This window comes from Aeromonas sp. 603757 (genome assembly GCF_049171255.1).
Lineage (GTDB): Bacteria > Pseudomonadota > Gammaproteobacteria > Enterobacterales > Aeromonadaceae > Aeromonas > Aeromonas veronii_A.
Genome location: NZ_JAAKOE010000009.1, coordinates 1 through 111689, shown reverse-complemented (window position 1 = coordinate 111689; position 111689 = coordinate 1). Strand labels below are relative to the sequence as shown.

Genomic DNA, 111689 nt, shown 5'->3' with positions numbered 1-111689 from the left:
GTGGGCGTTGACGTAGTCGGTATCGATGACAAAGGTCTCGCCGGACTTCTCGGAGGCGTCGTAGGAGATATCTTCCATCAGGCGCTCCATCACGGTGTGCAGACGACGGGCACCGATGTTCTCGGTACGCTCGTTGACCTGCCAGGCCGCTTCGGCCAGACGGCGGATGCCATCCTTGGTGAACTCGATATTGACCCCTTCGGTGGCCATCAGCGCCTTGTACTGATCGGTCAGTGAGGCGTTCGGTTCGGTCAGGATGCGCTCGAAGTCATCTGTGGTCAGGGCTGTCAGCTCGACCCGGATCGGCAGACGGCCCTGCAGCTCGGGGATGAGGTCGGACGGCTTGGCGATCTGGAAGGCGCCGGAGGCGACAAACAGGATGTGGTCGGTCTTGACCATGCCGTGCTTGGTGTTGACGGTGCAGCCCTCGACCAGCGGCAGCAGGTCGCGCTGTACCCCTTCACGGGAGACATCGGGGCCTGAGCTCTCGCCGCGCTTGCAGATCTTGTCGATCTCGTCGAGGAAGACGATGCCGTTGTTCTCGACCGCAGCAATGGCTTTCTGCTTCAGCTCTTCCGGATTGACCAGGCGGGCCGCTTCCTCTTCGATCAGCGCCTTCATGGCCTCTTTGACCTTGATCTTGCGCTTCTTCTTCTGGTTCTGGCCCAGATTCTGGAACAGCCCCTGCAGCTGGTTGGCCATCTCTTCCATGCCCGGCGGGGTCATGATTTCGACGCCCATCGGGGAGGCGGAGAGTTCCAGCTCGATCTCCTTGTCATCCAGCTGACCTTCCCGCAGTTTCTTGCGGAAGATCTGGCGGGTGTTGGAGTTGTCGGCTTTCTCTTCTTCACCCCAGGTGTTGCGCGGGTTGGGCAGCAGGGCGTCGAGGATGCGCTCTTCGGCGGCTTCCTCGGCGCGGTATTTCATCTTCTCCATCTCGGTTTCGCGCACCAACTTGATGGCGGCATCGGTCAGATCGCGGATGATGCTGTCCACTTCCTTGCCGACATAGCCCACTTCGGTGAACTTGGTCGCTTCCACCTTGATGAAGGGGGCGTTGGCCAGCTTGGCCAGACGACGGGCAATCTCGGTCTTGCCGACACCGGTCGGGCCGATCATCAGGATGTTTTTCGGGGTCACTTCATGGCGCATCTCTTCGTTGAGCTGCATCCGGCGCCAGCGGTTGCGCAGGGCAACGGCAACGGCGCGCTTGGCATCGGCCTGACCAATGATGTGACGATCCAGCTCGTGGACGATTTCTCTCGGGGTCATCTCGGACATGATGGTGTTCCTGTATCCGGGGCGGGCAGTGCCCACCCCTTGGGAAATTGGGTTTGGCTGGTGGCCTTATTTGGCGGCCTTATTTCGCCGAATAGTCCAGCACTTCGATGGTGTGGTTGCCGTTGGTGAAGACGCAGATGTCGCCCGCAATCTTGAGGGACTTCTCGACAATGGTCCTGGCATCCAGCTCGGTGTTTTCCAGCAGCGCGATGGCGGCGGACTGGGCGAAGTTGCCGCCGCTGCCGATGGCGATGAGATCGTGCTCTGGCTGCACCACGTCACCGTTGCCGGTGATGATGAAGGATTTGTGTTCGTCGGCCACGGCCAGCAGCGCTTCGAGGCGGCGCAGGGCGCGATCGGTGCGCCAATCTTTGGCCAGCGCCACGGCGGCGCGCTCCAGATTACCCTGATGGGCCTGCAGTTTTGCTTCGAAACGCTCGAGCAGGGTGAAGGCGTCGGCAGTACCGCCAGCAAAACCTGCCAGCACCTTGCCGTTATAGAGACGATGAACCTTGCGGGCGTTGCCCTTCATGACGGTGTTGCCAAGAGAGACCTGGCCATCGCCACCGATGACGACCTGACCGTTGCGGCGAACTGAAACTATGGTAGTCACTTTACTTACCTCGCTTGAGCCGAATAACGGCCTGACTGTGCATGGCAAGAAAGATGGGGATGGCAAACGGGCTTTTCAACCCTGCCTTTGGTCGGGATAAACGGGGTAGCAAACAGGGTGGGTGCGAGTGGCACCAAAAGAACAGGGCCGGGTGTTGCCACCCGGCCTTGCGTCATCGGTATGCGGATTACCCTTTCTTGGGAATGCAGCCGCTGATGCCGGAGCTCTGCAGCTTGCCGTTGGCCGCGTCGGCGGCCGCCTTGCCGTTGAAGGGGCCCACCATCACCTTGTAGACGGTGCCGTTGGCCGTGTTGACCACCTGCAGGCTGGAAGAGAGACCGGCGGTGAAGGCGATACGTGCCTTGAGCGACTCTGCGGAATCCTGCGAGCGCAGAGCCGCGCACTGCATCATATAGCGACTGCTGTCGGCGGCTGCGGTCTGGGCTGGTGGGGTAGCCGCTTTGGCCTTGGCTGCTTCGGCCCGCTCCCGCTCCAGCTCGGCACGGATCTCCCGCTCCATCCGTTCCCGTTCAGCCTTGCGGTCGATCACCTGCTCTTGCGCACTGGCAACCGGTGCACCCGAGGTGGAAGGGGTGGTCGCCGGATTGGGCTGATAGGGCTTGGGCTGGCCGATGGGCGTTCCCGGTTGGGGAATGTCGGTCGGCACCGGCTGCGGCAGTTTTTCCGGCTGCAGGGTCAGAGTATCGGCGGGGGGCGGTGGCAGCACGCCCGGTTGGGGCGGTGGCTCGATAACATCGACCTGCTTGTTCTCAAGCCGTTCGATGTAGCTCCACTTCTCCTGTGGCAACCCGTTGTTCTGTGGTTTTGGCTTGTTGGCCTTTACCTGCTCTTCGATGGTGGGGGCGTCGCTGCCCTTGCCATTGATCATGTAAAGGAAGCCACCAAAGCCTGCCAGCAGTGCCACGACCAGCAGCACTGGAATAACAGGAAAGCGGCGAGGGGCCGCTTTCTTGGTATTGCGGCCACCCGCCCGACGTCGCGGGCGGCTGCCGACATAATCCCGGGTTGCCATCTATTACATGCGCTCCAGGGTATGGATGCCCAGTACGCCGAGGCCCAGTTTCAGTACCTTGGCGGTGGCGGCGCACAGCAGCAGACGGCTCTGACGGGTTGCTTCGTCCACGCCATCCTTGTTGATCGGGCAGGCTTCATAGAAGGTCATGAAGTTGCCTGACAACTCGTACAGGTAGGTACAGAGCAGGTGCGGCATGCCTTTGTCGGCCACGCCGTTGACTGCGTCGGAGAACTGGATCAGCTTCTGGGCCAGCACCTCTTCGGCCTCTTCGTTCAGGGTCACGTTGCCGGTCAGCGTTTCGGCATCGATGTTGGCCTTGCGGAAGATGGACTGGATACGGGTGTAGGCGTACTGCAGGTAAGGGGCAGTGTTGCCTTCAAACGACAGCATCAGATCCCAGTCGAAGATGTAGTCGGTAGTACGGTTCTTGGAGAGATCCGCATACTTCACCGCGCCCATGGCGATGGCGTTGACCACGTTGGCCTTCTCTTCGGCAGAGAGGTCGCTGTTGCGGCTCTCCAGCAGGGCTGCGGCGCGCTCTTCGGCCTCGTTCAGCAGGTCAACCAGCTTGACGGTACCACCGGAGCGGGTCTTGTAGGGACGACCATCCTTGCCCAGCATCATGCCGAAGGCGTGGTGCTCGAGGGGGACGGATTCCGGCACATAACCCGCCTTGCGGGTGATGGTCCAGGCCTGCATCAGGTGCTGGTGCTGACGGGAGTCGATGAAGTACATGACACGGTCGGCGCCCAGGGTCTCGTAACGGTATTTGGCACAGGCGATGTCGGTGGTGGTGTAGAGGAAACCGCCATCGCTCTTCTGGATGATGACGCCCATGGCCTCGCCATCCTTGTTCTTGAACTCGTCCAGGAAGACAACGGTGGCGCCTTCGCTCTCGACCGCCAGCCCCTTGGCTTTCAGGTCGGCCACGATCTCCGGCAGCATGTCGTTGTACATGGACTCGCCCATGATGTCCTTGTTGGTCAGGGAGACATTCAGGCGGTCGTAGTTGATCTGGTTCTGTTCCATGGTCATGTCGACCAGCTTCTTCCACATGGTACGGCAGTACTCGTCGCCGCCCTGCAGCTTGACCACGTAGTTACGGGCGCGCTCGGCGAAGGCTTCGTCTTCGTCGTAGCAACGCTTGGCCTGGGTGTAGAAGGCTTCCAGATCCTTGAGTGCCATGTCGCTGGCGTGCTCGTTGGACATCTTCTCCAGATAGGCGATCAGCATGCCGAACTGGGTACCCCAGTCACCGATGTGGTTGGCACGGATCACTTTGTGGCCGAGGAATTCCAGCGCGCGCGCAGCCACGTCACCGAGTACGGTGGAGCGGATGTGGTGCACCGCCATCTCTTTGGCTACGTTGGGGGCGGAGTAGTCCACCACCACGGTTTGTGGCGTGGGCAACCGTACGTTGGCGTTGGCAGAGGTCACCATGGCCTCGACCTGACCGGCCAGCCAGCGCTGGTCGAAGAAGAAGTTGATGAAGCCGGGGCCGGCGATCTCGACCTTGGCGATCAGGTCGGAGGCGGGCAGGTGCTCGATGATGGCCGCTGCCAGCTCACGGGGATTCTTGCGGGCCGGTTTGGCCAGCAGCATGGCCAGGTTGGTAGCCAGGTCGCCGTGAGCTTTTTCCTTGCATCGGTCTACTTGCACGCGGGCTTCCAGGTCCGCCGGCAGGACGCCTGCTGACTTGAGATTGGCTACCGTTTGTTCAAGTAGATGATGAATATGCTCTTTCATAACTGACCACCAAGGTTGCGCGTCGAAAAATGACTGATATATAAGGGCGTGAATTTTACCCGCATCGGCTCGAGAAAACTATAGGGATGACCCGCCGCTCGCTGTCGGGCGGATATTTCACTGCGTTTGGCGCCATATTCCAGAATATTGGGCGGAAATTACGGTGCTTATCCATTTCTACTGCATATCGAAGCGGCTTGTCCAGGCTATTTTCCCCTGATTGTTAAGGGTTTTTCCTTTCCGCTGACGGGAATGATCTCCTCCCTCTGGCCCGGCGTATCAACAGAGGTTCCCAACCGAGGAGTTTGCGATGCGACTGGCGCTGTTTCCCCTATCTGCCCACCTGCTGCCCGGCGGCGTCATGCCGCTGCGGATCTTCGAACCGAGATACCAGCGGATGATCGCCGAGGCGGGGGAGTCCGGCTTTGCCCTCTGCATGGTGGACCCTCGCCAGCCCGACGCCCTGCGCAACATGCTGCCCATCGCCACCCGGGTCACCATCATCGATTTCGACCGGCTGCCGGACGGCATGCTGGGGATCACGGTGCAGGGGATGGAGCGGGTGCAGATAGAGGATCTGTGGCAGGAGCCCGATGGCCTGCGTATCGGCGAGGTGACGCCGCTGACGGCCTGGCCGCCCCGCCGGCTCCATCCTGATCAGCAGCCGCTGGTCGAGGCGCTGCGGGAGGTGTTTGCCGACTATCCCGACTACGCCGCCCTCTATCCCGCCCCCCGCTGGGATGATGGCAACTGGGTGGCCCAGCGCTGGCTGGAGGTGCTGCCGATCCCCCCCGAGCAGAAGCAGCTGCTGCTGGCCGCCGCCGACAATCAGCCCGCCATCGCCCTGCTCAAGGGGGTACTGGTGGCCAGCCACTGATTTTTTCCTGACCCGCTGATCCGCCACTGCCGCAGCGCCGTACAAGTCATCACCACAGCATGTTCGACAGCACACCAAAGGGATGGCGCAATGGCATATACTGGCCAACCACACTCGACCATACGCAGGACCTCGCCCGTGATGGATAACCCGGATGGCGACCTCAAATCTCTGCTGATAAGGGTGGCAGAGCAGGCCGACAAGGCTGCTTTTGCCCGCCTGTTCCAACACTTTGCGCCGCGCATTCGCAGCTACGGCCTGCGCCACCTCGGCAGCGAAGCCAACGCTATGGAGCTGGTGCAGGAGACCATGCTGCTGGTATGGCAAAAGGCGCGTCTCTACCACCCCGAGAAGGGGGCGCCGACCACCTGGATCTACACTGTGATGCGCAACCAGTGCTTCGACATGCTGCGCCGTCGTCGCGCCAGCAAGGAGGATCTCTGTGCCGAGGAGCTGTGGCCCGTGCTGGAGTTTCAGGCCGAAGAGGAGCATCTGAGCGGGGGGGAGGATGCGGTGCTGACCCGTCAGATGGCCCACTATCTGGGCACCCTGCCGGAGCCGCAACAGCAGGTGGTGCGTGGCATCTATCTGCAGGAGTTCTCCCAGCAGGAGCTGGCGGAGCGACTCGGCGTGCCGCTCGGTACCATCAAGTCCCGCCTCCGGCTGGCGTTACAGAAACTGAAAGAGCAAGTGGAGCAAGGCCATGATTAAAGCCCATCCGACCGACCCTATGCTGCGCGCCTTCGCCGCCGACGAGCTCCCTCTGCCGCTGGCGGTGGGACTCTCCGCCCACTGTGAACTCTGCCCCGATTGTGCTGCCCGACTGAAGACATTCGAAGAGGAGCTGGCGCAGCAATATCTTGCTTCGCCAGCAGAGCCCGAGGTGGACTCCCGCGATGAAGTGGGACTGGACGCCGGATTCGACGCCATGCTGGCGGATATTCTGGCCCAGCCGCCGGCAGAGCCCCTGTCCGAGCCAACATATGACCAGCCCCGAGCACAGCCCGGCGAGCTGGAGGTAGCCGGTCACGCCTACCGTTTGCCACGGGTGCTGGCCCGCTACCGTTCGCCCAAGTGGCGCCATATCGGGGCCATTCGTCAGCAGAGTCTGCCGCTGGACGAGATGGGGGCGCGCGCCAGTTTGCTCCATATCGAAGCGGGCGGCCGCATCCCCGAGCACACCCATCAGGGTTATGAGCTGACCCTGCTGCTGGCTGGCAATATTCAGGATGGCGATACCCTTTACAAGGCGGGGGATTTCATCTGGCGTGATGCCAGCCACTCACACAGTCCGCATACGCCCGATGGCTGCCTCTGCTACACGGTGCAGGATGCGCCGGTGCAGTTCACCAAGGGGCTGTCACGGCTGCTGAATGGCATCAGCCAGCACCTTTACTAAGCACTATGACGCCATAGAAAAAGGGACCAGATTGGTCCCTTTTGTCATTTCATTGCTGGTTGCCGGTCAGGCAACAAACACCAGATAGACGGCGAATGCCACGATAAAGCGGTAGATGGCGAACGGGATAAAGTCGATGCGGCGGATCAATGTCAGGAAGGTCTTGATCGCAAACATCGCTACCACGAAGGCGGTGATAAAGCCCACTGCAAACATCGGGAAGTCGGCCATCGAGAGGAAATCGCGGCTCTTGTAGAGATCAAGCCCGCTGGCCGCAACCATCATGGGCACTGCCATGATGAAGGAGAACTCGGCGGCAGCGTGACGGCTAATCCCCATCAGCATGCCACCACTGATGGTGGCGCCGGAGCGGGAGAAGCCGGGCCACAAGGCCAGACACTGGAACAGACCGATACCGAATGCCTGCTTGTAACTGATGTCATCCAGGGTTTCGGCTGTGACGGCCGGGCGGAACTTCTCGGCGATGATAAGCAGGATGCCCCCCGCGACCAGCGCGTACATGACGGTCTGCGGACCAAACAGGTTGGCCTTGATCCAGCTGTGGATGGCCAGACCGACCACGATGGCGGGCAGCATGCCGAGGATGACGTGGATCAGCGACAGGGTGGCATGATCCTGAGAGGGCTTCTGGCCGAAGTGGATGCCAATCAGGCCAAACAGGCGGCGCCAGAAGACGGCGACCACGGCGAGGATGGAGCCAAGCTGGATCACCACTTCGAAGGTAGCGGCCTTGGGCCCTTCAAAGCCCAGCAGATGGCCGACGATAATCATGTGGCCGGTGGAGGAGACGGGGAGGAACTCGGTCAGCCCCTCGACGACGCCCAGAATAAAGGCGACCAGCAGGCTATAAGTGTCAGTCATCGAACAAACAATCCTTAACTTCGTTGATGTAAAAACGCCCCAGGAAGGTCTCGGGGCGGCTTATCTTGCTCGATAGTGACTGCCGAGGCTATGTAAAAATCATGAAACCTTTAAGTCAGTCGCGGATAAAGCGGTAGCGGGTCTGGTGGTGATAACGCCCGCCCGGCAGCAGCCAGGGGTTGCCCAGCTCGGGCCGATTGGGGCTGTCCGGCAGCTGTTGCGTCTCAAGACAGAAGCCGTCGTGATCCCCGAGTGCCAGCCCCAGGTTGTATGAATACTCATCAGTTCCTTTCGTTACGCAGCTTGAGCATCAGGACGGCGCAGGCCAGAGCGAGAGTGATGCTGTTTGCTATGGTGATGGGCATGTCGTTAGTGCGCAGGCCGTAGATCAACCATAGAAGTACGCCACAGCTGAAGACCAGATACATATTGGTTGAGATGGCCCTGGTTTCTTGGGTCTTTATTATGTGTATAACTTGCAAGGCAAAAGATCCTGTGGTCAGAAAGGCTGCACAGAGACCGAGGTTGGCGGTGTCGAGCCAGAAAACCAGAACGCAGAGAGCGATTGGCACAATAACGATATTGTGCCAGAAATAAACCGACAAATTTGAACTCCTCAAAGACCAATGGAGGCAATGGATATTTATTATCGTGTAATATACTTCAGCAAAAGTTTACCCAGTGGCTTTCGATGATTCATGTAACTTATGTTGATTGCTTTTCCTATGCGCAATGCAACGAAAAAATAATTTATCAATCATTGTAGTTTTCATGTTCTTGAATGGAATTTGCCAGTCAAGTTGAATGGATAGAGGCGCTCAATTCGACTGGCGTATATTTTATGGTAAAGCATTCATTGTTTTTATGTTAAAGAGACGAAATGGAACGCCATTTATTTAGAGCATGACGTACTTTGGCGTGCTTATCTTCGGTGAAATTGTAGCGGGTCATGATCATCACCCGTAATATGCTACCCAATATCGGCACAAGTGATATACAGATAAATAGTCCGTCCATCGTAGCCTGAGTCTGTGCCGCATTCGGTTGATAGCCAAGCCAGATCAGCAGGGTACCGGAAATACCACCTGCGATGGCCCAAGCTAGTTTGCCGGTAAAGGTCTGCCCCGAGAATGCGATGGCAGCGCAACGGCGGCCAGACTTTAGTTCTGCATATTCGATGGTCTCACTCAACATGGCCGAGATAAGCGGATTGGTGATGACGTTGGCCGCATGGATCAAGGCGAGGAAGCCGAACACCATTATCAGATTGTCGTAGCCTGTCGTATAGAAACCGATGCGTAATGCAATCTCCAGCAGAGTGAGTAGCAGGAAGAGATCACGTTTCCTGAGCTTGCTGGTCAATATCGGCATCAGCATACAGGCCATAGAGGTTGCCACACCGATAGAGCCCATCACCGAGAGCAGCCCGGCATCACCCATGTTGTAGGTGAAGAAGAAAATGTAGAGCCCGGTGGCCAGATTAAAGAACACGTTACAGAAGAAGGCGCCAAGTACATACGCCAACGGTTTGTTGGAACGCAGGACGCGGAAAGAGTCCCTAATGGTGATCTTGTCATTCGGATTGGGCTTGATGCGCTCTTTCATCTGGCTTGCTCCGAGCACCATCAGCGGCAGGGCGATCAGCATCAGGCAGATGGCACCTTCCATGTAGCCCTTGGTGCTGCTGGTTGCAGCAAACAGTTCGGTGAGCTTCGGGAATATGATGGAAGCACTGCCAATGCCGATATTGACGCCCAACATGGCGACGGTTACGGCCTTGGCTCGCTCCTGTGGCTCTTGGCTCATGACCGATGACATGGTCCAGAAAGGTACATCAGACAAGGTGTATATCATCCCCCACGCGATATAGGTGACTGCTGCATAAGCTACCTTGGTGGTCATGGGTAAATCCATGCCAATGAAGCTGAGAGAGGTGATCCCGGCAATCAAGAAGGGAACGAAAAGCATATATGGCGTGAATTTGCCACGTTTGAAATTAAGAGTGTCCATATAACCAGCGATAATAGGATCGTTGATGGCATCCCATACTCTGGCAATGAGGAAAATAGCCCCAGCTGCAGCGGGCGATATTCCAAGGATATCGGTGTAAAAATAGAGGATAAATGATCCCACCAGGCCGAAACTGAGGCATTGCCCGACGGCATAGCTGAAATATCCCACCAGCTCTCTATTGTGTATCTTTTGATCTGTCATCTGCCAACCTTTCCCAACATGAATGTGTTGTGAGGGGCGCCACTAGGGTGGCGTCCTCTTTTGCGTTATGAACGGGTCAATGTGCGGAGCAGTTCTATTTCACTGGCAGAGTAGGGGGTACCATCCTCCTCCAGCAGGTCGTGAAACCAGACCCTGCGGAAATCGGGGTCGATATTGCGAACGAAAGGCCATGGCAGGTGAGTTTGCGTCTTCCCTTTTACCAGACCCCATTGATAGGCACCTATTTTTAACTCTTTGAAGAGTGGCAGTTGTTGTTCCATCACGCTGCCGACATGCCTGGCCAGCCACTCTGTGCAGAGGAGCGGGCGGCGATATTTGCTGACCACATCCAGAGAGATTTTCAGCCCCTCCATACGCTGATAGGAGTGGAAAGTGATGACATCCGATAGCTCCATAGCGCGCAGGTCGGTCGGATGAGTAAAGGTGTTTTCCGGAGTAAATTCCGAATCCCCCTGACCGATGCTGTAGGGTGCATGCCACGCGCCGACGGTGAGTGGCTGGGAGGGGTTCTCTTCTCGGGCCCAGACAAAAGCCAACTCCATCAGATAGTGGGCATATGTCTCCAGCGACTCATCGAAACGCACCTCGACATCGCCTTCCGAAAAGATGCCCCGGTTGGTCGGCTCATTGTACAGATCCCAGATAAAGATCCGCTCATCCTGTGCAAATGTACGTATCAGGTCGCGAATATAGTGTTCCACTTCGCGCCATTGGGTCGGGTCAATGACGACATTCCGACCGGGACTGGCCGCCGCCTGGCTATTGTGTACATCTTCCCGAGGTGGTTGCTGGCGGCCCAGATAGGGGTGATCGCCGGAGAAGCCACAGTCATCCATCAAGGTCATCATCACGCGGATATTGTGCTTGCTACACAGGCCAAGGAACTGCTCAATGCGCGCGAGCAGGCCATCCCGATCATGCTGCCAGACGATAAAGGGCAGATTGGTTCGCAGGGTGTTGTAGCCCAGTTTGTTGGCCCAACCCAGTTCCTGGTCAATGGTGACTGGGTCGAAGGTTTCTCCCTGCCACATTTCGGTCCAGTTGACCGCTGTGCGGGGGAGATAGTTGAAGCCCAATAGCCAAGGTTGTTTGTTCCACCATTGCCAAGCTCGTTCTGTTGACCACTGTTGTATCGCCATCGGATATCCTTGCAACTAATTATTTAAACTTATAGCAATTAATATTAGCTAATATCTTTAGTTGCAAATCATGAAGGATAGAATTCAGGGATTAGTCACAAAATGAACAAATTTAGGGGGTTAACAGGCATGACTGGCGAGCCATCTGTACTCGGGACGATAACCGAAACCCCTCTATCGTCCTTGCGGGCTGTTGTGCTGCTTGCTCATGTCCGTAATCATGAGTCATGATAAAAGATAAATAATTAATATTATTATCTGGGCGGTACTGCTCAAACTATGGCCATATCAATGAATAGTAAACGCATCACCATGAGCGCCATCGCTGCAGCTGCAGGTGTTTCCCAATCAACGGTTTCACTGGTGCTCAATGGTTCAACCACCATCAAACTGGCGGAGGAAACGCGGCGTAGAGTGCTTGAAAAAGCGGCCGAACTGGGTTACCAGCATAAGCGAGCTGAACATCTACCCAAGGGACCATCTGCTAGAAAAATAGCTTTTGTTTTCAATGGCCTGACTCCATATGACCCTTTTCTGGATGCGATCAATGCTTGCAATGAACGCGCTTGGGAGGCAGATCGCATGCTGGTTACATTCGATTATCGCAACAGCGCGGAGCTCACCAAGTTGATCGAGCAGGAGATCAATCAGGGGGATTATCTGGGGATGATTTTTGCCTCTTCCATGACACGACAACTTGCCGAGATGGAGCTCTCCCCACAGGTGCCTACCGTTTTGCTCAACTGCTACCTGGAGGGCAGTGGCTCGTCCGAAAGTTATTCCATCCTGCCTGCCGATAAGCTGGCGGGTTACAAGGTGACGGCGCACCTGTTGGAGCAAGGCTGCAAACGAGTGGCTCTTATTCAGGGGGAGCCATGGATGGAGGCAAATAGTCTGCGGCTGGAGGGGTATCGTCAGGCGTTGATCAACCACGATTTGATACCGGATCCACAATGGGTGCGCGTGGGCAACTGGTCGCTACATGAGGCTTATGAACAGACTCGGCAACTGCTGGCGCTGCCTCAGCCGCCTGATGGTATCTTCTGTTGCAGTGATTACATGGCTCAGGGTTGTTACCAGGCGATAGCCGAGGCGGGATTGCGCATCCCGGAAGACATTCTGGTGGCGGGCCATGATAACCAGATGCTGGCCTGCGAAATGGAGCCCCCTTTGAGTTCTATCGAACTACCTTACGACGAGATGGGTAAACTGGCGGTGGACACCTTGTTGCAACTGGCCCAAGGAGAGAAGCCCATCGCTTTACTGATGAAGCTGGAAGGGGAGTTGCTGATCCGTGCCTCGACCAAGGGTCAGCCAGTTAACAAAATTTGATCCTCTCTCGATGACCTGTTGCGTAGTGGTTCCTTATGCCACAGGGCGTGCCGATATGTTCCCGTCATGTCTGCCAAGTTGTGTGGTTGGCGGTAAGAATGTAAAGCACATAATGGGTACTCAATGACTTTACCCGACACGAGCAGGTCAACGTCACTCTGAAAGCCATACCCCCATCAGCACTGCACGCGGTGGCTGATATCGTAATGATGCCAAGCCGTAGCATGCTTCTTTCTTGGTTGTGTTGAATAAGCCGGGCGGGAGAGATGCGACAAAGGGGCGCCTTGACGCGCCCCTTCAGTGGGTCAAGCCATAACCGGAATGAGCCGATAACGGGTTATGTGCTGATAGCGTTCTCCTGGCTCCAACCATGGGTTACCTAATTCTGGACGGTTCGGACTATCTGGCACTTGCTGTGCTTCCAGGCAGAGCCCCTGATAGTTGCCCCAATGTCCCCCCCCGCGTTTTGGGGTGCCAGCCAACCAGTTGCCGGTGTAGAGCTGGACGCCTGGCTGATTGGTGTACATCTCCATACACAGGCTGCCATCCCCTGCCATCAGGGTGGCTTGTGGTGAGGGCGAGGCATCAACAAACAAGAAACAGTGGTCGAATCCCAGACATTTTTTTTGCTGCGCATGGGCCATCCACTGTTCTCCGACCCGCTTGCCATGGCGTAGATCGAATACTCCTTCGACCGGCGCAATACCAAGCGGCAGCGAGTGTTCATCGGTTGGCAGATAGCGGTCTGCATTAATGATGATGTGGTGATCACGCACATCACCACCATCCAGGTTGAAATAGGCATGGCTGGTGAGATTGACCGGGGTCGGAGCATCTGTGGTGGCGCTCAGCTCGATCACCAGATCGGTCTGCTCCAGCCGGTATTCTACGGTGACGTCCAGATTACCAGGGAAACCCTGTTCGCCATCGGCCAGCCGAGTTTGCAGACGGATGCGATCTTCCGCCAGCCCGTCCAGTTGCCACTCCCGGTTGTGCAGAGAGTCACTGCCCCCGTGCAGGCAGGTGGTGCCCTCGTTGGCGTCTAGTTGCCACTCTTGCCCTGCTCGCTCTAGGCGGGCGTTGCCGATGCGATTGGCAAAGCGTCCTACTATCGCCCCTAAATAAGAGCGTTGATTGGGGTAATCCAGCGGATCACAAGCCAGCAGCACATTGCGATAGGTGCCATTGATCGGGATCTCGAGGGCGGTGAGCGTAGCCCCGAAATCGAGCACGCTCAACCGCAGGCCGGCTGCATTCTGCAGATGGAACTCTTTCATGCGATGCCCCCTGCACCGGCGCTGGCGCGGCAGACGTAGCAGTTAGCCTTGAGGCCGAAGCGGGTCGGATACTCCGCCTCGACGGCGGCAATCACCTCGGCCACCTTCTCCGGGCGCAGCAGGGCGACCACGCAGCCGCCGAAGCCGCCGCCAGTCATCCGCACGCCGCCATCTGTGCCGATTTTAGCCTTGATGATCTCCACCAGACCGTCGATGGCGGGCACTGTGATTTCAAAGTCATCGCGCATGGCTGCGTGTGATTCGGCCATCAGCTCGCCGAGGCGGGTCAGATCGTGGCTCGCCAGTGCATCGGCCGCCGCCAGGGTGCGGGCGTTTTCACCGACGATGTGGCGGGCACGGCGATAGCAGGCCTCATCCAGCCCGGCCTTGCCCGCTTCCAGTCCGGCCAGATCGAGATCGCGCAGCGCCTTGACCCCGTAGTGACGGGCGGCCTCTTCGCACTGCTGGCGACGGGTGTTGTATTCGCTGTCCACCAGACCGCGGCGCACATTGGAGTTGACGATCAGCACCGCCAGATCCGCAGGCATGGGGATGAGGCGAGTCTCCAGCGAGCGGCAGTCGAGCAGCAGGGCATGATCCGTTTTGCCGCTGGCGGAGATCATCTGATCCATGATGCCGCAGTTGCAGCCGACGAACTTGTTCTCCGCCTGCTGGCCGTTGAGGGCGATCTCCGCCTGGCTGATGTCGAGCCCCAGCGCCTCCTTGAAGGCCTGACCGATGGCCACTTCCAGTGAGGCGGAGGAGGAGAGTCCCGCCCCCTGCGGCACGTTACCGGAGACCACCAGATCGAGGCCGCGCAGGGCATAGCCGCGCTCCTGCAGATACTTCACCACGCCACGGATGTAGTCGCTCCAGCGCTGGCTGGGGTGGTGCTCGATGGGCTGGTCGAGGTCGAACTGGTCGCGCTGGTTGTCGTAGTCGGCGGCGATCACCTGCACTTGTCGGTCATCGCGCAGGCCGATGGCGACGCATGTCTCGTAGTCGATGGCGCAGGGCAGCACGAAGCCGTCGTTGTAGTCGGTATGTTCACCGATGAGGTTGACGCGGCCGGGGGCGCGCACCAGCAGATCGGGCGCTTTGGCAAATTGCTCGGCAAAAACGGTGCTGACGCGTTGGCTCGGGGTCATAGGGCCTCCTCATTGGTTTGATTGGTCTGGTTGTAGTGAATGGGGCTCAGGGCACGCAGCCGCTCGGCGGCCTGCTCGGGGGTAAGGTCACGCTGGGTTTCGGCCAGCATCTCGAAGCCGACCATGAATTTGCGCACGGTAGCGGAGCGCAGCAGGGGCGGATAGAAGTGGGCATGCAGTTGCCACGCCTCGGGGCAATCCGATTTGGGCGGTGCAAAGTGCCAGCCCATGGAGTAGGGGAAGCTGCACTCGAACAGGTTGTCGTAGCGGCTGGTGAGCTCCTTGAGCGCCACCGCCAGATCCTGTTGCTGGGCCTGGGTCATATTGAGCATGGAGGGGACGTGCGCCTTGGGCAGCAGCAGGGTTTCGAACGGCCAGGCGGCCCAGAAGGGAACCACGGCGAGCCAGTGCTCGGTCTCCACCACGATGCGCGAGCGATCCGCCAGCTCCCGCTCCACATACTCCAGCAGCATGGGGCGGCCATGCTCGGCCAGCCAGTCACGCTGGTGCTGCTCTTCGCGGGCAATCTCGTTGGGCAGGAAGTCGCTGCCCCAGATCTGGCCGTGGGGGTGCGGGTTGGAGCAGCCCATGACGGCCCCTTTGTTTTCAAAGACCTGCACCCATTCCCATTGGGCCGACAGCTCGGCGACCTGATCCATCCAGGTGGTGATCACCCCCTCGATGGCGGGCAGCGGCAGCTCGGGCAGGGTCTTGCCGTGATCCGGCGAGAAGCAGATGACCCGGCTGGTGCCGCGGGCGGCCTCCAGTTTCAGCAGGGGATCGCTGGCGCTATCGGCGGCCGGGGTATCCTGCATCAGGGCGGCGAAGTCGTTGGTAAAAACGAAGGTGCCCTTGTAGTCGGGGTTGGTGTCGCCGGTGACCCGGGTGTTGCCGGCGCAGAGGAAGCAGTCGGGATCATGTGCCTGTTTGGGGGCCTGACTCACCTTCTCCACCTGTCCCTGCCAGGGGCGTTTGGCCCGGTGGGGGGAGACCAGCACATATTGGCCGGTCAGCGGGTTGAAGCGGCGATGGGGATGATCGACGGGGTTGAACATCATCTCTCCTGAATAAGGTATTGAAAAATAGGGTCGTCTATTAACAGGGAGCAGGCAGGCCTACTCCTCGTAACCGTTCGGATTGGCGGATTGCCAGCGCCAGCTGTCGGCGCACATGGCGTCGATGTTGCGGGTCGCCCGCCAGCCCAGCTCGCGCTGCGCCTTGGCCGGATCGGCCCAGCAGGCGGCGATGTCGCCAGGGCGGCGCGGTTCGATGCGAAATGGCAGCGGCTTGCCACAGGCGACAGAGAAAGCGGCGACCAACTGCAACACGCTCTGGCCCTGACCGGTGCCCAGGTTGTAGGTGTGCACGCCACCCTTGCCGGCGCAGTGTTGCAGTGCCTTGACGTGCCCCTCGGCGAGATCCATCACGTGGATGTAGTCGCGCACGCCGGTGCCATCCACAGTTGGGTAATCGTTTCCAAAAACCGACAGGCAGTCGCGACGGCCGATGGCCACCTGGGTGATATAGGGCATCAGGTTGTTGGGGATACCTTGCGGGTCTTCACCCATGGTGCCCGATTCGTGGGCGCCGACCGGATTGAAGTAGCGCAGCAGGGTCATGCTCCAGTGGGGCTCGGCCAGCTGCAGATCTTCGAGGATCTCCTCGATGATCAGTTTGGATCGCCCGTAAGGGTTGGTGGCGCTGCGAGGGAAATCCTCGCGGATCGGCAGGCTGGCGGGATCGCCATAGACGGTGGCCGAGGAGCTGAACACCAGATTGTGCACATTGGCCCGCTTCATCGCCTGCAGCAGGGTGAGGGTGCCGCCGAGGTTGTTCTCGTAGTAATCCAGTGGAATGCGGGTCGACTCACCGACCGCTTTGAGGGCGGCAAAGTGGATCACAGCATCGATATGCTGCTCGGCGAAGATCCTGTCCAGCAGGGCTGCATCGCGAATATCCCCTTGATAGAACAGGGGTTGCTGGCCGCTGATGGCGGCGATTCGCGCCAGCACGCTGCGCTTGCTGTTACCGAGGTTGTCGACCACCACGGGATTCATGCCTGCCGCTTGCAGGGCCAGACAGGTGTGGCTGCCGATATATCCGCAACCGCCGGTGACCAGAACGTTCATCTTGCTCTCCACTGAAAAAGTGTCTGGAAGCAGTCTAGCCGAGGGTGTGGCGATCAAACTGTGAGCTTGCTTGCAAAATAGTGTAAACGATTACACTGTTTTTGTGATCATCCTGACGGCAGATATGCGTTTCACCCCTGTTTTCAAAGGGTTTGCTGGGTATAATGGCGCTCTATTGCACAGTGAAAGAAGTGAAAACAGCATGAGCACCATCAAGGATGTCGCCCGTTTGGCCAATGTGTCAGTGGCAACGGTTTCACGGGTGATGAACAACTCCCCCAAGGCCAGCGCCGCGTCTCGCGAAGTGGTGCAGAAGGCCATGGCTGAACTGGGCTACACCCCCAACGCCAACGCGCGGGCACTGGTGAGCCAGACTTGCGACACCATGGGGGTAGTGGTCGGTGACGTGGCCGATCCCTTCTTCGGTGCACTGGTGAAGGGGGTCTCCGGCATCGCCGTCGAGCAGAACCTTCACCTGCTGATGGGTAACGGTTTTCACAAGGCGCGTCAGGAGCGTGAGGCGATCGAGCTGCTGATCGGCAAGCGCTGCGAGGCGCTGGTGGTGCACAGCAAGGCGCTTAGCGACGAGGAACTTTACGATTACGCCATGCGGGTGCCCGGTATGGTGCTGATCAACCGCGATATTCCGGCCCTCAAGGGGCGCTGCATCGCCCTCAACAACCGGCTGGGGGCGGCTACGGCGACTCGCCACCTGATCGAACTGGGCCACCGCCATATCGCCTTTATCAGCTCGGATCACGCCATCGAGGATGCCACCTTGCGTCTGCAGGGGTATCAGGATGGGCTGATGGAAGCCGGTCTGGCAGCCGATCCCGAGCTTATCGAGAGCGGCACGCCGAACGAGGAGGGGGGGGAGCGCGCCATGCTCAACCTGCTGGCCAAGGGGCTCAAGGTGACCGCCGTGGTGGCCTATAACGATGCCATGGCGGCGGGCGCCATCTCCGTGCTGGCGGACAACGGTCTGCGAGTGCCGGAGGAGGTCTCGGTAGTGGGCTTCGATGACATCATCTATGCCAGATATTTGCGCCCCAAGCTCTCCACCATGCGCTATCCCATCGAGTTGATGGCGGCCCAGGCGGCCAAGCTGGCCATTCAGCTGGCGGCGGGGGAGAGTGACGCGACCCAGAGCCGGATCTATACCCCCACCCTGATCAATCGCCACTCGGTGGCACCGGTTCGGGCCGGATAGCCCTCTTTTTCGGCCCTGTTCGGGACCGTTTCTTGCACGGTTATTGTTTTACTGGTTTTTAATCATTTTTACTCCGCTTTACTTAACAAAATCAGTGTAATCGTTTACATCTGTGTGAGCGAGATCGCCGTTCCCTGCGTCATACTTCTCTAGACTGAATACGTTTTCCAATCAGCAGGGAGAGAGTGAATGCTCAGGGAGATAGTGGCGCGTCAGGATTGGCAGACTCAGGCTATTACGTCGGTAAACCGGCTGGCAGCCCATACCCCCATGTTCAGCTGGCGCAGCGAAGCGGATGCCAGGGGTGATCTGGCCTCTTCCTCCCGTCTCTTGCTCGATGGCGAGTGGCGCTTCTCCTTCTTTGCCGCTCCCGAATTGGTGCCCGAGAGCTGGCTGGCGCAGGACCTGGTGGATGCCTGCCCCATTACAGTGCCGGGTAACTGGCAGCTGGATGCCGCCTATCCGGCTGCGCGGCCGCTCACCGATGGCCCCATCTACACCAATATCAAATACCCCTTTCCCTGCGATCCGCCCCGGGTGCCAGCAGAGAACCCCACCGGTTGCTACTCCCGCGAGTTCGATCTGCCCGCCGGCTGGCTGGCAAGCGGTCAGAGCCGGATCATCTTCGACGGGGTGAGCAGCGCCTTCCACCTCTTCTGCAACGGCCGCTGGGTCGGTTACTCCCAGGACAGCCGGCTGCCCGCCGAATTCGATCTGACCCCATATCTGCACACCGGTCACAATCGGCTGGCGGTGCTGGTACTGCGCTGGTCTGATGGCTCCTATCTGGAAGATCAGGATATGTGGTGGCTGTCGGGGATCTTCCGCTCCGTCGGCCTGCTGCACAAACCGTCCCGCCATCTGATGGATATGCGGGTGACCCCCGAGCTGGATGCCTGCTATCGGGATGGCCGTCTCAAGATTGCACTGCAGGTCGCCAATGGGGCCGCTCTGTCGGTGGAGGCCAATCTCTATGACGGTGGTGAGCGGGTCGCGACCCTGCTCCAGCCGATCGGCACCCAAGTCATTGATGAGAAAGGGGCGTATGACGATCGTGCCGAGCTGTGGCTCGACGTGGCTGCGCCTCGCAAGTGGAGCGCCGAGACGCCCCATCTCTATCGCTTCACCCTGACCCTGCTGGACGAGCAGGGCCTGGCCATCGAGAGCGAGGCGTGCGATGTGGGCTTTCGGGTGGTGGAGATCCGTGGCGGCCTGCTGCGGGTCAACGGGCAGCCGCTGCTTGTTCGCGGTGCCAACCGTCACGAGCATCACCCCGCCAAGGGTTATGCCATCGATCGCGCCACAATGGAGCGGGATCTGCTGCTGATGAAGCGCCACAACTTCAATGCGGTGCGCTGTTCCCACTATCCCAACCACCCCGATTTCTATCGCCTCTGCGATCGGCTCGGCCTCTATGTGGTGGACGAGGCGAATCTGGAGACCCACGGCATGACCCCCATGGGGCGGCTGGCGCGGGATCCCGCCTGGAGCAACGCCTTTTTGGAGCGGGCGACCCGCATGGTGGCGCGGGATTTCAACCACCCCTCCATCATCATCTGGTCGCTCGGCAACGAGTCGGGTTACGGCCCGGCTCACGATGCCATGTATGGCTGGATCAAGCGCAGCGATCCGAGCCGTCCGGTGCAGTACGAGGGGGGCGGGGCCGATACCCCGGCCACCGACATCATCTGCCCCATGTATGCCAGAACCCATCAGGATCAGCCCTTCCCGGCGGTGCCCAAGTGGGCGCTGGCCAAGTGGATTGGCCTGCCCGGCGAGCACCGGCCGCTGATCCTCTGCGAATATGCCCATGCCATGGGCAACAGTCTGGGGGGCTACGCCCACTACTGGCAGGCGTTTCGCGATCATCCACGTCTGCAAGGCGGCTTTGTCTGGGATTGGGTCGATCAGGGGCTCGACAAATACACCGCCGATGGCCGCCACTACTGGGGCTATGGTGGCGACTTCGGTGATGTGCAAAACGATCGCCAGTTCTGCTGCAACGGCCTGCTGTTCCCGGATCGCACCCCCCATCCAGCCCTGTGCGAGGCGAAGCGTGCCCAGCAACCGTTCCGCTTCACTCTGCTTGAGCGCACCCCGCTGCGGGTGAGGATCGAGAGCGAATACCTGTTTCGGGAAACCGACAACGAGCGGCTTTGCTGGCAGCTGTGTGAGAACGGCCATGTGCAGCAGCAGGGGGAGTTCTCCCTTGAGCTGGCGCCACAGGGGGTGGTCGAGTTGACCCTGAGCGAGGCGTTGCCCCCCTTTGCGGCAGGTTCACTGGCCTGGCTCGATCTGGCCATCGTTCAGCCCCAGGCCACCCTCTGGTCGCAGGCAGATCACAAGGTCGCCCGTCAGCAGTTCACCCTGCCGACCCCCCTTGCCCTGCCAGCGCCGGTCGCTGCCGCCACCCTGAGCGAGCAGCCGGATGGCTGGCGGATCACCGCCGCAAACAGCCAGTGGTGGCTCGACAAGCAGAGCGGCCGTATCACCAGTTGGCAAAAATCGGGGCAGGAGCAGTTGTTGGCGCCGATCATGGATCACTTCTACCGGGCGCCGCTCGACAACGACATCGGCACCAGCGAAGCGGATCACGCTGACCCCAACTCCTGGATTGCCCGCTGGCAGGCGTGTGGTCTCGGTCAGTGGCAGCACCGCTGTCTGGGGCTCGCGGTCGCCGGAGGGGATATCCGGGTCAGTCATGGCTACTTCCATCGTGATGAGCTGCTGCTGGTGAGTCACTGGCATCACCGCTTTACCGACAATGGCGCCATGAGCCTCGAGATAGAGACCGAGCTGGCACAGGTGCTGCCGTCGCTGCCGCGGATCGGCCTGCTGCTTCATCTGGCCGAGGTGCCAGCGCGAGCCGAATGGCTGGGGCGTGGGCCGCACGAGAACTATCCGGATCGCCTGCTGGGCGCCGATCTGGGGCGCTGGAGTTTGCCGCTGGAGGCCATGCACACCCCTTACGTCTTCCCGACCGACAACGGCTTGCGCTGCGATACCCGTCAGTTGCAGCTGGGCAGCACGACGGTGAACGGCAGCTTCCATTTCAGTGCCAGCCGCTTCAGTCAGCAACAGCTGGCCGCCGCCCGTCACCAGAGCGATCTGGTGGCCGAAGAGGGGCTGTGGGTCTGCCTCGATGGCGCCCACATGGGGGTGGGCGGGGATGACTCCTGGAGCCAGAGCGTGCGTCCCGAGTATCAACTGCTTGAGCGTAGTTACCGTTGGGGCTGTACTCTCCGTTAAGCCAGCTATTGAGGGGACTGCCTGGCCAGTGCGCCATTTTGACAACAGACCAGTAACGACTAGCCTCAATGCTGTGGGAAAGATTGAGTCTCAAATCTGATTTAAATTTATATGTATTTGAAAAATAAAAACAAAGTTTCAATGTAACAGAGTGTAATCGTTTTCATTTTGTCGTCATGATCACAGAAGAAATGACAACAAACTGATTACATTGATTGGCGCTTGCTCAATTGCTCGCCACCCTACAACACAGATAGACACATCGGAGCACACATAATGAAAAAACTGACCACAGTTGCCGCCCTGCTGATGGGCATGATGGCTGGAGCCAATGCCCAGGCTGACACCCGTATCGGGGTAACCGTCTACAAATACGACGACAACTTCATGGCGGTCGTGCGCAAGGCCATCGAGAAGGAGGCGGCAGCCACTCCGGGGGTGGAACTGCTGATGAACGACTCCCAGAACGACCAGTCCAAGCAGAACGACCAGATCGACGTGCTGCTGGCCAAAGGGGTGAAGGCGCTGGCCATCAACCTAGTTGACCCGGCTGCGGCCCCGGTGGTGATCGAGAAAGCCCGTGGCGAAGATATCCCGGTGGTCTTCTACAACAAGGAGCCGAGCGCTACCGATCTGGCCAGCTACGACAAGGCCTACTACGTGGGCACCGACTCCAAGGAGTCAGGGATCATCCAGGGTCAGCTGATTGCCAAACACTGGAAAGCCCATCCGGAGTGGGATCTGAACAAGGATGGCGTGATCCAGTTCGTGCTGCTGAAAGGGGAGCCGGGCCACCCGGATGCCGAAGCGCGCACCTCCTACGTGGTCAAGACCCTGAACGATGGCGGCGTCAAGACCGAGCAACTGCACATGGATACCGGTATGTGGGATACCGCCATGGCGAAAGACAAGATGGACGCCTGGATCTCCGGCCCCAACGCCAACAAGATCGAAGTGGTCATCGCCAACAACGACGGCATGGCAATGGGTGCAGTCGAGTCACTGAAAGCTCAGGGCAAGACTGCCATTCCGGTATTCGGCGTCGATGCGCTGCCGGAAGCGCTGGCCATGGTCAAGAGCGGTGCCATGGCGGGTACCGTGCTGAACGATGCGGCCAACCAGGCCAAAGCCACCTTCGAGCTGACCAAGAACCTGGCTGAAGGCAAACCGGCCGGTGAAGGCACCAAGTGGAATATCGTCGACAAGGTAGTACGTGTTGCCTACGTCGGTGTGGATAAAGACAACCTGTCCCAATTCGAGTAATTCCCTCCTCCAGGGCAAGGGAGATCCCCTTGCCCTTTTTTCAACCAGATGTGATGGCTGATATGACAACACAGCAACAATCAGAATGGCTGTTGGAGATGATTGACGTCAGTAAGAGCTTTCCTGGCGTCAAGGCACTCGATAATGTCAATTTACGGGTCCGTCCTCATTCTGTGCATGCGTTGATGGGCGAGAACGGAGCGGGAAAATCCACACTGCTCAAGTGCCTGTTCGGCATTTACGAGAAGGATCAGGGCAAGATCTTCTTCAAGGGGCAGGAGATCAACTTCACCTCCTCGAAAGAGGCGCTGGAAAATGGCGTCTCCATGGTGCATCAGGAGCTCAACCTGGTGCTGCAGCGTACCGTGATGGACAACATGTGGCTCGGCCGCTACCCCACCAAGGGGTGGTTTATCGACCACGGCAAGATGTATGACGACACCAAGCGCATCTTCGATGAGCTGGATATCGACATCGACCCCAAGGTGAAGGTCGCGACCCTGTCGGTCTCCCAGATGCAGATGATCGAGATCGCCAAGGCGTTCTCCTACGACGCCAAGATCGTCATCATGGATGAACCCACCTCCTCCCTGACCGAGAAAGAGGTGAACCACCTCTTCAAGATCATCAACAAGTTGAAGGAGAAGGGGTGCGGCATCGTCTACATCTCTCACAAGATGGAGGAGATCTTCCAGCTCTGTGACGAGATCACCATATTGCGGGATGGCCAGTGGGTGGCAACCCAGCCGCTCAAGGGCATGACCATGGATCAGATCATCGGCATGATGGTCGGCCGTGAACTGACCCAGCGCTTCCCTGAAAAAACCAACCAGCCGAAAGAGGTGATCCTCGAGATCGAACACCTGACGGCGAAGAACCAGCCCTCCATTCAGGATGTGACCTTCAACCTGCACAAGGGGGAGATCCTCGGCATCGCCGGACTGGTGGGGGCCAAGCGCACCGATATCGTTGAGACCCTGTTCGGCATTCGCGATCGCAGCCAGGGCAGCATCAAGCTGCACGGCAAAGAGGTGGCCAATCACAATGCCCACGAAGCGATCCGCAACGGTTTTGCACTGGTGACGGAAGAGCGCCGCTCCACCGGTATCTACTCCCGGCTCGATATCGCCTTCAACTCCCTGATCGCCAACATGGACAGCTACAAGGGCTCCATGGGGCTGCTCAGCGACAACAAGATGAAGAGCGATACCCAGTGGGTGATCGACTCCATGCGGGTCAAGACGCCGACCCAGCAGACCCAGATCGGTTCCCTCTCCGGGGGCAACCAGCAGAAGGTGATCATCGGTCGCTGGCTGCTGACCCAGCCGGAGATCCTGATGCTCGACGAGCCCACCCGCGGCATCGACGTCGGGGCCAAGTTCGAGATCTATCAGCTCATTCTGGAGCTGGCGAAGAAGGACAAGGGGATCATCATCATCTCGTCAGAGATGCCGGAATTGCTGGGGATCACCGACCGCATCATGGTGATGAGCAACGGCCGGGTCGCCGGGATCGTCAATACCAAAGAAACTGACCAGAGCGAGATACTGCGCCTGGCATCTCTGTACCTCTAGAGACAGGAAGACATTTATGGAGTCGGCTAAAAATTTCAATCTGATGCAGGCGCTCAAGGAAAACGCCATCTATCTGGTGCTGCTGGTGCTGCTCATGGTCATCGTGATCCAGGAGCCCTCCTTCCTGAGCCTCACCAACTTCAGCAACATCCTGACCCAGTCCTCGGTGCGGGTCATCATCGCGCTGGGGGTGGCGGGCATCATCATCACCCAGGGGACGGATCTCTCGGCCGGTCGTCAGGTCGGTCTGGCGGCACTCATAGCAGCAACCATGTTGCAGGCGCTGACCAACGTCAACAAGGTGTTCCCGACGCTGGGGGAGGTGCCCATTCCTGTGGTGATCCTGCTGGTGTGTGTGGTGGGTGCCCTGATTGGTCTGGTCAACGGTCTCATTGTGGCCTACCTGAACGTCACCCCGTTCATTACCACCCTGGGCACCATGATCATCGTTTACGGTATCAACTCCCTCTACTTTGACTCGGTAGGAGCCTCGCCGGTGGCCGGGTTTGATCCCCGCTTCTCCAGTTTCGCGCAGGGGTTTATCCGGATAGGAGGCTTCAAGCTCTCGTATCTCACCTTCTATGCGGCCATCGCCAGCGTGTTCGTCTGGGTGCTGTGGAACAAGACCCGCTTTGGCAAGAACATCTTCGCCATCGGCGGCAACCCGGAAGCGGCCAAGGTCTCCGGCGTCAATGTGGCGGTCAATCTGGTAATGATCTATGCGCTGGCAGGGGTCTTCTACGCCTTCGGCGGTATGCTGGAAGCGGGCCGGATCGGTAGCGCCACCAACAACCTCGGCTTCATGTACGAGCTGGATGCCATCGCGGCGTGCGTGGTGGGCGGGGTGTCGTTTGCTGGCGGGGTGGGAACGGTCGCGGGTGTGATTACCGGCGTACTTATCTTCACCCTGATCAACTATGGTTTGACCTATATCGGGGTCAGCCCTTACTGGCAGTTCATCATCAAGGGCGGCATCATCATTCTGGCGGTGGCATTGGATTCCATGAAGTACGCCAAGAAGAAATAACGATTGGCAGGGAGGGTTGGCGTTGCCAGCCCTCTCTTCTGGAGGGAACCCATGCCATTCAAGGTCAAGATTTACCTCTTGCTGCTACTGGCCATTCTGGTCACCATCGGCACTGCCGGGCTTAGCGTCAACCACTTCATCAGTGGCTATATTCGCACTCAGGCCACCCACAACATCAACGAGCAGATCACTCTGGTCAAAGAGAAGCTGGCCAGCGACATCAATCAGAAGATTCTGTTGGCCGCCAACCTCAACTTCGGGGTGACCAACGTCAAGAAGACCCTGCAAGAGACCGGCTTTCACAACATCGTCAAGGTGATCGGCGACATGGCCTTCGACGTGAGCGGTGTCATCAACGACAGCGCCAAAGTGGATGCCCTGCGCAAGTTGATCCCCGCCGCCAACAACCAGATCACCGTCAGCCCGCTGCAACAGGTGGATGGCAAGCCGGTCATCACCATTCTGGTGCCACGCGGTGCCGATTCCGCCTATCTCTACTACCTCGACATGAGCGAGTTCAAAAGCCTGCTGGAGAAGATGAGTGGCGATGGCCGCTACTTCTCGCTGGCCGACAGTCAGGGCAACAGCCTCTATGACAGCAAGCCGCAGGGGGAGAGCGAAGCGCGCCCCAACCAGCTGGATATTCGCGGCAGCAGCTGGACGCTGACCGGCTACATCGATCTTGACTACATCAGGGCCATGACCCGGGCTCTCAACGGCCAGATCATCATGGCGCTGTGCGGCGTGGCGATCGTGGTGATGGTGCTGGCGATGTTGGCGCTCAATGTGGCATATCGCCCCATCCTCTCGCTGCGGGATCTTGTGCTGGAGCTCTCTCGCGGCAGCGGCGATCTCACCCGCCGACTGGCGGTGACCAGCAAGGATGACCTTGGCCAGATCTCGGCCGGGATCAACCGCTTTATCGAGCGGTTGCAGGAGATGATGGGGGAGGTGCGGCAGGCGAGCGGCCAGCTCAACAGCGGCATCGAGGGGTTGGCCAACCAGACCGGCGCCGCCCAGTCCCTGCTGGCGGACCACGTGCGCGAGACCGAGCAGGTGGTGACCGCCATCAACGAGATGAGCCGCACCGCGGTCTCCGTCTCCGAGAGTGCGGCCAGCACCGCCCAGCTCACCGGCCAGAGTCAGCAGCTGGCGAGCCAGTCCCGTCAGGTGGTGGATCAGGCGATGGCCAGCGTGATGGCGCTGGTAGACGAAGTGGAAGCCACTGCCCGCTCCATCGAGGTGATGCAGCAGGATGTGCAGCAGATTGGCTCAGTGCTCGGGGTGATCGGCAGCATTGCCGAACAGACCAACCTGCTGGCGCTCAATGCCGCCATCGAGGCGGCCCGCGCCGGTGAACAGGGGCGCGGTTTTGCGGTGGTGGCAGACGAGGTGCGCTCCCTCGCTGCCCGCACCCAGCAGAGCACAGCCGAGATCCAGACCATGCTGGCCAGTCTGCAGCGGGGCACCCGAACTGTGGTGGAGGCCATGGGCAACACCAAGCAGAGCTGTCAGGGGGCGGCCGAGAACACCACCAGGGTCAACGAGTCGCTGGATCTAATGGCGGGGGAAGTAGTGGAGATCAACGATCTCATCAGCCATATCGCCACGGCGGCGGAACAGCAGAGCGCGGTGGCCGAAGAGATCAATCGCAACATGAGCGCCATTGCCGAAGTGATCCGCCAGCTGACCCACAATGGCGAAGCGACGGTCGCCAGCTCTGCGGCGATGCAGCAGACCTACGACCGGCTGCGGGAGATCGTGGGCCACTTCCGGTTGGAGTGAGGCCGGTGTTCAGTCAATAACAAAACAGGGCCATCCGGCCCTGTTGTTGTTTTCCTGTCTGCCTGAATCAACCGGCCTTGCGGCGCAGATAGACCCCGGCTTCCATATGATGGGTCCAGGGGAACTGGTCGAACAGGGCGAAACGGGCGATTTCGTGGGTTTCCCCCAGCACGGCCATGTTGGCCTGCAGTGTCTCGGGGTTGCAGGAGATGTAGAGGATGTTGTCGTACTCCTGCACCAGCTTGACGGTGGCATCGTCGAGACCGGCGCGGGGCGGGTCGACGAAGATGGTGTTGCACTGGTAGCTCTTGAGGTCGACCCCCTTGAGGCGGTTGAACTCCCGTTCACCACGCATCGCCATGGTGAACTCCTCGGCCGACATACGCAGGATGATCAGGTTGTCGACGCCGTTGGCGGCGATGTTGAACTGGGCGGAGTCGACGCTCGGCTTGGCGATTTCGGTGGCCAGCACCTTGCGGAAGTTCTGCGCCAGCGCGATGGAGAAGTTGCCATTGCCGCAATAGAGCTCCAGCAGGTCCCCTTCGCTCCCCTTGGTCACATCCAGCGCCCAGGCCAGCATCTGCTCGTTGATGGCGGCGTTGGGCTGGGTGAAGCTGTTCTCCACCTGCTTGTAGATGAGCTGGCGACCCGCCACGTTGAGCTGTTCGATGACGAAGTCATCCCCCAGACAGATCTTCTGCTTGTGGGCGCGGCCAATCAGCTGTAGCTCGAACCCCTTGGCGCGCAGATCTGCCTGCAGCGCTTCGGCGGCTTGTCGCCATTCGGCCTCCAGCTTGCGGTGATAGAGCAGGCTGACAATGATCTGGCCGGACTGGGTGGAGAGGTAGTCAATCTGGAACAGTTTGCGGCGCAGCACCGGATGTGGGCGCAGCCCCTCCAGCAGCAGCGGCATCAACTGGTTGATGAGGCGGCTGGCGGTGGGGAAGTGGTCTATCTTGATGATCTCTTTGGTCGCCGGGGCATACATGCAGTGGAAGAGGTCATCCCCTTCGTGCCAGATGCGAAATTCGGCGCGCATCCGGTAGTACTCCGCCGGTGAGCTGTGCACTTCCAGCGCCGGGAGGGTGAAGCCGGCAAACAGCCCGGTGAGGCGAGCGCGCTTTTCGTCGAGTTGGGCCTGATAGTCGGCCGCGGTTCTAGGCGCCGGAGCGTTCGCGGAAGGCTGTTGGGACTGGGTCATAAATACCTCACATGCACACCGGCCGGGCCGGGTCGAAATCGGGGGAAGGCAACAGGCCACCCAAAGGGGCCCGATTTTAAAAGCCAGCCGCAGATTGTCCAGTATTTTGTGGTCAAGAAGTGTTCAGTCAGGCCGATAGCTGATCTACAGGCATGGTGGGAGGACACATTATGCAGATCGAAGGCGTGGGCGCAGCCCAACCCAAGGGAGTGGGTGTTTCTCCCAAATCGCCCCAACAGGCGGAGCAGAAACAGGTCAAGAGCGAGGAGGCGGTCTCCTTGCACAAGCCGCCCAAGTGGGCGCAGGTGCTGATCCAGCAGGCATTGCAGTTCTCGCTGGAGATCAATGGCCAGGGCTATCAGGCGCCGAAGGTGAAAGAGCCCGAGGAGATCACGCCGGAGACCCTGTTCGACTTCCAGTCGGTGGCGGACAACGTGCTGCAGTTCGTGACCGGGCGACTCGGTGCCGCGCGGGCCGATGGCAAATCCGACGACGACCTGACCGGGATGATGGAGCAGGCCCGCAAGGGGATCGACAAGGGCTTTGACGAGGCGAAGAAGCAGCTCGGCAAGTGGGCGACTGACAACGAGGATATCAAAACTGGTATCGATCAGAGCTACAAGCTGATCCAGAAAGGGCTCGAGGAGTTCGAGAAGGAGTTCTTCGGCAAGGTCTCCCCGACCGACATGGGGCAGGCCGAGATGGCCAGTCGCCAGCAGGGTTATCTGGAGATCCAGACCAAGGATGGCGACAAGGTGGTGCTGCGCTTTAACGACAGCTGGCAGACCAAGTCCCAGACCAGCGAGAGCGGCAGCCAGTTCAGCCTCAAGTCGAGCCAGAGCTTCAGTTTCTCGCTGGAGGGGGATCTCAGCAGCGACGAGATGGAGTCCATCGGCAAGCTGGTCAAGGGGATCGATGAGCTGGCGGGGAGCTTCTTCTCCGGCAACTTCGAGGATCTGCTGGACAAGGCGGGCGAGCTGAAACTGGATGACAGCCAGCTGGCCTCCTACTCCCTCAAGCTCAAGCAGAGCGTCAAGCTGAGCCAGACCTATCAGGGGGCCAGCTCCCTGCAGGATCTGCTCAAGCCGTTTGCCGACTATCTGCCCAAGCTGGATCAGGTACAGAAGCAGGCAGATACCCTGCTGCCGGAGTCACAGCAACAGGCGCTGACCCCGGCAGTGCTGGCCGCTCGCGGTCAGAGCGATCCGGCACAGATCAGCAGCTTCACCAACTTCAACCAGCGCATGCTGGAGGCGCTGCGGATGATCGGCCAGTTCCAGCCGTCCACCGAGCCCGCCAGTAAGAACGCCTGAGCCACAGCGCGTAACTCAAGTAATGAGCTGCCGTTTGCCAGCCCTTCCCGGGGCTGGCAAACTGGCCTTTTCTCCAATCCGGTTGCCCCATGAACCCCAAGAAGCCAAGAGACAAGCGCGAGCTCTGCTACCCCTTTATCTTTGAAAGCTCGCTCAAATGTGATTTTGAAATCGCCACGGACGAGCTCTGTTGTCAGGTCGGGGCCGTGCTGTCACACCTTGCGCCGGATGCGGATACCGAGCCCGTGCTGGCGGATCTCGCGGCGTTGCAGCGACTTATCTACAACCTAAACGGATCGGTACGCGGCAAGCTGGGGATCTTCGATGCAGATCTTGAGTGGCTCAAGGCCCGTTACGACCACTACAACGAGGCGAGTCGCGGCAGCGTCACAGGTTTCGTGCTGCCGCAGGGGCCGCAGCCCATCCCCACCCTCCATCTGTGCCGCTGTGGCAGCAAGAAGGTGGTGCGGCTGCTGGTCAGGCTGGAAGAGAGCGGGGTGGCCTTCGATCCCATTCTCTATCGCTTCGCCAACCTGCTGGCCAACTTCTTCTTCGTGCTCACCGTCTACCTCAAGCAGCGCTGGCAGGTGCCGGAAGTGCCCTACGTCAGCATCAATTACTGATGGCGGCAGGCAAAGAGCCAAACGTCATGGTGGATTGAACGAAATAAAAAACCGGAGCCTTGGGCTCCGGTTTTGTTTTTCAGCATGTCAGTTGCCCACTCAGCTGGAGATCAGTACTCTCGCCGAGTTGGCGGGGATGGTGAGCTGCACCTCGCCCTGCACCACTTCAAACTTCTCGCCGTTGAAGGCGTCGGTGAAGCGGCTGGCAGGGCTGGCGGTCTGCCACAGGGGCAGGCTGATGGTGCGCGGCTCGCTCGGGTGGCGGTTGCAGGCTACTACCACCTGATCGCTTTGCAGGGTACGGGCGAACACATAGCTGTGGGGCCCGGCATAGAGGGTCTGGATATCGCCACGGCGCAGGGAGGGGCGCTGGCGGCGGATCTGGATCAGCCGACGATAGTGGTCGTGCAGCACGTGATCCCAGTCTGTGGTATCCCACGGGAAGCAACGGCGGCAGTCCGGGTCGTTACCGCCGGAGAGTCCCACTTCATCGCCGTAGTAGATGGAGGGCACGCCGATATAGGTGAGCAGCAGGGTGGCCGCGAGGCGCATCCGCTGCTTGTCCTCGCCCAGCAGATGGAGGAAGCGGGCGGTGTCGTGACTGTCCAGCAGGTTGAACTGGGCCAGCTGGTTCTTGAACGGGATATGGGCCCGCGCCAGTTTGAGCCAGCGATCCAGCTCTTCGGCGCTGATCTTGATGGGGTGGTAGGCGATATCCTTGCCAGCCAGGAAGGCACGGATCGGGTGGGCGAAGCCGTAGTAGTTCATGGCGCCGTCCTCCTGATCCCCTTGCAGCCACTGGCTCGCCTCGAAGAAGTGTTCGCCGAGCACATAGGCGTCCGGGTTCTCCTGCTTCACTGCCCCGCGAATGGCGCGCACGTGACCACTGTTGCCCTCGGCGGTGCCGCGCTCGCCCAACATGTGGATGACGTCAAAGCGCCAGCCATCGATCTGGTAGGGGGCGCGCATCCAGTAACGGAGGATGGCGTCATCGGCCCGATAGACGGCGTCTTGCACCTTCTCGCAGGAGAAGTCGAGCTTGGGCAGGCTGCGAATGCCCTTCCAGCTGACGTAATCCCCTTCTTTATCAAAGGTGTAGAAGCTGCGCCACGGGGAGTCCGGGTTGCTCTGGGCTCCCAGTGGCGGGCAGAACCAGGGGTGCTCGGTAGAGGTGTGGTTGACCACCGCATCGAGGATGATCTTCATGCCGCGCTGGTGCAGGTTGCGGGTCAGCTCGGCGAACTGCGCGTTGCTGCCGAGGTGGGCATCGACCTTGAAGTAGTCCTGGGTGTCGTACTTGTGGTTGCTCGGCGAATCGAAGATGGGGTTGAGGTAGAGCGCCGTCACCCCGAGAGATTGCAGATAGTGCAGCTTGGCATCGATCCCCGCCAGATCGCCACCGTAAAACTCGCAGGCGCCGTGGCCCTCTTCATGGCGACTGACCGGTTCGCCCCACGCCTTGCTGATGACCGCTTTGCCGCGATATTCGTACTCGTGATGCTTGACGCTCAGCGACGGGTCGCCGTTGCAGAAGCGGTCGGGGAAGATCTGGTAGAACACCTGATCCTGCACCCAGGCCGGTGGCTGGTGCAGGCTGTTGAAGCGAAAATGTTGCTCCCGTGGCGGCATGGACGCGCTGACGCCCGCCCCGTGCAGCCACCACTGCTCCTCGTCGGTGAGGCACTTGAAGCTGTAGAGGTGGATATCCTGTCCCTTGATGAGCGGCAGGGTCGCCTGCCACACCTGCAGCCGATCGCGGGTGGAGACCGCCGTCATCGGGATCAGGTACTCCTCGTTATCCGGCTCGTGGCGTAGCCACACCTCGCGGATCGGTGCATCCAGATCGCTAAAGAGGGTCAATTGCAGTGCGTCGGCGCTCTCTTTGAACCAGGGCGCCACCTGGGGATGAAACAGAAACGGATGGGTCATGATGCTTATTGAGTCAGAAGATCGGCAAGGGCATTACCCTGTTCATGCAGTGTTTCGAGCTGGCCTGCCAGCGACTTGGGATCCAGTCCCAACTGGTCGGCGAGCGGTTTGGGGAAGCGGGCGATGATGGCCTGGGCAGGCACTCCCGCGTTCCAGGCGAAGGAGATAAACACGGCGAGGCGGATCAGCACCGCCTCCTTGCTGACCGGATCGTGGGAGAGGGGATCCAGCTGTTGGGAGATGGCATCGACGAAGGCCTCGGAGAGGTTCCAGCGCCGCGCCAGCTCGGCACCGAGCTGGGCGTAGTCGTAACCCAGCATCTCCCGCTGTGCCTCGACCCGGCTGCTCCCCTTCTGGATCGCCAGATTGATGAGCTCCGCCTCTTCCGGCAAGGTACTCTGGATCAGTAGTTCGCCGATGTTGTGGATAAGAGCACAGGTGAAGGCGGTCTCGGGGTCGAGCACCTTGGCCTCCTGCGCCAGGGTCCGGGCTATGGTGGCGACCTGGAAGGTCTCGGTCCAGAACTTGTTCTTGTCGAAGCTGGGCGGGGCCTTGAAGGTGCCGATGATGCCGGAAGCGACCACCACAGAGCGCAGTCGGTTGAAGCCGAGGCGGATCACCGCCTGTTCGATGGAGGTCACTTCGTTGCCACGGCGCAGGGCGGCCGAGTTGGCCATCTTTAGCACCTTGACGCTGATCACCTGGTCCATGGCGATCTTGGCCGCAATCTGGTCGATGCGGGCATTCTCGTCGTTGAAGCTCTGCATCAACTCGTGCAGCAGCTTGGGAATAGTGGGGAGTTGTTTGATCTTGTCAAACAGGCGATCCATCGACATGGCTGAGGCAGCCTCCGTTGCGAACTCTGCCTCATATTGTGCCACAGCCGGACAACATGTTCCTGTTTGTGATGCGGCTTTGTGAGCGCTAGAACACCCAGTCGCGCAAGGTGTATTCCAAACGGTGCTGTTTGCCCTGCAGGATCAGGTTCTGACTGGTGCCGCTCAAGGTCGCCCCCTCGGTAAGGGTGGTCAGTACAGCCTGTTCGATAGTGTCGAGCGGCGGCATGCAGGCCATTTCGGTGCTGCCCAGACTGGTGATCCACAGTTTGTCATCTTCCAGATGGCCCTGACCGAAGTAGCGGTTGCAACCGGCGATGCCGTTGACGGTGAAGTGCTCGCCGATCTCGAAATCGGGAGGATTGTCGCGGGGGGCCTTGATCGGTTCGCCATCCAGTTTGCTCAGTACCCAGTGGTGGTGTTGCAGATCTTGCTGAACAAAGGCGGTCGAGCTGCAGCCAGCGAGCAGTAACAGGGGGATCAGCAAAAAGGGCAATCTGGGCATGAGGGGGCTCCGGTTGGGGGAGCGTCAAGAATACCCTTTTTGGGCAGTCGGGAGCAGGGCGGGAGAGGGGACGACCGACCGCTTCTGTCGCCCCTTGTCCCGCACGACTGTCGCTTAATGGCAACACACGGGTGATGTTGCCATCGATTTACGCTATCTCAGGGCTCAGTTGGCGAACAGCCGCTCGGCATAACGGGCAAGACCCGCAGCCACCGAGCCAAAGTCATCGCCACCCTCAAGCGGGATGGAGGGGATCTTCTGGCGGATAAAGCTGGCGATCAGCGGCGAGCGGGCGCTACCGCCGGTGACGAAGATGCGGTCGGGTTGCACGCCGGCAGCGGCGATCGCCTCATCCATCAGCTCGCCAATCTTCTCCAGCAGCAGGGCCGAGGCGTTGGCCAGCTGTTCGCGGGTCAGCTCCGCTTCCAACCCTTTTTCCAGCTCGGCCAGCGACTGGCGATTGAGCTCCTGCTCCGAGAGGGCGATCTTGCCCTGCTCGGCACGCCATACCAGCTGGTGGCTCAGCTTGTGGGCCCGCAGGCTGGCCAGACGTCCCAGCTTGCTGCCGGGTTGGCTGTCGAGCTGCAGATCCTGCAGCTGGCGGGCGGTGTCGAGGCTGTAGAAGCGGCTCTGGGCACTTACGTCGTTGATGGCGGCCGCATCCCAGAACAGCGGATGGGGCAGCGGCTTGCCGGTCTTGAGGGTCTCGTGCATGCCGAGCAGCGGCATCATCCCCTCCACCGTCAGGCGGATGTCGAAGTCGTTGCCGCCGATCCGCTGGCCGCTGTGGCCGAGCAGATCGCCGCTGCGATCCAGCTGATCTCGGTAGCTCGGACCCATCCGCAGCATGGAGCAGTCGGTGGTACCGCCGCCGATATCTACTACCAGTACCACGGCGTCTTCGGTGAGGCGCGCCTCGAATTCAAACCCGGCGGCCACCGGCTCATAGAGGAACTCCACCTGCTCGAAACCGGCCAGACGGGCCGCCTCGGTCAGGATAGCGATAGCTTGCTGGTTGCTCTCTTCCCCCGCCAGGCCCTGGAAGTTGACCGGGCGACCGATCACCGCCTGGCGGATCGGGGCGCCGAGCTGCTGTTCCGCCTGCTGACGGACGTGGAGCATCATGGCGCAGACGATGTCTTCAAACAGGGCGATCTGGGGGGCCTTGAGGCCATAGGCGCCGAGAAAGGATTTCGGCGATTTGATGTAGTAGCCGTCGTCCGGCTCTTCCAGATAGCGCTCCAGCGCGGCACCGCCAAAGCTCAGCTCGTCGATCAGCCCCTCTTCCCGCATCTGGCGGCGAACCGTCTGGGCGCGGGTGACCACGGGGCCACGTAGCTTGAGGTACTCCGCCTGCTGGGCGGGTGCCAGCCCTTCGGCCAACAGACCGGCGATAGCATCCCGGTGGGGCGCATGCAGGGTGGAAGGGAGATAGCGGGATGCGCCAAGATTCAGCAGCCTGGGGCTACCTTGTTCCATCACGGCCACGGCACAGTTGGAGGTGCCGTAATCAAATCCGATAAACATGGGCGCCAGACTCCTGAATAAAAAAGGGGGGCTAGCCTACCCGAAGGCGCCGGGTCTCACAACCCGGCGCGTGACGAAGAGAGGGCGAGCCCTTATTCCACTTCGTTGTCGCAGCGGCCCTGGATCTCGATGGCGCGGATATTGCCGAGGGTGGTATCGGCGATGGCGTGCAGCGCCTCGCGGGTCAGGAACGCCTGATGGCCGGTGAACAGCACGTTGTGGCAGGCAGACAGGCGGCGGAACACGTCATCGGTGATCACCTCGTTGGACTTGTCGGAGAAGAAGAGATCCTCTTCCTCCTCGTAGACGTCCAGCCCCAGTGCGCCGATACGGGAGGTCTTGAGCGCCTCGATGGCGGCGTTGGAGTCGAGCAGACCGCCACGGCTGGTGTTGATGATCATCACCCCGTCCTTCATCTTGGCGAACGCCTCCTTGTTCAACAGGTGGTAGTTCTCTTTGAACAGCGGGCAGTGCAGGCTGATGATGTCGGATTGGCGGAACAGGGTATCGAGATCCACGTACTCGGCACCCAGCTCGATGGCTGCCGGATTCTGGTAAGGATCGTTGACCAGCAGGCGAACCCCGAAGCCCTTGAGGATGCGCAGGGCGGCCAGACCGATCTTGCCGGTGCCGATGACGCCAACGGTCTTGCCATGCATGTTGAAGCCGACCAGCCCCTCCAGCGAGAAGTTGGCGTCGCGGGTGCGCTGATAGGCTTTGTGGATGCGGCGGTTGAGGCACATCATCATGCCGACCGCGTGTTCTGCGGTCGCCTCGGGGGAGTAGGCGGGCACCCGCACCACTTTCAGCCCCAGCTCTTTGGCCGCGGCCAGGTCCACGTTGTTGTAACCGGCGCAGCGCAGGGCGATCACCTGGGTGCCGTTGGCAGCCAGTTCGGTCAATACCTCGCGGTCGGCATCGTCATTGACGAACAGACACACCACTGGGAAGCCGTGAGCCAGTCGGGCCGTTTTGGCCTCCAGCCGCACATCGAAAAACTCTAGGTCGAAGCCGTACTGGCTGTTGGCCTGGTTGAAATGCTCTTTGTCATAGCTCTTGGTACTGAATACGGCGACTTTCATGGTATGTGCTCCGCAGCGTGTGTGTCGTCAAATTACAACAAAATGGGTCAGCTATCACCTGACAAACCGGCTGGTTATTGTCCCCACGGCATAATGGGAACGGCGCTGACTGCACTTTTGTACGAACCATCCACCAGTTTGGTGCTGTAGGTCAGGTAAACCAGTGCATTGCGTTTCTTGTCGTAAAAACGCACCACTTTCTGCTCCTTGAACACCAGTGAAGTGCTGACATCGAACACCTCCTCTCCCGCCTTCAGCTTTTCGGGCAGGGTGATGGGGCCGATCTGGTGGCACGACAGGGAGGCGTGGGAGGGATCTTCCGCCAGTCCCAGCCCGCCTTTTACACCACCGGTCTTGGGGCGCGCCAGATAGCAGGCGACGCCGTCGATGCGCGGGTCGTCGAACGCCTCCACCAGGATCTTGTGGTTGGGACCGAAGAGCTTGAAGGAGGTGCTCACTTCACCGACCGGGTCGGCCTTGTCGGCCAGCGCCGGGCCGGCAAACAGGACCCCCAGCAGCAGGGGCAGGGCGCGGCGCAGGGCGTTATGTCGCGTGTGGTTATGTGTCATGGTCTCTCCTGTTGGCCCGGCATTCCTCAATAGGGAATGCCCAGACGACGATAGAGGCTGGCAAGCACCCAGGCGGGGCCTATCAGCAGAAATTGCAGGTCGGCGAGGAAGGAGGGGCGTTTGCCCTCGATCTTGTGGCCGACAAACTGGGCTATCCAGAGCTGCACGAACGCTGCCACCGAGGACCACAGCAGCGGCCCCTGCCACTGGTGGCAGAAGGCCAGCCCGAGCGCGGTCAGCACCGCCATCCCCGCGAACAGCGAAAACGACAGTTGCAGATAGAACAGCAGCACCGGAATGGCCGCCACTGCCGCCCAGTTGAGGGGCTCTGGCAAGGGCCCGAGCGGCAGACACCAGAGCAGCGCCAGCGAGCAGAGATAGATGCCCGGCACCGCCAGTTTGTGGATGGCGACGTTTATCGGATGGCGATGGCTCTGGCCGTACTCCACAAACCACTCCTGGATTCCCTTCATGGCACCTCCCTGGCGCACTGTGTTCTCGCGGCCTGACCCTCATGGTCAGGCGCTCGGGATGCTTATCCCTGCGGTGGATAATCCCAATATTGGGCCGGAATGGATTTTAGCAACGGGGTCATGTCCGGATTGGGCAGGGCGATGGTGACCCGCTGATCGAGGTTGGAGCTGGCCAGTGCTTCGCGGATCTTGGGGTTGTCATGGAAGAACTTCATAAAGCTGCCATCGGCATAGGCCCGCTCCAACCCGGTCTGAATCGCCTTGGCCAGCTTGGGGTATTCGGGGCTGACGAAGAAGAACTGGGCGAAGGGGTAGCGGATCAGCAGATGCTGCTCGATGGCGAGGTTGGGATACTGCGCCACCAGCTCGCTGCGCTCGGCGAAGATCTCTACCAGGGCGCGCGGGAAGAAGTCGATCTTGTCGCCGTCGTTGATAAGGCGAAACAAGCTGCTGTAGCGGCCGGAGAAGGTCGGGATGCCCGCATTTTCCAGAATTTTGTTATCGGCCCAACCGACCCCTTGCGCCGCCTTCAGCTGTTTGAGGTCGGCCAGAGTATTGATCTGGTTGAACTTCTCTTGGGCATCCGCGTGGATGAACGACAGCCGCAATCCTTCCAGTCCGCGAAACAGCGGAATGGGGACGGCAATCAGGGAGGATTCGAGTGCGCTGGAGGTACCCATCCAGAAGACGTTGATGGTCTTGCCCTTGCTCAGCTGCTGCTGAAGGGTGAACTGGTTGAGGTCGAGTTCGACAGGCTGGATGCGAAAGGGTTGTCCGGAGCGGGTCAGGGCCAGTTCCAGCAGTTTGAGCTGGTACTCCTGATCAAGATTGTTGACGGGACGGCTGGGAACCTTGACCGTCAGAACCTGTGCTTGTGCCAGCAGTGGCAGGCACAAACACAGTTTGATGAGCCATTTCACTCTCTATTCTCCTGTAGATTCCGGAAGGTGTCCGGAGTCTAACAGAACTTGTCACCATCTTGCTGCGAGGCGTTGTGCAAGGTTGAGCGCGGGCCCAGCCTTGTTGGCGTCTGTTGCACCTGAATGGTGACGGTTCTTCGAAGAATCAGGCGACGCGGCGGAACACGTGGGTATCGTTAAATTCCTTGGTGCTCTGGCATTCGACGCAGAAACGGGACTCTGGACGAGCTTGCAGCCGCTTGAGAGAGATCTCGTCACCACAAGATTCACAGTAACCGAAATCTCCATCGTTCATTCGCTTCAATGCGCCCCTCAGCTTGCGCAGGTGCAGCTTGTCGTGCTCGATGCGGTTCAGCTCCAGACGGCGGGCTTCCTCGATACTGGCACGGTCAATTTCATCGGCCATCTCGTTGGTGTCGGTGGCGATGGCCTGGCTGGCCTGGGAGTTCAGGCGCTCTTCGAGCTCGGCGATCTGCCGCTCGATCTGCCCCTTGTAAAAGGCCAGTTGGTCTTCAGTCATGAAATCACACATACGATTTACTACCAGTCAGTTTACTAACCCAATTATCCCTGTTTATGGGGGCTGTCTGCCTGCAGACCAAGCCCTTCTCGTCTGATTTGCACCGTTTTCATGCAAGAGAGTGCAAATCAGGGCGGGCCTTGTACCAAAAAAAAGCAGCCAAGCAAAGCAAATAGGACAGGGATTGTGCGCCTTTGCAAAAAAATGGCCCCTTTAGCGGCTGATCTGACGGGATCTGACATCTGGTTTTGGCCGGTTGGCACCGGCTTTGCACTGGGGAGAGGCGAGACCACGAGTGTTTAGTATTTGGTGCCGACTTGGTCATTATATGCGCCGTTATTTATAGTTTTTTAAACACCACTGCTTGACATTACCCCTGATAGCGGGCTTTTATGGTGGTGTTGATTACAATTTGATAACAAGGGTGTTCCATATATTAGACACCCTTGCCAATGGCAACCGTAGAGTCGGGGTTTAACATGGACAGTATCAAGGGCTGGATGGAGAGCAATCGCATCACGGAAGTGGAGTGTCTCTTCCCTGATTTCACCGGCAACGCCCGGGGCAAGATCATCCCAGCCAACAAGTTTTTGCGAGAAGGGGGCATGCGTCTGCCCGAGGTGATCTTCACCCAGACAGTGACCGGCGAATATCCGGATGACGACAGCATGATCGATCCGCTGGAGCGGGACATGCAGCTCTATCCTGACCCCAACACCATCCGTTTCGTCCCTTGGGCGCTGGAACCTACCGCTCAGGTTATCCATGACTGTTACGACGTCAACGGCAAGCTGATCGACATTGCACCTCGCTCCGTACTGCGTCGGGTTCTGTCATTTTACGAGGCTCAGGGCTGGAAGCCGGTGGTGGCGCCCGAGCTGGAGTTCTATCTGGTCACCCGCAACGAAGACCCCGACTATCCACTGATGCCGCCGGTAGGGCGCAACGGCCGTCCGGAGACCGCTCGCCAGTCCTTCAGTATCGATGCGGTCAACGAGTTCGATCCCATCTTCGAAGACATGTATGACTACTGCGAAGCGCAGGAGCTGGAGGTGGATACCCTGATCCACGAGTCCGGTGCTGCCCAGATGGAGATCAACTTCCTGCACGGGGATGCCATCGATCTGGCGGATCAGGTGTTCCTTTTCAAGCGCACCATGCGTGAGGCGGCCCATCGCCACGGCATCTACGCCACCTTTATGGCCAAGCCGATGAGCAACGAGCCGGGCTCCGCCATGCACATCCACCAGAGTCTGGAGGATATGAACGGTCGAAATCTGTTCGGTACCCCGGATGGCGGCAACTCCGAACTCTTCATGCATTTCATCGCAGGTCTGCAGAAGTACACCCCGGCGGTGACAGCCCTGCTGGCTCCCAACGTCAACTCCTACCGCCGCCTCACCTTCGGTGAGAGCGCGCCACGCAACGTCCAGTGGGGTGTCGAGAACCGCACCTGTGGTCTGCGGGTACCCTTCTCCGACCCCAGTGCCCGCCGGGTGGAGAACCGCTTCGCCGGTGCCGATGCCAACCCCTATCTGGCGCTGGCCGCCACCCTGGCGTGCGGCTATCTCGGCATGATGGAGAAGCTGGAGCCCATGCAGGAGATGAAATCCAGCGCCTACGACCTGCCCTACAGTCTGCCCCGCTCGCTGGAGGAGGCGCTCAGCCATCTCGAACAGTGCGAGCCGATCAAGGAGATGTTGGGGGAGCGCTTCACACGCGCCTTTGTCGCGGTCAAACGCAAAGAGTACGAGACCTACTTCGGGGTGATCAGCCGCTGGGAGCGAGAGTTCCTGCTGCTGAACGTCTGACCCGGATGCGTGCCGGCCACGCATCGTCCGAATCGGGGAGGCAGGCTGCCTCCCCTGCCTGTAACCGGTAATACGGGATGGAGGAGTGCCTCCGCCTGCGGATGGTTGTGAGCGGAAGTTGGCTCGCCACCGCTCTGGCTGCATGGTTGATAACAGTTTTTGGCTCGAATTGAAGGATGTGAGGAGCAGGCCGTGCCGCAGTCCACGCGAAAGTGGCAGTGATTGCGGGAGTGGCAGCCCTCCTGATGATTGACGAACAGAACCAGCTAAATCGAAGGAACCGAGGAGCTAACAATGCAACAGACTACCCGTGAGTGGCAGCAGCAGGATGCCAGCCACCACCTGCACCCCTTTACCGACTTTCAGGCTCTGAACAAGAAGGGCAGCCGTATCATCACCAAAGCCAGTGGCGTCTATCTGGAAGACTCCGAAGGCAAGCGCATTCTGGACGGCATGGCGGGGCTTTGGTGCGTCAATATGGGCTATGGTCGGCAGGAGCTGGTGGATGCTGCCACCCGTCAGATGCAGCAGTTGCCCTACTACAACCTCTTCTTCCAGACCGCGCACCCGCCGGTGATCGAGCTGGCCACCTTGCTGGCCGAAGTGACGCCATCCCATCTCAACCATGTCTTCTTTACCGGCTCCGGCTCCGAGTGCAACGACACCGTGCTGCGGATGGTGCGCCACTACTGGGCCAGCAAGGGGCAACCGGAAAAACAGGTGATCATCAGCCGCCACAACGCCTATCACGGCTCCACCGTGGCGGGGGCGAGTCTGGGTGGCATGAAAGGGATGCATGCCCAGGGTGGTCTGCCCATTCCCGGCATAGTGCACATCGACCAGCCTTATCACTTCGGTGAGGGGCAGGGGATGAGTGCCCACGAGTTCGGGCTGGAGCGGGCCCGTCAGCTGGAGCAGAAGATTCTGGAGCTGGGGGTGGAGAAGGTGGCCGCCTTTATCGGCGAGCCGATCCAGGGGGCGGGCGGTGTCATCATTCCGCCTGACAGCTACTGGCCGGAGATCCAGCGCATCTGCGATCACTACGGCATTTTGCTGATAGCCGACGAGGTGATCTGCGGCTTTGGCCGTACCGGCCACTGGTTTGCCAGCGAAGGGTTTGGCATCAAGCCGGATCTGATGTGTCTGGCCAAGGGGATTACCTCCGGTTATCTGCCGCTCGGCGCTGTGATGGTGAGTGACCGGGTTGCCAAGGGGCTGGTGGAAGAGGGGGGCGAGTTCAACCACGGCTTCACCTACTCGGGCCATCCGGTCTCTTGCGCGGTGGCGGTGGCCAATATCCATCTTATGCAAAAGGAGAGCATAGTTAAGCGAGTGCATGATACCATCGGCCCCTATTTGCAGCGCCGCTGGGCAGAGCTGGCTGACCACCCGCTGGTGGGTGAAACCCGTGGCCGCGGGCTGGTCGCAGCCCTGGAAATCGTCCAGGACAAGCAGACCAACCGGCGTTTCCCGGCCCATGCCAATGCCGGGATGACTTGCCGGGAATTCTGTTTTAACAATGGCTTGGTGATGAGGGCGGTAGGCGATACCATGATCATATCGCCCCCCTTGGTGATCACCGAGGAACAGGTTGATGAATTGGTCAAGCTAGCCAGGCTCAGTCTGGATCTGACAGCCGCCAAGCTGAAGGGTTGAGGTGCGGCCGGGCAGGTTGGCATGCGCATACAATTTGCTTAGGAGACAAGGATGATGTCTTTCAAAACGGGAGTGATCGCTGCCTCTGTGGCTCTGGTCATGGCAAGTGCCGGAGCAATGGCTGAAGAGAAGGTGTTGCACGTCTACAACTGGAGCGACTATATCGCCCCGGATACCCTGGAAAACTTCCAGAAGGAGACGGGCATCAAGGTGGTTTATGACGTGTTTGACAGCAACGAGGTACTGGAAGCCAAGTTGCTGGCTGGTAAATCCGGCTACGACATCGTGGTGCCGTCCAACCCCTTCCTGGCCAAACAGATCAGGGCTGGCGTGTTCCAGAAGCTGGACAAGTCCAAGCTCTCCAACTGGCAAAATATGGATACCGACCTGCTCAAGGCGCTCGACCCGAGCGATCCGGGCAACCAGTACTCCATCCCCTATCTGTGGGGCACCATCGGTTATGCCTACAATGCCGAGAAGGTGAAGGCCGTACTGGGGGCCGATGCGCCGCTCAACTCCTGGGATCTGGTGTTCAAGCCGGAGAACATGGCCAAGCTGAAGGAGTGCGGCGTCTCCTTCCTCGACTCGCCGACCGAAATGTTACCGGCCGCCCTGCAATATCTGGGCTTCAAACCGGATAGCCAGAAGCCGGACGAGCTGAAGAAGGCCGAGGAGCTGTTCCTCTCCATTCGTCCCTATACCGCCTATTTCCACTCCTCCAAGTACATCTCGGATCTGGCCAACGGCAACTTGTGTGTTGCTGTCGGTTACTCCATGGATTTGCAGCAGTCCAAGGCGCGGGCGGCGGAAGCCAAAAATGGCGTGGCACTTACCTACACCATTCCGAAAGAGGGGGCAGGCAGCTTCTTTGACATGATCGCCATCCCGGCGGATGCCAAGAACGTCGAGGCGGCCCACACCTTCATCAACTATCTGATGAAGCCCGACGTGATCGCCAACATCACCAATCAGGTGCAGGCGCCTAACGGCAACAAGGCTGCGACCCCGCTGGTTGACGAGGCGATCCGTACCGATCCGGGGGTTTATCCGGACTCTGCAACCTTGCAGAAGATCTACACCTTCCCGGATCTGCCGGCCAAGGTGCAGCGTCTGATGACCCGCAGCTGGACCAAGATCAAGTCCGGTAAGTAACGAATACCCCTCCCGGTCCGCAGTTCGGCCGGGAGGGTAGTGATGCCATCCATCCGGATGGGCCGCGCGAATGGATGCGCAGACGGTCAACCACTGAACAGGAGAACTGACACCGTGAATACAACCAGATTGCTAACCATAGCGCTGACCATGGGATTGGCGAATGCAGTCCAGGCAGCCCCTGTGCTCCATTTCTACAACTGGTCTGACTATATCGGCGAGACCACCCTCAGCGATTTCCAGCAGGAGACCGGGATCAAGACCGTCTATGACGTATTTGACTCCAACGAAACCCTGGAAGGCAAGTTGCTGACCGGACGGACCGGTTACGATCTGGTGGTGCCCTCAAATAATTTCCTCTCCAAGCAGATCAAGGCGGGGGCTTTCCAGAAGCTGGACAAGAGCTTGCTGCCCAATCTGGCCAACCTGGATCCCGTGCTGCTCAAGCAGCTCGAGAAGGTGGATCCGGGCCATCAGTACGCGGTGCCCTATCTGTGGGGAACCAACGGCATCGGCTACAACGTCGACAAAATCAAGGCGGTGCTGGGGGTCGACAAGATCGACTCCTGGGCGGCCATCTTCGAGCCGGAAAACATGGAGAAGCTCTCCCGTTGCGGCGTCGCCTTCCTCGACTCGGCAGACGAGATGATCCCGGCTGCCCTCAACTACCTTGGACTGAACCCCAACAGCCAGGACGCGGCCGATATCAAGCGCGCCGAGGCGCAGTTGCTCAAGGTGCGCCCCTATGTGGCCTACTTCCACTCCTCCAAATACATAGGTGATCTCGCCAACGGCGATATCTGTGTGGCAGCGGGCTTTTCCGGCGACATCTTGCAGGCGGCAGCCCGTGCCGACGAGGCAGGCAAGGGGGTGAAGATTGCCTACAGCATTCCTAAAGAGGGGGGCAATCTCTGGTTCGACATGATGGCGATCCCGTCTGATGCCACCAATGTCAAAGAGGCACATGCTCTCATCAACTATGTTCTGCAGCCCGAGGTGATCGCCAAGGTCAGTAATTATGTGGGCTATGCGAACCCCAATGCCAAGGCTGGCGAGTTCATGGATGAGACGGTGCGCAATGATGAGGGGGTTTATCCGCCTCAGGCTGTGCTGGAGCGGCTCTATGTGCAGGAGGCACATTCCCGCGCGGTACAGCGTCAAATCACCCGGAGTTGGAGCAAGATCAAGTCCGGTACCTGACCTTGGTGCCCGCTCTGGGGCGCCAAATCGCTTTTATGGATTGGCCGTGAGGCCAGTATCACGTTAGGGAGTTTGGTAATGGCGATAGCCTCCAGTGCCTACAAGAAAGCCCTTGAGGGCAGCCAGCAACGCAAAGAAGTGCTGGTAAAAATAGACAGGGTTAGCAAGCAGTTCGATGAAACCCTGGCGGTCGATAATGTTTCCCTGAATATTCACAAGGGGGAGATCTTCGCCCTGCTGGGAGGATCCGGTTCCGGTAAATCGACCTTGCTGCGGATGCTGGCCGGGTTCGAGCGCCCGACCGAAGGGCGTCTGTTCCTCGACGGGGTGGATATCACCGATATGCCCCCCTATGAACGCCCCATCAACATGATGTTCCAGTCCTACGCCCTGTTTCCCCATATGACGGTGGCACAGAATATTGCTTTCGGTCTCAAGCAGGATGGCCTGCCCAAGGCCGAGATCGACGCCCGTGTCGAAGAGATGCTCAAGCTGGTACAGATGACCCAGTATGCCCGTCGCAAGCCGCACCAGCTCTCCGGTGGCCAGCGCCAGCGGGTAGCGCTGGCCCGTTCGCTGGCGAAACGTCCCAAGTTGCTGCTGCTTGATGAGCCGATGGGGGCGCTCGACAAGAAGCTGCGCTCCAAGATGCAGCTGGAGCTGGTGGAGATCATCGAGCGGGTCGGGGTTACCTGTGTCATGGTGACCCACGATCAGGAAGAGGCCATGACCATGGCGGAGCGGATCGCCATCATGCATCACGGTTGTATCGAGCAGATCGGTAGCCCGATGGATATCTACGAAACCCCGGCCAGTCGGCTGGTGTGCGAGTTCATCGGCAACGTCAACCTGTTCGACGGCCTGCTGGTAGAGGATGAGCAGGACCACGCCATCATCGCCTGTGCCGATCTGGAGCAGCCCATCTATGTGGGCCACGGGATCAGCTCCCGTGCCGAGAACAAGAAGGTGACCTACGCCCTGCGGCCGGAGAAGCTGCTGATGAGCCTGCAAAAGCCGGCCGAAATCGAGCATCCGGACTTCAACTGGACCAAGGGCGAGGTCTATGACATCGCTTATCTGGGCGGACACTCGGTGTACCACATCCAGCTGCCCTCGGGCAAAATCGTTCAGGCTTTCATCGCCAATGCCGAACGCCACGGCAAGCGGCCAACCTGGGATGACCAGGTGTTCCTCTACTGGGAAGATGACAGCGGCGTGGTGCTGCAATCATGAAGATCTTGCAACGACTGAAGCGGGGCGGAGGGCGCCGGCTGGTGATCGGCATCCCCTTCTTCTGGCTGTTCCTCTTCTTCCTGCTGCCCTTTGTCATAGTGGTAAAGATCAGTTTTGCGGAAGCGGATGTGGCGATCCCGCCCTACACCGACGTGGTGAGCTGGGCCGACAATCAGCTCACCATCCTGCTCAATATGGGGAACTACCTGCTGCTGCAGGAGGATGAGCTCTATATCGCAGCCTATCTGGGCTCCCTCAAGATGGCCTTCGTCAGCACCCTGCTCTGCCTGTTGATTGGCTATCCGATGGCCTACTCCATCGCTCGGGCCAACAAGGAGACCCAGACCGTTCTGCTGTTGCTGATCATGATGCCGACCTGGACCGCCATTCTGATTCGGGTCTATGCGTGGATGGGGATCCTCAGTAACAACGGCCTGCTCAACAGCGTCTTGCTGGGGATCGGGCTGATTGACGAACCGCTGCAGATCCTCAATACCAACCTGGCGGTCTATATCGGCATCGTTTACTCCTATCTGCCCTTCATGGTGCTGCCGCTTTACGCCAATCTGGTCAAACACGATCAGAGCCTGCTGGAGGCGGCCTCCGACCTGGGGGCCCGCAACCTGACCCGTTTCTGGCAGATCACTGTGCCGCTCTCCAAAAACGGCATTATCGCCGGCTGCATGCTGGTGTTTATTCCGGTGGTGGGGGAGTTCGTTATTCCGGAAATGCTGGGCGGCCCGGAGACCCTGATGATCGGTAAGGTGCTATGGCAGGAGTTCTTCAACAACCGCGACTGGCCGGTCGCCTCTGCACTGGCGGTGGTGATGCTGGCGGTGCTGATCATTCCGATCATCCTCTTCAACCGTAACCAGGCCAAAGAGCTGGAGGGCAAGGCATGATGAGACGTTTCGGTTTTGCCAAGCTGATGCTCTGGCTTGGGCTGCTGTTTATCTACCTGCCCATGATCATCATGGTGATCTACTCCTTCAACGCCTCCAAGCTGGTGACGGTGTGGGGCGGTTGGTCGCTCAAGTGGTACTTCGGCCTGCTCGACAACAAGCAGCTGATTGGATCCGTGTTCCGCTCGCTGGAGATCGCCTTCTACACCGCGATCGCCGCGGTGGCGCTGGGGACGGTGGCGGCATTCGTGCTGACCCGAATTCCCCACTTCCGTGGTCGAACCCTGTTCGGTGGCATGGTGACGGCACCGCTGGTGATGCCCGAGGTGATCACCGGTCTGTCGCTGCTGCTGCTGTTCGTGGCGATGGCCCAGCTGGTGGGATGGCCCGCCGAGCGGGGCATGTTGACCATTTGGATCGCGCACACTACCTTCTGTACCGCCTACGTAGCCATCGTTGTGTCGGCGCGGTTGCGGGAGCTGGATCTCTCCATAGAGGAGGCGGCCATGGATCTTGGCGCCAAGCCGTGGAAGGTGTTCTTCCTGATCACTATCCCGATGATCGCCCCCTCGCTGGCGGCTGGCGGCATGATGTCGTTTGCCCTGTCGCTGGATGATCTGGTGCTGGCGAGCTTCGTCTCCGGCCCGGGCTCCACCACCCTGCCGATGGAGGTCTTCTCGGCGGTGCGGCTCGGGGTTAAACCCGAGATCAACGCGGTGGCCAGCCTGATCCTGCTGTCGGTATCGCTCTTTACCTTCGGCAGCTGGTATCTGATGGCCAGGGCGGAGAAGCGCCGTCGCGCCGAGATCGCCATGACCACCCAGATGCAGGCCGTCGTCTGACAGCATGATAAGATCCGCCTACTCTCGTCAACCTGGAGGATGAGTATGCGGATCTCCCTTTTGAGCGGTCGTGGCACCGAGCTGGTGCCCGGCCTCACCAGCGCCATTCACAAGCAACCGATCTCTGCACCAGTTCGCTGTACCTTTGCCGGTCTGGAAGGGGATGAACAGTGTGACCTGCGCCACCACGGTGGCCCGGATCGGGCGCTCCACTACTATCCTGCCGATCACTATCTCTGGTGGCAGACCTGGCAAACCGCGCTGGGCTTGCCTGCGCCACGTACACCTTGGCAACCTGCCGCCTTTGGCGAGAACCTCTCCGGTATCGGGCTGACCGAGGTGCAAGCCTGCATTGGCGATGTCTATCGGCTCGGCGAGGCGCTGATCCAGATCAGCCAGCCGAGATCCCCCTGTTTCAAGCTCAACCAGCGCTTTGGCTATGGCCAGATGTCGCAGGTGATACAACTGAATGGCCGTTGTGGCTGGCTGCTGCGGGTGCTGGAGGAGGGGATGGTGTCGCCGGAGTCGGCCATGGAGCTGGTAGACAGACCCTATCCCGAACTGACGGTGAAGCGCACGGCGGATATCCTGTTCAATCAGGTGCGCAATGAAGCGGATCTGCTGATGTTGCTGGAGAATCCGGCCCTTTCCCCCAACTGGCGCCAGCATGCAGCCGACTGGCTGGAGCATGGCACTGTGGCTGACTGGCAGCGCCGTCTGCTGGGACCGGCATCCCTGCGCCTGGCCTGACAGCCGGTTACCGGAATGTCACCAGCTGGCTGCAGCCCGGTAAACGGATGAAAAGAGTGCTGAATAGTTGAGCGAACGGCATTTTTTTTCCTGCCAAACGCAAAAAAGGCTTGTGTCGGGTCTGGGCTTTCGGTAAATTCCCGTCCCGCAGACATCGGTGTGTAGCGCAGCTTGGTAGCGCACTTCGTTCGGGACGAAGGGGTCGGAGGTTCGAATCCTCTCACACCGACCAAATTTGAAAAGGCCGCTCAATAGAGCGGCCTTTTTGCATTTATCCTTCCTGTTTTCCTAATTTTCTTTAGCTGCTGACCTGTTACCTGGCCAAGTGATCTGACTTGCAGTATGCAGGGTCGAAGCAAGACCACAGACATTAAAAGGGCCACCGCTCGGTGGCCCATCGGTGGAGTCTGATCCTGACTCCGGCACTCTAGATTGTGGCAATCTCGCTATGGGTCTTGTCTATGGTGCCCTCCTTGCGCGCCAGGCGCTTACTCAGATATGCCAGTGCTGATGCCGCAAAGCCTTGAAACTGTGTTGAGGCAGCAAGGCCGCGTGCTTGGGGTACTCACTAATGAAATGTTCTATTCCCTCCATCAGTTGTGCGCGTAATGAAATCACGGGCTCATGCCAGGCTTGCAGACAGAGATGGCCGGGGATCAACTGCTCCTGATAATCTTCCAGCAGCTGTTCTGGCCAGGGTTCAATACCGGAATTGCGTTGCAGCAAATAGTGGGCGGCGGGTTCACGGGCATAAATGAACTGAATTTGGGCCAGATCGCGTTGGCATAGCGTTTGACTGTTGATATGACAGGTCAAATATTTTCCCGTTTTCAGATCCAGAAAGTGACCGCGTTGCCGACAGGGAACGATGCGATACCAAGGCAGGGGTGAGGAGAGAGAATACCCCTCAAGCTCCTGTTCCAACCAGTGGCGACACTCGGGTGTCTGCACCTCGTCGAGCATGGACTCGAGCTGTGTCAACAAGGCTCTGGATGGTTTGATGGCCAGTTTCGCACTCATCGCCTGCAATCCTCCCTCTGCACACAATCCCGACTATCAGTATGGACCTTGTTCGGCCAGAGGGGGTAAGGAATCTAATGATTAAAAGTGGATTAGCCGCGTGGTTTTTATGCACTAACTTGGTTCAACCCACCAGATAGGTACCAGTGCCGAAGGCGATGTGGGTGCCCTCTTCGTTGTGCAGCTCCATCCGGGCGACGGCCACCTTGCTGCCCGCCCGGATGATGTGGGCGGTGGCGATAAACTCGTTGCCGCGCCCCGGGCGCAGGTAGTCCACCCGCAGATCTATGGTGCCGAGGCGAGCGAAGCGCTCCTTGAGATAGCTGGGGGAGAACTCCTCCAGCTCGTCGATGCAGGAGGCGGCGACGATCATGCCGCCCGCCACATCCAGCAGCGTGGCGGTGACACCGCCGTGCAGGATGTTGTGGAAGGGGTTGCCGATCAGCTTGTCGTCCATCTTGATGCGCAGTTCCACCTTGTCGAAGTCGTAGTGGGTCACCTGCATGCCGATCAGCTTGTTGAACGGCATCTTCTCGGCAAACAGGTTGGCAATGCCACTGAGCGCCATCTTCTTGAGCATCTGTTTCATTCTCTGATCCCAATCCTTGTCATCAAAGCCGAGTAAAAACTCCAGCCAGTCTGCAACAGTTCTTTAACAGTCGCAATGGCAGGTTTATTGTGGGCGGCGGCTGCTTTAGAATGGCGACCCCAAAGGAGAGCCCATGACCGCGATTGCCGAAACCCTGCCAGATCCTCAGCCAGAGAGTCCGCTTGCCCTGCTGCAGGCGGTCTTCGGCTATCAGCAGTTTCGGCCGGGTCAGCTCGAGATCATCGAGCAGATCGTCGCGGGGCGCGATGCGTTGGTGCTCAAGCCTACTGGCGGCGGCAAGTCGCTCTGCTACCAGATCCCGGCACTGCTGCGGCCCGGGCTCGGTGTGGTGGTCTCTCCCCTTATTTCGCTGATGAAGGATCAGGTCGACAGCCTGCGCGCCAACGGCGTAGCGGCGGTCTACATCAACTCGGCCCTTAGCCGGGAGGAGATGATCCAGAACTTCGCCGCCATGCGTCGCGGCGAGATCAAGCTGGTCTATGTCTCCCCCGAGCGACTGTTGCAGCACGAGTTTATGGATCGGCTGGCCGAGCTGCCGCTCGGGCTGTTCGCCATCGACGAGGCGCACTGCGTCTCCCAGTGGGGCCACGATTTCCGGCCTGAGTATGCGGCGCTGGGGCGCCTCAAGCAGTGGTTCCCGCAGGTGCCGGTGGTAGCGCTTACGGCCACCGCCGACGAGGCGACCCGCAGCGACATGCTGCACCGCCTAGAGCTGAACGATCCCTTCATCCACACTGCCAGCTTCGATCGCCCCAATATCCGCTACAGCCTGGTGGAGAAGTTCAAGGCCGCTGAGCAGTTGCTGCGTTACGTGCAGAGCCAGAAGGGCAACTGTGGCATCGTCTACTGCTCCAGCCGCAACCGGGTGGAGGAGGTGGCCGAGCGGCTATCCCGCCACGGCTGCAAGGCGGCGCCCTATCATGCGGGGCTGCCGCTCGAGCAGCGCCAGCAGACCCAGGATGCCTTCCTCAAGGATGACATCGAGATAGTGGTGGCGACGGTGGCGTTCGGTATGGGCATCGACAAGCCCAATGTGCGCTTCGTGGTGCACTACGACATCCCGAAGAACATCGAATCCTACTATCAGGAGACCGGTCGCGCCGGGCGCGATGGCACTCCCGCCGAGGCGCTGCTGCTCTACGATCCCGCCGACATCGGTCGGGTGCGCCGTCTGCTCGACAACATCGAGAACCCTCAGCAGCTGCAGGTGGAGCAGTACAAGCTCAACGTGATGGCCGCCTTTGCCGAAGCGCAGACCTGCCGCCGTCAGGTGCTGCTCAACTACTTCGGCGAGTACAACGACAAGCCGTGCGGCAACTGCGATATCTGTCTCGATCCGCCCAAGAGCTATGACGGCACTGAAGATGCCCAGAAGGCGCTCTCCTGCGTCTGGCGGGTGGGGCAGAATTTCGGGGTGGGTTATGTAGTGGAGGTGCTGCGCGGTTCCCTCAACCAGCGCATCAAGGATCATGGCCACGATAAGCTGTCGACCTACGGCATCGGCAAGGATCAGAGCCACGAATACTGGATGAGCGTGATCCGCCAGCTGATCCACAAGGGGCTGCTGACCCAGAACATCACCCGTAATCTGGTGCTGCAGCTGACCGAAGCGGCCCGCCCCGTGCTGCGTGGCGAGGTGAAGCTTGAGCTGGCGGTGCCCCGACTACAGCCCATCTCCAGCCGCAAGGAGAAGCGCAACGGTCTGCTCGACAATGCCAACTATGACAAGCGGTTGTTCAAGGAGCTGCGCGGTCTGCGCAAGCAGATTGCCGAGGATGAAGAGGTGCCGCCCTACGTGGTGTTCAACGATGCGACCCTGGTGGAGATGGCACAGCTGATGCCGATGACCGAGGACGAGATGCTGGCCATCAACGGTGTCGGTCACCGCAAGCTGGAACGTTTTGGCGAAGCCTTTATGGACCTGATCATCGACTACTGCCGTCGTTAGGGTCGATTAGGCAGCCTAATCGACCACGGTAAGCGCGGCTCGGAAGAACCTGGGGTCAGACGCGAGGTTATTTCAGGCTGGCGTAGAAGGCCGCCAGATTGTCGATATCCGCATCGGTCAGCGGCGCCATGAAGGGGTCCATCAAGGGCTCTTTGCGGGTGCCATCCTTGAACGCTTTCAACTGTTTCACCAGATAGGCGGCATTCTGACCCGCCAGATGGGGATAGTTGGGGATCATTGCCTTGCCTTCCACGCCGTGACAGGCGGCACAGGCCGCTGCCTTGGCTTTGCCGGCTTCTATATCGGCAGCCTTGGCCTGATGACCCCACGCCAGTGCCAGCAAGGGCAGGGCATATACCCATTTTTGCATCTTCTTCTCCTTGAATTGAAAAATGATGGTTGCCAGTTAGCGCAAGCATGGCTGACGGCAGTATAAAGAGTGACACGAGCATACGCAGGGACGAATGGCACAACCATGAAGCTGATCAACACTTTTGCGACCGAGTTGCCCTGGGCCTGTGAACCCGTGGTCCCCCAGCCGCTGCAGCAGCCCCGGTTGCTTCATCTCAACCGGGCTTTGCTGGATGAGTTGGGGCTGGGAGGCGTCAGCAAGGCTGACTGGATCGCCTGTTGTGGCGAGGGAAAAGTGCTGCCAGGCATGCAGCCGGTAGCGCAGGTCTATGCGGGCCATCAGTTTGGGGGTTATAGCCCGCGGCTTGGGGATGGTCGCGCGCTGCTGCTGGGTGAGCAGCTGGCGCCGGATGGCCAGCGCTGGGATCTCCACCTGAAGGGGGCAGGGAAGACGCCGTTCTCCCGTTTTGGTGACGGTCGCGCCGTGCTGCGCTCCTGTATTCGCGAGTATCTCGCCTCCGAGGCGCTCCATGCTCTCGGCATCCCGACCACGCGAGCGCTGGTGCTGGTGGGCAGTCAGGAGCCTGTTTATCGCGAGCAGGTGGAGACCGGGGCGACCGTGCTGCGCACCGCCCCCAGCCATCTGCGCTTCGGCCATATCGAGTATTTCGCCTGGAGCGGGCAGGGAGAGAAGATCCCGCCACTCATCGACTATCTGCTGCGCCACCACTTCCCCGAGCTGGAGAGTGGCGCCGAACTGTTTGCCGAAGTGGTGCGCCGCACCGCGCGGTTGATTGCCAAATGGCAGGCTGCGGGGTTCTGTCACGGGGTAATGAATACCGACAACATGTCGCTGCTCGGCCTGACGCTGGATTACGGGCCATACGGCTTTATCGATGCCTACGTGCCCGATTTTGTCTGCAACCACTCGGACCCTGCGGGCCGCTACGCGCTGGATCAGCAGCCCGCGGTCGGTTACTGGAATCTGCAAAAACTGGCGCAGGCGCTGGCTGGCCATGTAGACGGTGATGCGCTGGCTGCAGCGTTGGCCCAGTACGAGCAACAGCTGATGCTGCACTACTCCGAACTGATGCGGGCCAAACTCGGGCTGGCGGTGTGGGAGGAGGATGACCCGGCTCTGTTCCGCGAGCTGTTCCGGTTGCTGGCGGCTAACAAAGTGGATTACCACCTGTTCCTTCGCCGTCTCGGTGAGGTGACGCAAGAGGGGGGGGGGCCTGCATCTCTGCTGGCCCTGTTGCCTGAACCAGTGGGTTGGCAGGCGTGGCTGGAACGCTATCGGGCGCGGCTGATGCGCGAAGGCAGCGAGGATGCCGTGCGCAAGGCGCAGATGGATGCCATCAACCCCAAGTATGTGCTGCGCAATGCGCTGGCCCAGCAGGTGATCGACGCCGCCGACGCAGGGGATATGCAGCCGTTCGAGCGGCTGTTCGCCGCCTTGCAGCACCCCTATGATGAACAACCCGAATATGAGGATCTCGCCACCCCGACTCCGGCATGGTATTGCGGTGGTGAGCTCTCCTGCAGTAGCTGAGAGACAGGGAATGAGTTGGCAAATCAAACAGGTAGATAGCGAAGCTGGCGTGGTGACGCTGGATTGTCCGGCACTCGACTGGGACACGTTCCCGCTGTTGGCGCAGGCCTTGCTGCGAGAGTGGGAGCTGCAGCCGCTCGAGCAGGATGCGGGGGCCGACCGCCATAGCTGGTTGCTGGTGTTTGAAGGGAGCCAGTTTCGGCTGGAGTACGAACACTACAGCGGCTGCTGGCTGGAGGCGGTGCGCCCGGCGGATCGGGAGGCGCTGCTCTGGCTCGCCAGACAGCACAAGGCGTGACTATCGCCCACAAGGCCTGCTCTGCCGCTGGCCAACCTGGACAAGCGTAATCGCATAAAGATTGAACTATCGGTTTGGGGGCGTATAATCTCGCCCCTCGATTATCGCCAATGGTGGCGATATGGGTTCCCTAACCCCATTAACCAAAAAGGTCACAAGATGAATCTGACCCCTGCGCAGTACCAAACGGCGCTCGTTCGCCTGTCGTTGTTCCACATCCTGATCATTGCCAGCAGCAACTATCTGGTGCAGCTGCCGATCACTGTGTTTGGCTTCCACACCACCTGGGGTGCGTTCAGCTTCCCGTTTATCTTCCTGGCGACCGACCTGACGGTGCGGATCTTCGGTGCCGGTCTGGCACGCAAGATTATCCAGACCGTGATGCTGCCAGCACTGGCGGTCTCCTATGCGCTCTCCGTACTCTTCTTCGAAGGGAGCTTCCAGGGCGTTGGTCATCTGGCCGAGTTCAACCTGTTCGTGGCGCGTATCGCGCTGGCCAGCTTTATGGCCTATCTGGTGGGTCAGTTCATGGATGTGGTGGTGTTCAACCGCCTGCGTCTGCTCAAGCAGTGGTGGATTGCGCCTGCGGCCTCCACCCTGTTCGGTAATCTGGTTGATACCATCGCTTTCTTCAGTGTGGCCTTCTGGCGCACCACAGATCCCTTCATGGCAGAGCACTGGGTCGAGATCGCAACCGTCGATTACGTATTCAAGTTGCTGATAAGCCTTGGTTTGTTCGTGCCGCTCTACGGTGTCTTGTTGCGCTACCTCAGCCGCAAGCTGGTGGGCGAGGCCGGATTATCCAGCCTGCAAACAGCCACCCGGCAAGCCTGACCAGATTGACCACCCTTCGCGGTGGTCAATTTTTTTGCACTTTCTGCAAATAGCGCTTGCCTAGTTAAATGAGAATGATTATTGTTAACTTGTTTTCCGGGAAAGACTTCATTCGTTCCAACGTGATGGACTTCTTGTGAAGGCACGACATTGCTCACATTGCTTCCAGTTAAGGGCCAGTTTATCTGGCCCTCTTTTTTTGTCATTTTTCAGCAAGTTGCAGGCATAAAAAACGGGAGCCAAGGCTCCCGTCGTCACTCTGCCTGTGGCTTACTCGATATCGAGTGCCTCGGGGGAGAGGATCACCCCTGTGGTATCGGCGTAGAGGTGGTCGTCGGGCAGGAAGGTCACCCCACCGAAGTTGACCGGCAGATCGGTCTCCCCTACATCCTTGCTGTCGGCACCGACCGGAATGGCAGCCAGTGCCTGAATACCGATATCCAGATCTTCCAGAATATCGACTTCGCGGACGCAGCCGTAGCAGACAATCCCTTCCCAATCATTCTCGGCCGCCGTGGTGGCGATGTCGCTGTCAATCAGGGCACGGCGCATGGAGCCACCGCCATCGATCAGCAAGACACGTCCCAGTCCGTTCTCTTTTACGAGTTCACGGATAAGACCATTCGATTCGAAGCATTTGACGGTGGTGATGACGCCGCCGAAAGAGGCGCGGCCGCCGAAGGAGCAGAGCATGGGTTCAAGCACATCCACCATGTCCTGATAGATGTCGCACAGTTCAGAAGTATTGTATTCCATAGTGTCAAATCCACGGCTGGAAACAGGTGCAACCAGTATAAGGAGTGGGTGTGGCATTTCAATGAATATTCCTTGCACAGATCACCTGTCGCCGCTTTTCTGCATAAGCTCAATGCAGTTCACTGCCAGTTTGCGAGAGGTCCATCGTGCTTATCCGTCATAAGTTGATCCTGAATACCGTGCTGGTTGCCGTTGCCATGCTGGTACTGAGCGGCCTGTTTATCTACTCCAGCCAGGTGCACCGTCATCTGACCGAAGCCCAGCGTAATATCGACCAGCTGGAGATCGCCATGCTCAACTTGCGGCGGGCCGAGAAGGATTTTCTGATCCGTAAGGATATGACCTTCGTCGAGCGCTTCAATCAGGGGCTGTCTGACTTTCACCAGCACAACCGGGAGCTGGTGACCGATGACAATTTGGCGGCTGTCGAGGGGGAGCTGACCAGACTGGATCAGCAGATCGGCGGCTATGGCAAAGCCTTCAACGATCTGGTTGCCCAGCAGCAGAAGATTGGTCTGGGGCCGGAGGAGGGGCTCTATGGCAAGCTGAGGGCGGCGGTGCATGAGGTGGAGAATGGGCTCAAGCAGCTGGATCAGCAGGGGCTGCTTATCACCATGTTGCAGCTGAGACGGGCGGAGAAAGACTTCATGCTGCGCTCCGATATCCAGTATCTGGAGCGTTTCGAAACCTTGCACAAGAGTTTTCAGGATAGCCTTGCCACTTTGCCGGAGGCGGGTCGCGGCACGCTGGAGCAGGCCAGCAAGCAGTACCGGCAGGACTTTGTGGCGCTGGTGCAGGGGATGCAGATACTGGGGCTGAAAGAGGATGAGGGGCTGCGCAACCAGATGCGGGATCTGGTGCATCAGACCGAACAGGGGTTTGCCGCCGTAGATCAGCACATTGTCGCTGAGCTGGAGCGGCAGAGCGCTCGCCTCAACAGCCTGATGCTGGTCTGTGGCGGGGTGATTGTGGTGCTGATCGGCATCATGAGCGTGTTGCTGGGGCGCAGCATCGACCGTCCCATTACTCAGGTGAATGACACCGTCAACCGCATTCGTCAGGCTAATGACCTGCGCCTGAAGATAGAGCTGCGCGGGGCAGATGAAATGGCCCAGCTGGCAGGCAATCTCGACGTGATGCTGGGCGGGTTTCGTAACCTGATTGGCGATGTGAAGCATAGCGTGCACACCCTGACCGAAGCGGCGGATCACCTTTCGGCCAACGTCAAACGCACCAGTGAAGGGGCGGCGCGCCAGCTGCAGGAGACCGATATGGTGGCGACCGCGTCCACCGAGATGGGCTCCACCATCGAAGAGATCGCCCGCAACACCGAGCAGGCGGCCAACAATGCGCAGGCGACCAACAACAAGGCGATGGAGGGGCGGACTGCGGTCGAGAACACTGTCGAGCAGATCCGCTCGCTGGCGGACAATCTGGAGAGTTCATCCCGCGAGGTGAGCCAGCTGCAAAAAGAGAGCGAGACCATCGGCTCCGTGCTTGACGTGATCCGTGGCATTGCCGAGCAGACCAACCTGCTGGCCCTCAACGCAGCCATCGAAGCAGCCAGGGCAGGGGATCAGGGACGTGGTTTTGCGGTGGTGGCCGATGAGGTGCGCAATCTGGCCATCCGTACCCAGAAATCGACCCAGGAGATCGCCGGCATCATCAGCTCGCTGCAGAAACAGACCGGCAGCATCGTCGAGGTAATGGCGACCTGCCGCGAGCAGGGCAACCGCAGCTCGGATCAGGCCAGTACTGCAGGGGAGTTGCTGGGGCAGATCACTCAGGATGTTACCAACATCATGGACATGAGCACCCAGATTGCCGCCGCCATCGAACAGCAGAGTCTGGTGGCCAACGAGGTGAACCGCAACGTCAACAACATCCGCGACATCGCCCAGGAGTCGAGCATCATGGCAGAGGAAAATGCGAGATCCAGCGAGGGTCTCAACGAGCAGGCCCAGCTGCTCAACAAGGCGGTGGCAAAATATCGGGTTTAGTGAGCGGACTGGCATCCTTGTGAGGTTTTTGCACCAGAGTGGCAATGATTTGATCGTAATGGCTGTTATTGGGGAAATTCGCTCATATAATCGCCGCCACTATGATGATTCGGAAGGATTCGATGGCAAAGTTGCTGGTGGCCGTATTCGGGCTGCTCTGTTCCTGTCTGGTGTTGGCAGGATCGGCGCCTCAGGCTACCCCACTCAAGCCCGGTATGGAACCGCTGCTCAGCTGGTTCAACGGGGCCTTTACGAGCCGGGAGCAGGCCAGTTACGACAGCCGCTTTACCAGTGCCGAGCTGCGCCTGATGGAGATTTGGCCCGGCTATCAGGGCTATCGCTGGGTTTATGCCGAGCAGTACCTGAGTCTGCGCTCCGTCCGTCCTTTCCGCCAGCGCATCTATCGCTTCTCACCCGCCCCTGACGGGCGGATCCTGATGGCCGAACTGACCATGCCCCGTGCCACCGATTTTGCCGGTGCCTGGCATGATCCCGCCCTGCTCGACAGTCTGACCCCGCAGCAGCTCTCCTTGCGCCACGGTTGCGAGATCTGGTTGACCCGTACCCCCTCCGGCGAATATGCCGGTCACACCCGGGTGGGCCACTGCTCCACCGATTTTGGCGGTGCCACAACGCTGGTGCAGCATATCTGGATTGGCCCCGATAGCGTCAGATTGCTGGATCGCGCCTATGACAACGCAGGGAGTCCGCGCTGGGGCAGCCCGGGTGAGGGGTATGTCTATTTGCGTCGTTCCAAGGGGTTTGGTCAGTAGGGGAGAGTACGTCTGGCTGCGGGAACATGAAGGATGAAAAACAGGGATCGTAAAAAAGGCGCCCGATGGGCGCCTTTTTCAGAATTCTTCAGAAGTAAAATTACTTCTTGGTGGTCATCGCACCGAAACGCTTGTTGAACTTGTCTACGCGGCCGCCGCTAGAAACTTCTTTCTGCTTGCCGGTGTAGAACGGGTGGCACTCGGAGCACACGTCCAGGTTCAGATCTTTACCGATGGTAGAGAAAGTGTTGATGACGTTACCGCAAGAGCACTTGGCGGTGATGGCTACGTAGTCAGGATGGATACCAGCTTTCATGGACAACCTCAATTAATAGGCCGTGTCGCCATCCGATCTCTTGTCGGACACCACACGATTGTTGAACACAGTTTCAAAGGCTGCGAATAATATAGGAAATGCCTGAGATCAGGCAAGTGGCTTCGCAGAAAAAATAGGCAACCCCTGGTGAATTCTTCCCAAACGCTGGATCTGGTTCGTGTCGCTGTCCCGGTACCGTTACGCCGTCACTTCGACTATCTCTCTCCCCTGCCGTTACCTGCCCCCGGTTGCCGGGTCGAGATCCCTTTCGGTCCCCAGACCCTGGTCGGGCTGGTGGTGGATCATCCGGCCGACAGCCAGGTGCCCCGCAACAAGCTCAAGCCCATCAAACGGGTATTGGACACGGCTCCGGTGCTGGGGCCGGATATTCTGGCGCTGATGAACTGGAGCGCCAGCTACTACCAGCATCCGCTGGGGGAAGTGCTGCCCCATGCCCTGCCGGTGTTGGTGCGCAAGGGGGAGCCAGCCGCCTATCGGGAGCTGGAGTTCTGGTTTACCACCGAGGCGGGCATGGCCATCGACCTTAACGAGCTCAAGCGGGCGGCCAAGCAGCAGCAAGCGCTCGCCCTGCTGCGCAAAGGGCCGCAGACCCCCTCTGCCCTCAAGCAGGAGGAGATCCAGAGCTCCGCTCTCACCGCGCTGGAGAAGAAGGGGCTGCTGGAGAAGCGCTCGCTGGAGCCAAGCCATGACGGCGACTGGGCCGCCCGTTTTGAACCGGGGGAGGGGCTGCGCCTCAATGGCGAGCAGGCGCTGGCTGTCTCTGCCGTTACCAGCCAGAGCGACAAGTTCGGTGCCTTCCTGCTGGATGGCATTACCGGCTCCGGCAAAACCGAGGTGTATTTAAGCATCCTTGAGCCCTTGCTCAAGGCGGGCAAGCAGGCGCTGGTGATGGTTCCGGAGATCGGTCTCACCCCGCAGACCATCAACCGCTTCCGGCGCCGCTTTAACGTGCCGGTGGTAGCGATGAACTCCGCCATGAACGATCGGGAACGGCTCGACGCCTGGCTCGCCTGCCGCGACGGCGGCGCCGCCATCCTGATCGGCACCCGCTCGGCGGTGTTCACCCCGTTTCACAACCTCGGCATCATCATCATCGACGAAGAGCACGACGGCTCTTTCAAGCAGCAGGACGGTTTTCGCTACCACGCGCGGGATCTGGCGGTGATGCGGGCTCATCGTGCCGGTATCCCCATCCTGCTTGGCTCTGCTACCCCGTCCCTGGAGACATTGCACAACGCCCGCACCGGTAAGTATCACCATCTCACCCTGACTCGCCGTGCCGGTAACGCCCAGACCGCCCGTCAGGTGATCCTGGATATCAAGAGCGTGCGGCTGCAGGCCGGGCTCTCCCCCCAGCTGGAGCAGCTGATGGCGGAGCATCTGGCGGCGGGCAATCAGGTGATGCTGTTTCTCAACCGCCGTGGCTATGCCCCGGCTCTGATCTGCCACCAGTGCGGCTGGAGCGCCGCTTGCGAGCGTTGCGATGCCTGGTACACCTGGCATCAGGCCGGACGACGGCTGCACTGTCACCACTGTGACAGCGTGCGCCCGCTGCCCCACCACTGCCCCGAATGTGGCAGCAACGAACTGATCGGATCGGGAGTGGGCACCGAGCAGTTGGAGCAGCTGCTCACCACGGTGTTCCCGCAATATCCGGTGGTGCGCATCGATCGGGACAATACCCGCCGCAAGGGGGAGCTGGAGACCCATCTCGGTGACATCAAGGCGGGCAAGTACAAGATCCTGATCGGCACCCAGATGCTGGCCAAGGGTCACCACTTCCCGGACGTGACGCTAGTGGGTCTGCTGGATGTGGATGGCGCCCTGTTCAGCGCCGATTTTCGCGCAGCTGAGAAGCTGGCCCAGCTCTACACCCAGGTGGCGGGCCGTGCCGGTCGTGCCAGCAAACCCGGGTTGGTGGTGCTGCAGAGCCACCATCCCGAGCATGCCCTGCTGCAGGATCTGACGCAGAACGGTTACGGCCACTTCGCCGATACGGCGTTGAAAGAGCGCCGCCTGTTGGGGCTGCCGCCGTTCAGCTATCAGGGGCTGTTCCGCGCCGAGGCCAATGGCCGTGACGAGGTGCAGCTGTTCCTCTCCCGCCTCGCCGATACCCTGCGCAGCGCCCGCTATCCCCACGTTCAGGTGCTGGGGCCCATCAGCGGTTTTATGGAGCGCAAGGCGGGCAAGTTTCGCATGCAGTTGCTGGTGCAGGGGCCGAACCGGGCACCGCTGGCCCAACTGCTGGACTGGGCGGTAAAGGAGCTGGAAGGTTGGCCTGAGACCAAAAGGGTGCGCTGGAGTCTGGATATCGACCCCACCGAGCTGAGTTGATGGTGCCGGAGCCGGTCGCTGGCAGCTCTCGTCAGCGACCGGGTTTGCCATGCGGGTGCGGGGTTCAGACCCGCAGATCGATCTGCTGCACCCAGCCTCCCTTACCTTGTTCGGTGAGATAGAGGCCGGATTGGCGCAGCACCCCCTGATTGCCGCTCTCCCCCAGATGGTTGAAGGGGGTGTCGAGGGGGCGTAGCAGGATGGCGCCGATCCCCAGCTCCACCAGAGCGATAGGGGCGTGCTCGGGATGCCAGAACTGCAGGGCTGAAAACTGGCTATCCCCCTCATCCAGCACCCCGTTGCCGTCCTCATCCAGGGTTGCCAGCTCGCCGAAGCCATTGCCGGAGCGGGCACCAAACAGCTCGCCGCCATCGTCTATGGTGCCGTTGCCATTGCGATCCAGCGCCACAAAGCCGCTGCCTTCACTCAAGCCCGGCAGGCTATCCTCTTTGCCATCCTGATCAATATCGAAAGTGACCCGTGCCTCGGTCAGATCGGCAATCTTGCCATCCAGACTGAGCACCAGCGGATCCTTCAGGGCATTGAGGGTGGTGCGCCGCTGGCTCACCTCCAGCTGGCGCCAGTCGAGAACAAAGCCGAGATCGAGCTGAATAGTCTGACCATCCTGAGTCGCTACGCTGGCCGATGTCACCACGTTGAGCTGCTCCTGTTGCAGCAGGGTGTCTGTCACCTCCACCAGTTGATCCGGCTCGGCGGCCTGAGCTGCGGCTTCTCCTTGGGTCACCCCTTCGCCCCCCTCTTCGGTGGGTTGATCGGCTTGGGCAGCTCGATTTCGTGGCCCAGCATCGCCTCAATCATCAGCTTGATCAGTCGCTGGCGGTTATCCAGCCCATCGTCGGGAATGCCATCCTGCTCTTTGCCGACGTCCGCTGCGGGCGGGGCGGGAGGTGTTGCTGCTTGCTGACTGGCGGCCGATTGCCTCGCGGTTTGCAGCGTCAGGGCGCTGGTGAGGGTCAGGGTGCTGCTGCGTTCGCTGGCCACTGCCGTGTTGTTGCCTTCCGGTGGATTGACGGCGGGTGGCACTGGCCCAAGATTGCGCACCTTGCGGCTCTGGGCCTGTTGTTGCCGGTATTGCACCTCCCCCTGGAGGTCGTAGTGATCGATGCGCATACGTTCGCCCTCGGCGCTATACATCTGGTCAGTTATCGACCAGCGAATGAGCAGGGCTTAACACCAAATCGGACTAATCAGGGAGGTGGTTAGTACTAGGTTGCAAGGTGGCGGCGTGGCAGGATGATGGGCATGCGGGTGCTGGTCCGTTTGCCCAAGCGCAGGGCGCAACATGTGAAGAGGAAGATAGGATGAGAAATTGTCTGGTGATGGGGGCGGCGGGGTATATCGGTTCCTATCTGGTGCCCCACCTGCAGACCCTCGGCTACAAGGTGATTGCCGGGGCGCGCCGTCCCTGCCGCTTGCCTGAGGGAGTCGAGTTTCGCCTCGCCGACAGCCTCAAGCCGATCACCTTGCTGCCTGCGCTGGCGGGCATAGATACCGTCTTCTATCTGGTGCATGCCATGGGGGCGGGGGCCGATTTTCACCGATTGGAGCAGCAGGGGGTAAAGAACTTCGCTGCCGCCGCCCGTGCTGCCGGGGTGCGCCGTATCATCTATCTCGGGGCAATCCAGCCCGAGCAGTGCAACAGCCGCCATCTCAACTCCCGCCGCCACTGTGGCGAGCTGTTTCGTGACTCCGGTGTGCCGACGGTGGAGCTGCGCGCCGGCATCATCATCGGGCCTGGTTCGGCGGCGTTCGAGGTGATGCGGGATCTGGTGTTCAACCTGCCGATGATGGTGACGCCGAAGTGGGTGCGCTCGCGCACGCCGCCGATTGCGCTGTCAAACCTGCTGCACTATCTGGGCGGGCTGGTAGAGGCCGACGAGGTGGATGGCCGCATCTTCAACGCGGTCGGCCCCGAGCTGCTCAGCTATCAACAGCAGTTGCAGAAGTTCGCCGCCCATATCGGCAAGCGCTGCCCCATCATTCCCATCCCGTTTCTGAGTCCGCGCCTCTCTGCCTGGTGGCTGCAGTTTGTCACCTCGGTGCCGCAGCCGGTGGCCAAGGCGCTGGTGGGGGGTCTCAAGCACGATATCCCGGCCGACGACGGCCCGCTGCGTGCCCTGCTGCCCCAGACTCTGCTCAGTTTCGACGAGGCGCTGGCGGAGAGTCTGGCGCTGGAGCAGAAGCTGGGTGCCGAACAGCAGGGGCAGGAGACGTCGCTCGGCCTGCGCTGGCGCCATCCCGAATATGGTTTCTACGATCGCATCGCCAGCGGCGAGGCCATCTGCCTCGCCTCGCCCGAGGTGGTGTGGCAGGTGTTGCAGCAACTGGGGGGTGAGCAGCGCTACTTCTACATGAACGAGCTGTGGGTGGTGCGCGAATGGATGGATCACCTGATCGGCGGCCCAGCCCGCACCCGTGGCCGCACCAATCCCGATCGCTTCGTGAAGGGGGATATGCTCGACTCCTGGCAGATCCTCGGGGTGGATGAGGGGCGCAGGCTCGATCTCTTGTTCAACATGAAGGCCCCGGGCGTCGGGCGGCTGGAGTTCAACATCCTGCCGGAGGAGTCGGGTCTGACCCGCATCCGGGTCACCGCTCACTGGCACCCGCAGGGCGCCTGGGGGTTGGCCTACTGGCTCGCCATGCTGCCGTTCCACCTCTTTATCTTTCAGGGGATGACCGAGGCCATCGCCCGTCAGGCCGAAGCGAGAGCGGGTATCCCGGTGATGGATTAACCCCTCTTCACACCATCCCCGCTGATAGAGTGCCCCGTTCGGGGCACTTTTTATGCGGCGGCCATGCCCGGTTATGGCAGATAGTGGTAGGCGTCTCATGGCAAAGGCTGGCATCATGCCGCGGTCTTGTTTACCGCGGATAGATAATCAGTCAGAAAAAGAAGGGATTATGAAGAAAAAACCGTCAATTTTGGGGGGCGCCTGCATCATTGCCAGCGTCTGCGTGGGAGCTGGCATGCTCGGTCTGCCGAGTTCGGGGGCGGGGGCCTGGACCCTCTGGTCGGTGCTGGCGCTGACCGTCACCATGGTGATGATGACCCTCTCCGGCTGGATGTTGCTGGAATCCTTCCAGCACCACGATATGCGGGTCTCCTTCAATACCGTGACTCGCGAGCTGCTGGGGGAGAAGCTCAATCTCCTCAACAACCTCTCGGTCTACTTTGTTGGCGGCATTCTGCTCTACGCCTATATCACCTCCTCCGGTGCCATCCTGCAGGGGATACTGGGGATCGACAGCAAGCTTGCATCCGTGCTGTTTGTGGCGCTCTTCTCTGCGGTGGTGTGGCGCTCGACCCGCGCCGTTGACCGCATCTCTGTGGTGCTGATCGCCTTCATGATCCTCAGTTTCGCCCTCGGTGTGGCCGGGCTGCTCGGCAGTATCAAGCTGCCGACCCTGCTCGATCTGGCGGGCAGCGAGAGTCGCTACGCCCCCTATGCGATGGCGATGCTGCCGGTGGCGCTCACCTCGTTCGGCTATCACCACTCGGTTGCCTCCCTGCGTGCCTATTACCAGAATGAGCAGCAGGCCAGATGGGCCATTCTGGGGGGAACCCTGATCGCGCTGGCGCTCTACGTGCTCTGGCTGCTGGGGATCTTCGGCAACCTTCCCCGTCAGGATTTTGCCCCTGTGATTGCCAAGGGAGGTGATGTGAGCGTGCTGCTCTCCGCCCTCTCCGGGGTCATTGAATCGGAGAAGGTGGCCAGCGCCATCAACGGCTTCTCCATGGCGGCGATCCTCTCCTCCTTTATCGGGGTAGGGCTCGGGGTGTTCGACTATCTGGCTGATCTGTTCAAGTTCGACAACAGCCGCGCCGGTCGCTGCAAGACCTGGGCGGTCACCTTCTTGCCGCCGCTGCTGCTCTCCCTGCTCTTCCCGTTCGGCTTCCTGCTGGCCATCGGCTATGCCGGTGCCGCCGCCACCATCTGGACCTGCATCATCCCGGCATTGCTGGTGCTGCGCACCCGGGCGCGGGCCGAGCGGGGCGAGGTGACACCCCACTTCGTTACCCCAGGCGGCAAGCTGATGGCCTGGCTGCTGATCCTGTTCGGATTGGCGACCGCGCTGTTCCACTTCCTGTCGATGGCAAATCTGTTGCCGGTCTATCTGGGCAACTGAGTCAGGTCTACAGCTCTGACACAAAGGGCGGCAAGGCCAACTTGCCGCCCTTTTTGCTCCATTTTTACCCCACACAGCAGGATCTATAACTAAAGTGGTAGGTGTGGCGGGGTAAGGTGCTGAAATAACTGGTCTGATCTGGCTGGCGGCAGCATGATCTGCTGGGCATGCTCAGCGCTTTCTTTTATGATCCCCGCCCTTCTGTGTGCCCCCTGTCGGCACCTCATTTGCACCAACCACATCGGGGTCCCCCATGTCCGATCTGCGTCAAGAAGCACTCGATTACCACGCCCAGCCCGTACCGGGCAAAATTGCCATCGCCCTGACCAAGCCTGCCGAAACCGCCCGTGATCTGGCGCTGGCCTACAGCCCGGGTGTTGCCGAGCCGGTGCGCGAGATCGCCGCCAACCCGGCCGATGCCTATCGCTATACCGGCAAGGGCAATCTGGTGGCCGTCATCTCCAACGGCACCGCCATTCTGGGTCTGGGCAATCTGGGGCCGCTGGCCTCCAAGCCGGTGATGGAGGGCAAGGCCCTGCTGTTCAAGCGCTTCGCCGGCATCGACGCCATCGACATCGAGGTGAAGCACGAGACCAGCCAGCAGTTCATCGACACGGTGGCGGCCATCGCCGATACCTTCGGTGGCATCAATCTGGAAGATATCAAGGCGCCTGAGTGTTTCGAGATTGAAGAGGCGCTGATCGCGCGCTGCGACATTCCGGTGTTCCACGATGACCAGCACGGTACCGCTATCGTCACCGCCGCCGGTCTGCTCAACGCGCTGGAAGTGCAAGGCAAGCAGATCAGTGACAGCCGCATCGTCTGCATGGGGGCGGGGGCTGCCGCCACTGCCTGTATGGATCTGCTGATCAAGTGTGGCGCCAGAGCGCACAACATCTTCATGCTGGATCGTCAGGGGGTGATTCACACCGGCCGCAGCGATCTCAACAAGTACAAGCAGCGTTTCGCCAACGAGACCCCGCTGCGCACTCTGATGGATGTCATCGAAGGGGCGGATGTGTTTGTCGGTGTTTCAGGCCCCGACGTGTTGCCCGCCGAAGCGGTCGCCCTGATGGCGCCCAATCCGGTGATCTTCGCCTGCTCCAACCCGGACCCGGAGATCAAGCCGGCACTGGCCCACGGGGTGCGTAGCGACCTCATCATGGGGACCGGTCGCTCCGACTACCCGAACCAGATCAACAACGTGCTCTGCTTCCCCTTCATCTTCCGCGGTGCGCTCGACGCCCGCGCCAGCCGCATCAACGATGCCATGAAGATTGCCGCGGTCGAGGCGATCCGCGCGCTGGCCAAGGAGCCGGTGCCAGCAGAAGTGCTGACCGCCGCCGGGGTCAGCGAGCTCGCCTTCGGCAAGGATTACGTCATTCCCAAGCCGATGGATGCCCGTCTGCTGCCGCGGGTTGCCCGCGCCGTGGCGCTGGCGGCGGTGGCCTCCGGCGTCGCCCGCATCGAGCTGCCCGCGGACTACATGCTGTAATCCGGCGTTGCAAACGGCCCCATAGCGGGGCCGTTTTTATTTCTGCTTCTGGCGACAGCCAGAGACGCCAGCCAGGTGACAGGTTGGGGCATATGGAGGCAAATCGGGTGCAAAGGTGGTCAAACAGCGCTCTCCTCTGACACAATATTGCCACTATGACGCTAACGAGAATCAAGATGCAGCAGCCTGTCAGTGGCCGTTTGGCCCACGCCCTCTCCTTCTTGCGCCATGATGGTCGCCACTTTGCCCAGTTTGTCTGGGGCCGTTTCCAGCAGGACAGATTGACGGTTACCGCCGGTTATCTGGCCTATGTCACCCTGCTTTCACTGGTGCCGATGATCGCCGTGGTCTTTGGCATGATGTCCGCCTTCCCGGTGTTCCAGAGCCTCAAGCAGGCGATGGAGCAGTTCGTCTACCACAACTTCGTGCCGACCGCGGGCGACATGCTCAAGGAGTACATCGACGGCTTCGTGGCCAATGCCACTAACACCACGGCAGTGGGGATTGGGGCGCTGGTGGTGGTGGCGCTGATGCTGATCTCCGCCATCGACAAGAACCTCAACTACATCTGGCGCTCGACCCAGGGCCGCCCGCTGGCGCAGGCGTTTGCCATGTACTGGATGATCCTGACCCTGGGGCCCGTGCTTATCGGGGCCAGTATCGCCATCTCCTCCTACATCTTCTCGCTGCGGCTGTTTGGCGCCGAGAGCCTGTTCGGCATCGGCTATCTGCTGTTGCGCGGCTTGCCGTTCCTCTTCTCGGTGCTCACCTTCCTGCTGGTCTATACCGTGGTGCCTAACTGCAAGGTGCGGCTGATCCACGCCTTTATCGGCGCACTGGTAGCGGCGACCCTGTTCGAGCTGGCCAAGCGCGGCTTTGCCATCTACATCACCAACTTCCCCTCCTATCAGGCCATCTACGGCGCGCTGGCCACCATCCCGATCCTGTTTGTCTGGGTCTATTTGAGTTGGCTGGTGGTGCTGCTTGGTGCGGAGACTACCGCCTGCCTCGGCGAGTACGAGAAGCCGGCGAGCGAGGAGCTTGGCTAAGCCATCGCCTTGGCCACCGGTTTATTGGTAGCATCGACGACCGCCCCTGCAATCGAGCCGGGGCGGTCGTTCTGTTTTGAGAGGAGAGGGATGTGATTGCACTGATTCAGCGGGTCTCCGAGGCCAGCGTGACCGTCGAGGGGGAAGTGACCGGCGCCATCGGTCAGGGGCTGCTGGTGCTGCTCGGGGTGGAGCAGGGGGATGATGAGGCCAAGGCCGACAAACTGCTGCACAAGGTGAGCGGCTATCGGGTCTTCAGTGACGAGAACGGCAAGATGAACCTCAATGTCAGCCAGATCGGTGGCAGCCTGCTGGTGGTCTCCCAGTTTACCCTGGCGGCCGATACCAAGAGTGGGATGCGCCCGAGCTTCTCCTGCGGTGCCCACCCGAGCGAGGCCGAACGCCTCTATGACTACTTCGTGGCGAAGGCTGCTGCCAGCGGCATCCCGACCGCAACCGGGCGTTTTGCCGCCGACATGAAGGTGGCGCTGGTCAACGACGGCCCGGTTACCTTCTGGCTACAGGTCTGAGGATGCCTGATCCCGCGGTATGACGTGGACGATCACGTTGATAAGCCCCGCAACCGGATAGGGGGTTGCGGGGCCAATCCACTGCTCAATCAGTGTCAGGGCGTGGGTTAGCTCCAGTTCGGTGCGCGGCAGCAGGTTGATCACCAGAGTGCCGCTGAGGCGGGGAGCCAGCGCCCGGTAGAGCCGCTCCTGAAACAGCAGCAGCGGGTTGCCATCCTGACTGAAGAGATCGAGCAGGATGAGGTCGTACTGCTGCTCGCTCTGCTCCAGAAAGGCGAGGGCATCGGCCTGATGGAGTGCCGGAGCAGCGCGTTCATCGCTCTCCTGATGCTGGAAAAACTGCTGATAAACGGTCAGCACCTCTTCGTCGAGGTCGACGCACTCGTGGCGGGCATCGGGCCAGCGTTGGCAGAGATGGCGAGTGAGATCGCCGCCACCCAGCCCCAGTTCTAGGATCTGCCCGGCCTGTTCCGGCAGCAGGCAGGCGATGACCCGTTGATGGGGCAGACAAAGGGTCGCGGGGTCGGCGAGCGACATGGCGGATTGCACCACGCCGTCTATCTCCAGCCAGCGGTGCTGGTCATTTTCCTGTACCGTGAGGCGGCGCTGGGGTTTGACGCTGAGGTGCAACAAGTGATCGGCTTGGTACGCTTGCAGATTGAAGTCCATGAATTTGCACGGCAAGATGGTTTCCGACCAGTGTAACTCAAGGATGAAACTATGTACCGGGTAGTCACCCCTCAAACGGCAGCCGAGCTGGATGCCTACTACCAGTTGCGCTGGGAACTTCTGCGTAAGCCCTTCAATCTGCCGGTCGGTTCCGAGCGGGATGAATACGATACGGTCGCCATTCACCGGCTGATGCTGGCTCCCGATGGTACTCCCATCGCTGTGGGCCGCCTCTTTATCGGCGGTGACGAGGCGCAGATCCGCTTTATGGCGCTGCGTCCCGAATATCGCGGCCAGGGGCTGGGCGCCAAAATGGTGGAGGATCTCGAGGAGCTGGCTCGCAGCGAGAAGGTGAAACGGCTGGTGATGAACGCCCGTCAGGAGGCAGTGGAGTTCTATCGCAAGTGCGGCTTTCTCGAAGTGGGGGGCGGCCCCGTTTCCTTTGGCCGGATTCCCCATCGCCAGATGATCAAATCCCTGAGCCCGTTGCAGACCATCCAGTATCGGCCGGAGTGGTGTCAGGATCTCACCACCCGCTGGTCGCGCGGGGTGCCCATCAGCGAGAAGATGGGGATGCACATCAGCCACTACGATGGCCAGACTTTCCACCTCAAGGCCAATCTGGCGGCCAACTTCAACGTGCATGGCAGCATGTTTGCCGGCAGTGTCTACAGCCAGTGCGTGCTGGCGGGCTGGGGGCTGATCTGGCTGCAGCTTAAAGAGGAGGGGCTGGTGGGCGAGCCGGTGCTGGCCGAGAGCTCCATCAAATATCATGGCCCGGTCGATGAGGAGCCCGAGGCGCGGGTGGCCCGCGAGGGGATGCCCGCCGTGCTGCAGCCGCTCAAACGGGGGGAGCCTGCCACCTTCAGCCTCAAGATCCAGCTGTTCAGCGGCAGCAAGCTGGCGGCTGAGTTCTGCGGCCACTACGTGGTGCAGCCGCCCCGCCGTCCGGGCCAGTAACCGCGTCGTTTCCCCATCAAACAACAAGGCCTCATCATGAGGCCTTGTCTGTTTTTACCCTTGCTGGCTGTCGCTTGTCTACCCGGCTTGGGTCTGCACTTGGGCCTGGTTTTGGGCTTTCGGCGCGGGAGCCGGTCGCCAGAGCGGGGCACTGTTGCCTTGCGGAGGATAGCGTACTCCCACTTCCCAGCCGCAGGCGTCCTGCTTCTGAGGGAAGCTCCAGGCCAGCGTGGGTTCCGTCAACGGCCCGCGCCACTGGCCGAGCAGCTCGGCGCAGCGGTTGCCGTTGAGGATCCCCAGATCCAGCTGCCACTGCTCGTTGACCAGATCGATCCCCCCTTGCAGCGCCAGCAGATGGGTGATGGTGGAGGCGCCAGCCTGCTCGACTTGTAGTTGCCCCTTGTCGATCTTGCCCTGCAGCTTGATGCGGTAGAAGGGGGTGTCACCCTCCTGCATCGCCTGCCACAGCTGTTCCGGCGTCAGGGTGGGCGGGGTCGCGCCCTTGAACCACTCATCCAGCAGCGGATCTATCTTTACCTTGTCCCAGAACGGCTCGTCGGCATCGAGGGCAAAGCTCCCCTGCAGGCTCTGGCGCCACTCGCCCGCCGTTTTGCCATGTTCGGCTTGCAGATCGGCGCTCACGTCCGCCTTGCCGGCAAAGGAGACCGGGGAGTGGAATATCTTGCCCCACTGCACCAGGTCCAGCTTGGTCGCCTGCAGTTGCAGGCGGCTGCTCTGGCCCGGCTCGCGGCCCCACTGGCCACTCAGGCTGAAGGTGCCCTCATCCGGCAGCGAGCTGGTGAGTTTGCCCAGTTGCCAGGAGCTGGGGGTCAGCTCCCCATCCAGCTCGCCGTTACGGGCGCTGAGGCCATCCCACACCAGCTCGAACCATTTGCTCTCGATACGGGCGCGGCCGAGCAGCGGGCCGGGTTGGTTATCGCGCAGGGCGAGATCGCTCAGATAGAGCTGCCAGCCGGTCAGCGACAGGGGCAGGGTATCGTCGAAGGAGAGCACCTTGAGCTTGTCGAACGCCAGCTTGCGGATATCCACCTGCTGCGGGCGCCAGCTCTGCCAATCCTGCCACCAACCCTGCGGCAGGCTGATATCCATGCCGCTCAGCGCCACGTCTTTCAGGGTCAGCTTCTGCTGCTGGGTATCGAGGGATAGCTCGACATTGAACTCCCCTTCATAGGCCTTGCCCTGCAGTTCGCCGTCGATCTGCTGGGGCGAGAAGGCGAGCTTGCCCTTGATCTCCTCCAGCTGGAACAGGCCACGGCCCATGTCGCCCAGGGTGCCGCTCAGATAGCCGGTGGGCTGGTTGCCCGCCTGCCAGTTGAAGGCGGTGAGCTGGCCGCTGAAGTTGTTGAAGGAGAGCTCCTGATTGATGTCGTTGAGGCTGACGCCGTCCAGCTGACCGCGATCCAGCGACACGCTTTGCAACGGGAAGCGCTGCGGGAAGCCTTGCTGTGTCAGATCACCCAGCTCCACCCGCATGCCGCGCGCCTTGAGATCGTGCAGTTGCAGGGTGCGGGCGGGCCAGTCCAGCACCATGCCGGTCTCCAGCAGACCTTCAAACAGGTTGGTCACCAGCTTGTCGGTGCGCAGCACTTCCCCTTCCAGCCGTCCTTGCAGGCTGAGACGGGCGAAGGTGAATTGCGGGGTCTCCAGCTGGCCGATATTGAGGCTCAGGTTGGCCTGTGGCTGCCGTTTCGGGTCGATCAGCTCCCAGTCGCTCAGGGTGGCATTGAGGCCACGCAGGGTCAGCTCGGGGCTCTCCAGACTGAGCCGGTCTATGGTGCTGTCACTGATGGTGAGGGAGTGCACCGGCAGGCTCGGTAGCTGGTTGGGCAGCGGCAGCTTGATGGCGGGACGAATGAGATCGAGGTGGGCGATCCGCACGTCGCGGTTCAGCCAGTCGATGCTCTCGATCTCCAGATAGATCTTGTCGAGGGAGACCGCATCGCCGTAGCGTACCTGCTCTGCCAGCAGGGTGTAGGGGTGAAGCGGGTTGAATACCAGCCGCCCTATGGTGACCGGCACGCCGGTCTGCTGGCTGATCCAGCTGGCGATGGGGCCTTTGGCGCGCTCGGCGTCGAACAGGCCGAGGGCAACCCAGACAAACAGCAGCAGGAAGGCGAAGGTGTAGAGCAGGCCGCGTAGCCAGGAATTCATGGTTGCTTTCCTCCTGTTTTGGGATGTGTTGTCAGGCGTTTGAGTAGTGGTCTCGCAGACCGAGCCAACGGCGAATCAAGGGTTCGACATGGCTTGGATGCCTATCCATGAGGACATGTGTCCATTTTCTGCATCTACCTCGATCAGGCATTGGAATAGTGATCCCGTAAGCCGAGCCAGCGCCGTATCAAGGGTTCGACATGACTCGGATGCTTATCCATGAGGAAGCGCGCCATTTTTTGCACCTGCGGAATAAGCGGCTGATCCCGCACCAGATCGGCGATCTTGAGGTCGGCCAGACCGGTCTGGCGAGTGCCGAGCAGTTCCCCCGGGCCGCGCAGTTCCAGATCGCGCTGGGCGATGAGGAAGCCATCGTTGGTCTCACGCAGCACCCCGAGTCGGCTCTGGGCCGTTTTGGACAAGGGGGCATGATAGAGCAGCACGCAGTGAGAGGCCACCGCACCACGGCCAACCCGGCCGCGCAGCTGGTGCAACTGCGCCAGCCCGAGACGTTCCGGGTTCTCGATGATCATCAGGCTGGCGTTGGGCACATCCACCCCCACCTCGATGACGGTGGTGGCGACCAGCAGTTGCAGTATGCCTGCCTTGAACTCCTCCATCACCCGCTGTTTCTCCACCGGCCGCATCCGGCCGTGTACCAGCCCGATATGCAGACCGGGCAACAGGTTCTGCAGCTCGGCAGCGGTATCCTCGGCGGCCTGACACTCCAGCACCTCCGACTCCTCGATCAGGGTGCAGACCCAGTAGGCCTGCTTGCCCTCGGTGCAGGCGAGCTTGACCCGCTCGATCACATCGCCGCGGCGGCTGTCGGGCAGCGCTACCGTGGTGATGGGGGTACGGCCCGGCGGCAGTTCGTCGATGACCGAGGTGTCGAGGTCGGCATAGGCGGTCATCGCCAGGGTGCGGGGGATCGGGGTGGCGGTCATGATGAGTTGATGGGGATGCACCCCTTCCCGCTCCCCTTTCTCGCGCAGGGCGAGGCGCTGATGCACCCCGAATCTGTGCTGTTCATCGATGATGACCAGCGCCAGACGCTGGAACACCACCTGCTCCTGAAAGATGGCGTGGGTGCCCACCACCATCTTGACGCTGCCATCGGCGATGGCGGCCAGCGACTCTTCCCGCGCCTTGCCTTTCTGTTTGCCCGCCAGCCAGCCGACTCCGATGCCGAGCGGCTCCAGCCACTTGGCGAAGTTGATGGCGTGCTGTTCTGCCAGCAGCTCGGTCGGCGCCATCAAGCCCACCTGACAGCCGTTGCCGATAGCCTGCAGGGCAGCGAGTGCCGCGACCAGCGTCTTGCCGGAGCCCACATCCCCCTGCACCAGCCGCATCATGGGGTGGCTCTGTTGCAGATCCTTACTTATCTCGGCCACCACCCGGCTCTGGGCGCCGGTGGGCTTGAACGGCAGGGCGCCGAGCAGTTGTTCAACCAGTTCGGGCGCCGGTTTAAGGGCGCGAGCCAGCTGGGTTTGTGCCTGAGCACGCACCTTGAGTACCGAGAGGTTGTGCGCCAGCAGCTCCTCCAGTACCAGTCGCTGCTGGGCCGGATGCTGGCCGCTTTCCAGCAGCGGCAGCGCCACCGAGGGAGGCGGGCGGTGCAGCAGCTTCAGGGCGGCGGCCAGCTCAATCTGATGGGGATAGAGTCCGGCGGGCAGCAGCTCCTCCACGCCATAGAGATCGAGCTGGGCCAGCGCCTGATCGGTGAGGTTGCGCAGGGTGAGCTGGCGCAGCCCTTCGGTAGTCGGGTAGACGGGGGTGAGCGCCTCTTCGGTCTGACCGGCTTGCTCCTCGCCGAGCAGCTTGTACTCGGGGTGGGCCATCTCCAACCCGTATTTGCCGGGGCGCACCTCGCCAAAGCAGCGGATCAGGCGGCCTGCCGCCAGACTGTTTTTCTGGGCGGCGGTGAAGTTGAAGAAGCGCAGGGTGAGGGTGCCGGTGCCATCGCTGATGCGACAGACCATCATGCGGCGGCGCCCCATCACCAGCTGAGTGTCCTGGATTTCGCCCTCGACGGCGCCGTGCAGGCCGGGCGGCAGATCGCCGATGGGCCACACCTGGGTGCGGTCCTCGTAGCGCAGGGGAAGGTGGAACAGCAGATCCTGTACCGTGGCCAGCCCCAGCCGCTCGAGCTTCTCCAGCATCTTGCTGCCGACACCCTTGAGGCTATCGAGAGGAATTTTATCCAATTTCATCAATTAGATGCCCGAAAACACTGTAAATATGTCCAGATGATAGGGGTTGTTGAGGGGCCGATGCAAGCCGAGTTGCTGCTGGCAGGGCCGTCAAGGCGGGGGAAACGGCGGATATAACAAAGGCCTGCCGAAAACGGGAGGCCTTTGTGTGGTTGCCAACAGGCAAGGTGCGGGCGCATGGCGCCCAGGGTCAGATAATCCGCTTGAGCAGCAGATGGGCCTTGACCCGGTGGATCCGTCCCAGCAGCTTGCGCACCTGTTCCGGGTAGTCCTGGATCTGCTCAACCTGATCGAAGTGGCTGATCCGCTTGGTGTTGGTCAGGATGTTCTCCCGCTCCGCGTTGAACTGGGGACGCAGCAGGTGGCGACGATCGTGTACCAGCAGGCCGTTCTCCAGATCCAGCGCCCAGGCGCGCGGGTTGAGGTTGTTGCCGGTGAGCAGGGCCCACTCGTCATCCACGAAGATCCCCTTGAGATGGTAGGAGTTGCGCTCGCAACACCAGAGCATCAGGTTGAGGCGACCGTCGTCGATGTGGCGCTGGTTGCGCTCGGCAAACTTGCGCAGGTTGGTCTCGTAGAGATAGGGCAGGCCACCGATGGTGGAGAACTTCTCTTCCGGCGGAATGAAGAAGTCGTTGGCGGTCTTGTCGCCCACTACGATGGTGACTTTGCAACCGCGCTGCAGCAGATCCTCGATATCCTTGCTCAACTCCTTGGGCGGGTTGAAGTAAGGGGTGCAGATGAAGATCTCCCGCTCGGTGGCACGCACCAGATTGCGGATCATCAGGTTGAGCTGATTGTTGCGCTTGCCCAGACCCACCATGGGGGTGACGGCCACCTCCTGGGTGTTGACCGGCATGGTGCTGAAACGGTACTGGCTCTGGCGCAGGCTCTGCTTGAAGCGGCGGATCGGCCCCTTCAGCTGCTTGGCGCTGGGGATATCGCTGTGATCCAGCCGCTGCACCGCGTCGCTCTTCACGAACAGGTCATCCACATAGTTGACCATGCTGCGGGCCAGCTCCGGGCTGGTGATCTGGTGATAGCGATCGAAGCGGTAGCGATCTTGCTGGTGCAGGTAGATGTCGTTGAGGCTGGCACCGGAGTAGAGCACCACATCATCGAAGATGAAGCCCTTGAGGTGGAGCACGCCGAGCAGCTCACGCCCCTTGACCGGCACGCCGTAGATTTCGATCTGGTGCTCGTGTTCGGCAGCCATGGCCTGATACATCAGGTGGTTGCCGCCCTGCTTGCCCTTGCCGATCAGGCCGCGCTGGGCACGGTGGAAGTCGACAAATAGCTTGATGTCGAGGGCCGGATTGCGCTGCTTGGCGGCGTAGAGGGCGGAGAGGATCTCCCGGCCTGCTTCGTCATCCTGCAGATAGAGCGCGACCAGATAGATGCGCCGGGTGGCACTGGCGATAAGCGCAAGAATGCGGCGTTTGAAATCTTGGGCGCTATAGAGCACTTCAAACTGATCCGCTGCGACGGCGATCTGGGGCAGGCGCGCCAGCAGTTGTCGATAATGGGCCGATGAATGCATAGATAAACCTGAAATCACGGGGTTAAGCGTTCCACTCGGAGCGATGAATAGGCGATTCTAGCAATCTCGCCCTCTCAGCCAAAGAAAGAATCATCAGAAAGATGAAAAAGGCCTCACGAGTGAGGCCTTTTTGTCAGCATTTTGCCCCTGTCAGAGGAAGCTGTAGATGATCATCGCCATCACGCCGCCAGTGGTGCCGATGATGGTCTCCATCACGGTCCAGGTCTGCAGAGTCTGCTTCTCGGTGAGGCCGAGGTAGCGGTTCGCCAGCCAGAAACCGGAGTCGTTGACGTGGGAGAGCACGATGGCACCGCCGCCGATGGCGATGGTGACGGCCGCCAGCTGGGCGCCATTCAGGCCGAGCGGCTCCAGCATCGGCAGCACCAGACCGCAGGCGGTCAGCATGGCGACGGTGGCAGAGCCCTGAATCACCCGCACCGCAGCGGCCAGAATGAAGGCCAGCGCGACGATGGGCAGACCGGAGTCGGCCAGCATGTTGCCAAGGGCGGCACCCACGCCGGAATCAACCAGCACCTGCTTGAACACGCCACCGGCACCGGTCACCAGAATGATGACGCCCGCTGGCTGGATGGCGCTGTTGCAGACGCTCATCACCTCGTCACGGGACATGCCGCGGCGAATGCCCAGCAGATAGAAGGCGGCCAGACAGGCGACCATGATGGCGGTGAAGGGGTGACCGATGAACTCCAGCCAGTTGTGCAAGGTGGAGCCCGCCTCGACGAAGCGACCGACGATGGTCTTGAGGCCGATCAGCAGCAGCGGCAGACCGATGAGGCCCATGGCCAGCCCGAAGGAGGGCAGGGATTTGCTGTCATCGTGGACGCTGTTCTGGGCATCGGCAGGCAGCGGCACATCGACGATCTTGCTGATGAAGTCACCGAACAGCGGGCCTGCCAGGATCAGCGCCGGTACGGCGGCGATCAGGCCGAACAGGATCATGTAGCCGAAGTCGGCACCCAGCTGGGAAGCGACCAGGATCGGGCCCGGCGCCGGAATAAGGAAGGCCTGGCAAGTGGCGATACCCGCCAGCAGGGCGATACCGATCTTCACCACGCTGCCGCCGCCACGACGGACGATGGCGAAGGCGACGCCGATCAGCAGCACCACGGCCACGTCAAAGAAGAGCGGCAGGGCGCAGACAAAGCCGGTCAGGGCCATGGCCCAGTTGGCGCGCTTGACGCCGAACTTGCCGAGCAGGGTGTGAGCCACCCGGTCGAGGGCTCCGGTCACTTCCATCACCTTGCCAAACATGGCACCCAGCGCCACCACTACCGCGACGAAACCGAGGGTGCCACCCATCCCTTTCTGGATGGTGGCGGCGATGTCGGCCGGGTTCATGCCAGCGGCGAGACCCGCCACCATGGAGACCAGAATGAGGGAGACGACGGCGTGGAGACGGGCCTTCATCACCAGGAAGAGCAGCAGCACAATCGAGCCGGCGGCTGTCATGATCAGGGAGAGGTCAGACATTGTTATGCGTTCCTTTTTCCAAGTTCAGTCGTGACACCTTGCCGATCCGTCGGCAAACCATATCTTTATGATTTATTTAGATTTATGGCAAGGGCTCAACATCATATGCCCAGGTGACTATGGGTTTGCTCAGTCTGTGGCAGACTTCACATTTTCAATCGTTACCGGTAACATGTTACCGGTAACGTGTTAGATTAGAACCCATCAACAGCTGGTTTTTTGAAAAGTGGGACAGAGGTCAAATTATGGCGGGTAAGTGCATTATCGTGATGGGTGTATGTGGTAGCGGCAAATCCAGCGTGGGTCTGAAAGTGGCCGAAGCGCTGGGCGCCAAGTTCATCGATGGTGATGACCTGCACCCCAAGGCCAACATCCAGAAGATGGCTGGCGGCAACCCCCTCAACGATGAGGATCGTGCCCCCTGGCTGGAGCGGATCCGTGACGCCGCCTACAGTCTCGAGCAGAAGAACGAGACCGGCATCATTGTCTGTTCCGCCCTCAAAAAGAAGTACCGCGACCAGATCCGCGAAGGCAACGAGTCGGTCAGCTTCATCTTCCTCGATGGCAGCCAGCCGCTGATCCTCGAGCGGATGCGTGCCCGCAAGGGCCACTTCATGCGCGAAAGCATGGTACAAAGTCAGTTCGATACTCTGGAGCGCCCGGATGGCGAAGCCGGTGTATTCCACATTGATATCGACGGCACCTTCGAACAGGTGGTTGACCGCGCCGTCACAGCATTGGAGCAAGCCCAGTGATTCATAAGGTAATTTCCGACGTCACTGCCCGCATTCGCGAGCGCAGTGCCGCCCGCCGTCAGGCCTTTATGGCCCGCATCCAGCGTCAGGCCGAGCAGGGCAAGACCCGCGCCGCACTGGCCTGCGGCAACCTGGCCCACGCCGTGGCCGCCTGCAGCAGTGACGAGAAGGGGCGCATTCTCGATATGACCCGCGCCAACGTCGGCATCGTCACCGCCTACAACGACATGCTGAGTGCCCATCAGCCCTATCAGGGCTATCCGGATATCATCAAGGGCGCGCTGGCCGAACTGGGCCACAGTGCTCAGGTTGCCGGTGGCGTGCCCGCCATGTGCGACGGCGTGACTCAGGGTCAGCCGGGGATGGACATGTCCCTCTTCTCCCGCGACCTGATCGCTCAGGCAACCGCGCTGTCGCTCTCTCACAACACCTTCGATGCCACCCTGCTGCTCGGCATCTGCGACAAGATAGCTCCGGGCCAGATCATGGGGGCCCTCTCCCACGCTCACCTGCCGACGGCATTTGTTCCTGCCGGCCCGATGGCGAGCGGCATCAGCAACGACGAGAAGGTGAAGGTGCGTCAGAAGTACGCCGCCGGTGAAGTGGGTCGCGATGCTCTGCTGGAGATGGAGTGCGGCGCCTACCACGCGGCAGGCACCTGCACCTTCTACGGCACCGCCAACACCAACCAGCTGGTGTTCGAGGCCATGGGCCTGATGCTGCCGGGCTCCGCCTTTGTGCACCCGCATAGCGAGCTGCGCCGCGCCCTGACCGCTGAAGCGGCCCGCCGCATCAGCGCCATGATCCCGGGTTCCCCGGCCTATCGCCCGCTGAGCGAGGTGCTGGATGAGCGCTCGCTGGTCAACGGTCTGGTGGCCCTGCTCGCTTCTGGCGGCAGCACCAACCACAGCATCCACATGGTGGCGCTGGCCCGCGCGGCCGGTCTGGTACTGACCTGGGATGACATCAGCGATCTCTCCGACGTGGTGCCGCTGCTGGTTCGCATGTACCCGAACGGCCCGGCCGACGTCAACGCCTTCGAACAGGCAGGCGGCGTGCCCGGCCTGATGCGCCGTCTGGCGCAAGAGGGGCTGATCCACATGGACGCCACTCCGGTCTTTGGCGAGATGCAGGATTACCTCAGCCGCCCGGCACTGGTCGATGGCCAGCTGGTATGGCAGCCGGTGGGCGAGAGCGGCGATGCGAGCGTGCTTTCACCTTCCGGCAGCGTGTTCCAGGCCACTGGCGGCACCAAGCTGCTGGCGGGCAATCTGGGTCGTGCCGTGGTCAAGGTCTCAGCTGTGGCTCCCGAGTATCGGGTGATTGAAGCGCCGGCGCGGGTCTTCTCCTCCCAGCATGCGGTGGAAGCGGCCTACAAGGCGGGCGATCTCAATCAGGACGCCGTGATCGTGGTGCGCCACAATGGCCCGGCCGCCAACGGCATGCCGGAGCTGCACAAGCTGATGCCGGTGCTCGGCAACCTGCAGAAGGCGGGTTACAAGGTGGCGCTGGTCACCGACGGCCGTCTCTCCGGTGCTTCCGGCAAGATCCCGGCCGCCATCCACGTCACTCCGGAAGCGCTGCACGGCGGGGCCATCGGCTTGCTGGCTGACGGCGACCTGCTGCGGGTTGACGCGGTAAACGGCAGCCTCGACTGCCTGACCGATTTGAGTGGCCGTACCCAGGCCGAGATTGACCTCACTCTGGAACAAGAGGGGTGGGGCCGTGAACTGTTCAGCGTGATGCGTCGCGCGGTATCGAGCGCCGAGTGTGGCGCTACCATCTTTGACTAAGGAAGAGCTATGCAGAACTGGAAAGTGACCCCGGCCGAGGTGTTTGCTGCCTCCCCGCTGGTACCCGTGATGGTTATCAACGAGCTGGATCAGGCCCTGCCGATGGCCAAGGCGCTGCTCGACGGCGGCATCTCCGTCTTCGAAATCACCCTGCGCACCCCGGTGGCGCTCGACGCTATCGCCCTCATTGCCAGGGCGATGCCGGATGCCATGGTCGGTGCCGGTACCGTGCTCAACTGCGAGCAGTTTGATGCTGCCGTTGCCGCCGGTGCCCGCTTCGTCATCTCCCCGGGGATGACTCCGGCCCTGCTGGCCCACGCGGCCAAGAGCACTGCGCCGCTGATCCCGGGTGTGGCTACCCCGTCCGAGGTGATGCAGGCGCTGGAAGCGGGCTACGACCACCTGAAGTTCTTCCCGGCCGAAGCGAACGGCGGCACCAAGGCACTCTCCGCCATTGCCGCGCCGCTGCCCCAGGTGAAGTTCTGCCCGACCGGCGGTATCGGCCCGAAAAACGTGGCCGACTATCTGGCGCTCAAGTGCGTGGCCACCGTCGGCGGCTCCTGGATGCTGCCGGCCGATGCGGTCAAGAGCGGCAACTGGGAAGAGGTGACTCGCCTCTCTCGCGAAGCGGTTGAGTTGGTAAAACGCTAAGCGTCAGTTGTGCAGAAAACCAAACAGGCCACCCTCGGGTGGCCTGTTTGTTATCAGCGTGACTTAAGTGGGTGAGGGAAGGGATTACCCAAGACTCTCCCCGACATAGAGGGAGAAGCCGATATCCTTGCGGGTATCGGGTTGGGATTGGCCGTTGAGACGCGCCAGCAGCATGGTGGCCGCCTCCCGACCGATCGCTTCCCGCGGGGTGGCGATACTGGCCAGTTTGGGGGTCATGGCGTGGCCGATGTCGAGAGCGTTGCAACCGGCGATGGCGATCTGCTGGGGCACCGGGATCCACTTGGCCTGACACTGTAGCAGGGCGCCCACCGCTAGGTCATCGTTGGTGCAGAACAGGCCGTCGAGGTCGGGATAGCGCACCAGCGCCTGATCCAGCAGCTCGCCCCCCAGAGTGAAGCTGGAGGATTGTTCGGTCAGCAGATGCTGGCCGGTGAGGCCGAAGTCGGTCATCGCCTGATAGTAACCCTCCATCCGCAGCTGGGTGCGCACGTCGAGCCGCGCCCCCAGATAGACCACCTTGCGTCGGCCCCGGCGCAGCATCTCTGTTACCATGGCCCGGGCTGCGGCTCTATGATCCATGCCGACCACCATGTCGATGGGGGTTTGCGGCAGGTCCATGGTCTCCACCACCGGAATGCCGGCGGTGGCGATCATCTTGCGGGTGCGTTCGGTGTGCTGGCTGTCGGAGAGGATCAGCCCATCCACGTGATAGGAGAGCAGGGACGCGACTTGCTCCTCCTCCCGCTCCGGACTGTAGCCGTAGTGGGCCAGCAGGGTCTGGTAACCGGCCGGTCGGGTCACCGACTCGATGCCATGGATCACCGCCGAGAAGACCTGGTTGGAGAGGGAGGGGATCAGGATGCCGATCGCCTTGCTGGTCGCGTTGGAGAGAATGTCCGGCGCCCGGTTGGGGATATAGCCCAGCTCTTCCACCACAGCCGCGATCCGCTCGCGGGTCCCCTCCGCCACGGTCTGCGGGTCGCGCAGATAGCGGCTGACAGTCATCTTGGTCACGCCGGTCTGGTCGGCGATATCTTGCAGGGTGGGGCGGCGCTTGCGGGTGGGGCTCATAGGGGTGTCCAGCGTGGATGTTACATGTAACATTACCGTTTTTGGCGGATAAAGTCAGCATATGAAGCCGTTTTTGCAGGAGTTTTCCGATGATCAGAGGCAAGCAGTTAGTGGATGTCCGGTTCGAGCAACAGGATGTGGAGGGGGAGCAGTTCTCGGAGTGCCGCTTTATCGGATGCAACTTCTCCTGGCTGGATTTGAGCGATAGCCGCTTCATTGACTGCAGCTTCTACGATCGGGAGAGTGAACGGGGCTGTCTGTTGCAGGGTTGCGATCTGCGCGAGGCCAGCTTTCTACGCTGCGATCTCACCATGGCCGATTGCAGCCGCAGCCAGTGTCTGGGGTTGGAGATGCGCGACTGTCAGGCGGTCGGTATCAACTTCAGCCATGCCAGCTTCGCCAACCAGATCACCGCCAAAAGCTACTTCTGCGAGGCCCATCTGACCGGCAACAACTTCAGCTACGCCAGCTTCGAGGGCTGCCTGCTGGAGAAGTGCGAGCTGACCGGCAACCGTTGGCAGGGGGCCAACCTGTTTGGTGCCTCGCTGGCGGGTTCCGATCTTAGCGGCTCTGAGTTTGGCCAGATTGACTGGACCAGCTTCAAGCTGCAGGGCTGCGATCTGCGCCAGTGCGATCTGCCGGGGCTGGATCTGCGCCGGGTCGATCTGCAAGGGGTGCAGATCAACGAGGATCAGCAGCAGACCTTGCTGGAGCAGATCGGTCTGGTTGTCTTCTCCTGAGCCGAGCGAAAAATTAGGTAATTTTTCATCAAATGGGAGCGACAGCGGGTTGCTGTACTCCTGAAACGACAAAAGCCTGCGTGATGCAGGCTTTTGCTAGTGAGCGTGTGATGCGTTTGTCGGCCGGGTTGACTCAACCCTTGGCCAGCCATTTGGTTGGGTTGATGGCCTCGCCCTGATAGCGAATTTCGAAGTAGAGGCCCGGTCTGTCCTGGCCACCACTGTCACCAACCAGTGCCACTGGTTCACCCTGTTCCACATTCTGGCCAACCTGACGCAGCAGCGACTGATTGTGACCGTAGAGGCTCATGTAGCCCTTACCGTGATCGATTACCAGCAGCATACCGAAGCCGTCGAGCCAGTCGGCGTAAACCACTTGTCCCGGTGCGACCGCCTTTACCTGGGTTCCTTCGCTGGCGCCGATCAGGGTGCCTTTCCACTTGAGCTGGGCGGTGCGCGGCGAGCCGTAGGCGATGAGGATCGGCCCCTGTACCGGCCAGCGCAGGCTGCCATTGGTCTTGAGCCCGCTGTAGTAACCTGCGGTCCCAATCCCAGAGCCTCGCTCCGGTTTGGTACTGGACATCTCTTCGACCGGTTCTGCCGGTTTGACGGTTTTGTTCTGCTGGGCGGCAAGTCGTTGTTGCTCGGCGCGGCGCTGCTCGGCCAGCTTGCGCTGACGCTCCTGTTCCGCTTTCAGCTTGGCCAGCCGTTCCCGTTCGGCCCGTTCGCGGCGCTCCTGCTCTTCCCGCTGGCGGCGCAGCTCTTCCAGCCGGGCTTTCAGCGCTTTCTCCGCTTTGACCAGCTTGGTGAGCTTCTGCTCGTCATCCTGTACCGACTGCTGCAACTGGTTGCGCACCTTGGCCCGGCTCTGCTGGCTGGCCAGCAGGGTCTGGTGATGCTCCTGCTGTTCGGCAAGCAGGGTCTGCAGTCTGGTTTCGGTCTCTTTGGTTGCCTGCTGGTTTTTCGCCAGCTTGTCGCGGGTGACGCGCAGGGCGTCGATGGCCTCGATGCGGGCCTTGTTGAGGTAGTCGTAGTAGTCGAGTGAGCGGCTCAGTTTGGCCGGATCCTGCTGATTGAGCAGCAGTTTGAGGTAGTCGTGGTTGCCCGCCTGAAAGGCGCTCTCCGCCTGTTTGGCCAGCAACTGCTTTTGATGTTTGGCTTGAACTTCCAGCGCGAGCTTGTCTTTTTGCAGGGTCGCCAGCGTCTGCTGGTTCTGCTTCAACTGCTGCCTGGTCTGGTTGAGTTTGGCGGCGGCGGCCGAGATGGCCTGCTCGTCAGCCTTGAGCTGGGTATTGAGCTTGGCAAGCTCCTGCTTGCTGAGCTTGATGGTCTTCTGTTGCTCTTTGATCTGGGACTGCATGGTCCCCAGCTGCTGATTGGCGGCCAAAGCCGGTTTGCTGGCGCCAAACGACAGGCAAAAAAACAGCGCGCCGGCCAACAGGCCGACGCGACTGGTTTTCTGTGAAATAACTTCGCATCCCCGCATGGGGAAGGATTATTTCAGAATCATCAGGGGCTTGCCAGTCATTTCCGGCGGCACCGGCAGACCCATCAGGGTCAGCATGGTGGGGGCCAGATCGGACAGTTTGCCACCTTCAACCACCTCGGCTTTGCGACCGAAATAGATGAGCGGAACCGGCAGATTGGTGTGGGCGGTGTGGGCCTGACCAGTCTCTTCGTCCAGCATCTTCTCGGCGTTGCCGTGGTCGGCAGTGATCAGGCACTCGCCACCCACTTCGGCCAGGGCGTCGGTGACGCGGCCGATGCAGTGGTCAACGGCTTCACACGCTTTGACGGCGGCATCGAACACACCGGTGTGACCAACCATGTCGCCATTCGGGTAGTTACAGATGATGACGTCGTACTTGCCGCTCTTGATGGCCGCAACCAGCTTGTCGGTCAGCTCTTCGGAGCTCATCTCCGGCTGCAGGTCATAGGTCGCCACTTTCGGGCTGGCCACGATCTCGCGATCTTCGCCGGTGAAGCAGGACTCTTCGCCACCGTTGAAGAAGAAGGTGACGTGAGCATACTTCTCGGTTTCGGAGATGCGCAGCTGGGTCTTGCCCTGCTTGGCCAGCCACTCACCCAGGGTGTTGACCAGAGCGGTCGGCGGGTAGGCACAGGCAGTTTTGATGTCGGCCGCGTATTCGGTCAGCATCACGAAGTTCAGTTTCGGCTCGACTGCACGGGCGAAGCCGGTGAAGTCTGTGTCAACGAAGGCGCGGGTGATTTCACGGGCACGGTCGGCACGGAAGTTCATGAAAATCAGCGCATCACCATCTTCCATCGGGGCAGCTTCGCCGATGCGGGTGGCTTTGACGAACTCGTCGTTCTCGTCGCGGGCATAGGCGGCAGCCAGCGCTTCAGTGGCGCTCTCGGCGGTGAACTCGCCCTTGCCCTGGGTCATCAGGTCATAGGCTTGCTGCACGCGATCCCAGCGGTTGTCACGGTCCATGGCGAAGTAACGGCCGATCATGGAGGCGAAACGACCCTTGCCGAGCTTGGCGAACAGGGCATCGAACAGCTCGATGGAGGACTGGGCGGAGCGCGGCGGAACGTCACGGCCATCCAGGAAGGCGTGCAGGTAGATCTTCTCGGCGCCACGCTTGGCAGCCATTTCGATCATGCCCATGATGTGCTCTTCGTGGCTGTGTACGCCACCCGGGGACATCAGGCCCATGATGTGAACGGCTTTGCCGTTGGTCACGGCAGCGTCAACAGCCTTGGCCAGCTCGACGTTCTGGAAGAATTCGCCGTCCTGGATGTCTTTGGAGATGCGGGTCAGCTCCTGATAGACGATGCGACCGGCACCGATGTTGACGTGGCCCACTTCGGAGTTGCCCATCTGGCCATCCGGCAGACCGACGTCCAGACCGGAGCCGGAGATCAGGGTGCTGGTGTAGTCACGGGCCAGACGATCGAGGTTGGGAGTCTTGGCGGCAGCGACGGCGTTGTGCTCTTGCTTGGTGCTGTAGCCCCAACCGTCCATGATGACCAGAACCAAAGGTTTCTTAGCTGTTGACATAAGACTATGTCCTCTCGGATTGGAAAAAATGCGGGAAATGAAACTAGCGTAATATTACTACATCTGCCGAAATAGTCACCTGATAGCCAAGGGGCGCTCCCGTGGCCCCGCAAGCCACGCCTTTCCTGCCATGCTCGCTGCCCAATGATGATGGGAGCCTGCTCGCGCTTTGCCGCCAAGATGGCTGATCTTATCAATACCCCCATGTATACTCGGGCCCTTGTCTTGGTCCCTGGATAGTAGAAGATGCAAGAGTATTTGGATTTTGCGGCCCGCAACCCGCTGCTGACCGCAGCCTGGTTGGGCCTTGCTGGCACCCTGGTTTACACCACTGTGCGTGCCCGTTTGTCTCCGGTAAAAACCGTCAACAACCACACTGCGACCCTGCTGATCAACCGCGAGAATGCTACCGTGGTGGATATTCGCAGTCAGGAAGAGTATGCCAAGGGCCATCTGGCCGGTGCCCAGCACCTGCCGCTGACCCAGATCCAGAGCAATAATCTGGGCCCGGTTGAAAAGCATAAAGATGCCCCCATCATAGTGGTGTGCGAGTCGGGAATGACTGCGGGCGGCGCGGGCCGTCAGCTGAGCAAAGCTGGCTTCAAGCAGGTTTATGTGCTCGGCGGTGGCATGGCCCAATGGCGTGCAGAAAATCTGCCGGTAACCAAGAAACGCTGATTTAAGCAGGGCCTGAGCCCACTTATCCATATAACAAGGAATCAAACGAAATGGCTGACGAGATCAACAACCAGGAAGTACAACCGGAATTCCACATCCAGCGTGTTTACACCAAGGATGTCTCTTTCGAAGCGCCGAACACCCCGCACATCTTCCAGAAAGAGTGGCAGCCGGACGTCAAGCTGGATATGGATACCAAGACCAACATCCTGGCTGAGAGCGTGTACGAGGTTGTCCTGACCCTGACCGTGACTTGCAAACTGGAAACCGAAACCGCCTTCCTGTGCGAAGTACAGCAAGCCGGTATCTTCACCATTGGTAACCTGCCGGAGCCGCAACTGGCTCACTGCCTGGCTGCCTTCTGCCCGAACATCCTGTTCCCGTATGCCCGCGAAGCCGTGGCCAACATGGTGAGCAAGGGTTCCTTCCCGCAGCTGAACCTGGCACCGGTCAACTTCGATGCCCTGTTTGCCCAGCACATGGCGCAAGCACAGGCCCAGCAGGCGACTGCGGAAGCCTGATAATGGCTGACCAGATCGCTATCTCGGTCTTGGGGGCGGGGTCTTATGGCTCTGCCCTTGCCATTTCTCTGGCGCGCAATGGTCATCCGACCCTGCTGTGGGGTCACGACCCCGCTCATGTCGCCGAGCTGGAACAAGACCGCTGCAACAAGGCATTTTTGCCTGATGTCCCTTTCCCCGCCGATTTGCAGCTGACTGCGGATCTGCAACGTGCGGTACAGGCTGCCCCCGTGCTGCTGCTGGTCGTGCCAAGCCATGTATTTGGCGATGTGCTGACCCGGATCAAGCCCTTCCTGCGCCCCGATACCCGTATCGCCTGGGCCACCAAGGGTCTGGAGCCGGACAGTGGCCGTCTGTTGCAGGATGTGGCCCGTGAAGTGCTGGGTGACGAGATACCGCTGGCGGTGATCTCCGGTCCCACCTTCGCCAAGGAGCTGGCTGCCGGTCTGCCGACCGCCATCTCGGTCGCTTCGACCCACGACGAGTTCGCTGACGATCTCTCCCACCTGCTGCACTGTGGCCGCTCGTTCCGAGTCTATACCAATCCGGACTTCGTCGGTCTGCAGCTGGGTGGGGCGGTGAAGAACGTCATCGCCATCGGTGCCGGTCTCTCCGACGGGCTCGGGTTTGGCGCCAATGCCAGAACCGCGCTCATCACCCGGGGTCTGGTGGAGATGCAGCGTCTGGGTGCGGCGCTGGGTGCCGATGCCAAAACCTTTATGGGGATGGCGGGGCTCGGGGATCTGGTGCTCACCTGTACCGACAACCAGTCGCGCAACCGTCGCTTCGGGCTGGCCCTCGGGGCTGGCAAGGATGTGAACACCGCCATGACCGAGATCGGTCAGGTGGTGGAGGGGTATCGCAACACCAAAGAGGTGCATCTGCTGGCGGCCCGCTGCGGCGTCGAGATGCCCATCTGCGAGCAGATCTTCAAGGTGCTCTACGAGGGTAAGAACCCGAAAGAGGCGGCCATCGCCCTGCTGTCGCGAGACAAGAAGGACGAGTAATCTGCCGATTGCCCATGCAAAAGGCCCTGCCAGATGGCGGGGCCTTTTCTTTGCTGCAAGGGCTGCAAATCAGTAGTAAGAGTGGTCGCCGCGCTGGTGCTCGGTGGCGTCTTTCACACCGTTGAGCTCACCCGGGAACTTCTCCAGCAGCTGCTTCTCGATCCCCTCTTTCAGGGTGTAATCGACCATGGAGCAACCGTTGCAACCGCCGCCAAACTGCAGGATGGCCAGTTTGTCTTCGGTCAGTTCGACCAGAGTGACCTTGCCACCGTGACCGGCCAGCATGGGGTTCACCTCGGACATCAGCACGTACTCGATGCGCTCGATCAGCGGCGCGTCGTCGGCCACTTTACGCATCTTGGCGTTCGGTGCTTTCAGGGTGAGCTGGGAGCCCATCTGATCGGTCACGAAGTCGATGGTGGCATCCACCAGGAAGGGGGCGCTCAGGGGATCGACCATACAGTCGAAGCCGCTGAAGGGCAGGTGTTGATCTTCCGGGTCCACGGCATCGGGCGGGCAATACGATACGCCACACTCGGCATTCTGGGTTCCCGGATTGACCACAAACACCCGGATATTGGTGCCATCAGGCTGTTTTTCCAGCAGTTTACGGAAATGGGCCTGGGCGGCGTCGGAAATGCTGATCATCACTATCCTCATAAACCTGAGTGTACGACTAGGGTATTCATGATAACGCGGTTATTAATGCTTGGGTAGCATGCCGATGGCTACTTGCTGTGCCGCAGGGTACGACAGATTGCCCACACTTCTACGTTTGTGATGCCGCTCTCATGGAGCAAACGGCTGAGCTGACCGGCGGTGGCACCTGTGGTCACAACGTCATCGAGCAGGGCGACATGACGATAGTGGTGGGGGCGGATCCGGAATGCCCCGCGCAGATTGCGCCGCCGCTGCCCGGCGCTCAGGGTTGTTTGCTGCGGTGTTGCCTTGATGCGCTGCAACAGGGTGTTGTCGCAGGGAATACCGGTGAACTCGCCAAGGGCTTGCGCGATCTCCTCCGCCTGATTGAACCCACGCCGCCACTGCCGCCACCAGTGCAGGGGAACCGGAATGATCGCCTCCGGCGGCTCGCAGCCATCCAGATGATCGGCCAAGAGGCGTGCCAGTAACGGAGCCAGCAGGATTTGGCCGGAATATTTGAGCCGGGGGATCAGCATGGGGTAGGGGGGTTGGTAGTCGCCAATCACCTGCAACCGCTTCCAGGGGGGGGGTCTGCGCTGGCAGCGACCACAGACCGGTATGCTCTCTTCTATATAGTCAGCCAGCGGTGCTGCGCAGAGGCGGCATCTCGGCTGTGACTGGTGCAGCGCCTGCCGACACCAGCTGCAGAGCAGGGGCTCGTTGTCGCAAGGCTGATGGCAGAGCAGGCAGCTCCCTTGCCAGTCACCGTGGCTGCCGAGTAGCGGGCTTGCTTTAGCGAGCAGTCGCTTTAACATGCTGACCCCAAGAGCATGAACAGGGATCTTGAGTCTAGATGAGCATATCGGTAGAGCAGTTTGGCCAGGGGCCCGATCTGGTGCTGTTGCACGGGTGGGGGATGAACGGTGCGGTCTGGCATGGTGTTGCCCAACCGTTGGCGTCCCACTATCGGGTTCATCTGGTGGATTTGCCCGGCTTTGGCAACAGCCCGCTGGCAGACGAGGTGGATTACAGCCTGCCCTGGCTTGCCGAGCAGGTGGCCGCCATCTTGCCGCAGAAGTGCCATCTGCTTGGCTGGTCGCTCGGCGGTCTGGTGGCAAGCCAGTTGGCGCTGACTCATCCCGATCGGTTGCACTCCCTGATCACGGTAGCCAGCTCTCCCTGCTTTATGGCGCGGGACGAGTGGCCCGGAATTGCCCCCAAGGTACTGACCGGCTTCAACCAGATGCTGGCGGGGGATTTTCGCCAGACCATAGAGCGCTTTCTGGCGATCCAGGCCATGGGCAGCGAACATGCCCGGGATGATATCCGTCAGTTGCGCCATTGGCTGGCCGAGCGCCCGGCGCCCCAGTTTGCCGCACTCGAGGCTGGACTGACGCTGTTGGCCGAGATTGATCTGCGCGAACCGCTGCAGGAGCTCGATCTGCCCTGGTTGCGGATCTATGGCCGACTGGATTCATTGGTGCCCAAGGCGGCCATTCCCCTGCTGGATGATCTCTACCCTGCCAGCTGCAGCGTGACTCTCAATAAGGCCTCACACGCACCTTTTATCTCCCACCCTGACGAATTCATTGAAATCGTTCGAGATTTTGTTGGCTAAAAAACAGCCTGTAAGCTTCATTAATCCTCTGGTCTGGCGGATAATTAAGCTGTGACCAGAGGAGTAACACCATGCGTATTGATTCTGCTTTCAACAGCGGGGTTCAGGGATTTCAGCGAGCCGAGCAGATTGCCGACAAGGCATCCAATCAGATCGCCCGCCTCAACACCCCCAGCGGGGATCAGGTGCAAGTGACCGATGAGCTTGTCAATCTCAAGGTGGCCGAGCAACAGGCTGGCGCTTCCGCCAAGGTAGTGCAGACTGCCAGCGAGATGATGGGAACCCTGATCGACATCCGGGTGTGAGATGAACATCAATGTCAGTCTGCCTCCCCTTATCCCGACACAGCTGCAACCCCAGGTGGAAGCAGCGAGGACGGATAATCGCCGGGCAGAACTGATCCCGCAGGCCCGAGCGGGCCAAGCCTCCGTTGCCGAATCTGAAGTCGGCTCCCAGAAAGAGAAATCCAAAGCTGGTCAGGCCTCCAGCAATCAGAGCTCCCAGAACAGCCGTGAAACCGGACAACTGGCGCCGACGACACTGCCAGACAATCGCTTTGTCGAGGCCACCGGTGAGGATGGGCAGCGCAAGCAGCAAGATCCCAAACAGCAGGAGCAGCAACAGCGGCAAGAGCAGCAGGTTCAGGATCTTGTCGAGCGTGACAAGGAGGTGCGTACTCACGAGCAGGCTCACCAGTCTGCGGGTGGAGCGTACGCCAGCTCGCCCACCTATCAGTTTACGCAAGGGCCGGATGGCAAGCGTTATGCTACGGGTGGCGAAGTCCAGATCGATACCAGTGTCGTACCCGGTGACCCTGCGGCTACCATCGCCAAGATGCAGCAGATCCGCTCTGCAGCGCTGGCGCCTGCCGAGCCTTCCGCGCAGGATTTGGCCGTTGCACGCAGCGCCGCCGCGAGTGAAGCCAAGGCACGCAAAGAGCTGATGGCCGAGCAGAGCGCGAAATCGGACGGTGTGTTGAGCGCCTATATGGACAAGCGCAACAGCGTCATCGCGGGCCACTATCGACAGGCTGTCAGCCCGGCCTCTACCCAGTCCCTCAGTCTGCATATCTGAATCACCCTCGCCAAACTTTCAGCTGCTTTGCCTGTTTTGCAACTAACCTGAAGATCAGGCCCATTCCAATTTCACAGGAGCTGTCATGCATTTCGATGAAGTCAAAGCGGAAGATTTCACCACCTTCTCCCGTGTGCCGCCCCCCCACCTGCAGATGGAGCAATTTCTGATGCAGCTCGGAGGAGGGGGAACTGAAGGAACCAGTTTCAAGAAGAAAGTGATGCTGGCGGCTGGCTGGAGCCACACCGGCGTCGTCTCTTACGGCAAATATCCGCAAGAGGCCTGCAAGGCATTCAACCGACTGCGGGAGGTGCTGGCCCAGCATGGAGAGCCCGAGAGCATACTTGCTGCCCTGACGCAGTAATCCTGAGCTTCGCGTGTAAAAAAGCCCCTTGCGGGGCTTTTTGCATTCAGAGGACTTCTGGAAGGTTTCGCTACTTTTTCGCTTTGGAGAGCGCTGCCGCGAAGGCGTTGCCCATGGCACCACCCATAGGGGGGCTTTGGCGCGGCTCATTTCTTGGTTTGGTGTTGCCAGCACAGCTGTTGCGCGCTTCAGCCGGCTTGCGGGCGGGCTGCCCTGCCTTTTCGTCGAGGCGCATGGTCAGGCTGATCCGCTTGCGCGGGGCGTCCACCTCCAGCACCTTGACCCGCACAATGTCGCCGGCCTTGACCACCTCACGGGGATCCTTGACGAAACGGTCGGTCAGGGAGGAGATGTGCACCAGCCCGTCCTGATGAACACCGATATCGACGAAGGCGCCGAAGTTGGTGACGTTGGTGACCACCCCTTCCAGCACCATCTCGGGCACCAGGTCGCTGATCTGCTCCACCCCTTCCTTGAAGGTCGCTGTTTTGAACTCGGGGCGCGGGTCGCGGCCCGGCTTGTCCAGCTCGCCGATGATGTCGGTGATGGTGGGCACGCCGAATTGCTCATCGGTGTAATCGGCCGGTTTCAGGCTGCGCAGCAGGCTGCTGTTGCCGAGCAGGCTCTCCACGGTCTGCTCCAGCTTGGCGAGGATCCGCTCCACGACCGGATAGGACTCGGGGTGTACAGCCGAGCTGTCGAGGGGATTGCTGCCGCCGCGAATGCGCAGGAAGCCGGCGCACTGTTCGAAGGCTTTTGGGCCGAGTCGGCTCACTTTCAGCAATTGCTGACGGCTCTTGAATGCGCCGTGCTCATCCCGGTAGGCGACGATGTTCTGGGCCAGCGTCTGGGAGAGGCCGGAAACCCGGTTGAGCAGGGCGACCGAGGCGGTATTCACATCCACACCGACCGCGTTCACGCAATCCTCGACCACGGCATCCAGCCGGCGGGCCAGCTGGCTCTGGCCGACGTCGTGCTGATACTGGCCCACCCCGATACTCTTGGGATCGATCTTGACCAGCTCGGCCAGCGGGTCTTGCAGGCGGCGGGCGATGGAGACGGCGCCACGGATCGAGACGTCGAGATCCGGGAACTCCTGAGAGGCAAGCTCGGAGGCGGAGTAGACAGAGGCCCCCGCTTCGCTCACCACTATCTTCTGCGCCTTGGCGGCGGGGTAGCGCTCGAACAGGTCGCTGACCAGCCGGTCGGTCTCCCGCGAAGCGGTACCGTTGCCGATGCTGATGAGCTCGACCTTGTGTTTCTGGCACAGCTCGCTCAGGGTCTTGAGGCTCTGATCAATCTGGCGTTTTGGTTCGAACGGATAGATGGTGGCGTGATCGACCAGTTTGCCGGTGGCATCCACCACGGCAACCTTGACCCCGGTGCGGATGCCCGGATCCAGCCCCATGGTGCAGCGCATGCCCGCTGGGGCCGCCATCAGCAGATCCTTGAGGTTCATGGCGAACACCTTGATCGCCTCCTCCTCTGCCGACTCGCGGATGCGACCGATCAGCTCGGTCTCCATTTGAAGCGACAACTTGATCTTCCAGGTCCAGCTCACTACCCCCTGCAGCCATTTGTCGGCCGGGCGGTTCTGCAGATTGAGCTTGAGGTGGTGGGCAATGATCCCTTCGCAGGGGCTGGCACTCTCGTCGTCACCGGTGACCAGCGCCAGATTGAGGATCCCCTCATTGCGGCCGCGCAGCATGGCCAGCACCCGGTGGGAGGGGGCCTTGTGCAGGGGTTCGTCGTGTTCGAAATAGTCCTTGAACTTGGCCCCTTCCTGCTCCTTGCCTGCCACCACGCGGGCGCGCAGGGTGGCATTTTGCCACAGGTAGTCGCGCAGCTTCTCCAGCAGGTCGGCCTGCTCGGCGAAGCGCTCCATCAGAATATAGCGGGCGCCGTCGAGGGCAGCCTTGCTGTCGGCAATGCCCTGTTCGGGATTGAGGAAGGTGGCTGCAGCTTGCTCGGGATCCTGCATCGGGTCGCTGAGCAGCAGGTTGGCCAGCGGCTCCAACCCGGCTTCGATCGCCATCTGCCCCTTGGTGCGGCGTTTGGGCTTGTAGGGGAGGTAGAGATCTTCCAGCCGGGTCTTGCTGTCGGCACCATTCAATTCGCGCATCAGCTCGGGGGTCAGCTTGCCCTGCTCTTCGATGGAGCGAATGATCACCTGACGGCGATCTTCCAGTTCACGCAGATAGCCGAGGCGGCTCTCTAGGGTGCGCAACTGGCTATCGTCCAGACCGCCGGTCACCTCTTTACGGTAACGGGCGATAAAGGGCACGGTCGAGCCTTCATCCAGCAGGCGCACTGCGGCCTGCACCTGCTCCGGGCGAGCATTGAGCTCACCGGCAATCTGTCTCTCTATGGTTTGCATCATGATGTTGTTGAGGGCCTCTGTGGTCGAGTCCGCGCCATCAGGCGCCAAGTGTGAGCACTATATGGGGTCGTGTTGCGGGATGCCACCCTGCGCCGGGGTCTGCACCCGTCAGACTGATAAGTCGCAGGGGAGAGCGCATCTCTTGCCATTGCACCTGTGACTCAGGATGTGCCTGTGGCAAGCAGCTCACCAGTAGTCCGGCTATTTGGGGTAGCTGATCTCGTTGATATACCAGCAGACGTCACCAACTGGCGTACGGACGATGGCTTCATCACCGACCTCTTTCTTGAGCAGGGCGCGGGCCATGGGGGAGTCGATGGAGATGTAATCCTTGCGCTCGAAGATCTCGTCATAGCCGACGATGCGAAAGCGCTTGGTCTCGCCCTCTTCGTTTTCCACCTCGACCCAGGCACCGAAGAAGACTTTGCCCTCCTGCGCGGGGGCATAGTCGACGATCCCCAGCTCTTCGAGACATTTGCGCAGGTAACGCACCCGCCGATCGATCTCCCGCAGTCGCTTCTTGTTGTACTGGTAGTCGGCATTTTCGCTGCGATCCCCCAGGCTGGCGGCCCATGCCACCTTTCTGGTGACCTCGGGGCGCTCCTGACGCCAGAGGAAATCGAGCTCTTCTTTCAGCTTGTTGTAGCCTTCGCGGGTGATCAGCTTTGTCTTCATGGTGATGCGGACCTGGTCAAAGAGGGGTAATCATCGCTAACTGCTCGGGAATATTAGCTTTTGTCCTCCTTCTGTCGAGAGAAATTGCGCCAGCTTGGCGGGAGCCATTCAGCGGTACTGGTCTGGAGGAGGGCTTGACGGCCGTCACGCTCTGATCATGGGTAATAACCGGTAACATATTTATGCTTTTCTCCCGCGATATCCCCCCCTAGTATGGTGGGCAGCGAAAGAATGAAGAGGCAAAGCAATGAGTCAGCAGCAATACAAGGTCCTGGTCGTGGACGATGACCTGAAATTACGTTCCCTGTTGGAACGCTATCTCACCGAGCAGGGATTCGTGGTGCGCGGCGTGGCTAATGGCGAACAGGCCGATCGCCTGCTGACTCGTGAAAACTTCAGCCTGATGGTGCTCGATCTGATGTTGCCGGGGGAGGATGGGCTCTCCATCTGCCGTCGTCTGCGGGAAGCGGGCAACCAGATCCCGGTGCTGATGCTCACCGCCAAGGGGGATGAAGTGGATCGCATCGTCGGACTCGAAATGGGTGCCGATGACTATCTGCCCAAGCCATTTAATCCCCGTGAACTGCTGGCGCGGATCCGAGCTGTGCTGCGCCGCCATACTGTCGAGTTGCCAGGGGCTCCCTCTGCTGCAGAGAAGGTGGTCAACTTCGGAGCCTTCCAACTCAATCTGGCTACCCGTGAGCTTAGCCGGGATGGCGAGCCGATGGCGCTCACCAGCGGTGAATTTGCGGTGCTCAAGGTACTGGTCAGCCATCCGCGCGAGCCGCTTTCCCGCGACAAGTTGATGAATCTGGCACGTGGCCGCGAATATACCGCCACCGAGCGCAGTATCGACGTACAGGTCTCTCGCCTGCGCCGCCTGCTGGAGCAGGACCCGGCCCAGCCCCGCTATCTACAGACCGTCTGGGGTCTGGGGTATGTGTTTGTACCAGATGGTGACGGTGCATGAAAAAGGTCGGCAGCATGTTCTCGCGCATGCTCTGGTTCCTGGCCGCCGTTCTGGTGGTCTATCAAGCGGTCTCCTATGTCACCTTCTACAACTATCTGCTGGCACCCACCGTCAAACAGATCAGTCACCTGCTGGCCAATCAGGTCAAGCTGATCTTTCCGGTCAATACCGAGCAGCTGGCGTTGAGTGAAGATGCCGAGGCGCTGGTCTATGTGACGACCGGTACCGACATCTATACCCAGAGCGAGGCGGTGCAGCATGGCTTCAACGATGCCAAGCCGTACCCCTATCTGGAGGAGAACATAAGCCGCGAACTGGGTGGCCCGGCCAAGGTGCGGGTCGAGATCCAGGATCACTACATCATCTGGATCCAGCCGCCACAGGCCAGCAAAATCTGGGTGCGGATCCCGCTGACCGAGATTGAAGATGACGATATCGAACCCCTCATCATCTATCTGAGCGTGCTGCTGGTGATCACCCTGTTTGCTGCCTGGCGCTTTGCACGCCAGTTGGTTCGTCCGCTCGAGGATCTCGAGGCTGGCGCGGTTGCCGTGGCCAGAGGACATTTCCCCGAGGCGCTGGGGGAGCTGGGGTCACGGGAGGTACGCCGTCTGACCCGCACCTTCAACCATATGTCCCACTCCATCAAGAGCCTGATCGAAGAGCGTAACCTGATGATGGCGGGGGTTTCCCATGACCTGCGAACCCCGCTGACCCGTATCCGGCTGGCTACCGAGATGATGTCCTCCGGTGACGAATATCTCAAGGAGAGCATCAACTCAGATATTGATGAGTCCAATGCCATCATCGATCAGTTCATCGATTACATCCGCCCGGATGAGGGGCAGGCTCCGGTACCTGTCGATCTGACCCAGCTGGTGCACGATACCCTGTTGATCTATTCGGAGCAGGGGCTGGACGTCGATCTGGCGCTGCCACAAGAGGCAGTGCGGGTGGCCTGCAATCCGGTTAGTATCCGGCGGGTGTTGAACAACCTATCAAGCAACTCGCAGCGTTATGGGGCGAGCCGCTTGTATGCCGAGTTGAAGGACGACGGGCACTGGGTGCGCCTGCGCCTATCCGATGATGGCCCCGGTATTCCGGAGCAGGACTACTCCCGGGTGCTCAAGCCGTTTACTCAGGGGAATGTGGCGCGAACTGTTGGCGGCAGTGGCTTGGGGTTGGCCATCGTGGCCAAGATAGTCGCCCAGCACCACGGCACTATCCGGCTGGGAAGCTCGGATCTCGGCGGCCTGCTGGTCGAGATACGGCTGCCGAAACATCAGCCACAGGAGTGGATGGATTGAGAGAAGGGCGTATCCGTGGATACGCCCTTCTGCATGGTCAGCTCTTGGTTTCGACTGATGCACGATAGCGTTTACCGTACTTGAGCTGCTGGATCAGCAGGGCGGCAACGATGAGCGCCAACCCGATGGGGGTGGCCGGATGGATGGTTTCGCCGATCAACAGGTTGAGCAGCACCAGTGAGGCAAACGGCGAGATAAAGATGAGGTTGCTGATGGGGGCCGTGTTGGTGGCATGGCGCAGCGCCATCAGCCAGAGCACGAAACCGAAGCCCATTTCGAACAGTCCCACATAGATGGCACCAGCCCATCCCTGCCAGGCGGTCATGGCAAAATCGGAGAGCAACCAGGTCGCAACGACGATAAAGGGCAGGCTGATCATAAAGCCGAGCAACAGGCTGACGATGGGATCCCCCTGATTGCGGGTGTTGAGGATCCAGTAGCTGGCCCAGATGAGGGTCGAGACCAGTGCCAGCGTCACGCCGAGGGGGTTGTCGAACTGCAGGCCGAATACATCCCCTCTGGTAGCGATCACCAGTGCGCCAAAATATCCCAACACGATGGCGACGCCATCGCGCCGACGCAGCTTCTGGCCGAGAAAGGGGACGGCAAGCAGACTGAGAGTGATAGCCCAAGTGTAGTTGAGGGTCTGTGCCTGCTGGGCAGGCAGCAGGTCATACGCCTTGAACAGCAACAAGTAATAGAGAAAGGGGTTCAGCACACCCAGAGTCAAGTAGTAGAAAGGGCGGGCCTTGATGTAGCTCCCCAGCAGCGGCAATTTGCCCTGTTTGGCGACGACGGCTGTCAGCGTGAGAGTCGAGGTGAAGGCGGCCACAAGCAACAGTTGCACAGGTTCGAAATAGGCGAGGGAGATTTTGAAGGCTGTGGCGACCGTCGACCAGAGGGCAACGGCGCAAAGGCCATACTGATAGGCTTTCTTTTGATCTTTGAGCATGGGATGTTGTTCCACTGACAGAGGCAAGCACACAGTCTACCAGTCTGCTTGTAACATTGTCGTTACTTGGGTGTTGGCAGCAGAGTGCGTTGCCGCAGGCGAGATCCATCTGTCACATAAAACTGCGCATAATCTGTTCGCTCGCCCTTGCGCAAATTTGAAAAATCCGTATAATCCCCTCCGCTTACCCATGAGGTAAGCCAGACGATATGTCTGCTGCTGAGTTTCCTGTTTACAGGAGCCAGCCATACAGTCCTCCCGATATGGGGGGAAACGTGAAAAATCACACCTCTGGCGGGAGAAATCTCGGTCGGGCGGTGTTGATTTATGTTCTTTTATCTATTGGAGCTCTGTCAATGCAGAACCAAAGAATCCGTATCCGCCTGAAGGCTTTTGATCATCGCCTGATTGATCAATCCACTGCGGAAATCGTTGAAACTGCTAAGCGCACTGGCGCGCAGGTTCGCGGTCCTATTCCGCTGCCGACTCGCAAAGAGCGCTTCACCGTCCTGATCTCCCCGCACGTCAACAAAGATGCGCGTGATCAGTACGAGATCCGCACTCACAAGCGTCTGGTAGACATCGTTGAGCCGACTGACAAGACCGTAGACGCCCTGATGCGTCTGGATCTGGCAGCTGGTGTAGACGTCCAGATCAGCCTGGGTTAATTACGGAAAGAGGTTGATAACAATGACAATCGGTCTTGTAGGTCGCAAAGTGGGTATGACTCGCATCTTCACTGAAGATGGCGTTTCTATCCCGGTGACTGTTATCGAAGTTGAAGCTAACCGTGTAACTCAGGTCAAATCTGTAGAAACCGACGGCTACAACGCTATTCAGGTTACCACTGGCGCCAAAAAAGCCAGCCGTGTGACCAAGCCGGAAGCTGGCCACTTCGCCAAAGCTGGTGTAGAAGCCGGTCGCGGTCTGTGGGAATTCCGCCTGAACAACGGTGAAACTTTCACTGTTGGTAGCGAGCTGAAAGTAGATCTTCTCGCTGACGTTAAGCTGGTAGACGTTACCGGCACATCCAAAGGTAAGGGCTTTGCTGGTACTGTTAAGCGCCACAACTTCCGCACCCAGGATATGACCCACGGTAACTCCTTGTCTCACCGCGTTCCGGGTTCTATCGGTCAGAACCAGACTCCGGGTCGTGTATTCAAGGGCAAAAAGATGGCTGGTCACATGGGTGCTGAGCGTGTAACGACTCAGAACCTGGAACTGGTTCGTGTTGACGCTGAACGCAACCTGCTGCTCATCAAAGGTGCAGTACCGGGTGCAACCAACGGCAACGTGATCGTCAAACCTGCCGTCAAAGCGTAACGTCTGAGGAGATAGTAATGGAATTGGTAATGAAAGACGCCAAGAGCGCTCTTGAAGTTTCCGAGACTACCTTCGGGCGCGAATTCAACGAAGCTCTGGTTCACCAGGTCGTCGTTGCATATGCCGCTGGTGCCCGTCAGGGTACTCGTGCGCAGCTGACTCGCTCTGAAGTGTCTGGTGGCGGCAAAAAGCCGTGGCGTCAGAAGGGTACTGGTCGTGCCCGTGCTGGCTCCATCCGTTCGCCCATCTGGCGTTCCGGTGGTGTGACTTTTGCTGCTAAGCCGCAAGATCACAGCCAGAAAGTAAACAAGAAGATGTACCGCGGCGCTATCCGTAGCATTCTGTCCGAGCTGGTACGTCAAGAGCGCCTGATCGTTGTTGAGAAGTTCGGCATCGAAGCTCCGAAGACCAAAGAACTGATCGCCAAGCTGAAAGAAATGGAACTGACTGACGTTCTGATCGTGACTGCTGAAGTCGATGAGAACCTGTTCCTGGCTGCTCGCAACCTGTACAAAGTTGACGTGCGTGACGTTGCCGGTATCGACCCGGTCAGCCTGATCGCTTTCGACAAGGTTCTGATGACTGCTGACGCAGTTAAGCAAATCGAGGAGATGCTGGCATGATCCGTGAAGAGCGTCTGCTGAAAGTTCTGAAGGCTCCGCACATCTCTGAAAAGAGCACCATGGTTGCAGAAAAGCAGAACACTATCGTGTTCAAAGTTGCTGTTGATGCTACCAAGGCGGAAGTCAAAGCTGCAGTTGCGAAACTGTTCGAGGTCGAAGTTGAGACCGTCCGTACCCTGAACATGAAGGGTAAGACCAAGCGCGCAGGTGCACGCGTAGGCCGTCGTTCCGATTGGAAAAAGGCTTATGTGACCCTGAAAGCTGGTCAGGACATCGACTTCATGGGCGCAGCCGAGTAAGAGGAGTTCTCAAAAATGGCAATCGTTAAGTGCAAGCCTACTTCTCCGGGCCGCCGCCACGTCGTCAAGATCGTCAATCAAGAGCTGTACAAGGGCAAGCCCTTCGCCGCTCTGCTGGACAGCAAAAGCAAGTCCGGTGGTCGTAACAACAACGGCCGTATCACTACCCGTCATATCGGTGGTGGTCACAAGCAGCACTACCGTATCGTCGACTTCAAGCGCGACAAAGACGGTATCCCGGCTAAAGTAGAGCGCCTGGAATACGATCCGAACCGTACCGCTAACATCGCTCTGGTGTTGTATGCAGACGGTGAGCGTCGTTACATCCTGGCTCCGAAAGGCCTGAAAGCTGGTGACGCGATCGCTTCTGGTGCTGATGCAGCCATCAAGGTAGGTAACGCCCTGCCGATGCGCAACATCCCGGTTGGTTCTACCGTTCACGCTGTAGAGATGAAGCCTGGTAAAGGTGCCCAGCTGGCTCGTTCCGCTGGTACTTTCATCCAGATCCTGGCTCGTGAAGGTAACTATGTAACTCTGCGTCTGCGTTCCGGCGAAGTACGTAAAGTTCTGGCCGAGTGCCGCGCTACCATCGGTGAAGTCGGTAACTCCGAGCACATGTTGCGTCAACTGGGTAAAGCCGGTGCAAACCGCTGGCGTGGTATTCGTCCGACCGTTCGCGGTATGGCGATGAACCCGGTTGACCACCCGCACGGTGGTGGTGAGGGTCGTAACAAGGGCATGCAGCCTGTGTCCCCATGGGGCCAGAAGGCTAAAGGCTTCAAGACCCGTAAGAACAAGCGTACCGACAAGTACATCGTACGTCGTCGTAACAAGTAATTGTTAACATAGAGGAATCACCATGCCACGTTCTCTCAAGAAGGGTCCATTTATTGACCTGCACTTGCTGAAGAAGGTAGAGAAAGCGGTGGAAAGCGGGGATAAAAAGCCGGTTAAAACCTGGTCCCGTCGTTCAATGATCATCCCGAACATGATCGGTTTGACCATCGCTGTCCATAATGGTCGTCAGCACGTTCCGGTTTTCGTTACCGAAGAAATGATCGGTCACAAACTGGGTGAATTCGCACCGACTCGTACTTATCGCGGCCATGCTGCTGATAAGAAGGCTAAGAAGCGCTAAGGGATAAATGATGGAAGCTATCGCTAAACACCGTTATGCCCGTACTTCTGCCCAGAAAGCTCGTCTGGTAGCCGATCAAGTACGTGGTCTGTCCGTAGACAAGGCTCTGAATATCCTGACCTTCAGCCCGAAAAAGGCTGCAGTGCTGGTTAAGAAAGTGCTGGAATCTGCCATTGCAAACGCTGAGCACAACGAAGGCGCCGATATCGACGCGCTGCGTGTTGCTACTATCATGGTCGACGAAGGTCCCTCCATGAAGCGCATCCGTCCGCGTGCCAAAGGTCGTGCGGATCGTATCCTCAAGCGTACCGCTCACATCACTGTAGTGGTATCCGACGCTAAGGCTGGGAGATAAGCAATGGGTCAGAAAGTACATCCTAATGGCATTCGCCTGGGTATTACCAAGCCTTGGAATTCTACCTGGTTCGCGAACACCAAAGACTTCGCTGACAACCTGTACAGCGATTTTCAAGTACGCCAGTTCCTGACCAAGGAACTGAAAAACGCGTCCTTGTCCAAGATCACCATTGAGCGTCCGGCCAAGAGCATCCGTGTGACCATTCACACCGCTCGTCCGGGTGTTGTCATCGGTAAGAAAGGCGAAGACGTTGAGAAGCTGCGCAAAGCTGTAGCCACTATTGCTGGCGTGCCTGCTCAGATCAACATTTCCGAAGTCCGCAAGCCGGAGCTGGATGGCAAACTCGTTGCCGACAGCATCACTTCCCAGCTGGAGCGTCGTGTAATGTTCCGTCGTGCTATGAAGCGCGCCGTACAGAACGCAATGCGCCTGGGTGCCAAGGGCATCAAAGTGGAAGTTTCCGGTCGTCTGGGCGGCGCTGAAATCGCGCGTACCGAATGGTACCGTGAAGGTCGTGTGCCGTTGCACACCCTGCGTGCCGACATCGACTACGCAACTTCTGAAGCCCACACCACTTACGGTGTGATCGGCGTTAAAGTTTGGATCTTCAAGGGCGAAGTTCTGGGCGGTCTGGCTGCTGTTAACGCTGCCGCTGCTCAAGAGCAAGCTCCTGCAAAGCCCAAGCGTGACAACAAGCGCCGCGCTGCTAAGTAAGGAGATTCGGTAAATGTTGCAACCTAAGCGTACTAAATTCCGCAAGACCCACAAGGGTCGTAACCGCGGTCTGGCCACCTCTGGTAACGAAGTATCCTTCGGTACCTTTGGCCTGAAGGCGACATCCCGTGGTCAACTGACTGCTCGTCAAATCGAAGCAGCCCGTCGTGCCATGACCCGTCACGTTAAGCGTCAAGGTAAGATCTGGATCCGTGTGTTCCCGGACAAGCCCATCACCGAAAAGCCCCTCGAAGTTCGTATGGGTAAAGGTAAGGGTAACGTGGAATACTGGGTTTGCCCGATCCAGCCTGGCAAGGTTCTGTACGAGATGGACGGTGTACCTGAGGCTCTGGCGCGTGAAGCGTTTGCCCTGGCCGCAGCTAAGCTGTCTGTTCAGACCACTTTCGTAATTAAGACGGTGATGTGATGAAAGCCCAAGATCTGCGTCAAAAGAGCGTCGAAGAACTGAACCAGGAGCTGCTGGGCCTGCTGCGTGAGCAATTCAACATGCGCATGCAAGCGTCCACCGGCCAGCTGGCTCAGACTCACACTCTGAAACAAGTGCGTCGTGACGTCGCACGTATCAAGACTGTACTGACTGAGAAGGCAGGTGCGTAATGACTGACAAGATCCGTACTCTGCAAGGTCGTGTAATCAGCGACAAGATGGACAAGTCCATCACTGTTGCTATCGAGCGCAAGGTAAAGCACCCGATCTACGGTAAGATCATCAAGCGCACTACCAAGCTGCACGTGCATGACGAAAACAACGAGTGCAAAGCTGGCGACCTCGTGGAAATCCGCGAATGCCGCCCGCTGTCCAAGACCAAGTCCTGGACCCTGGTTGCCGTTGTAGAAAAGGCCTAATCGGTACTTTGTAGTCCAAGCGGCCCCTTTCAGGGGCCGTTTGTTTTTTAGGCTACCTTTTCTGAAAATCCTGTGTTATAGTTTCGCGCCTTTTGAAGGCAGCCAGATCCCATTAGGGATAAGAAGTAAACAAAGCGGAGCACTAAGATGATCCAGATGCAAAGTATGCTGGGTGTTGCCGACAACTCCGGCGCTCGCAGTGTAATGTGTATTAAGGTTCTGGGTGGCTCGCACCGCCGTTACGCCGGCATCGGCGACATCATCAAGGTTTCCATCAAGGAAGCCATTCCTCGCGGTAAAGTGAAGAAAGGTGATGTGTATAACGCGGTGGTCGTACGCACCCGTAAAGGCGTTCGTCGTCCGGACGGCTCTGTCATCCGTTTCGACAACAATGCGGCTGTGTTGCTTAACAACAACCAACAGCCAATCGGTACTCGTATTTTTGGCCCGGTGACCCGTGAACTGCGTAATGAGAAGTTCATGAAGATTGTGTCCCTGGCACCCGAAGTACTGTAAGGAGTCGAACGATGGCAGCTAAAATCCGTCGCGAAGACGAAGTGATTGTTCTTACCGGCAAAGACAAGGGCAAGCGTGGCAAAGTCACTCAAGTCCTGATTGCAAAAGGTAAGGTAATCGTGGAAGGCATCAACCAGGTGAAGAAACACCAGAAGCCGGTACCCGCACTGGGTCAGGCTGGCGGTATCGTCACCAAAGAAGCCCCCATCGATGTATCAAACGTAGCGCTGTTCAACTCTGCCACTGGCAAAGCTGACCGCGTTGGTTTCCGGATTGAAGACGGCAAAAAAGTCCGTTTCTTCAAATCCACCGGCGAACTTGTGAAGTAATTGGAGTTTAACGATGGCGAAACTGCATGATTACTACAAATCCGATGTAGTAAATGAACTGTCCAAGCAGTTCGGTTACAAGACTATCATGCAAGTCCCTCGGATCGAGAAAATCACCCTGAACATGGGTGTTGGTGAAGCGATCTCTGACAAGAAATTGCTGGAAAATGCTGCTGCCGATATGGCTGCCATTTCCGGTCAGAAGCCGCTGATCACCAAAGCTCGCAAATCTGTTGCGGGCTTCAAGATTCGTGAAGGCTACCCGATAGGTTGTAAAGTAACCCTGCGTGGCGAGCGTATGTGGGAGTTCCTGGAACGGCTGATCTGCATCTCCGTACCGCGTATCCGTGACTTCCGTGGCCTGAACGCTAAAGCGTTCGACGGTCGTGGTAACTACTCCATGGGCGTGCGTGAGCAGATCATCTTCCCGGAAATCGACTATGACAAAGTCGATCGCGTCCGTGGTCTGGATATCACCATCACCACTTCCGCGAATACCGATGAAGAAGGCCGTGCTCTGCTGGCTGCCTTTAACTTCCCATTCCGCAAGTAAGGTTAGGGTTATGGCTAAAACATCCATGAAAGCGCGCGAAGCAAAGCGTGCCAAGCTGGTAGCCAAGTACGCGACCAAGCGTGCCGAGCTGAAAGCTATCATCGTTGACATGAACGCTTCTGAAGAAGCGCGTTGGGATGCTGTACTGCAACTGCAACAGCTGCCCCGTGATTCCAGTCCGTCCCGCCAGCGTAACCGTTGCAATATTACTGGTCGTCCGCACGGTTTCCTGCGCAAGTTTGGCCTGTCTCGCATCAAGGTGCGTGAGCATGCCATGAAGGGCGAAATTCCGGGCCTGAAGAAGGCTTCTTGGTAACGAATCTCGGGAGTTAGACTTATGAGCATGCAAGATCCGATCGCGGATATGCTGACCCGCATCCGTAACGGTCAGGCGGCGAGCAAAGTTGCGGTTTCCATGCCTTCTTCCAAGCTGAAAGTGGCTATCGCCAAAGTGCTGAAAGAAGAAGGTTACATCGCTGGCTACTCCGTAGCTGGTGACGTGAAGCCGGAACTGGAAATTGAACTGAAATATTTCCAGGGCAAGCCAGTTGTAGAACTGATCCAACGCGTAAGCCGTCCAGGCCTGCGTATTTACAAGCGCACTACTGATCTGCCGAAAGTTATGGGCGGTCTCGGTGTTGCTATCGTGTCCACGTCTAAAGGTGTGATGACTGACCGTGCTGCTCGCAAAGCAAGCATGGGCGGTGAGATCATCTGCTACGTCGCTTAATAGGAGGTAGGAAATGTCTCGTGTTGCTAAGGCACCCGTCACTATTCCTGCTGGCGTAGAGGTGACTCTGAACGGCCAGGAACTGACCATCAAAGGTGGTAAAGGTTCTCTGGTTCGCTCTATTCACGCCGGTGTAGAAGTGACCAAAGAAGACAATGTACTGAAGTTCGCCCCGCGCAGCAGCATCGCTGGTGCTGACGCTCAGGCCGGTACTGCCCGTGCATTGGTCAACAACATGGTAATCGGTGTTACCCAAGGCTTCGAGCGCAAGCTGCAGCTGGTTGGTGTAGGTTATAAAGCCTCCATCAAGGGCAATGCTGTTGCGCTGGCTCTGGGCTTCTCTCACCCGGTAGAGCATGCGCTGCCGGCTGGTGTGACCGCTGAGTGCCCGACTGCTACAGAAATCGTTCTGCGTGGCGTCGACAAGCAGCTGGTTGGCCAAGTCGCCGCCGATATCCGTGCTTACCGCGCTCCGGAGCCCTACAAGGGCAAGGGTGTACGCTATGCCAACGAGCAAGTGCGTACTAAAGAAGCTAAGAAGAAGTAAGGTAACACTATGGACAAGAAAGCAGCTCGTCTCCGTCGTGCTACTCGTGCTCGGAAAAAGATGCAGGAACTGGGAGCTACCCGTCTGGTTGTTCACCGTACCCCGCGTCATATCTATGCGCAGGTTATTGCAGCCAACGGTTCCGAAGTTCTGGCCTCTGCTTCCACAGTAGAGAAAGCCATCAGTGAAGCTCTGAAATACACCGGTAACGCAGATGCTGCTACCGCTGTAGGTAAAGCTATCGCTGAGCGTGCTATTGCCAAAGGCGTTCAGAACGTATCTTTCGATCGTTCCGGTTTCAAGTATCACGGTCGCATCGCTGCCCTGGCAGCTGCCGCACGTGACGCTGGTCTTCAGTTCTAAGCTAGGAGTCGAAGATGGCTAAAGTCGAATCTCAAGCCGGCGAACTGCAAGAAAAGCTCATTGCAGTAAACCGTGTTTCGAAAACTGTTAAAGGTGGTCGTATCATGTCCTTCACCGCGTTGACCGTGGTGGGTGATGGTAACGGCCGTGTAGGTTACGGTTACGGTAAAGCCCGTGAAGTTCCGGCTGCTATTCAAAAAGCAATGGAACAGGCCAAGCGTAACCTGAACAAGGTTGAACTGAACAACGGCACCCTGCACCACCCGGTGAAAGGTGTTCACTCCGGTTCCACCGTGTTCATGAAGCCGGCCTCTCAAGGTACTGGTATCATCGCAGGCGGCGCCATGCGTGCCGTTCTGGAAGTTGCTGGTATCCACAACGTGCTGGCTAAGACCTACGGTTCCACCAACCCAATCAACGTTGTTCGCGCAACTGTAGACGCTCTGGTTCACGGTCAGTCACCGGAACAGATCGCTGCCAAGCGTGGTCTGCGCGTTGAAGAAATTCTGGGGTAATGCGACATGGCTAACACTGTAAAAGTAACTCAAACTCGCAGCTCTATCGGCCGTCTGCCAAAGCACAAGGCGACTCTGCGTGGTCTGGGTCTGCGTCGCATTGGTCACACCGTTGAGCTGGAAGATACTCCTTGCGTACGCGGTATGATCAACCAGGTTTATTACATGGTTAAGGTGGAGGGCTAAGCATGCGTCTGAATACTCTGTCTCCGGCCGCTGGTTCCAAGCGCGTTAAGCACCGTCCGGGCCGTGGTATCGGTTCTGGTCTGGGCAAGACCGGTGGTCGTGGTGTTAAAGGTCAAACCTCTCGTTCCGGTGGCGGTAAAGTCCGCAACGGTTTCGAAGGCGGCCAGATGCCTTTGAAAATCCGTCTGCCGAAGTTCGGTTTCTTCTCTCGCAAATCTTTGGTATCTGCCGAAGTGCGCCTGAACGAAATCGCCCTGGTAGAAGGTGATGTAGTCGACGTGAGCACTCTGAAGCAAGCCGGCGTTCTGACCAAGAACATCGTGTTCGCTAAAGTTGTTCTGTCTGGCAACATTGACCGTGCTGTGACCGTTCGTGGTCTGTCCGTCACCAAAGGTGCACGTGCAGCCATCGAGGCCGCTGGCGGTAAAATCGAGGAATAATCAGTACAATGGCTAAGAAACCAGGATTGGATGTTAAAGCACAGGGTGGTCTGAGTGAACTGAAGAGCCGTCTGCTCTTCGTTCTCGGGGCGATTATCGTTTTCCGTGCAGGCTCTTATGTGCCGATTCCTGGTATTGACGCCGCCGTACTGGCCGAGTTGTTCCAGCAACAGAAGGGCACCATCATTGAGATGTTCAACATGTTCAGTGGTGGTGCACTATCGCGTGCTTCTATTCTTGCGTTGGGGATCATGCCGTACATTTCGGCGTCGATCATTATCCAGCTGCTGACAGTGGTTCATCCTGCTCTTGCTGAACTCAAGAAAGAGGGTGAATCCGGCCGTCGCAAGATTAGCCAATATACCCGTTGGGGCACGCTGGTTTTGGGAACTTTCCAGGCCATTGGTATTGCAACCGGTCTGCCGAATATGATGCAAGGACTCGTGACTCATCCGGGTTTGGGCTTCTATTTCACAGCGGTTGTGAGTCTGGTCACCGGTACCATGTTCTTGATGTGGTTGGGTGAGCAGATTACCGAGCGTGGGATTGGTAATGGTATCTCGTTGATTATTTTCACAGGTATCGTTGCTGGTCTGCCGCATGCCATTGGCGCTACGGCCGAACAGGCACGTCAAGGGGAATTGCACATCCTGCTGTTGTTGTTGCTGGGCTTGATTGTTTTCGCAGTGACTTACTTTGTGGTGTTCGTGGAGCGTGGTCAGCGTCGTATCGTCGTTAACTATGCCAAGCGTCAACAAGGCCGCCAGGTATTTGCCGCGCAAAGCACGCACCTGCCGTTGAAAGTGAATATGGCTGGTGTGATTCCTGCGATTTTCGCATCCAGTATCATCCTCTTCCCGGGTACCATTACCTCCTGGTTTGGTCAGGGTGAGGGTAAAGTCGCTGATATCCTGCAACAGGTCTCTATGGTCCTGCAGCCGGGTCAGCCGCTTTACGAGATGCTGTATGCAGCAGCCATTATCTTTTTCTGTTTCTTCTATACCGCGCTGGTGTTCAACCCCCGCGAGACAGCAGATAACCTGAAGAAGAGTGGAGCCTTTATCCCGGGGATCCGCCCGGGCGAGCAGACAGCACGTTATATCGATAAGGTTATGACTCGCCTGACATTGGCAGGTGCGCTCTATATAACCTTTATCTGTCTGGTACCCCAGTTCCTGATGACTGCCTGGAACGTACAGTTCTACTTCGGTGGCACTTCGCTGCTGATTATTGTGGTGGTTATCATGGACTTCATGGCTCAGGTACAAACCCATATGATGTCTCATCAATATGGTGACGTCCTGAGGAAGGCCAACCTGAAGGGCTACGGCCGCTAAAGGTCGGCGTAGTTACGGAGTTAAGCAATGAAAGTTCGTGCTTCCGTTAAGGCAATCTGCCGTAACTGCAAAATCATCAAGCGTCACGGTGTGGTGCGTGTGATTTGCAGCGAGCCAAAGCATAAACAGCGCCAAGGCTAATTTTTTACGGTTAGTACTTGCAACAAATAGTTGTGCTGGCTAATATAGCCAGCCAACTTTTGTTGTGTATTGGTTGACCGCCACGTATCCGCTCACGGGCTTTGTGGTGGTCGTAATCTACTATATGTAGGAGTGAATAGTGGCCCGTATCGCTGGCATTAACATTCCTGACCATAAGCATGCAGTCATTGCTTTGACTGCGATTTATGGCGTCGGTCGTACCCGCTCCAAGGCCATTTGTGCCGCAGCCGGTATCGCTGAGAATGTGAAAATTAAAGACCTGGACGAAGCTCAGATCGAGAGTCTGCGTGAACAAGTAGGTAAATTCACCGTTGAAGGTGACCTGCGTCGTCAGATTTCCATGAACATCAAGCGATTGATGGATCTGGGTTGCTACCGTGGTTTGCGTCACCGTCGTAGCCTGCCTGTTCGTGGTCAACGTACCAAGACCAACGCTCGTACCCGTAAGGGTCCGCGCAAGGCTATCAAGAAGTAACGGGAAGGTAGAAAATGGCTAAAACTCCGACTCGTGCTCGCAAGCGCGTTAAAAAGCAAGTGAGCGACGGTATTGCGCACGTTCATGCATCTTTCAACAACACAATCGTGACCATTACTGACCGTCAGGGCAATGCTCTGTCTTGGGCTACTTCTGGTGGTTCCGGTTTCCGTGGTTCTCGTAAGTCCACCCCGTTCGCTGCTCAGGTAGCTGCCGAGCGCGCTGGTGAGATGGCCAAAGAATATGGCGTCAAGAACCTGGAAGTCATGGTCAAAGGTCCGGGTCCCGGTCGTGAGTCTTCCATCCGCGCCCTGAACGCGGCTGGTTTCCGCATCACTAACATTACTGATGTGACTCCGATCCCGCACAACGGTTGTCGTCCTCCCAAGAAGCGCCGCGTGTAACGCTGTAGCTACTTGGTCTAGGATTGTTGGAGAAAGAAGATGGCAAGATATATCGGTCCTAAGCTTAAGCTTAGCCGTCGTGAGGGCACAGACCTCTTCCTGAAGTCTGGTGTTCGTGCGATTGATTCTAAGTGCAAGATTGACACCGCTCCTGGTCAGCACGGCGCTCGCAAGCCCCGTCTGTCCGATTACGGTGTGCAACTGCGCGAGAAACAAAAAGTTCGTCGTATCTACGGCGTATTGGAAAAACAGTTCCGCAACTACTACCGCGACGCTGCCCGTCAAAAGGGTAACACCGGTGAAAACCTGTTGCAGCTGCTGGAAGGTCGTCTGGACAACGTCGTATACCGCATGGGCTTCGGTGCTACCCGCGCTGAATCTCGTCAGCTGGTGAGCCACAAGGCCATCATGGTAAACGGCCGCGTTGTGAACATTCCTTCTTTCCAGGTTTCCCCTGAGGACGTGATCTGCGTTCGTGAGAAGGCTAAGAAGCAAGCGCGTATCAAAGCTGCCCTTGAGGTTGCTGGTCAGCGCGAGAAGCCGACTTGGGTAGAGGTTGATGCCGCTAAAATGGAAGGTGCCTTCAAGCGCCTGCCAGAGCGTTCCGACCTGTCTGCCGACATTAACGAACAGCTGATCGTCGAGCTTTACTCCAAGTAAAGCTAGCTTCTAAAGAGAGGACACAATGCTGGGTTCTGTAACAGATTTTCTTAAACCGCGGCTAGTTGACATCGAGCAAGTTAGCCCGACTCATGCGAAAGTGACTCTTGAGCCACTCGAGCGTGGCTTTGGTCACACGCTGGGCAACGCCCTGCGTCGTATTTTGCTGTCTTCTATGCCCGGTTGTGCAGTTACTGAAGTCGAAATTGACGGGGTACTGCATGAGTACAGCAGCAAAGAAGGTGTACAGGAAGACATTCTTGAAATCCTGCTCAACCTGAAAGGTATCGCTGTGAAGCTGGAAGGCAAGGACGAGGTAACTCTGTCCCTGACCAAGTCTGGAACAGGCCCCGTTACCGCAGGTGATATCACTCACGGTGATGAAGTCGAGATCGTAAACCCGGAGCACGTAATCTGCCACCTGACTGGTGCCAATGCTGAAATCAGCATGCGCTTGAAAGTTCAGCGCGGTCGTGGTTATGTGCCTGCTTCTGCTCGTGTTCACAACGATGACGAAGAGCGTCCTATCGGTCGCCTGCTGCTGGACTCCGCGTTCAGCCCCATCGTTCGTATTGCCTACAATGTTGAGGCAGCACGTGTGGAACAGCGTACCGACTTGGACAAGCTGGTCATCGACATGGAGACCAATGGTACCCTAGATCCTGAGGAAGCTATCCGTCGTTCTGCCACTATTCTGGCTGAGCAACTGGAAGCCTTCGTGGATCTGCGCGATGTCAGCGTGCCCGAGAAGAAAGAAGAGAAACCCGAGTTTGATCCGATTCTGCTGCGTCCTGTCGATGATTTGGAGCTGACAGTTCGTTCTGCGAACTGTCTGAAGGCAGAAGCTATCCACTATATTGGTGATCTGGTACAGCGTACCGAAGTTGAGTTGCTTAAGACTCCTAACCTCGGTAAGAAGTCCCTGACTGAGATCAAGGACGTGTTGGCCTCCCGTGGTCTGTCTCTTGGCATGCGCCTTGAGAACTGGCCGCCCGCCAGCATCGCTGACGAGTAATCCAGATTACGGGTTTCACAGATTTAGTTAGAAGGATAAGGTCATGCGCCATCGTTTGAGTGGTCGTCAACTGAACCGGAACAGCAGCCATCGTCAGGCTATGTTCCGCAACATGGCCAGCTCCCTGGTTCGTCATGAGATCATCAAGACGACTCTGCCTAAGGCAAAAGAGCTGCGTCGTGTAGTTGAACCGCTGATCACCCTTGCCAAGACTGATAGCGTTGCTAATCGTCGTCTGGCATTTGCCCGCACTCGCGACAACGCGATCGTGGCTAAGCTGTTCAATGAACTGGGCCCGCGCTACCTGGAGCGCGCCGGCGGTTATACTCGCATTCTGAAATGCGGTTTCCGTGCTGGCGACAACGCCCCTATGGCTTATATTGAGCTGGTAGACCGCCCGGCCGCTGCTGAAGCAGCTGCTGAGTGATAAAGAAAAAGCCGGGCTTGTCCCGGCTTTTCTTTTAATCCATTCTGATACTGCCTCAACTGCCTCAACTGCCTCAACTGCCTCAACTGCCTCAACTGCCTCAACTGCCTCAACTGCCTCAACTGCCTCAACTGC

General features: G+C 59.4%; 114 protein-coding genes, 1 tRNA gene and 2 pseudogenes (1 of these 117 running past the window's edge). 75 read left to right on the top strand and 42 right to left on the bottom strand.

Annotated elements, in window-relative coordinates; translation table 11 throughout:
* The 4 genes from hslU to argS all read right to left on the bottom strand — a co-directional run.
* Positions 1-1281: the 5' portion of an HslU--HslV peptidase ATPase subunit gene (gene hslU / locus G5332_RS10870; RefSeq protein WP_149151899.1), read on the bottom strand. It extends 48 nt beyond the left edge of the window; only the first 1281 of its 1329 coding nucleotides appear in the window; its start codon is at positions 1279-1281; its stop codon lies beyond the left edge, outside the window.
* Positions 1282-1360: 79 nt separating this feature from the next.
* Positions 1361-1894 (bottom strand): ATP-dependent protease subunit HslV, encoded by a 534-nt coding sequence (hslV, locus tag G5332_RS10865; RefSeq protein WP_005340772.1) that lies wholly within the window; start codon positions 1892-1894, stop codon positions 1361-1363.
* 187 nt (positions 1895-2081) lie between these two features.
* A complete protein-coding gene (locus G5332_RS10860; RefSeq protein WP_421249939.1) occupies positions 2082-2927 on the bottom strand; it encodes an SPOR domain-containing protein in 846 nt (281 codons plus the stop codon).
* A gap of 3 nt (positions 2928-2930) precedes the next feature.
* Entirely contained in the window at positions 2931-4676 is a 1746-nt protein-coding gene (gene argS, locus G5332_RS10855) for an arginine--tRNA ligase (RefSeq protein WP_139433474.1), read from the bottom strand.
* A gap of 310 nt (positions 4677-4986) precedes the next feature.
* Here argS and G5332_RS10850 point away from each other — a divergent pair, with 310 nt between their 5' ends.
* The 3 genes from G5332_RS10850 to G5332_RS10840 all read left to right on the top strand — a co-directional run bounded on the left by G5332_RS10850 (position 4987) and on the right by G5332_RS10840 (position 6952).
* Positions 4987-5553 (top strand): LON peptidase substrate-binding domain-containing protein, encoded by a 567-nt coding sequence (locus G5332_RS10850; protein WP_005356978.1) that lies wholly within the window; start codon positions 4987-4989, stop codon positions 5551-5553.
* 141 nt (positions 5554-5694) lie between these two features.
* Positions 5695-6264 carry a sigma-70 family RNA polymerase sigma factor gene (locus G5332_RS10845; RefSeq protein ID WP_005355542.1) on the top strand — a complete coding sequence of 190 codons (570 nt, stop codon included), beginning with the start codon at positions 5695-5697 and terminating at the stop codon, positions 6262-6264.
* The gene (locus G5332_RS10840) at positions 6257-6952 is read left to right on the top strand and encodes a ChrR family anti-sigma-E factor (protein WP_374995740.1); all 696 of its coding nucleotides are present in this window, start codon (positions 6257-6259) and stop codon (positions 6950-6952) included. The genes G5332_RS10845 and G5332_RS10840 overlap by 8 nt, the downstream gene beginning before the upstream one ends.
* Before the next feature lie 66 nt (positions 6953-7018).
* Here G5332_RS10840 and bacA read toward each other — a convergent pair whose 3' ends face one another.
* The 5 genes and pseudogenes from bacA to G5332_RS10815 form a co-directional block, all read right to left on the bottom strand.
* A complete protein-coding gene (gene bacA, locus G5332_RS10835) occupies positions 7019-7834 on the bottom strand; it encodes an undecaprenyl-diphosphate phosphatase (RefSeq protein WP_167571508.1) in 816 nt (271 codons plus the stop codon).
* 115 nt (positions 7835-7949) lie between these two features.
* A pseudogene (locus G5332_RS10830) lies at positions 7950-8081 on the bottom strand (galactose-1-epimerase); the annotation flags it as partial.
* A gap of 34 nt (positions 8082-8115) precedes the next feature.
* On the bottom strand, positions 8116-8439 hold the full coding sequence (locus tag G5332_RS10825) for a SemiSWEET transporter (RefSeq protein ID WP_421172454.1): 324 nt from the start codon (positions 8437-8439) through the stop codon (positions 8116-8118).
* A gap of 262 nt (positions 8440-8701) precedes the next feature.
* The gene (locus tag G5332_RS10820) at positions 8702-10048 is read right to left on the bottom strand and encodes an MFS transporter (protein WP_227341614.1); all 1347 of its coding nucleotides are present in this window, start codon (positions 10046-10048) and stop codon (positions 8702-8704) included.
* 65 nt (positions 10049-10113) lie between these two features.
* A complete protein-coding gene (locus G5332_RS10815; protein ID WP_139408884.1) occupies positions 10114-11208 on the bottom strand; it encodes a cellulase family glycosylhydrolase in 1095 nt (364 codons plus the stop codon).
* 291 nt (positions 11209-11499) lie between these two features.
* Between G5332_RS10815 and G5332_RS10810 the strand changes: the two genes are divergently transcribed.
* Positions 11500-12540, top strand: a complete 1041-nt coding sequence (locus tag G5332_RS10810; protein ID WP_216949955.1) for a LacI family DNA-binding transcriptional regulator — start codon at positions 11500-11502, stop codon at positions 12538-12540.
* Positions 12541-12845: 305 nt separating this feature from the next.
* Here the strand turns inward: G5332_RS10810 and G5332_RS10805 are convergent, their stop codons facing one another.
* From G5332_RS10805 to galE, 4 genes are read right to left on the bottom strand one after another with little or no spacing between them, the layout of a single operon-like run.
* Positions 12846-13817, bottom strand: coding sequence for a galactose-1-epimerase (locus tag G5332_RS10805; RefSeq protein WP_421249942.1), 972 nt, complete (start codon positions 13815-13817; stop codon positions 12846-12848).
* A complete protein-coding gene (galK, locus tag G5332_RS10800; RefSeq protein WP_227341612.1) occupies positions 13814-14965 on the bottom strand; it encodes a galactokinase in 1152 nt (383 codons plus the stop codon). Before galK ends, G5332_RS10805 begins: the two co-directional genes overlap by 4 nt.
* On the bottom strand, positions 14962-16020 hold the full coding sequence (locus G5332_RS10795) for a UDP-glucose--hexose-1-phosphate uridylyltransferase (protein ID WP_376897490.1): 1059 nt from the start codon (positions 16018-16020) through the stop codon (positions 14962-14964). The genes galK and G5332_RS10795 overlap by 4 nt, the downstream gene beginning before the upstream one ends.
* Before the next feature lie 60 nt (positions 16021-16080).
* Positions 16081-17094, bottom strand: coding sequence for a UDP-glucose 4-epimerase GalE (gene galE, locus G5332_RS10790; protein ID WP_376895400.1), 1014 nt, complete (start codon positions 17092-17094; stop codon positions 16081-16083).
* A 202-nt stretch (positions 17095-17296) separates the two neighbouring features.
* Here galE and G5332_RS10785 point away from each other — a divergent pair, with 202 nt between their 5' ends.
* The 6 genes from G5332_RS10785 to G5332_RS10760 all read left to right on the top strand — a co-directional run bounded on the left by G5332_RS10785 (position 17297) and on the right by G5332_RS10760 (position 27202).
* A complete protein-coding gene (locus tag G5332_RS10785) occupies positions 17297-18304 on the top strand; it encodes a substrate-binding domain-containing protein (RefSeq protein ID WP_041915397.1) in 1008 nt (335 codons plus the stop codon).
* A 189-nt stretch (positions 18305-18493) separates the two neighbouring features.
* Positions 18494-21553: a beta-galactosidase gene (locus G5332_RS10780; protein WP_421259355.1), complete on the top strand. Its 3060-nt coding sequence runs from the start codon at positions 18494-18496 to the stop codon at positions 21551-21553.
* A 276-nt stretch (positions 21554-21829) separates the two neighbouring features.
* Positions 21830-22816 carry a galactose/glucose ABC transporter substrate-binding protein MglB gene (gene mglB, locus G5332_RS10775; RefSeq protein WP_005340747.1) on the top strand — a complete coding sequence of 329 codons (987 nt, stop codon included), beginning with the start codon at positions 21830-21832 and terminating at the stop codon, positions 22814-22816.
* A 53-nt stretch (positions 22817-22869) separates the two neighbouring features.
* Positions 22870-24390 (top strand): galactose/methyl galactoside ABC transporter ATP-binding protein MglA, encoded by a 1521-nt coding sequence (gene mglA, locus G5332_RS10770; RefSeq protein ID WP_041234376.1) that lies wholly within the window; start codon positions 22870-22872, stop codon positions 24388-24390.
* 16 nt (positions 24391-24406) lie between these two features.
* Entirely contained in the window at positions 24407-25417 is a 1011-nt protein-coding gene (gene mglC / locus G5332_RS10765) for a galactose/methyl galactoside ABC transporter permease MglC (RefSeq protein ID WP_033136342.1), read from the top strand.
* Between the two features lie 51 nt (positions 25418-25468).
* Positions 25469-27202 carry a methyl-accepting chemotaxis protein gene (locus tag G5332_RS10760; RefSeq protein ID WP_227341609.1) on the top strand — a complete coding sequence of 578 codons (1734 nt, stop codon included), beginning with the start codon at positions 25469-25471 and terminating at the stop codon, positions 27200-27202.
* A 67-nt stretch (positions 27203-27269) separates the two neighbouring features.
* Here the strand turns inward: G5332_RS10760 and trmA are convergent, their stop codons facing one another.
* Entirely contained in the window at positions 27270-28403 is a 1134-nt protein-coding gene (trmA, locus tag G5332_RS10755; protein WP_227341608.1) for a tRNA (uridine(54)-C5)-methyltransferase TrmA, read from the bottom strand.
* A 170-nt stretch (positions 28404-28573) separates the two neighbouring features.
* Between trmA and G5332_RS10750 the strand changes: the two genes are divergently transcribed.
* Positions 28574-29716 carry a DUF5610 domain-containing protein gene (locus tag G5332_RS10750; protein WP_421172448.1) on the top strand — a complete coding sequence of 381 codons (1143 nt, stop codon included), beginning with the start codon at positions 28574-28576 and terminating at the stop codon, positions 29714-29716.
* 89 nt (positions 29717-29805) lie between these two features.
* Positions 29806-30339, top strand: a complete 534-nt coding sequence (locus G5332_RS10745) for an ATP--cob(I)alamin adenosyltransferase (RefSeq protein WP_245132760.1) — start codon at positions 29806-29808, stop codon at positions 30337-30339.
* A 99-nt stretch (positions 30340-30438) separates the two neighbouring features.
* Here the strand turns inward: G5332_RS10745 and malZ are convergent, their stop codons facing one another.
* The 9 genes from malZ to G5332_RS10700 all read right to left on the bottom strand — a co-directional run bounded on the left by malZ (position 30439) and on the right by G5332_RS10700 (position 38712).
* Positions 30439-32268, bottom strand: a complete 1830-nt coding sequence (malZ, locus tag G5332_RS10740) for a maltodextrin glucosidase (RefSeq protein ID WP_245132762.1) — start codon at positions 32266-32268, stop codon at positions 30439-30441.
* 5 nt (positions 32269-32273) lie between these two features.
* Positions 32274-33104, bottom strand: coding sequence for an HDOD domain-containing protein (locus tag G5332_RS10735; protein ID WP_216952646.1), 831 nt, complete (start codon positions 33102-33104; stop codon positions 32274-32276).
* 88 nt (positions 33105-33192) lie between these two features.
* On the bottom strand, positions 33193-33609 hold the full coding sequence (locus G5332_RS10730; protein ID WP_064341033.1) for an META domain-containing protein: 417 nt from the start codon (positions 33607-33609) through the stop codon (positions 33193-33195).
* Positions 33610-33774: 165 nt separating this feature from the next.
* On the bottom strand, positions 33775-35136 hold the full coding sequence (gene yegD, locus G5332_RS10725) for a molecular chaperone (protein WP_216952647.1): 1362 nt from the start codon (positions 35134-35136) through the stop codon (positions 33775-33777).
* Between the two features lie 92 nt (positions 35137-35228).
* Positions 35229-36218, bottom strand: coding sequence for a 2-hydroxyacid dehydrogenase (locus tag G5332_RS10720; RefSeq protein ID WP_064341035.1), 990 nt, complete (start codon positions 36216-36218; stop codon positions 35229-35231).
* A gap of 74 nt (positions 36219-36292) precedes the next feature.
* Positions 36293-36787 carry a CreA family protein gene (locus G5332_RS10715; RefSeq protein ID WP_421249880.1) on the bottom strand — a complete coding sequence of 165 codons (495 nt, stop codon included), beginning with the start codon at positions 36785-36787 and terminating at the stop codon, positions 36293-36295.
* A gap of 26 nt (positions 36788-36813) precedes the next feature.
* Entirely contained in the window at positions 36814-37260 is a 447-nt protein-coding gene (locus G5332_RS10710) for a DUF962 domain-containing protein (RefSeq protein ID WP_421249879.1), read from the bottom strand.
* Positions 37261-37322: 62 nt separating this feature from the next.
* A complete protein-coding gene (locus G5332_RS10705; protein ID WP_421249878.1) occupies positions 37323-38180 on the bottom strand; it encodes a hypothetical protein in 858 nt (285 codons plus the stop codon).
* Positions 38181-38325: 145 nt separating this feature from the next.
* Positions 38326-38712, bottom strand: a complete 387-nt coding sequence (locus tag G5332_RS10700; RefSeq protein ID WP_216952650.1) for a TraR/DksA family transcriptional regulator — start codon at positions 38710-38712, stop codon at positions 38326-38328.
* 467 nt (positions 38713-39179) lie between these two features.
* Between G5332_RS10700 and G5332_RS10695 the strand changes: the two genes are divergently transcribed.
* The 9 genes from G5332_RS10695 (at position 39180) to G5332_RS10655 (ending at position 48478) form a co-directional block, all read left to right on the top strand.
* Entirely contained in the window at positions 39180-40511 is a 1332-nt protein-coding gene (locus G5332_RS10695) for a glutamine synthetase family protein (RefSeq protein ID WP_005342613.1), read from the top strand.
* A gap of 294 nt (positions 40512-40805) precedes the next feature.
* Positions 40806-42167 (top strand): aspartate aminotransferase family protein, encoded by a 1362-nt coding sequence (locus tag G5332_RS10690; RefSeq protein ID WP_421172446.1) that lies wholly within the window; start codon positions 40806-40808, stop codon positions 42165-42167.
* 54 nt (positions 42168-42221) lie between these two features.
* Positions 42222-43319: an extracellular solute-binding protein gene (locus tag G5332_RS10685; protein ID WP_201937706.1), complete on the top strand. Its 1098-nt coding sequence runs from the start codon at positions 42222-42224 to the stop codon at positions 43317-43319.
* A gap of 114 nt (positions 43320-43433) precedes the next feature.
* A complete protein-coding gene (locus G5332_RS10680) occupies positions 43434-44519 on the top strand; it encodes a polyamine ABC transporter substrate-binding protein (RefSeq protein ID WP_201937656.1) in 1086 nt (361 codons plus the stop codon).
* 78 nt (positions 44520-44597) lie between these two features.
* Positions 44598-45752, top strand: a complete 1155-nt coding sequence (potA, locus tag G5332_RS10675; protein ID WP_216952652.1) for a polyamine ABC transporter ATP-binding protein — start codon at positions 44598-44600, stop codon at positions 45750-45752.
* Entirely contained in the window at positions 45749-46654 is a 906-nt protein-coding gene (locus G5332_RS10670) for an ABC transporter permease subunit (RefSeq protein WP_216952653.1), read from the top strand. Before potA ends, G5332_RS10670 begins: the two co-directional genes overlap by 4 nt.
* Positions 46651-47496: an ABC transporter permease subunit gene (locus G5332_RS10665; RefSeq protein ID WP_005340701.1), complete on the top strand. Its 846-nt coding sequence runs from the start codon at positions 46651-46653 to the stop codon at positions 47494-47496. Before G5332_RS10670 ends, G5332_RS10665 begins: the two co-directional genes overlap by 4 nt.
* Before the next feature lie 45 nt (positions 47497-47541).
* The gene (locus tag G5332_RS10660) at positions 47542-48246 is read left to right on the top strand and encodes an MOSC domain-containing protein (protein WP_421172445.1); all 705 of its coding nucleotides are present in this window, start codon (positions 47542-47544) and stop codon (positions 48244-48246) included.
* A 155-nt stretch (positions 48247-48401) separates the two neighbouring features.
* Positions 48402-48478 (top strand) — tRNA-Pro (locus G5332_RS10655).
* A 260-nt stretch (positions 48479-48738) separates the two neighbouring features.
* Here G5332_RS10655 and G5332_RS10650 read toward each other — a convergent pair.
* Both G5332_RS10650 and G5332_RS10645 read right to left on the bottom strand, forming a co-directional pair.
* Complete coding sequence (locus tag G5332_RS10650; RefSeq protein ID WP_005356927.1) at positions 48739-49266, bottom strand: hypothetical protein; 528 nt, start codon at positions 49264-49266, stop codon at positions 48739-48741.
* Positions 49267-49390: 124 nt separating this feature from the next.
* Positions 49391-49855, bottom strand: coding sequence for a thioesterase family protein (locus tag G5332_RS10645; RefSeq protein WP_042054246.1), 465 nt, complete (start codon positions 49853-49855; stop codon positions 49391-49393).
* Between the two features lie 133 nt (positions 49856-49988).
* Here G5332_RS10645 and recQ point away from each other — a divergent pair, with 133 nt between their 5' ends.
* Positions 49989-51824 carry an ATP-dependent DNA helicase RecQ gene (gene recQ, locus G5332_RS10640; RefSeq protein ID WP_042081697.1) on the top strand — a complete coding sequence of 612 codons (1836 nt, stop codon included), beginning with the start codon at positions 49989-49991 and terminating at the stop codon, positions 51822-51824.
* A gap of 67 nt (positions 51825-51891) precedes the next feature.
* Here recQ and G5332_RS10635 read toward each other — a convergent pair whose 3' ends face one another.
* Entirely contained in the window at positions 51892-52194 is a 303-nt protein-coding gene (locus G5332_RS10635; RefSeq protein ID WP_421172444.1) for a c-type cytochrome, read from the bottom strand.
* 105 nt (positions 52195-52299) lie between these two features.
* On the opposite strand from G5332_RS10635, the gene G5332_RS10630 reads away from it, so the two are divergent.
* The 3 genes from G5332_RS10630 to G5332_RS10620 all read left to right on the top strand — a co-directional run bounded on the left by G5332_RS10630 (position 52300) and on the right by G5332_RS10620 (position 54859).
* Positions 52300-53727, top strand: a complete 1428-nt coding sequence (locus G5332_RS10630; protein ID WP_421172443.1) for a protein adenylyltransferase SelO — start codon at positions 52300-52302, stop codon at positions 53725-53727.
* Between the two features lie 10 nt (positions 53728-53737).
* Positions 53738-54025, top strand: a complete 288-nt coding sequence (locus tag G5332_RS10625) for a DUF3630 family protein (protein ID WP_005355452.1) — start codon at positions 53738-53740, stop codon at positions 54023-54025.
* A gap of 159 nt (positions 54026-54184) precedes the next feature.
* Positions 54185-54859, top strand: coding sequence for a 7-cyano-7-deazaguanine/7-aminomethyl-7-deazaguanine transporter (locus tag G5332_RS10620; protein ID WP_005340680.1), 675 nt, complete (start codon positions 54185-54187; stop codon positions 54857-54859).
* Between the two features lie 270 nt (positions 54860-55129).
* Here the strand turns inward: G5332_RS10620 and rraA are convergent, their stop codons facing one another.
* Positions 55130-55615: a ribonuclease E activity regulator RraA gene (gene rraA / locus G5332_RS10615; RefSeq protein WP_005340678.1), complete on the bottom strand. Its 486-nt coding sequence runs from the start codon at positions 55613-55615 to the stop codon at positions 55130-55132.
* Positions 55616-55761: 146 nt separating this feature from the next.
* Between rraA and G5332_RS10610 the strand changes: the two genes are divergently transcribed.
* Together G5332_RS10610 and G5332_RS10605 are read left to right on the top strand one after the other, a co-directional pair.
* A complete protein-coding gene (locus G5332_RS10610) occupies positions 55762-57615 on the top strand; it encodes a methyl-accepting chemotaxis protein (protein WP_421172442.1) in 1854 nt (617 codons plus the stop codon).
* 122 nt (positions 57616-57737) lie between these two features.
* Positions 57738-58388, top strand: coding sequence for a chromophore lyase CpcT/CpeT (locus tag G5332_RS10605; protein ID WP_005340675.1), 651 nt, complete (start codon positions 57738-57740; stop codon positions 58386-58388).
* Positions 58389-58488: 100 nt separating this feature from the next.
* Here G5332_RS10605 and rpmE read toward each other — a convergent pair whose 3' ends face one another.
* Positions 58489-58704: a 50S ribosomal protein L31 gene (gene rpmE, locus G5332_RS10600; protein ID WP_005340673.1), complete on the bottom strand. Its 216-nt coding sequence runs from the start codon at positions 58702-58704 to the stop codon at positions 58489-58491.
* 147 nt (positions 58705-58851) lie between these two features.
* Between rpmE and priA the strand changes: the two genes are divergently transcribed.
* Positions 58852-61059, top strand: a complete 2208-nt coding sequence (priA, locus tag G5332_RS10595; protein ID WP_421172441.1) for a primosomal protein N' — start codon at positions 58852-58854, stop codon at positions 61057-61059.
* A gap of 64 nt (positions 61060-61123) precedes the next feature.
* Here the strand turns inward: priA and G5332_RS10590 are convergent.
* Positions 61124-62214: pseudogene (locus tag G5332_RS10590) on the bottom strand (hypothetical protein).
* Between the two features lie 167 nt (positions 62215-62381).
* Between G5332_RS10590 and G5332_RS10585 the strand changes: the two are divergent.
* The 5 genes from G5332_RS10585 to dtd all read left to right on the top strand — a co-directional run bounded on the left by G5332_RS10585 (position 62382) and on the right by dtd (position 68285).
* A complete protein-coding gene (locus G5332_RS10585) occupies positions 62382-63815 on the top strand; it encodes a DUF2867 domain-containing protein (RefSeq protein ID WP_421259356.1) in 1434 nt (477 codons plus the stop codon).
* Positions 63816-63984: 169 nt separating this feature from the next.
* A complete protein-coding gene (locus G5332_RS10580) occupies positions 63985-65211 on the top strand; it encodes an aromatic amino acid transporter (protein WP_323913167.1) in 1227 nt (408 codons plus the stop codon).
* Positions 65212-65464: 253 nt separating this feature from the next.
* Positions 65465-66706: a malic enzyme-like NAD(P)-binding protein gene (locus tag G5332_RS10575; protein ID WP_040096481.1), complete on the top strand. Its 1242-nt coding sequence runs from the start codon at positions 65465-65467 to the stop codon at positions 66704-66706.
* A gap of 176 nt (positions 66707-66882) precedes the next feature.
* The gene (locus G5332_RS10570) at positions 66883-67755 is read left to right on the top strand and encodes a virulence factor BrkB family protein (protein ID WP_005340664.1); all 873 of its coding nucleotides are present in this window, start codon (positions 66883-66885) and stop codon (positions 67753-67755) included.
* A 92-nt stretch (positions 67756-67847) separates the two neighbouring features.
* A complete protein-coding gene (gene dtd, locus G5332_RS10565; protein WP_033138812.1) occupies positions 67848-68285 on the top strand; it encodes a D-aminoacyl-tRNA deacylase in 438 nt (145 codons plus the stop codon).
* Here the strand turns inward: dtd and G5332_RS10560 are convergent.
* A complete protein-coding gene (locus G5332_RS10560; protein ID WP_323913169.1) occupies positions 68274-68954 on the bottom strand; it encodes a spermidine synthase in 681 nt (226 codons plus the stop codon). The genes dtd and G5332_RS10560 overlap by 12 nt on opposite strands.
* 51 nt (positions 68955-69005) lie before the next feature.
* On the opposite strand from G5332_RS10560, the gene G5332_RS10555 reads away from it, so the two are divergent.
* Positions 69006-69914, top strand: coding sequence for a bifunctional GNAT family N-acetyltransferase/hotdog fold thioesterase (locus G5332_RS10555; protein ID WP_160882362.1), 909 nt, complete (start codon positions 69006-69008; stop codon positions 69912-69914).
* Between the two features lie 78 nt (positions 69915-69992).
* Here G5332_RS10555 and G5332_RS10550 read toward each other — a convergent pair whose 3' ends face one another.
* The 4 genes from G5332_RS10550 to gntU all read right to left on the bottom strand — a co-directional run bounded on the left by G5332_RS10550 (position 69993) and on the right by gntU (position 77330).
* A complete protein-coding gene (locus tag G5332_RS10550) occupies positions 69993-72086 on the bottom strand; it encodes an AsmA-like C-terminal region-containing protein (protein WP_421311247.1) in 2094 nt (697 codons plus the stop codon).
* 143 nt (positions 72087-72229) lie between these two features.
* Positions 72230-74299 (bottom strand): ATP-dependent DNA helicase RecG, encoded by a 2070-nt coding sequence (recG, locus tag G5332_RS10545; RefSeq protein WP_421311246.1) that lies wholly within the window; start codon positions 74297-74299, stop codon positions 72230-72232.
* Positions 74300-74489: 190 nt separating this feature from the next.
* Positions 74490-75839: a CDP-diacylglycerol--serine O-phosphatidyltransferase gene (gene pssA / locus G5332_RS10540; protein ID WP_021230775.1), complete on the bottom strand. Its 1350-nt coding sequence runs from the start codon at positions 75837-75839 to the stop codon at positions 74490-74492.
* Between the two features lie 150 nt (positions 75840-75989).
* A complete protein-coding gene (gene gntU / locus G5332_RS10535; protein ID WP_005340650.1) occupies positions 75990-77330 on the bottom strand; it encodes a gluconate transporter in 1341 nt (446 codons plus the stop codon).
* Positions 77331-77575: 245 nt separating this feature from the next.
* Here gntU and G5332_RS10530 point away from each other — a divergent pair, with 245 nt between their 5' ends.
* The 3 genes from G5332_RS10530 to G5332_RS10520 are packed head-to-tail and all read left to right on the top strand — an operon-like array spanning position 77576 to position 80529.
* Positions 77576-78085: a gluconokinase gene (locus tag G5332_RS10530; RefSeq protein ID WP_005340649.1), complete on the top strand. Its 510-nt coding sequence runs from the start codon at positions 77576-77578 to the stop codon at positions 78083-78085.
* Positions 78082-79878 carry a phosphogluconate dehydratase gene (edd, locus tag G5332_RS10525; RefSeq protein ID WP_216952665.1) on the top strand — a complete coding sequence of 599 codons (1797 nt, stop codon included), beginning with the start codon at positions 78082-78084 and terminating at the stop codon, positions 79876-79878. The genes G5332_RS10530 and edd overlap by 4 nt, the downstream gene beginning before the upstream one ends.
* A 9-nt stretch (positions 79879-79887) precedes the next feature.
* Positions 79888-80529, top strand: coding sequence for a bifunctional 4-hydroxy-2-oxoglutarate aldolase/2-dehydro-3-deoxy-phosphogluconate aldolase (locus G5332_RS10520; protein ID WP_421311245.1), 642 nt, complete (start codon positions 79888-79890; stop codon positions 80527-80529).
* 84 nt (positions 80530-80613) lie between these two features.
* Here G5332_RS10520 and G5332_RS10515 read toward each other — a convergent pair whose 3' ends face one another.
* A complete protein-coding gene (locus tag G5332_RS10515) occupies positions 80614-81621 on the bottom strand; it encodes a substrate-binding domain-containing protein (RefSeq protein WP_076493932.1) in 1008 nt (335 codons plus the stop codon).
* Positions 81622-81710: 89 nt separating this feature from the next.
* Here G5332_RS10515 and G5332_RS10510 point away from each other — a divergent pair, with 89 nt between their 5' ends.
* Positions 81711-82361, top strand: coding sequence for a Qnr family pentapeptide repeat protein (locus G5332_RS10510; RefSeq protein ID WP_421172437.1), 651 nt, complete (start codon positions 81711-81713; stop codon positions 82359-82361).
* Between the two features lie 133 nt (positions 82362-82494).
* On the opposite strand, the gene envC is transcribed toward G5332_RS10510, so the two are convergent.
* Complete coding sequence (gene envC, locus G5332_RS10505) at positions 82495-83847, bottom strand: murein hydrolase activator EnvC (RefSeq protein ID WP_421172436.1); 1353 nt, start codon at positions 83845-83847, stop codon at positions 82495-82497.
* A 9-nt stretch (positions 83848-83856) separates the two neighbouring features.
* Complete coding sequence (gene gpmM / locus G5332_RS10500; RefSeq protein WP_005356867.1) at positions 83857-85386, bottom strand: 2,3-bisphosphoglycerate-independent phosphoglycerate mutase; 1530 nt, start codon at positions 85384-85386, stop codon at positions 83857-83859.
* 246 nt (positions 85387-85632) lie between these two features.
* On the opposite strand from gpmM, the gene G5332_RS10495 reads away from it, so the two are divergent.
* From G5332_RS10495 to gpsA, 3 genes are read left to right on the top strand one after another with little or no spacing between them, the layout of a single operon-like run.
* Positions 85633-86064, top strand: coding sequence for a rhodanese-like domain-containing protein (locus G5332_RS10495; protein ID WP_005340640.1), 432 nt, complete (start codon positions 85633-85635; stop codon positions 86062-86064).
* Positions 86065-86114: 50 nt separating this feature from the next.
* Complete coding sequence (secB, locus tag G5332_RS10490) at positions 86115-86585, top strand: protein-export chaperone SecB (protein ID WP_042054222.1); 471 nt, start codon at positions 86115-86117, stop codon at positions 86583-86585.
* Positions 86586-86587: 2 nt separating this feature from the next.
* Complete coding sequence (gpsA, locus tag G5332_RS10485; RefSeq protein ID WP_005356865.1) at positions 86588-87592, top strand: NAD(P)H-dependent glycerol-3-phosphate dehydrogenase; 1005 nt, start codon at positions 86588-86590, stop codon at positions 87590-87592.
* A gap of 69 nt (positions 87593-87661) precedes the next feature.
* On the opposite strand, the gene nfuA is transcribed toward gpsA, so the two are convergent.
* A complete protein-coding gene (nfuA, locus tag G5332_RS10480; RefSeq protein ID WP_005340636.1) occupies positions 87662-88240 on the bottom strand; it encodes a Fe-S biogenesis protein NfuA in 579 nt (192 codons plus the stop codon).
* A gap of 80 nt (positions 88241-88320) precedes the next feature.
* Positions 88321-89049: a ComF family protein gene (locus G5332_RS10475; protein ID WP_421172435.1), complete on the bottom strand. Its 729-nt coding sequence runs from the start codon at positions 89047-89049 to the stop codon at positions 88321-88323.
* Between the two features lie 38 nt (positions 89050-89087).
* Between G5332_RS10475 and bioH the strand changes: the two genes are divergently transcribed.
* From bioH to G5332_RS10455, 4 genes are all read left to right on the top strand, one after another.
* A complete protein-coding gene (gene bioH / locus G5332_RS10470) occupies positions 89088-89852 on the top strand; it encodes a pimeloyl-ACP methyl ester esterase BioH (RefSeq protein WP_421249874.1) in 765 nt (254 codons plus the stop codon).
* A gap of 71 nt (positions 89853-89923) precedes the next feature.
* On the top strand, positions 89924-90157 hold the full coding sequence (locus G5332_RS10465) for a flagellar basal body rod C-terminal domain-containing protein (protein WP_005342675.1): 234 nt from the start codon (positions 89924-89926) through the stop codon (positions 90155-90157).
* 1 nt (position 90158) lies between these two features.
* Positions 90159-90926, top strand: coding sequence for a putative metalloprotease CJM1_0395 family protein (locus G5332_RS10460; RefSeq protein WP_421172433.1), 768 nt, complete (start codon positions 90159-90161; stop codon positions 90924-90926).
* A gap of 85 nt (positions 90927-91011) precedes the next feature.
* Positions 91012-91290 carry a hypothetical protein gene (locus tag G5332_RS10455; protein ID WP_005355353.1) on the top strand — a complete coding sequence of 93 codons (279 nt, stop codon included), beginning with the start codon at positions 91012-91014 and terminating at the stop codon, positions 91288-91290.
* 70 nt (positions 91291-91360) lie between these two features.
* Here G5332_RS10455 and G5332_RS10450 read toward each other — a convergent pair whose 3' ends face one another.
* Entirely contained in the window at positions 91361-93670 is a 2310-nt protein-coding gene (locus tag G5332_RS10450; RefSeq protein ID WP_374885142.1) for a Tex family protein, read from the bottom strand.
* Positions 93671-93871: 201 nt separating this feature from the next.
* Complete coding sequence (gene greB / locus G5332_RS10445) at positions 93872-94345, bottom strand: transcription elongation factor GreB (RefSeq protein WP_005355349.1); 474 nt, start codon at positions 94343-94345, stop codon at positions 93872-93874.
* Between the two features lie 247 nt (positions 94346-94592).
* Between greB and ompR the strand changes: the two genes are divergently transcribed.
* A complete protein-coding gene (gene ompR / locus G5332_RS10440) occupies positions 94593-95315 on the top strand; it encodes a two-component system response regulator OmpR (RefSeq protein ID WP_005340625.1) in 723 nt (240 codons plus the stop codon).
* The gene (envZ, locus tag G5332_RS10435) at positions 95312-96622 is read left to right on the top strand and encodes a two-component system sensor histidine kinase EnvZ (protein WP_227341576.1); all 1311 of its coding nucleotides are present in this window, start codon (positions 95312-95314) and stop codon (positions 96620-96622) included. Before ompR ends, envZ begins: the two co-directional genes overlap by 4 nt.
* Positions 96623-96659: 37 nt before the next feature.
* Here envZ and G5332_RS10430 read toward each other — a convergent pair whose 3' ends face one another.
* On the bottom strand, positions 96660-97574 hold the full coding sequence (locus G5332_RS10430) for a DMT family transporter (protein ID WP_227341575.1): 915 nt from the start codon (positions 97572-97574) through the stop codon (positions 96660-96662).
* Positions 97575-97930: 356 nt separating this feature from the next.
* Here G5332_RS10430 and rpsJ point away from each other — a divergent pair, with 356 nt between their 5' ends.
* From rpsJ to rplQ, 28 genes are all read left to right on the top strand, one after another.
* Positions 97931-98242 (top strand): 30S ribosomal protein S10, encoded by a 312-nt coding sequence (gene rpsJ, locus G5332_RS10425; RefSeq protein ID WP_005307944.1) that lies wholly within the window; start codon positions 97931-97933, stop codon positions 98240-98242.
* Between the two features lie 22 nt (positions 98243-98264).
* Positions 98265-98897, top strand: a complete 633-nt coding sequence (gene rplC, locus G5332_RS10420; RefSeq protein ID WP_005340620.1) for a 50S ribosomal protein L3 — start codon at positions 98265-98267, stop codon at positions 98895-98897.
* 17 nt (positions 98898-98914) lie between these two features.
* On the top strand, positions 98915-99520 hold the full coding sequence (rplD, locus tag G5332_RS10415) for a 50S ribosomal protein L4 (RefSeq protein ID WP_005340616.1): 606 nt from the start codon (positions 98915-98917) through the stop codon (positions 99518-99520).
* Positions 99517-99819: a 50S ribosomal protein L23 gene (rplW, locus tag G5332_RS10410; protein ID WP_005307955.1), complete on the top strand. Its 303-nt coding sequence runs from the start codon at positions 99517-99519 to the stop codon at positions 99817-99819. Before rplD ends, rplW begins: the two co-directional genes overlap by 4 nt.
* A gap of 15 nt (positions 99820-99834) precedes the next feature.
* Positions 99835-100656 carry a 50S ribosomal protein L2 gene (gene rplB, locus G5332_RS10405; protein ID WP_005340614.1) on the top strand — a complete coding sequence of 274 codons (822 nt, stop codon included), beginning with the start codon at positions 99835-99837 and terminating at the stop codon, positions 100654-100656.
* Positions 100657-100678: 22 nt separating this feature from the next.
* Positions 100679-100957, top strand: coding sequence for a 30S ribosomal protein S19 (gene rpsS / locus G5332_RS10400; protein ID WP_005307960.1), 279 nt, complete (start codon positions 100679-100681; stop codon positions 100955-100957).
* Positions 100958-100967: 10 nt separating this feature from the next.
* Positions 100968-101312, top strand: a complete 345-nt coding sequence (gene rplV, locus G5332_RS10395) for a 50S ribosomal protein L22 (protein WP_005319741.1) — start codon at positions 100968-100970, stop codon at positions 101310-101312.
* A gap of 3 nt (positions 101313-101315) precedes the next feature.
* On the top strand, positions 101316-102029 hold the full coding sequence (gene rpsC / locus G5332_RS10390) for a 30S ribosomal protein S3 (protein ID WP_005307962.1): 714 nt from the start codon (positions 101316-101318) through the stop codon (positions 102027-102029).
* A gap of 13 nt (positions 102030-102042) precedes the next feature.
* Entirely contained in the window at positions 102043-102456 is a 414-nt protein-coding gene (gene rplP / locus G5332_RS10385; protein WP_005340612.1) for a 50S ribosomal protein L16, read from the top strand.
* The gene (gene rpmC / locus G5332_RS10380; protein WP_005307965.1) at positions 102456-102647 is read left to right on the top strand and encodes a 50S ribosomal protein L29; all 192 of its coding nucleotides are present in this window, start codon (positions 102456-102458) and stop codon (positions 102645-102647) included. The genes rplP and rpmC overlap by 1 nt, the downstream gene beginning before the upstream one ends.
* On the top strand, positions 102647-102895 hold the full coding sequence (rpsQ, locus tag G5332_RS10375; RefSeq protein WP_005307966.1) for a 30S ribosomal protein S17: 249 nt from the start codon (positions 102647-102649) through the stop codon (positions 102893-102895). The genes rpmC and rpsQ overlap by 1 nt, the downstream gene beginning before the upstream one ends.
* A gap of 147 nt (positions 102896-103042) precedes the next feature.
* Positions 103043-103411: a 50S ribosomal protein L14 gene (gene rplN, locus G5332_RS10370; protein WP_005307975.1), complete on the top strand. Its 369-nt coding sequence runs from the start codon at positions 103043-103045 to the stop codon at positions 103409-103411.
* Between the two features lie 11 nt (positions 103412-103422).
* Positions 103423-103740: a 50S ribosomal protein L24 gene (gene rplX / locus G5332_RS10365; RefSeq protein WP_005307977.1), complete on the top strand. Its 318-nt coding sequence runs from the start codon at positions 103423-103425 to the stop codon at positions 103738-103740.
* A 13-nt stretch (positions 103741-103753) separates the two neighbouring features.
* Positions 103754-104293, top strand: a complete 540-nt coding sequence (gene rplE / locus G5332_RS10360; protein ID WP_005331162.1) for a 50S ribosomal protein L5 — start codon at positions 103754-103756, stop codon at positions 104291-104293.
* Between the two features lie 10 nt (positions 104294-104303).
* Complete coding sequence (gene rpsN / locus G5332_RS10355; protein WP_005340609.1) at positions 104304-104609, top strand: 30S ribosomal protein S14; 306 nt, start codon at positions 104304-104306, stop codon at positions 104607-104609.
* Positions 104610-104630: 21 nt separating this feature from the next.
* Positions 104631-105023: a 30S ribosomal protein S8 gene (gene rpsH / locus G5332_RS10350; protein ID WP_005307980.1), complete on the top strand. Its 393-nt coding sequence runs from the start codon at positions 104631-104633 to the stop codon at positions 105021-105023.
* Positions 105024-105036: 13 nt separating this feature from the next.
* The gene (gene rplF, locus G5332_RS10345; protein ID WP_139739779.1) at positions 105037-105570 is read left to right on the top strand and encodes a 50S ribosomal protein L6; all 534 of its coding nucleotides are present in this window, start codon (positions 105037-105039) and stop codon (positions 105568-105570) included.
* 9 nt (positions 105571-105579) lie between these two features.
* A complete protein-coding gene (gene rplR / locus G5332_RS10340; protein WP_005340606.1) occupies positions 105580-105933 on the top strand; it encodes a 50S ribosomal protein L18 in 354 nt (117 codons plus the stop codon).
* A gap of 14 nt (positions 105934-105947) precedes the next feature.
* Entirely contained in the window at positions 105948-106448 is a 501-nt protein-coding gene (rpsE, locus tag G5332_RS10335) for a 30S ribosomal protein S5 (RefSeq protein WP_005342686.1), read from the top strand.
* Between the two features lie 6 nt (positions 106449-106454).
* Positions 106455-106634 carry a 50S ribosomal protein L30 gene (gene rpmD, locus G5332_RS10330; protein WP_005307985.1) on the top strand — a complete coding sequence of 60 codons (180 nt, stop codon included), beginning with the start codon at positions 106455-106457 and terminating at the stop codon, positions 106632-106634.
* A 2-nt stretch (positions 106635-106636) separates the two neighbouring features.
* A complete protein-coding gene (rplO, locus tag G5332_RS10325) occupies positions 106637-107074 on the top strand; it encodes a 50S ribosomal protein L15 (RefSeq protein ID WP_005342691.1) in 438 nt (145 codons plus the stop codon).
* A gap of 8 nt (positions 107075-107082) precedes the next feature.
* A complete protein-coding gene (gene secY / locus G5332_RS10320; protein WP_005307989.1) occupies positions 107083-108411 on the top strand; it encodes a preprotein translocase subunit SecY in 1329 nt (442 codons plus the stop codon).
* Between the two features lie 27 nt (positions 108412-108438).
* Positions 108439-108552 carry a 50S ribosomal protein L36 gene (rpmJ, locus tag G5332_RS10315; protein ID WP_005319705.1) on the top strand — a complete coding sequence of 38 codons (114 nt, stop codon included), beginning with the start codon at positions 108439-108441 and terminating at the stop codon, positions 108550-108552.
* A gap of 139 nt (positions 108553-108691) precedes the next feature.
* Positions 108692-109048 carry a 30S ribosomal protein S13 gene (gene rpsM / locus G5332_RS10310; protein WP_005307991.1) on the top strand — a complete coding sequence of 119 codons (357 nt, stop codon included), beginning with the start codon at positions 108692-108694 and terminating at the stop codon, positions 109046-109048.
* A 14-nt stretch (positions 109049-109062) separates the two neighbouring features.
* Entirely contained in the window at positions 109063-109452 is a 390-nt protein-coding gene (rpsK, locus tag G5332_RS10305) for a 30S ribosomal protein S11 (RefSeq protein WP_005307993.1), read from the top strand.
* Positions 109453-109491: 39 nt separating this feature from the next.
* Positions 109492-110112 carry a 30S ribosomal protein S4 gene (gene rpsD / locus G5332_RS10300; protein ID WP_005342696.1) on the top strand — a complete coding sequence of 207 codons (621 nt, stop codon included), beginning with the start codon at positions 109492-109494 and terminating at the stop codon, positions 110110-110112.
* 25 nt (positions 110113-110137) lie between these two features.
* On the top strand, positions 110138-111127 hold the full coding sequence (locus G5332_RS10295; protein WP_005307997.1) for a DNA-directed RNA polymerase subunit alpha: 990 nt from the start codon (positions 110138-110140) through the stop codon (positions 111125-111127).
* 43 nt (positions 111128-111170) lie between these two features.
* Complete coding sequence (gene rplQ, locus G5332_RS10290; RefSeq protein WP_005307999.1) at positions 111171-111554, top strand: 50S ribosomal protein L17; 384 nt, start codon at positions 111171-111173, stop codon at positions 111552-111554.
* Positions 111555-111689 lie beyond the last annotated feature (135 nt).

What these genes read in the sequence shown, in the direction of transcription:
- G5332_RS10515 (WP_076493932.1), bottom strand. Translation starts at nt 81,621, where the DNA reads ATGAGCCCCACCCGCAAGCGCCGCCCCACCCTGCAAGATATCGCCGAC.
- G5332_RS10570 (WP_005340664.1), top strand. Translation starts at nt 66,883, where the DNA reads ATGCAGCAGCCTGTCAGTGGCCGTTTGGCCCACGCCCTCTCCTTCTTG.
- malZ (WP_245132762.1), bottom strand. Translation starts at nt 32,268, where the DNA reads ATGACCCATCCGTTTCTGTTTCATCCCCAGGTGGCGCCCTGGTTCAAA.
- potA (WP_216952652.1), top strand. Translation starts at nt 44,598, where the DNA reads ATGGCGATAGCCTCCAGTGCCTACAAGAAAGCCCTTGAGGGCAGCCAG.
- G5332_RS10685 (WP_201937706.1), top strand. Translation starts at nt 42,222, where the DNA reads ATGTCTTTCAAAACGGGAGTGATCGCTGCCTCTGTGGCTCTGGTCATG.
- G5332_RS10665 (WP_005340701.1), top strand. Translation starts at nt 46,651, where the DNA reads ATGATGAGACGTTTCGGTTTTGCCAAGCTGATGCTCTGGCTTGGGCTG.
- bioH (WP_421249874.1), top strand. Translation starts at nt 89,088, where the DNA reads ATGAGCATATCGGTAGAGCAGTTTGGCCAGGGGCCCGATCTGGTGCTG.
- envC (WP_421172436.1), bottom strand. Translation starts at nt 83,847, where the DNA reads ATGCGGGGATGCGAAGTTATTTCACAGAAAACCAGTCGCGTCGGCCTG.
- G5332_RS10850 (WP_005356978.1), top strand. Translation starts at nt 4,987, where the DNA reads ATGCGACTGGCGCTGTTTCCCCTATCTGCCCACCTGCTGCCCGGCGGC.
- G5332_RS10820 (WP_227341614.1), bottom strand. Translation starts at nt 10,048, where the DNA reads ATGACAGATCAAAAGATACACAATAGAGAGCTGGTGGGATATTTCAGC.
- rpmC (WP_005307965.1), top strand. Translation starts at nt 102,456, where the DNA reads ATGAAAGCCCAAGATCTGCGTCAAAAGAGCGTCGAAGAACTGAACCAG.
- mglA (WP_041234376.1), top strand. Translation starts at nt 22,870, where the DNA reads ATGGCTGATATGACAACACAGCAACAATCAGAATGGCTGTTGGAGATG.
- rpsK (WP_005307993.1), top strand. Translation starts at nt 109,063, where the DNA reads ATGGCTAAAACTCCGACTCGTGCTCGCAAGCGCGTTAAAAAGCAAGTG.
- G5332_RS10840 (WP_374995740.1), top strand. Translation starts at nt 6,257, where the DNA reads ATGATTAAAGCCCATCCGACCGACCCTATGCTGCGCGCCTTCGCCGCC.
- G5332_RS10760 (WP_227341609.1), top strand. Translation starts at nt 25,469, where the DNA reads ATGCCATTCAAGGTCAAGATTTACCTCTTGCTGCTACTGGCCATTCTG.
- rpsQ (WP_005307966.1), top strand. Translation starts at nt 102,647, where the DNA reads ATGACTGACAAGATCCGTACTCTGCAAGGTCGTGTAATCAGCGACAAG.
- G5332_RS10575 (WP_040096481.1), top strand. Translation starts at nt 65,465, where the DNA reads ATGTCCGATCTGCGTCAAGAAGCACTCGATTACCACGCCCAGCCCGTA.
- rplX (WP_005307977.1), top strand. Translation starts at nt 103,423, where the DNA reads ATGGCAGCTAAAATCCGTCGCGAAGACGAAGTGATTGTTCTTACCGGC.
- nfuA (WP_005340636.1), bottom strand. Translation starts at nt 88,240, where the DNA reads ATGATCAGCATTTCCGACGCCGCCCAGGCCCATTTCCGTAAACTGCTG.
- G5332_RS10635 (WP_421172444.1), bottom strand. Translation starts at nt 52,194, where the DNA reads ATGCAAAAATGGGTATATGCCCTGCCCTTGCTGGCACTGGCGTGGGGT.
- rplB (WP_005340614.1), top strand. Translation starts at nt 99,835, where the DNA reads ATGGCAATCGTTAAGTGCAAGCCTACTTCTCCGGGCCGCCGCCACGTC.
- G5332_RS10750 (WP_421172448.1), top strand. Translation starts at nt 28,574, where the DNA reads ATGCAGATCGAAGGCGTGGGCGCAGCCCAACCCAAGGGAGTGGGTGTT.
- G5332_RS10650 (WP_005356927.1), bottom strand. Translation starts at nt 49,266, where the DNA reads ATGAGTGCGAAACTGGCCATCAAACCATCCAGAGCCTTGTTGACACAG.
- G5332_RS10455 (WP_005355353.1), top strand. Translation starts at nt 91,012, where the DNA reads ATGCATTTCGATGAAGTCAAAGCGGAAGATTTCACCACCTTCTCCCGT.
- G5332_RS10295 (WP_005307997.1), top strand. Translation starts at nt 110,138, where the DNA reads ATGCTGGGTTCTGTAACAGATTTTCTTAAACCGCGGCTAGTTGACATC.
- rplV (WP_005319741.1), top strand. Translation starts at nt 100,968, where the DNA reads ATGGAAGCTATCGCTAAACACCGTTATGCCCGTACTTCTGCCCAGAAA.
- G5332_RS10785 (WP_041915397.1), top strand. Translation starts at nt 17,297, where the DNA reads ATGAGCACCATCAAGGATGTCGCCCGTTTGGCCAATGTGTCAGTGGCA.
- rpmE (WP_005340673.1), bottom strand. Translation starts at nt 58,704, where the DNA reads ATGAAAGCTGGTATCCATCCTGACTACGTAGCCATCACCGCCAAGTGC.
- rplP (WP_005340612.1), top strand. Translation starts at nt 102,043, where the DNA reads ATGTTGCAACCTAAGCGTACTAAATTCCGCAAGACCCACAAGGGTCGT.
- rplD (WP_005340616.1), top strand. Translation starts at nt 98,915, where the DNA reads ATGGAATTGGTAATGAAAGACGCCAAGAGCGCTCTTGAAGTTTCCGAG.
- recG (WP_421311246.1), bottom strand. Translation starts at nt 74,299, where the DNA reads ATGAAATTGGATAAAATTCCTCTCGATAGCCTCAAGGGTGTCGGCAGC.
- G5332_RS10510 (WP_421172437.1), top strand. Translation starts at nt 81,711, where the DNA reads ATGATCAGAGGCAAGCAGTTAGTGGATGTCCGGTTCGAGCAACAGGAT.
- secB (WP_042054222.1), top strand. Translation starts at nt 86,115, where the DNA reads ATGGCTGACGAGATCAACAACCAGGAAGTACAACCGGAATTCCACATC.
- G5332_RS10430 (WP_227341575.1), bottom strand. Translation starts at nt 97,574, where the DNA reads ATGCTCAAAGATCAAAAGAAAGCCTATCAGTATGGCCTTTGCGCCGTT.
- G5332_RS10845 (WP_005355542.1), top strand. Translation starts at nt 5,695, where the DNA reads ATGGATAACCCGGATGGCGACCTCAAATCTCTGCTGATAAGGGTGGCA.
- G5332_RS10815 (WP_139408884.1), bottom strand. Translation starts at nt 11,208, where the DNA reads ATGGCGATACAACAGTGGTCAACAGAACGAGCTTGGCAATGGTGGAAC.
- G5332_RS10720 (WP_064341035.1), bottom strand. Translation starts at nt 36,218, where the DNA reads ATGAAAGTCGCCGTATTCAGTACCAAGAGCTATGACAAAGAGCATTTC.
- rplO (WP_005342691.1), top strand. Translation starts at nt 106,637, where the DNA reads ATGCGTCTGAATACTCTGTCTCCGGCCGCTGGTTCCAAGCGCGTTAAG.
- rplE (WP_005331162.1), top strand. Translation starts at nt 103,754, where the DNA reads ATGGCGAAACTGCATGATTACTACAAATCCGATGTAGTAAATGAACTG.
- rpmD (WP_005307985.1), top strand. Translation starts at nt 106,455, where the DNA reads ATGGCTAACACTGTAAAAGTAACTCAAACTCGCAGCTCTATCGGCCGT.
- G5332_RS10625 (WP_005355452.1), top strand. Translation starts at nt 53,738, where the DNA reads ATGAGTTGGCAAATCAAACAGGTAGATAGCGAAGCTGGCGTGGTGACG.
- G5332_RS10715 (WP_421249880.1), bottom strand. Translation starts at nt 36,787, where the DNA reads ATGACACATAACCACACGCGACATAACGCCCTGCGCCGCGCCCTGCCC.
- rplR (WP_005340606.1), top strand. Translation starts at nt 105,580, where the DNA reads ATGGACAAGAAAGCAGCTCGTCTCCGTCGTGCTACTCGTGCTCGGAAA.
- G5332_RS10810 (WP_216949955.1), top strand. Translation starts at nt 11,500, where the DNA reads ATGAATAGTAAACGCATCACCATGAGCGCCATCGCTGCAGCTGCAGGT.
- G5332_RS10745 (WP_245132760.1), top strand. Translation starts at nt 29,806, where the DNA reads ATGAACCCCAAGAAGCCAAGAGACAAGCGCGAGCTCTGCTACCCCTTT.
- G5332_RS10860 (WP_421249939.1), bottom strand. Translation starts at nt 2,927, where the DNA reads ATGGCAACCCGGGATTATGTCGGCAGCCGCCCGCGACGTCGGGCGGGT.
- trmA (WP_227341608.1), bottom strand. Translation starts at nt 28,403, where the DNA reads ATGACCCAGTCCCAACAGCCTTCCGCGAACGCTCCGGCGCCTAGAACC.
- mglC (WP_033136342.1), top strand. Translation starts at nt 24,407, where the DNA reads ATGGAGTCGGCTAAAAATTTCAATCTGATGCAGGCGCTCAAGGAAAAC.
- recQ (WP_042081697.1), top strand. Translation starts at nt 49,989, where the DNA reads ATGACCGCGATTGCCGAAACCCTGCCAGATCCTCAGCCAGAGAGTCCG.
- bacA (WP_167571508.1), bottom strand. Translation starts at nt 7,834, where the DNA reads ATGACTGACACTTATAGCCTGCTGGTCGCCTTTATTCTGGGCGTCGTC.
- mglB (WP_005340747.1), top strand. Translation starts at nt 21,830, where the DNA reads ATGAAAAAACTGACCACAGTTGCCGCCCTGCTGATGGGCATGATGGCT.
- secY (WP_005307989.1), top strand. Translation starts at nt 107,083, where the DNA reads ATGGCTAAGAAACCAGGATTGGATGTTAAAGCACAGGGTGGTCTGAGT.
- G5332_RS10670 (WP_216952653.1), top strand. Translation starts at nt 45,749, where the DNA reads ATGAAGATCTTGCAACGACTGAAGCGGGGCGGAGGGCGCCGGCTGGTG.
- G5332_RS10710 (WP_421249879.1), bottom strand. Translation starts at nt 37,260, where the DNA reads ATGAAGGGAATCCAGGAGTGGTTTGTGGAGTACGGCCAGAGCCATCGC.
- G5332_RS10695 (WP_005342613.1), top strand. Translation starts at nt 39,180, where the DNA reads ATGGACAGTATCAAGGGCTGGATGGAGAGCAATCGCATCACGGAAGTG.
- G5332_RS10580 (WP_323913167.1), top strand. Translation starts at nt 63,985, where the DNA reads ATGAAGAAAAAACCGTCAATTTTGGGGGGCGCCTGCATCATTGCCAGC.
- rplC (WP_005340620.1), top strand. Translation starts at nt 98,265, where the DNA reads ATGACAATCGGTCTTGTAGGTCGCAAAGTGGGTATGACTCGCATCTTC.
- G5332_RS10475 (WP_421172435.1), bottom strand. Translation starts at nt 89,049, where the DNA reads ATGTTAAAGCGACTGCTCGCTAAAGCAAGCCCGCTACTCGGCAGCCAC.
- rpsE (WP_005342686.1), top strand. Translation starts at nt 105,948, where the DNA reads ATGGCTAAAGTCGAATCTCAAGCCGGCGAACTGCAAGAAAAGCTCATT.
- G5332_RS10530 (WP_005340649.1), top strand. Translation starts at nt 77,576, where the DNA reads ATGGCGGGTAAGTGCATTATCGTGATGGGTGTATGTGGTAGCGGCAAA.
- G5332_RS10550 (WP_421311247.1), bottom strand. Translation starts at nt 72,086, where the DNA reads ATGAATTCCTGGCTACGCGGCCTGCTCTACACCTTCGCCTTCCTGCTG.
- G5332_RS10460 (WP_421172433.1), top strand. Translation starts at nt 90,159, where the DNA reads ATGAACATCAATGTCAGTCTGCCTCCCCTTATCCCGACACAGCTGCAA.
- gpmM (WP_005356867.1), bottom strand. Translation starts at nt 85,386, where the DNA reads ATGTCAACAGCTAAGAAACCTTTGGTTCTGGTCATCATGGACGGTTGG.
- G5332_RS10605 (WP_005340675.1), top strand. Translation starts at nt 57,738, where the DNA reads ATGGCAAAGTTGCTGGTGGCCGTATTCGGGCTGCTCTGTTCCTGTCTG.
- greB (WP_005355349.1), bottom strand. Translation starts at nt 94,345, where the DNA reads ATGAAGACAAAGCTGATCACCCGCGAAGGCTACAACAAGCTGAAAGAA.
- rpmJ (WP_005319705.1), top strand. Translation starts at nt 108,439, where the DNA reads ATGAAAGTTCGTGCTTCCGTTAAGGCAATCTGCCGTAACTGCAAAATC.
- G5332_RS10555 (WP_160882362.1), top strand. Translation starts at nt 69,006, where the DNA reads ATGTACCGGGTAGTCACCCCTCAAACGGCAGCCGAGCTGGATGCCTAC.
- G5332_RS10520 (WP_421311245.1), top strand. Translation starts at nt 79,888, where the DNA reads ATGCAGAACTGGAAAGTGACCCCGGCCGAGGTGTTTGCTGCCTCCCCG.
- G5332_RS10730 (WP_064341033.1), bottom strand. Translation starts at nt 33,609, where the DNA reads ATGCCCAGATTGCCCTTTTTGCTGATCCCCCTGTTACTGCTCGCTGGC.
- G5332_RS10735 (WP_216952646.1), bottom strand. Translation starts at nt 33,104, where the DNA reads ATGTCGATGGATCGCCTGTTTGACAAGATCAAACAACTCCCCACTATT.
- rpsC (WP_005307962.1), top strand. Translation starts at nt 101,316, where the DNA reads ATGGGTCAGAAAGTACATCCTAATGGCATTCGCCTGGGTATTACCAAG.
- rplF (WP_139739779.1), top strand. Translation starts at nt 105,037, where the DNA reads ATGTCTCGTGTTGCTAAGGCACCCGTCACTATTCCTGCTGGCGTAGAG.
- G5332_RS10805 (WP_421249942.1), bottom strand. Translation starts at nt 13,817, where the DNA reads ATGAAAGAGTTCCATCTGCAGAATGCAGCCGGCCTGCGGTTGAGCGTG.
- G5332_RS10645 (WP_042054246.1), bottom strand. Translation starts at nt 49,855, where the DNA reads ATGAAACAGATGCTCAAGAAGATGGCGCTCAGTGGCATTGCCAACCTG.
- G5332_RS10450 (WP_374885142.1), bottom strand. Translation starts at nt 93,670, where the DNA reads ATGATGCAAACCATAGAGAGACAGATTGCCGGTGAGCTCAATGCTCGC.
- rpsN (WP_005340609.1), top strand. Translation starts at nt 104,304, where the DNA reads ATGGCTAAAACATCCATGAAAGCGCGCGAAGCAAAGCGTGCCAAGCTG.
- gntU (WP_005340650.1), bottom strand. Translation starts at nt 77,330, where the DNA reads ATGTCTGACCTCTCCCTGATCATGACAGCCGCCGGCTCGATTGTGCTG.
- G5332_RS10620 (WP_005340680.1), top strand. Translation starts at nt 54,185, where the DNA reads ATGAATCTGACCCCTGCGCAGTACCAAACGGCGCTCGTTCGCCTGTCG.
- rplN (WP_005307975.1), top strand. Translation starts at nt 103,043, where the DNA reads ATGATCCAGATGCAAAGTATGCTGGGTGTTGCCGACAACTCCGGCGCT.
- rplQ (WP_005307999.1), top strand. Translation starts at nt 111,171, where the DNA reads ATGCGCCATCGTTTGAGTGGTCGTCAACTGAACCGGAACAGCAGCCAT.
- yegD (WP_216952647.1), bottom strand. Translation starts at nt 35,136, where the DNA reads ATGTTTATCGGATTTGATTACGGCACCTCCAACTGTGCCGTGGCCGTG.
- galE (WP_376895400.1), bottom strand. Translation starts at nt 17,094, where the DNA reads ATGAACGTTCTGGTCACCGGCGGTTGCGGATATATCGGCAGCCACACC.
- G5332_RS10585 (WP_421259356.1), top strand. Translation starts at nt 62,382, where the DNA reads ATGAGAAATTGTCTGGTGATGGGGGCGGCGGGGTATATCGGTTCCTAT.
- G5332_RS10690 (WP_421172446.1), top strand. Translation starts at nt 40,806, where the DNA reads ATGCAACAGACTACCCGTGAGTGGCAGCAGCAGGATGCCAGCCACCAC.
- G5332_RS10630 (WP_421172443.1), top strand. Translation starts at nt 52,300, where the DNA reads ATGAAGCTGATCAACACTTTTGCGACCGAGTTGCCCTGGGCCTGTGAA.
- G5332_RS10495 (WP_005340640.1), top strand. Translation starts at nt 85,633, where the DNA reads ATGCAAGAGTATTTGGATTTTGCGGCCCGCAACCCGCTGCTGACCGCA.
- G5332_RS10780 (WP_421259355.1), top strand. Translation starts at nt 18,494, where the DNA reads ATGCTCAGGGAGATAGTGGCGCGTCAGGATTGGCAGACTCAGGCTATT.
- rplW (WP_005307955.1), top strand. Translation starts at nt 99,517, where the DNA reads ATGATCCGTGAAGAGCGTCTGCTGAAAGTTCTGAAGGCTCCGCACATC.
- rraA (WP_005340678.1), bottom strand. Translation starts at nt 55,615, where the DNA reads ATGGAATACAATACTTCTGAACTGTGCGACATCTATCAGGACATGGTG.
- rpsH (WP_005307980.1), top strand. Translation starts at nt 104,631, where the DNA reads ATGAGCATGCAAGATCCGATCGCGGATATGCTGACCCGCATCCGTAAC.
- pssA (WP_021230775.1), bottom strand. Translation starts at nt 75,839, where the DNA reads ATGCATTCATCGGCCCATTATCGACAACTGCTGGCGCGCCTGCCCCAG.
- rpsJ (WP_005307944.1), top strand. Translation starts at nt 97,931, where the DNA reads ATGCAGAACCAAAGAATCCGTATCCGCCTGAAGGCTTTTGATCATCGC.
- rpsS (WP_005307960.1), top strand. Translation starts at nt 100,679, where the DNA reads ATGCCACGTTCTCTCAAGAAGGGTCCATTTATTGACCTGCACTTGCTG.
- G5332_RS10465 (WP_005342675.1), top strand. Translation starts at nt 89,924, where the DNA reads ATGCGTATTGATTCTGCTTTCAACAGCGGGGTTCAGGGATTTCAGCGA.
- envZ (WP_227341576.1), top strand. Translation starts at nt 95,312, where the DNA reads ATGAAAAAGGTCGGCAGCATGTTCTCGCGCATGCTCTGGTTCCTGGCC.
- G5332_RS10660 (WP_421172445.1), top strand. Translation starts at nt 47,542, where the DNA reads ATGCGGATCTCCCTTTTGAGCGGTCGTGGCACCGAGCTGGTGCCCGGC.
- ompR (WP_005340625.1), top strand. Translation starts at nt 94,593, where the DNA reads ATGAGTCAGCAGCAATACAAGGTCCTGGTCGTGGACGATGACCTGAAA.
- G5332_RS10700 (WP_216952650.1), bottom strand. Translation starts at nt 38,712, where the DNA reads ATGTGTGATTTCATGACTGAAGACCAACTGGCCTTTTACAAGGGGCAG.
- G5332_RS10795 (WP_376897490.1), bottom strand. Translation starts at nt 16,020, where the DNA reads ATGTTCAACCCCGTCGATCATCCCCATCGCCGCTTCAACCCGCTGACC.
- galK (WP_227341612.1), bottom strand. Translation starts at nt 14,965, where the DNA reads ATGACCCCGAGCCAACGCGTCAGCACCGTTTTTGCCGAGCAATTTGCC.
- rpsD (WP_005342696.1), top strand. Translation starts at nt 109,492, where the DNA reads ATGGCAAGATATATCGGTCCTAAGCTTAAGCTTAGCCGTCGTGAGGGC.
- G5332_RS10560 (WP_323913169.1), bottom strand. Translation starts at nt 68,954, where the DNA reads ATGGACTTCAATCTGCAAGCGTACCAAGCCGATCACTTGTTGCACCTC.
- gpsA (WP_005356865.1), top strand. Translation starts at nt 86,588, where the DNA reads ATGGCTGACCAGATCGCTATCTCGGTCTTGGGGGCGGGGTCTTATGGC.
- argS (WP_139433474.1), bottom strand. Translation starts at nt 4,676, where the DNA reads ATGAAAGAGCATATTCATCATCTACTTGAACAAACGGTAGCCAATCTC.